The following is a 115,343-nucleotide window of genomic DNA, read 5'->3' as shown; positions in this document are numbered from 1 at the left end:
AAACCCTGGCATTGTCCAAGCTGGACACCGCCGTCAAGAAGCAGGAGCCTTTTGTCAGCTACTGCTATGCGCCGCATCACATCTTCAAACTTTACGATCTGGTGATGCTGGAAGAACCCAAATACGACGCCAGCAAGTGGACCATGGTTAAGCCCACCGATGACCCGGACTGGATGAGCAAATCCAGCGTCAGCACCGCCTGGGATAACGCCAATGTCCACGTTGCCTGGTCAACCTCACTGGATGACCGCGCGCCGGAAATTGCCCGCCTGCTGCAAAACGTAAAGCTGGAAAGTGCCGATATCAGCGCCTGGATCTATGCCATGGCGGTGGAGAAGAAAGACGCCGGCGAATACGCCCGGGCCTGGGTACAGAACAACCCGGAAAAAGTACAGAAATGGCTGGGCTTCTGATCAGCCTGTGACGGAAGGTGCAGCCGGTGCTGCACCCTCTCGCTGACCGCAGTAACTCTTGGTACCGGAAACATAGTGTTGGGCTATGTATTAGTACCCGGCCTGGCCCGATCCGACAGACGGTCAGGCCGTTTTTTACTGCCGGCACATCGGTTCAGACAATAAAAAACCCGGTTCAGCATTCACTGAACCGGGCTTTCTGTTTTCTTACAACTGCTTTTCTGATCAGCCTTTCAGATGACCCGCATGGAAACGCAGGTGCTCTTCAATGAAGCTGGCAATGAAGTAGTAGCTGTGGTCATACCCCGGCTGCATCCGCAGCTCAAAGTTCAGACCGCTGGACGCCACGGCTCCCACCAGATTTTCCGGCATCAGCTGTTCGTGCAGGAAGCCGTCATCGCCGCCCTGATCCACCAGCATCGGCGGGATTGAATCCGCCAGCTTAATCAGTTCGCAGGTGTCGTACTGACGCCATGCGGCAACGTCGTCACCCAGGTAGTTACTGAAGGCTTTCTGACCCCAGGGCGCATTCACCGGGTTAGTGATCGGGCTGAAGGCAGACGCTGAAACGAACATGCCCGGGTTACGCAGGCTGATCATCAGTGCACCGTGGCCACCCATAGAGTGACCACTGATGGCTTTCTTATCCGATACCGGGAATTCAGCCTCAACCAGCGCAGGCAGCTCATTCACCACATAGTCATACATGCGGTAGTGCTTATCCCACGGGGCCTGTGTTGCATTCACATAGAAACCCGCACCCAGACCGAAGTCATAGGCACCTTCCGGATCATCCGGCACATCTTCACCGCGGGGGCTGGTGTCCGGGGCAACTATGGCCACGCCCAGCTCTGCCGCCACCCGGTGGGCACCGGCTTTCTGCATGAAGTTTTCGTCGGTACAGGTCAGGCCTGACAGCCAGTACAGTACCGGTACCTTTTCACCGTCTTCTGCCTGCGGCGGCAGGTAGACAGCAAATCGCATCGCGCAGCCCAGTGTTTCAGACTGGTGGCTGTACTGACGGTGCCAGCCACCGAAGCTCCGTACCGAGCTGAGTGTTTCAATACTCATAATATTCTCCCGTTGAGGGAAAGATCCGCGTCCGGCGGATCTCCGTATTCTGATCAGAGCCTATTATAACAGGCTCCGCACACCCGCTTACTTATCGTATTCGATAACCGTACGGATGCTCTTACCTTCGTGCATCAGATCAAAGGCTTCATTGATGCGTTCCAGACCCATGCGGTGGGTAATGAAATCATCCAGGCTGAATTCGCCGGCCATATAACGGTCAACGTAACCCGGCAGCTCAGAACGGCCCTTAACGCCGCCGAAAGCAGACCCTTTCCATACCCGGCCGGTAACCAGCTGGAACGGACGGGTGCTGATTTCCTGACCTGCGCCGGCAACACCGATAATGACCGATTCACCCCAGCCCTTGTGGCAGCATTCCAGTGCAGAACGCATGGTATGGATATTACCGATACACTCAAAAGAATAGTCCACACCGCCTTCAGTCAGTTCAACAATCACTTCCTGAATTGGTTTGTCATAGTTCTTCGGGTTTACACAGTCAGTGGCACCCAGCTTAGTGGCCAGATCAAATTTGCTTTCGTTGATATCGATCGCAATGATGCGGCCGGCTTTCGCCATAGCAGCACCGATAATGGCAGACAGACCTACGCCGCCCAGACCGAATACGGCTACAGTCGCGCCTTCTTCAACCTTGGCAGTGTTCATCACTGCGCCCATACCTGTGGTCACACCGCAGCCCAGCAGGCAAACTTCATCCAGCGGTGCTTCTTTGTTTACCTTCGCCAGAGCGATTTCCGGCAGTACGGTGTACTCAGAGAAAGTAGAGGTACCCATGTAGTGGTAAATAGGCTGGCCGTCTTTAGAGAAACGGGTGGTGCCGTCCGGCATCAGGCCTTTACCCTGGGTTTCACGGATCTTCTGGCACAGGTTAGTCTTACCGGACGTACAGAACTTACACTCACCGCATTCAGGGGTGTACAGAGGAATGACGTGATCGCCAACCGCCACGCTGGTGACACCTTCACCAACCTGTTCAACGATACCGCCACCTTCGTGACCCAGAATCGCCGGGAAAATACCTTCAGGGTCTTCACCGGACAGGGTGAAAGCATCTGTGTGGCAAACACCGGTAGCCACGATTTTTACCAGGACTTCGCCAGCCTGTGGCGGCATTACATCAACTTCTTCAATGCTTAAAGGTTGACCCGGTCCCCAGGCAACAGCAGCTTTAGATTTAATCATTATTATCTCCGGCATGGTCTCGACCGCTGTCCGCCCTATCCTGACAACGGCATAAAAATTCTGAAAAATAGTACAGCTGGCGATATAAAAAACATCGCCAGAGCAACTATATAGATTAGCCGGGCATAAGTCATAAGCAAAAAACTTATACCCCTGTAAATGTCGCTGTGACACAAAAAAGCCGGCTCACTGTAACAGCAGAGCCGGCCATTTTTTAACACTCGACCGCGTTTACCGCCAGGCCACCCCGGGAGGTTTCCTTATACTTGTCCTGCATATCCATGCCGGTATCCCACATGGTCTTGATCACCTTATCCAGTGAGATGAAGTGTTCACCGTCACCGCGCAGGGCCAGCTGGGTTGCGTTAATCGCTTTAATCGCCGCGATTGCATTACGTTCAATGCAGGGCACCTGCACCAGACCACCGACAGGATCACAGGTCAGCCCCAGGTTATGCTCAAGGCCGATCTCGGCAGCGTTCTCAACCTGCTCCGGCGTACCGCCAAGCACTTCACACAGACCCGCTGCAGCCATGGCACAGGCAGAGCCCACTTCACCCTGACAGCCCACTTCCGCACCGGAAATTGAGGCGTTCTTCTTACACAGCGCACCAATAGCAGCCGCCGCCAACATGAACTCAACCACGTTGTCTTCTTCAACCTGATCGGTGTATTCCATATAGTACATCAGCACAGCCGGAATAATGCCAGCCGCGCCATTTGTCGGGGCGGTTACCATACGGCCACCGGCCGCGTTTTCTTCGTTCACCGCCAGTGCATAGAGGTTAACCCAGTCCATCGCACCCAGCGTGCTGCTGATAATATTGCTGCCCCGGGCTTCTTTCAGCGACTGATGCAGAGACGCTGCGCGGCGACGCACATTCAGACCGCCGGGCAGAATGCCTTCTTTGCGTAAGCCGTTATTGACGCAGTCGCGCATTGCCCGCCAGATATTTTTCAGGCCTTCGCGGGTTTCTTCTTCAGTGCGCCAGACTTTTTCGTTCTCCATCATCAGCTGGCTGATGCTGAAGTTATTCGCTTTACATAACTCAAGCAGTTCAACGGCGTTGTTGAATTCATACGGCAGCTCCACCTGTGGCACAAGGTGGGCATCGCTGCTGGCATGACTTTCATCAATGACAAAACCGCCACCGATTGAATAATACGTATTGCTGTACAGTTGTTCACCGCCGGCGCTGTAGGCACTCAGGCGCATGGCATTCGGGTGATACGGCAGATTTTCTTCCAGCAGCAGCATGTCCCGCTCCCAGATAAATTCGATATCGTATTTACCCAGCAGGTTCAGGCGACCGTCGCTTTTGATTAACTCAACTGTCGGATCAATAATCTCCGGATTGACCAATGCCGGCCGCTCACCCAGCAGGCCGATCACTACTGACTTATCGGTCCCGTGACCCACCCCGGTGGCACTCAGTGAACCGAACAGCTCGACCCTTACCTGGGCAACGTCTGCCGCCTGACCATGCTCCTGCAGATACTCGGCAAACTCTGCCGCCGCCAGCATCGGCCCTACTGTATGCGAGCTCGATGGCCCCACCCCAATTTTAAAAAGATCAAATACGCTGATTGACATAAGAACTCCGCAGCTCTCGCCTGCTACTGAGCCTGTATTACGATGCTTTGGCATGATCCTGTTTCAGGAAAGACGCATCTGCACACAGGCTAATTATTATTGTGACCGGCAATTATCAGGGTATCCGCCAACCGCCATGTGCCGGATTACGACAACATTTGTCCTGCAGGCGTTGCTGTCTGTGCATTGAGCAGATGGTGATTCTTTCTGACTATTAAGACGAAGGTATTAATAGATTTATTTTAGATAAAAACTATTAAACTTTTAGATTTAATTAATTTCTATTATTTAGAGCGCTGCGGCACTATAGCTCCATCGCTTCACAGGGAAGCCCAAACACTTACTACGTTTTATTAAGGGTTCTTAAGCAGGCTCTTAAGCAGACTCATAAAAGTTTTCAGGAGAAACACACAATGCTGAACAACCGCGAAGGTCAGAAAGTCCCACAGGTTACATTCCACACTCAGCAGGACAACCAGTGGAAAAACATCACTACTGATGATCTGTTTGCCGGTAAAAAAGTTGTTTTATTCGCTTTGCCGGGCGCTTTTACACCGACCTGTTCTTCAACCCACCTGCCACGTTACAACGAACTGGCCGGTGTCTTCGCTAAAGAGGGGGTCGACAGCATCATCTGTTTATCCGTCAACGATACCTTCGTTATGAACGCATGGCAGGCTGACCAGGACGCTGAAAATATCACCTTCATTCCTGACGGTAACGGTGATTTCAGCCGCGGCATGGACATGCTGGTCAGCAAAACAGACCTGGGCTTCGGTGACCGCAGCTGGCGTTACTCCATGCTGGTTGTCGACGGTGTGATCGAGAAGCAGTTTATCGAGCCAGACGTACCGGGCGACCCGTTCCAGGTGTCCGATGCCGATACTATGCTGGCACACCTGAACGCAGATGCAGAACAGCCTAAACGGGTCAGCATTCTGACCAAAGCCGGTTGCCCTCACTGTGTCCGTGCCAAAGCCTTACTGACCACACAGGGGCTGCCATACGAAGAGATCGAATTAGGCAGCATGGGCATTTCTTACAGCTCACTGGCAGCGATCACCGGCCGGGGTACCGCGCCACAGATCTTCATTGACGGTGAACACATCGGCGGTGCCGATGAACTGGAACAGTGGATCGCCGGCTAACCCGCCACTGATACAGACTCTTCCCAGCAAGGCGCGCTTGTTCCAGGCGCCCTTTCCGTTGGCGCGGCTCTCTTGCCGCGCCTTTTTTTGTCTGACTTTTAAGTCGATCTTTTAAGTCGACCTTTTAAGTCGATCTTTTTTGCGAGTCTTTGCTACTTGCTTTCCCAACTTACAAAGCCTTACACAGTCTTACACACTCTTTTCCCACTTCTTGATATCTTGCTGTCATTCACACAGACGCTTACCGCGATGTGTTTCACACGCTGATACTTTGAGAGAACCCTGTTTATGCACCTGATAAAAACCTGTGGATTTATTACTTTGCTAACCCTGAGTACCGCCAGCTACGCTGAACTGTCCTGTCGGGACCTGAATGACATGCGCCATGATGTATCCCAACTGGCAGACGACGTTGATGCCAGCGTTGGCTTCACCCGGGAAGAAGATGAATTTCTGGCGGAGGTCGTGGAAGCGGTGTATCTGGTAGCCGATACAGAAAGCAACCGGGTACTGCTACGGGCAGCCGGTAAAATGGAAAGCGCCTGGGAAAGAGAAGATGCTGTCGCTTACGTCGACGCGTTGGACCGGGTTACCGATGAAATAGACGATATTTACAATACAGAGTGCTGAAAACAGCATTCAGCACGTTAAACACTGGCAGTTTCCGCCCCCTGATCCCTATGACAGAATCTGCCAGTGTTCCTCAGTTTCTTTCAAACACCAGCCCGTATGAATCGTATATGGCATCAAACGTGCCGTCATCAAGCATGCTCTTCAAACTCACCGAAAGGCTCTGGCGAAGGGCTTCAGGATCGCTGATCTGTGCCCGGGGTGAAATGACAATGTGGAATTCCTTAGCAGGCCGCACCGGCTTATCCAGAAACTCTATCCGCCCCTGAAGATCCATTGTCAGTGCCACATAATCGATAATCTGAGCATGCCCGACAATGCCTTCCAGCCGCTCCAGATTGAGCATATTCAGCATCACCCTGAAGGACTTCAGCTCATACAGCTCAAAGTCTTTATGCTCAGCAGCCGTATCAAAATCCTGACTGATAACATTACTTTCCAGCTTGCCCAGCGAACGGCCATGCAGATCTTCAATGCCATTAAATTCAAATCTCTTGCCCGCCGGCACAGCCAGTTTATAAATACTCCAGCGAATTGGCTGATCCGGAAACAGCAACTGATCCAGCCGGGCAGGACTTTTGTACAAAGTCGTGATATCGATCCCGCCAGTCTGAATATCATGCTGCACCCGTTTCAGCGGCATCACCTGAATATCCAGTTCATAACCGGGCATCCGGGAGAATGCCTCCCTGACAATGTCGAAATCAGGTCCGTTCGGGGTGCCGTTTACCAGTGTCTGAAAGGGCGGAAAATCAAACCCCAACACTCCAAACACCACCTTCTGGGGGGCACCGGACGCTGCCTGTGCACACAGCAGTATCCAGCTAAACAGCAATCCCAGCCACTTACTTCTGTTCACAACTCCATCTCCGAGATCATTCAATCAGCGCCACGCATAAAACCTATCATTCAGAAAACCCCGGCAGCTGTAAAACCCTGACTACCCGTTTTGTGAACAGGTCTGTTCAAACCAACGGCTGTATGACCTGCGCAACCGCCAGCCCAAGAACATTATGCTGGTCCATATCCAGATGAATACCGTCCACTTTACTGGCATCCGTTACCGTACCGGCGTCCATAAAATGACAACTGTGTTCAGCAGCCACCTCACGCAGGGCCTCCGTCAGCCCCGGCCAGCGTTTTTCAGCGCCGTTAAACTTATGGGCAATGGCCCCTTTCGGCCGGATGATCGCCGGCGGCGCAATCACCAGGATTTCCGGTACCGGCATACCCGGTTCAATAGGTGCCTGACGGATAATGCCGATCAGCTTGGCAGTGCCCTGGGCAGACAGCCAGGCATTGTTATCATGGGTGCATTGGAAATCATTGTTGCCCAGCATCAGCACCACCATTTTCAGCGGGGCATGCATTTCCATAACCTGTGCCAGCCCTTCGCTGCCGTCCCGGCCATCCTTAAACGGATCTGGCCAGACCGTGCGCCGGCCATTGAGACAGTTTTCCAGTATCCGGATGTCCTGCCCGGCCTGCCGCAGTGCCATTTCACAGACACCCGGCCAGCGCTGTTCAAACGGTAAGCGACCGCGGGTATCCGGAATAATGCCCCAGCTCAGGCTGTCGGCGTATACAAGTATTTGCTGCATCGTATGCTTCCTTTCATTGTTATCGCCGCACATTAACAACCCTGACTTTTTTCTGCCAGTCACCGGGAACCGTCGCCCGGAAACAGGCTCAGACATAGCAGCTTAATACTTTGCCCCGGAAGTTTTGCACAGCTGCGCCAAGGGGGTAATATGAAGCTTTTCTGCAGGGATAAATCTGAGTGCAAACATCTGCTTACGCACGTATCAGCTACCTTCTCAGTGGCACAGTATTTTTGTTAGGTGCCTTTTCTACATTCAGTATCATGGCCGGCGATGCACTTGGCCGGGTGAATCTGCTGTACCTGCTGCTTCTGTTTGTCGCCTGGCCAGTATGCGCCATGCTGTTACTGTTGCTTTCCCCGTTACTGAAGCAACGGGCCTCCCTGACATTACAGCTGATCAACCTGCCCCTGTGGCCACCGGGCTGGCAACAACGGCTGCTGCAGCGTAAACATCAGGACGACTGGTCGCTGCAGGTATTTTATCTGGCCCAGAAGCTGGCTCTGAGCTTCAGCCTCGCCTGCAGTCTGGCGTTGATTTTCAGCCTGTTATTCAGCGATATTAATTTTGTCTGGCGCAGTACTCTGCTCAGTGCCGGGCAGATTTTTCCGGTATTAAAAAGCATTGCTTTGCCCTGGTGGTTTCTGGAAGCGGCGCAGCCCCTGCAAAGCCTGCTGGAACAAACCCGGGACTCCCGGCTCATAGCCCCCGCTGAAGATACCGCTTACGGCGCGTGGTGGCCTTTCCTGCTGATGGCCCAGCTGTGCTACGGGGTTCTGCCCCGGATGATCAGCCTTGGCTGGGCCCGCTATCGCCTGCAACACCTGAAGACCCAAAGACAGGCGCAGGTTGACGAAGCCCCCGCCAGCCTGAAAAATCCGCCACCGCAAACACCCGAGTTAACACCGGTTACAACGCCGGAACTGCCGCTGCCAGCCTACAACCTGCTGTACTGGAATGCTCTGCCGTCAGCATTACAAACGTCTTTGTATGAAGTGCTGGGCACCCCCGCACAAAGCTTTCAGGGGGGTGCCAGTGGCAGCCCGGAAGCGGAACAGCAGGCGCTGTCATCTTCGCTGCCGGTGGTTGTTATTACTGCCGCCTGGGAGCCACCCATGGGCGAACTGGCAGACTTACTGAAAAACGGACGGGGCTACTTACTGCCACTGGACTGGAACAGTGAAGCCGCCAGCTGGCTGCCGGTCAGCGATCATTATCTGGATGAATGGCGACGGTTTTGTAAGCCGTTATCCCGGTGGCAACTGATCCGTACGGAGAACTTATTATGATCCCGGCTTTCGCCGTCGTCGGCCATCCGAACAAAGGCAAATCATCGGTCGTTTCCACTCTGGCCAGAGATGACCGGGTCGCTGTATCCATGCAAAGCGGCACCACTCAGGTCTCAGAAAGCTTTGATATTCATCTGGGTGAAGCGCACTACAAACTGATCGATACCCCGGGGTTTCAGCGACCACGTAAAGTACTGGCCTGGCTTCAGCAACAGCCGGTCAGTGCTGATCAGCGTGCCGGGCGAATCCGGGCTTTTCTGCAGGACGCGCAGTGCCGCCAGCTGTTTCCGGATGAAACCGAGCTGCTGACACCCATCATGGCCGGTGCTGCCATTCTCTACGTTGTCGACAGTTCCCGCCCTTACAGCCCTGAATATGAAGCCGAAATGGAAATTCTGCGCTGGACCGGACAACCCAGCATGGCACTGATCAACCCCATTACCAGCCGGGCTTACGTCGACAACTGGCAACAGGCCCTGCAGCAATTCTTCCGCACCGTACGGATTTTTGATGCGGTCAAAGCCGGTCCCGATCAGCATATCGAGCTGCTGCAGGCCTTTGCACACCTGCACCAGCCCTGGTCTGACTCCCTCAGTTCACTGGTCAGTGCCGTGCAGGCGGAAATTCACCGGCAACAGTTACAGAGCTGTAAACTGGCGGCGCATCTGCTGGAAGATCTAGTGCGTTACCAACAACGCCAGAAAGTCCTGGACGAACAACAGGCAACATCTCTGCAGCCAGTTTTGCAGGCCGCTTACTACAGCTGGATGCGCCAACGGGAGCAGAAAGCCCACGACGAGCTGCAAGCCCTTTACCGGCATCATCAGTTACAGCGGGACAGCAGCGAACTGACCCTCAGCGATGATCTGTTTGATACCGAAAAATGGTATGCCTGGGGGCTTAACCGTAAACAACTGGCCGCCGTAGGGGGCATTGCCGGTGCCGCAGCCGGTGGCATGCTGGATCTGACGGTCGCTGGCAGCTCACTGCTGCTGGGCACACTGGGCGGCGGGGCAATCGGTTCGTCAGCCGCCTGGCTGGGGGCAAACAAACTGGCCCGGCAGAAACTCAAGGGCCTGCCACTGGGAGGCTTCGAAGCCCGAATAGGCCCGATGAAAAACCGCAATTTTCCCTATGTGGTGCTGGCGCGGTTTCTGTATATTTACAACCGTCTGAATCAGCGAAATCACGCCCGGCGGGACACCCTCAGCGTAGATGATGCGCAAGTAGGAAAACTGCTGGAGCAGCTGTCTAAACAGCAGCAAAAACCCATTTATAAAGCACTGGACCGACTCAGCCGGCAAAAGGATGTCACTGATCTGGCAGACATACTGTCGCCACTGTTCATCCCCAAGCACCCGGCGGATTAATGCAGCTGTATATGCTCGCTGATGTAATCAATAAAGCACCTCAGCCGGCTGTTCAGTGCATTATCTGAATAAAATACCGCATAAATCGGCACCGCTTGCTGCTCAGTCTCTGCTTCAAGTACCTGAACCAGGCTGCCAGCAGCCACTTCATCCTTCACCGTAAAGGATGAAAGGCAGGCGATGCCACAACCGTTGAGTGCCAGTTGTTTCAGGGTTTCACCATTATCAGCCAGAGTATCCGGTGTAATTTCAAGCGGCTCACCGGCCACTATAACCGGCCAGATATTCAGCCGGGCAGGCTTCACAAAGCCCAGGCAATCATGCGATCGCAATTCGTCAGGCGCACCGGGCACGCCCCGGGCCTGCAGATAGTCATCTGACGCATACAGTTTACGGTAACTTGTGCCGATTCTGCGGCACTTCAGGCTTGAGTCCTGAAGTTCACCGATGCGGATAGCCAGGTCAACCCGACGTTCAAGTAAATCAATATTCGATTCATTCGACTGTAAGGTCACCCGTACTTTCGGAAACTGACCGTTAAACCCCTTAATCAGCGGCCCCAGCGCATGTAAAGAAAAAGGCGTCGCGGCATCAACCACCAGCTCCCCTGCCGGCTCGCTGTCCTTTGCCCCTAAGAAATGTTCGATGTGCCGGGCATCAGACAGCATCTTCCGGGCATGGATTAACAGCCATTCGCCTTCCTGAGTGACATGAATTTTCCGGGTCGTCCGGTTAAACAGTGTCGTACTCAGTTTGTCTTCCAGTTTTTTAACCGTACGGCTCACCACCGAAGACGTAACCCCTAATACATCAGCCGCCCGGGTAAAACTGCCGCTGTTTACGGCAGCGACAAAGACTTCCAGCTCTTCCAGTTGTATTTTCAGCACCTGATCTACCCTTGTTACATACCCGCCAACTATTGCAAAAATAGCGATAATCTTTATCCATTAAAGCCATTAAAACACATATAGGTATTCACTAAAGTAGTCTTCGTCACATTATTAAACGAAGGAGGCTCTATGCCACGCGTCAATATACAGGCCGTTCAGCCTGATGCTTATGCAGCAATGTTTGGTCTGGAAAACTATCTGGCAGGTTCTGAAATCAGCCGGGAATTGCAGGAACTGGTACGGTTGCGGGCATCCCTGCTCAACCGGTGTTCGTTTTGCATTAATATGCACAGCAAAGCCGCCGCAGAAGCAGGTGCGGGACGCAACAAACTCAGGGCTCTGGAAGATTGGCAAAGCAGTGAACTGTTTAGCCAAAAAGAGCAAGCGGCGCTCACCCTGACCGACCTGTTAACACAGGTCGCCGCTCAGGGATTACCTGAACAGGCCTATCAGGCAGCTCAAACTCACTACTCGGATACAGAGATCGCCCAGTTGATCATGCTGATAGCCACCATTAATGCCTGGAACCGTCTGGGCATATCTATGGCTGAACACTGAGTATCTGCCGTCCGGCGGTTAACCGGGTTAACCGCTGACACATTCTTAACCTTTCTTAACTTTTCTTTTACGGCTTACGCAGCATAATCTCCATAACCGGCCAGACCGTATCCAGCAATACCGGCTGAGCAATGACGTTAGGGTGTAAACCGTCGGACTGCATCATTTTCGGGTCCAGCGCGACGTTTTCTAACAAAAACGGCACCCGGAAGGTTTTGTATTCCCGGGCCGCCTGCTCATACAATTTGAAGAAGTTTTCGGTGTAACGCGGTCCGTAATTAGGCGGCAGACGAACGCCCAGTAATAACACCCGGGCACCGCTTTCAGTAGCCGTTGCCATAAGTTTACGGAGGTTCTTTTCAATGACCTTAACATTACCGCCGCGTAAACCGTCATTGGCTCCCAGCTCCAGAACAATGTAGTCCGGCTGGTGCCTGTCCAGTAATACAGGCAGGCGGGTAAGCCCGCCGCTGAGCGTTTCGCCACTGATGCTGGCATTGACCACATCAACTTCGAAAAACTGCTCAGATAAGCGCTGTTGCAGCAAGGCTACCCAGCCCTGCTGTTGCTGCATACCATAAGCAGCAGATAAGCTGTCTCCCAGTACCAGCATAGTTTTGGCACTGGCGCTGCTGCTAAATATGACTAACAGAAACAGTAAACGGTAGAACTTCATGTCGATGCCATCCTCTTTTGCGATTGATGCCCGCCAGCTGGCAAAAACCTTTACCAGCAGTGAAGGTGCGATAACACTTTTTAACGCACTTGATTTACAAATAAAACAGGGCGAAAGGGTTGCCATTCTCGGCGCATCCGGCTCTGGCAAATCAACCTTACTCAGCCTGTTAGCCTGTCTGGATACCCCCAGTGCCGGTACCATCTCCCTGGCGGGTACCGATTTAAACACGCTGGATAACGAAGCAAAAGCCCGTTGGCGTGCCGAGCATATCAGTTTTGTGTTTCAGTCCTTTCATCTGCTCAACGAACTGACCGCCCTGGAAAATGTTCAGCTGCCGCTGGATATTCAGGGAGCCGCTGACAGCCAGCAACAGGCCGCCCACTGGCTGGAGCAGGTTGGCCTCGGCGCCCGCATGAATCACCTGCCGGCGCAACTGTCCGGCGGGGAACGTCAGCGGGTTGCAATTGCCCGGGCATTTGTCACCCGGCCCAGCCTGCTGTTTGCCGATGAACCCACCGGTAATCTGGACACCAAAACCGGCGAAAAGATCATTTCTCTGTTATTTGAGGTTAGCAAAGAAAGTGACTCAACCCTGATCCTGATCACCCATGACCCGCAGCTGGCGAACCGCTGCGACCGCCAGTTCCTTCTCGCTGAAGGCCAGCTAACCGAGCAGAACCTATGAGCCCGATCCGAACTCTTGCCTGGCGTCAGTTCCGCAGCCAGTGGCGACGCAGCGACTGGCTGACCCTGTTACTGGCCCTGTTTGTCATGACTTCACTGGTCACCCTGCTGACCACCACCAGCGACCGGATTTATTCCAGCCTGAGCCGTCAGGGGGCTGAACTGATGGGCGCGGATATGATCCTCAGCAGCAGCCGTCCGATTGAACTGGAACAGCGCACCGGGTCACTGGATCCGGCACTGCGGACCACCACCCTGACCCAGTTCATCAGCATGGCCGAGACCGACGAACAGAATGTCCTCAGTACCATCCGCGCCGTTACTGCGCCTTACCCGTTGCGGGGGCAAATCAATACCCAGCCGGCTGAGCACCCGGCCACCCCGGATATTAATACCGTCTGGGCTGAGCAGGCACTGCTGGACCGGCTGAACATACAACTGGGAGACAAAATTTATCTGGGCTACAGTGAATTTACCGTCAGCCACGTGCTGATCGACAGCCCGGTACAGGGCGGTGGTTTCTCCCGTTTTAACCCGCAAATTCTGATGCGCGCCGATCAGCTGGAAGCCACCGGCATTATGGCCCCGGGCAGCCGGGCCGGATTCCGGCTGATGATCGCCGGCCCGCAACCCCTGATCAATGAACTGGAAGCACAGTGGCAGGAAACACTGCCGGCCCATCAGCGTATTTTCAGTGCCAGTAAAGAGCGGGAGATTGACGGTAACGCCATGGGCAACGCCAACCAATATCTGAAACTCAGTGCACTGATGGCCATTCTGCTGGGCGCCGTTGCCATTCTGCTCAGCTTACAACGCTATGCCGCCGACCAGCATAACCGTTGTGCACTGTTGCTCAGCCTGGGACTGTCACCCCGCCAACTGGGCTGGCTGTACACGCTGCAGTTATTTGCCGGCTGGCTGTTTGCCGCGGTACTGGGCGCGCTGACTGGCTACCTGATGCATGAACTGCTGATCAGCCAGCTCAGCGAATTTATCCGTAATCCGGCCCCGCTGGCCATCAGCTCCGTCATTACCAGCCCGTTACTGGCGCTGGTCATTCTGTTTGCATTAGGCCTGCCGACACTCTTGCCGCTGGGCAAGGTAACCATTATGCAGATGATCCGCTCAGATTCAGCCCAGCGCACCAGCCGGTGGTTATATCTGCTCTGTACTGCCTTACTGATTCTGGTCATCAGCCTGTATATCGGTTCTGTCACCCTGCCACTGCTGGCCACCACTGGCCTGCTGATTCTCGGCTGGCTGGCCGGCACACTGGCCCAGAAGGCTCTGCTGTTCAGTGCCGCTGCAGCCAAACACAAACTGCGCTTAAGCGCACTGTTAACCCTGCGGCTGCGCCAGCAACGGCACTGGCACAAACTGCAGGCCGGTGTATTTTCTGTCTTACTGGCGATCATGGCCGTGCTGTTACTCACCCGCAATGAACTGCTGAATCAGTGGCAGGCTCAGCTACCGGTCGATGCCCCCAATAACGTGGTGCTGAATATCCAGCCATGGGAAGGTGAACGCTTTACCGACTGGCTGGATGACAATCAGATCAATGCCAATATCTATCCCATGGTGCGGGGCCGGTTAACGGAAATAAATCAGCAACCGACCGCCAGCGTGCTCAGTGAAGAACAACAGAAGCACCATGCGCTGCAACGGGAACTGAACCTGACCTGGCGCTCAGCGTTACCGGATCATAACAAAATTCTCAGTGGCAACTGGCACGGTGAAGAAGAAGGTATTTCCATTGAAGCGGAACTGGCTGATGAACTGGGCATCGTACTGGGTGATACCGTTGGCTTCAGCATTGCCGGCCAGACCCTCAGCGGCACGGTTACCAGTATCCGGGAAGTAAACTGGGACTCTTACCAGCCTACTTTTTATCTGATTTTTGCCCCGGGTATGCTGGACCAGTTGCCGGCCACCCTGATCACCAGCTTCCAGCTGAAACCGGAGCAAAAACACCTCAGTAACGCGCTGATCAAGGCCTTCCCCACGATCACGCTGATCGACATCGACCGGTTGATTGTCCGGGCACAGGGCATCATCGACAAACTCAGTGCCGCGGCCACCCTGATCATGCTGCTGACCCTGTTAAGCGGAGGCATCATGCTGGTGACGATTCTGCAGCAGGAACTGGCACAGCGCCGTTATGAAGGCGCCATGCTGCAAACCCTCGGGGCATCCGCCAAACAAACCCTGCAACTGGACCGGCTGGAATTTACCCTGCTGGGCCTGACCTGTGGTTCCATTGCAATCCTGATCGCCGAACTGTTGCTGGGGCTGATCAATGTTCTGGTGTTTGAACTGGATGTCACCCTGCATCCATGGATGTGGCTCAGTCTGCCGCTGATCGCTACCGCAATCTTTGCCGGTCTGGGCAGCCTGATTCGCGGTAATCTCAGCCTTACCGACAGCTATAACCTGCTGAAATCAGGTTAAGCGCTCGCCAAACCCACTGCAGTTATCCCGCAGAAATACCGGGATATCTGTAGTGGGTGGCTCGATCCCCAACTGGTAGAACACCCCTTCAATATGCCCGCGGTGATAAGACGTATGATTCACCACATGCTGGATCATCGCTGCCCGGGTCATATTGCCGGTGCCCCCACCGATAAACTCAAACTCTATGACTTCACAGGACTGCGCCCGGCTTAAATGGGTGACATAGTCCACAAACCACTCATCCAGTTCCGCCTGAAGAGTCCTGAGCTCTGCAAAGGAACAGGCCGGCGGATTTCGCACCTGATAATCATGAGCCCCGTCGGTCATATGCTGTTGCCAGACCACATCCATCGCATAAACATGATGCAGCAGGTTCAGAATACTGCCAAACAGCATAGGCCTTTGCCGTTCGGTTTCGCCTTCCGGAAGTCCGGCTACCGCCTGATAAAATACCCGGTTCGACCAGGCCATATAACGGCATAAGCCGTATAAATCTGTCAGCATAACAATCCCCGGCCTCAGCCACTTAACGGTCCTTTCAGTATAACCGCCACATACTCATCCGCCGACCGGCATCTTTGCTCTGCCATTTCATGACCGCCGCAGACTCACACGGCTGTTTGCAAAAACCCCCACCCAGATCAATGTTTTCTTATCAGCGCTCAGGCAATATGAATCGAAATCAGTCGTGTTAGCGTTGTTTTGACATTTTTTCCACACCGCCACTGAGAGACTGACTTTTAATTTTTTATCTGACGTATGTATGATCAGGATCAAAAGCCAATTAAAAAGCCTATTGCGAATCATTCTTGTTTCAATTAACCTTCCGCCTACTATTACGCATATCAATGCTACTCACAGGAAGAATAGAACAATGAAAAAGCTTTTCGCACCGGCCGCTCTGACGGTTGCAATGCTGGCTGCTGGTGGCCAGGCATTTGCTAAAGACGTATCTGCCCAGGCAGTTCTGGATAACTATGCAAACATTGCTCAGGCAAAGTATGAAGATTCTCTGAATACTGCAATGGACCTGCAGAGCAGCCTCGAAAAGCTGTTGGCTAACCCTTCTGATGCCACTCTGAAAGCTGCCCGTGAAGCCTGGATCGCTGCACGTGTACCTTACCAGCAGTCTGAAGTTTACCGTTTCGGCAACGCCATCGTTGATGACTGGGAAGGTAAAGTAAACGCATGGCCGCTGGATGAAGGCCTGATTGATTATGTTGACGCTTCAAGCTACGGCGAAGAGTCTGACGAAAACCCGGCTTACGCAGCGAACGTAATCGCTAACGCTAAGCTGAATGTTGGCGGCGTTGAAATCGACGCAACTGAAATTACACCGGCCCTGATTGCAGAACAGCTGCAGGAAGTAGACGGTGTTGAAGCCAACGTTGCTAGCGGCTACCACGCAATCGAATTCCTGCTGTGGGGCCAGGACCTGAACGGCAACGAAAAAGGTGCCGGTAACCGTCCAGCTACTGATTTTGATGTAAACAACTGCACCGGTGGTAACTGCGACCGTCGTCGTGACTACCTGCAGGCTGCAACCACTCTGATGATCTCTGATCTGAAAGAAATGGTCGCGAACTGGGAAGCCGATGGAGCTGCCCGTAAGGATCTGATGGCTAAGGGTGAAAAAGGCGGTCTGTCTACCATGCTGACCGGCATGGGTTCCCTGGCATACGGCGAACTGGCAGGTGAGCGCACCAAGCTGGGTCTGATGCTGCACGATCCGGAAGAAGAGCATGATTGCTTCTCTGATAACACTCACTGGTCTCACTTCTATGACGCGAAAGGCATCATGAACGTATACGAAGGGTCTTACACCCGCGTAAACGGTCAGGTGGTTTCCGGTCCTAGCCTGTCTGACCTGGTTGCTGCCAAGGCACCTGAGCTGGACAAAGAGATGCAGATGAAACTGAAGAAAACTCAGGATGCGATGCAGGTCATGGCTGACCGCGGTGAAGCCGGTGAAACCTTCGACGTACTGATCGGCGCAGGCAACACTGCTGGTAACCAGATCGTACAGGACGCTGTTGATGGCCTGGTTGATGAAACCAAGACCATTGAAAAGATCATCGGCGCACTGGATCTGGACGGAATCGAACTGGAAGGTTCGGACAGCCTGGACAACCCGTCTCTCGTATCAAACTAAAACCCGAAAGGCCTGCACTGTCAGGATGACAGTGCAGCACCTGTATAAGAGTGTGAATCATCAAACGATGTCTGATTCTCAATCCTTTGCAGGCTATCGCGGAAATAAACCGGTCAATGTTGTATTGACCGGTTTTTCTGTTTTATTAGCCTCTGCATTCTCAGTATCAGTGGCGGCCTCTGCACCTGCAAACAGTGCCCAGATGCCACCTGACTTTAGCCAGCCACAGGCCGGTGAACACTTGCCCGGCGGCAGTGCTTCCACCCGCAAAAAAGCCAGCCGTGATCTGTTCATGCAGCCTTCGGGCAATATGGCTTTTAACAAGAAACTCGATTTCAAACTGGGCAACGGCATCTTCCGCAAACTGTGGGTATCTTCTCCGTCATCCACTACCGCCAGCGACGGCCTGGGCCCGCTCTACAACGCCCGTTCATGCATGGGCTGCCACGTTCGTGACGGCCGTGGACACACGCCTACCGGCAACTGGCCGGATGATAACGCCATTTCCATGCTGATGCGCCTGAGCATTCCACCTCAGAATGAAGCCCAGCAAGCCCAGCTCAGCAGCGGTTATATGGGAGTGATTCCTGAGCCCACTTACGGCGGCCAGTTACAGGATTTCGCCGTCACCGGCATTAATGCCGAAGGCCGTATCCATACCACGTATACACCTGTGACCGTTACCCTGAACGGCGGTGAACAGGTTGAGTTGCGCAAGCCTGAGTACCGGGTCACCGACCTGAGTGCAGGCCCTCTGCATCCGGATACCATGCTCTCCGTCCGTATCGCCCCGCCAATGATTGGTCTGGGTCTGCTGGAAGCCATCAGTGAAGCAGACATTCTCAGTTGGTCGGACCCTGAAGACAGCGACAGTAACGGCATTTCCGGCCGGCCAAACATGGCCTGGAACCTGGTTGAAAACAAACCAACCCTGGGCCGCTACGGCTGGAAAGCCGGTAACCCGACGCTGGATCAGCAAAATAACGGCGCCTTTAATAACGACATCGGCATCTCAACACCTATGATGCCCGCCGCCTATGGCGACTGTACTGAAGCCCAGCAGATTTGCCGCGAACTGCCCGATGGTAACACCCCGGCTCAGGATAACGCCGAAGCTTCACAGCAAATGATCGACTGGCTACTGTTCTATACCCGTAATCTGGCCGTACCGGTTCGCCCGGATGCCGCTAAACCTGAAGTACTGGCCGGCAAGCAGGCATTTTTCGACAGCGGCTGTGCCGACTGTCACCGGCCAAATTACCGGACCACCGCCCGGGCAGATATGCCGGAGCAGTCGGAGCAGCTGATCTGGCCATACAGTGACCTGTTGCTGCATGACATGGGCGACGCTTTAGCCGATAATCGCCCGGAATTCGCTGCCACCGGCCGTGAATGGCGCACGCCGCCACTGTGGGGCATTGGCCGTACCAAAACCGTCAGCGAAGAGGCTCACTACCTGCATGACGGACGGGCCCGCACGCTGCTTGAAGCCGTCCTATGGCACGGCGGTGAAGCAGAAGCAGCCAAACAGAAGGTTATCGCGATGGCGAAACCGCAAAGGGACAATCTGATCACATTTCTGGAGTCACTATGATCAAACGCGCGATTACACTTTCACTGTTATGCGGCGGCCTGCTCAGCCAGGTACAGGCAGCCACTGCACCCAGCGATGCCCAGTGGCGCAGCCTGAATCAGACCATAGTGGCTCAGCACGTACTGCCCCGCTATCAGAACTTTGCTGACGCCACGGCACAAATGGCAGCCAGCAGCGAAGCCCTGTGCCAGAATGCCACTGCCGAAAACCTCAGCGCAGCTCAGCAAAGCTATCATCAGGCGATGGATGCCTGGCAGGGCATTCAGCATGTCCGCTTCGGCCCCATTGAAAACCTGATGCGCAGCTTCAGCGTGCAATACTGGCCAGATAAGAAAAACCTCACCGGCAAGCACATTAACGGCCTGCTGAATAAGCGGGAAGAAACCAGCCTGACCCCGGAGTTCTTCCGTAACGCCAGCATCGCTGTAAAAGGTCTGCCGGCAGTGGAACGCCTGCTGTTTGATAAAGCCGGCCTGCCCGCCTTTACAGACAACAGCTACCAGTGCCGTCTGAATGCTTCCATCAGTCAGTATCTGGCGGATCTGGGCAAGCATACCGCAACAGAATGGCAGGATTATGCCACCAGCTTTAATTCACCGGGGGACGGCATCAGCTATTACGATAGCGATGTTGAAGCCAGCACCGATCTGATGAAAGCACTGGTGGAACCGGTAGAAGTGATCCGTGATCTGAAAATTCTGCGGCCGCTGGGCACCGCCGCAAAAGACATCAACGGCAAGGTAAAACCCCGCCGCAGCGAGTCCTGGCGCAGCAGTCGCTCCCTGCGTAACATCGAAGTGAACGTCGCCACCCTGCATGACCTGTACTCCGGTCAGGGGGACGACAGCTTCAGAGCCCTGCTCAGCGCGGCCGGCCATCAGGATCTGGCAGACAGCATTGAAGCAAACTTCATTTCGGTTGAAAAAGAGCTGCAAACCATTCCGGCCCCAATGTTCAGCAGCCTTGAACAGCCGGCAGCCCAGCAGCAATTCCGCGACCTGTCTGCCAACATGAAAAGGCTCCAGTATGCACTCAGCGATGCTGTTCAGTTACTGGACCTGCAACTAGGATTCAACAGCCGTGACGGCGATTAACCGCAGACAGTTCTGTCAGTTGCTGGCGGCAGGTACCATCCTGCCGTCGCTCAGCATGTCTTCCGTACTGGCAGCGACCGGTAAAACCCCGCTGTTCGCCTCGGCAGCCAAAGCCGGTGAAGACGATTACCGGCTCTATGTGGTAGCCACCGACGGCAGCCTGCTGCTGGACCATAAGCTGCCCACCCGGGCCCACCACGTTGAAGCCCATCCGCACCGGCCGGTCCTTGCCTGCACGGCCCGGCGCCCGGATACTTTCATAGAAATTGTGGACTATCAGCAGGGACGGCTGATCCGGCGAATTGAATCCGGTGAAGGCCGGCATTTCTTCGGCCACTCGGTCTTTACCCCAGACGGTGAATTCCTGATCAGCAGCGAAAACAACATTGCCGACGGACAGGGGCGGATTGTTATCCGCCGGGCATCCGGCCTGTTCACCAAGGTTGCTGATATGCCATCCGGGGGAATAGGCCCCCATGAAATCAAGCTGCTGCCGGCCAACAGCCAGACCCTCATGATCGCTAACGGTGGCATTCTGACCCATCCGGATCAGGGCCGTAAAAAGCTCAATCTCGACACCATGCAACCGTCACTGGCGGCGCTGAATCTGCGCAGCGGACAGATTGAAGAACAGCAGTTTTTGCCCGGGGAATACCATCAGCTGAGTATCCGCCATATCGATACCAATCAGCATAATGAAACCATCATTGCACTGCAGTATCAGGGCAAAGAAGATAACCCGCCACTGGTGGCCATTCACCGCCCCGGCCAGCCCCTGAAACTGCTGACTGCCCCGGAACCGGTAGATATTGCCATGAAACGTTATTGTGGCAGCGCCCGGTTTGACCGCAGCGGTCAATATGCGGCGATCTCTTCTCCGCGGGGAAATCTGATCACCTTCTGGGACTTGCATAACGACCGCTACCACTCGATGATAAACAGTCCGGATGGCTGTGGTCTGGCCGCAACCGCTAACCCCGGGGAATTTATCATTACCACCGGACGGGGCATCTGTCAGCAGCACAACCTGCTAAACGGGTCCACTCAGCGGATTTCTCTGGCACAGCGGCTGGCCTGGGACAACCATATGGTCACCCTGTAACTTCAGGAACTTTTCCGGTGCGCAGCAGCTCCACAGGCTAACGGGCCCTATGTACAGAAGTGGCCCGCAAGCTAACAGCTGTCAGACTGACTGCCCGACAGACTGCCCGACTGACTGCCCGACTGAACAGGAAACACAGATGCGGTATCTGAAGATCATTACACTGAGCACGCTGGCTTTGATGCTCAGCGGTTGCGATAACGAAGGCGAGTTTAATCTGGCCAGCGCCATCGCCAGCGGCGTGACGGTGTATCAGGCAGCGACGCTGGAAGAACAGGACGTCATCCAGGCTGCACAGCTGAGTGCCGCTGAACTGGATAAAAACAACCGTGTCGCCCCGGCCAGCAGCCCCTACAGCAAACGGTTACAGCGCATTGTTAAGGGACTGGAAGTCGTCGACGGCCAGCCCATGAATTACCGGGTATATCTCAGCCCGGCGGTAAACGCCTTTGCCATGGCTGACGGTACCATCCGGGTTCACTCCGGCCTGCTGGATGCTATGCCGGATGATCAGGTACTGGCGGTTATCGGCCACGAAATCGGCCACGTCCGGCTACAGCACAGTTACCAGAGAATGCGTAAACAGCTACTGACGAATGCCGTGTTTCAGGCCGCAGATTCCGCCGGTGGTGATATCGCCTCACTGAGTAACTCACAACTGGGCGAGCTGGCCTATCAGGCCATTAGTGCACAGTTCTCTCAGGCGGATGAACTGGCGGCAGACAGCTACGCGCAGCAAATCCTGCTGCAACTGGAACAGGACCCTCAGGCGATGGCCCGTTCAATCGCCACCCTGCAGAGTAAATACGGCCGTGGCGGCGGCTTTCTCAGCAGCCATCCATCAAACCCTGATCGTTTAGAAAATCTGCAGAAAGTCATTAACTAAACGCTTCTGAAACAGTCGCTTAGCAGCAAAAACCCAATTTGGGTAATCGTTATTTTCCTTCCGGGAAAAATTCACGAACAATGGCTGCCTCTGATGAAAAAACAACCAGCCCAGCTCAGTAGTTTTAGCAGTATACGGGGCAGTTTTACGCCATATTTGGAAGACACTGATGACCCTTAATCTGACCCGGACCCGAATACTGTTTCGCAACAGTTTAGTGATCCTCCTGACCCTCTTTCTGGTCAGCGCCTGCAAGCAGGAAACCCCTGAAGAAAAAGCCATGCGCATGGCTCCCACGCTCACTGAGCAGAATGTTCGTAAGTTTGTCTCGATTGCCGGCAAAGACTACAACAATATTCTCGGCCAGCTGGAAAAGGCCTATGGCAAATTTAAGGCAGAGAACGACTCACTGGGGTTCATCGGCTACCGCAATACCCAGTGGACCTGGGAGTACCTCGATTTAAAACGGCACTATGCTGCGGTGCTGGAGAAAAACCGTAAGTTTGTCGCCAGCCATTCGCTGCAGCCGGTGTTTGATGAATACGAGGGCATCCTGAATATCGGACTGGATCTGAAACACGCCCTGTCCGAAGGCAATAAACGCCGCGAGCGCCGGGCATTTGAAAGCATCAAACGGGGCAAGATAGTGATGGCGAAAACCCTGCTAAAACTCAGTCAGGCTAAAGCCGGCAAAGCTTAACCGGAAAAAGGCTTAACCGAAAAAAAAAGCTTAACCATAAAAAACGGTGCTGCAGCACCGTTTTTTTTTGCTGGCCAGCTCGGTTATCCGGCAGGTTTCTCTTTTGCCTGAACAGGTTTCTCGCTGCGGCCACCGACCTGATACCAGTCAACTTTCCGGGTCATAATCATACTGATGGCCAGTATCGCAAAGATCAGCACCGAGCCCATCAGCAGGGCATAGTCCTCGGAAGAAATAATCACAAACAGCAGCCCGTAAAGCGCTGACAGCCCTGCCGCAAAACTGACACCCCGCAGCAAACTCTTGAGCACGGCGCTGAGGTATATCCCTAACAACCCGGTACAGGCCAGCGTCGCCAGTAAATAGGCCAGCCCGAAGCTGATGTGTTCACTCAGGGAGATCAGCAGCATGTAAAACAGTGCCAGCGCCATGCCCACCATGCCGTATTGCACCGGATGGATCTGCAGCTGTTTAAGCACCTCAAACAGGAAGAACACGATGAAGGTTACGCCGATAAACAACAGCCCGTATTTAATAGAACGCTCCGCCTGCACGTACATATCCACCGGCTGAATGAAATCAGCGCCCACCGCATAGTCAGCAAACAGGCAGTAATTTCCCGTCAGACATTCTCTGGCAACCGACTGTAAATCCGCAGAAAACGGTGAGGTGCTCCAGTCTGCCGCAAAGCCGTTATCGGTCAGGGTATAACTTTCCGGCAGGTAGCGCCCGGTAAAACTCGGATGCTGCCAGTCAGACTGCATGCTGATGCGGTTATAATCCCCCACCGGTGTCAGTAACAGCCGTTCCATGCCCCGGATCTGCATCGCCACGCTGAAATCAACGCTCTGGGTCAGGCTGGCGGAAAATGCCGGAATCGCCCCGTGAACCCCCTGCGTATGGGATGCCAGCTGGCTGCCCGGCTGGATATTCAGGCTCTGTTGCTGCCACTGAACCGAAGGCTCATCCACAATCCCCCGCATATCGGACACCATGACCGATAACGTCGCTTTTCCCCAGCTCAGCGTCCCCTGATACTCCTCTTCCAGCTGTTTCTGATGGCTGAGCAGGCCGGCATTGCTGAAGCGCCCCTGCATGTCCAGCCGGGTTTTATACACCGGCACCTCGTAGATGCCCCGTTGACGGGTACTGGTGCTCACCACCGCCTCACTGTTCAGCTGTTCCGGTAACAGCAGATAGCGGCCGCTGCGCTTTTTATCTGTCAGCTGATAGCTTTTGGTTTTATCATCCCAGATCTTCGCCTGATAACTCAGCGACCATGGAATGATAACCATTGGTCCGGTGACGACCTGCTCACCGGTAAAGGTCGTCGCAATATCCCGGATCACCTGATCCCGGTAACCGATACGTTCATAAATAACGTCCTGCTCAAGCAATAACGGAATCCATAAAAGAATGCCCAGCAATGCCAGAGCAAGAATTTTCTGCGCCAAACGTTTAGTCATGACTGATCTCCTTATAAATATGGAGCCAGTATGGGCAGGCAATATGGGGATTATGTGTGATGAATATGTGCTTTAGATGTGGAATTACCCTGCGGGGAACCTGAGCCGGGCCAGCACGCCACCTTCCGGCCGGTTAGTGAGGCTCAGTTCGGCTGAATGCAGCTTGGCAATCTGAGCGACAAAACTCAGCCCCAGCCCCGTGCTGCGCTGCCCGGTGGATGGCCTTGGCAGGGAATAGAAACGCTGCCATATTTTCTCCAGTGCATAATCCGGAATACCGCTGCCCTGATCGGCAATTTCAAGGAGGATAAAACCGTCGTGAGCCGCTTCAAGCCGTACTGAGATCAGGCTGTCTGCGGGGCTGAAATCCAGCGCATTTTCCAGCAGATTGCGCACCGCCTGCGCCAGCAGCAAGGGGTCACCGGACACGCTGAACACAGAACTTTGCGGATGGCAGCTAAACGCCAGCCCGACCTGTCGCTGCCCGGCCAGCCACTGTAACCCGTCCAGCTCCTGCTGTATCAGTTCATCCAGTTTCAGTGTCTGTGGCTGCTCAAGCTGCTGACGGTTTTCCAGCCGGGCCAGTGATAAAACCTGATCCACCAGCGCCCGTAAGCGCTTACTCTCACGTTCAATATTGGCCGCCAGTTTCTGCTGCATCTGCGGGTCATTCACCTGCGGTATCAGTTCTGCCGCCCCCTGCAACGCAGTCAGCGGGCTCTTCATCTCATGGGTCAGGCTCAGGGTATAACTCTCGATGTATTGCTTACCGTCCAGCGCGGTGCGCATTTCATCCATCGCCTGCGCCAGTGCCGCCAGATCCGGATCACTGAGCGTTGGCGACTCTGCCGTTTCACCGGCACCGATGCGGCGGGCATAGCTGACCAGTTTACCGATACTCAGGCTCAGCCAGGTGGACAACAGTGCTCCCAGTATCGCCGCCAGCACCAGCAACCAGACACCCATTGAACGGATATTGTCCCGGGCCAGCTGCCAGAAAGGTTCAACACTGATATTGGATTTACCCACCGACAGGACCCCCAGTATCTGCCGGGGTTGGGCACCGTCCTGCCGGGCATACACCGGCGCACTGATGTACATCACTGAGCTGAATTCATCACCGGGATTCTCCTGGGTACTGCGGGCACCGTACTGGCCTCTGAGGGTCAGATAGACATCATTCCAGCGGCTGTAATCAGCCCCGAGATCCCGGCCGGCGGAATCAAACACTACCTTACCGGCGGCATCCGTCACGTAAACCCGCAGCACGGTGGCGGTTTTTTTATGGGACCATATCGTGGCATTGATCGGCCGGCGCAATGTGCTGTCCAGTACCTCAGACAGCTGCTCCAGCTGCAGCGGCTGCTGCGGCGTTGCCGGGGCCACGTATTCCGCCAGAATATTCGCGGTGTCCACCAGCGCGGTTTCCATTGCCTGCCGCAGGCCCGGTTTAATTTCCCCAAGTAAGGTATTCAGCAACAGGTAAATACCCAGCCCGAGAATGGCAAAGTACGCCAGAAACAGCTTTACCCCAAAGCGGTTCAGCCCCAGACCGGCAATTACCTTTCTCATCAGCCCGACACCGTCAGGCTGTAGCCCAGTCCGCGGTGGGTCTGGATAGAATCATCGTCAGGATCAACCTGCTTCAGCTTGGCCCGCAGGCTTTTAATATGGGTATCCACGGAACGCTCCAGACTCACCTGAGGGTGTTCCCAGGCGGCATGCATCAGCTGCCCGCGGCTGAACACCTGCCCCGGATGCGCCGCCAGCGTTTGCAGCATCAGAAACTCAATGCGGGTCAGGTTCAGCACCTGCCCCCGGAACTGAATGGATGCCTGCCGGCTATCCACCGTAAAAGGCATGTTCACCTCCGCCGGTGAAGACGGGCTGGCAGGCCGTGCCCGGCGTAATATGGCTTTCACCCGGGTAGTCAGCTCACGGGGGCTGAACGGTTTGGTGACATAATCATCCGCGCCAAGCTCCAGCCCCAGAATACGGTCTATTTCATCGGCCCGGGCAGTGAGAAAAATCAGCGGTATATCTGACTCACGACGAATCGCCTTACAGAGTTCAAAGCCATTCATATCCGGCAGGCCAACATCCACAATTGCCAGCTCAAAAGACTCCGATTGCAGGCGCGTCAGCGCCTCGCCCGCCAGTACACAGTGCTCGCTTTGAAAGCCTTCCAGCTGCAGGGCTACACCGATGTTGTCAGCAATAGACACTTCATCTTCCACGATCAGAATCCGCTTCACTTCAGCCATCCTGATGTGCCTGCCATTCGCGGCGCAGCTGCGGATAAATACACATGTCGTGCAGGCGGCCTTTCGAGTACGCGGCTTCCCGGCAGACACCTTCACGGGTGAAGCCCAGTTTCTCAGCCACTTTCAGTGAGCCGGTGTTATCCACAGCAATACGCAGTTCAAGCCGGTTCACCAGGCTGGCTTCAAACAGATAATCCCGGAACAGCCGCAGCGCTTCACTGGCATAGCCCTTACCCCGCCGGGCACCGCTGAAAATTTGATAACCAATTTCAGTGGCGTCAAAATACGGGACCGATTTAAACGCCCAGATGTAGCCCAGCATTTCACCGTCCGGGGCAACCATCAGATAACGCTGATAATCCGGGCCGATCAGACCGTCTTTGGCAAAGTCCTGCCGCAGCTGAGTTTCCGAAGGCATAATCACCGGTAAAAACTCACCCAGACTTTGCATATCACTCAGATGTTCAAAAAACACCGGCAGATCAGCTTCCCGAACAGCGCGGACAGTTAAAAGATCAGATGAAATCATATCGCGGGCATCCCTGTATTCACGGCCTGTTATTCACCGTATGCTTCTTCACGGTGCTGATCTTTAAGCTTCACATAATTTCCGGCGGTATAGGTAAAAAAGCTGATTTCTTTTTCTGTCAGCGCCCGTACCTGTTTCACCGGCCGGCCCACATACAGATAGCCGCTTTGCAGTGTTTTGCCCGGCGGCACCAGGCTGCCGGCCCCGATGATCACTTCATCTTCCACCACGGCGCCGTCCATCACCATTGCCCCCATGCCGATCAGCACCCTGTCACCGATGGTACAGCCATGCAGCATGGCCTGATGCCCGATGGTGACGTCAGAGCCGATCAGCAGCGGATAACCGCCCGGGTTGTAATCACTGGCGTGGGTAATATGCAGGACGGAACCGTCCTGCACGCTGGTGCGGTCGCCAACCCTGATCCGGTGCATATCACCGCGAATGACCGTCAGAGGCCAGACGGATACATCATCCCCCAGTTCAACATCCCCCAGCACAACCGCACTGGGATCAACGAATACCCGTTCCCCTAATTTTGGCGTCATACCTTGGAAAGTGCGTACATTCATGCTGTTATACCCCTGTCTGCTGTATCAGGATTACCGCTTGCCACTGATAACGAATATGACGGCAACGGAACCCAGGTTATTTGTCACAATCATAAGACCAAGTCCCTGATTGAAAAAAGTCTTTTTGCCCTTACATAGAAGAGAACAGGCCTGCCACCATCTTCAGCCGGAACAGCCCGGCCAGCATCAGGCAAGGCGATTTCTTATTTACCGGAGCTAGTGTATGTCGAATCCTCTGCTGCAAAACAATCTGTTACCGCCGTTCAGCACCCTGCAGCCGGACCAGATCGAACCGGCCATTGATCAGTTACTGGCCGACAACCGTCAGCAACTGGAAAACATTCTGAACAACCTGACGGCGCCCAGCTGGGAAAATCTGATCGCCCCGCTGGAAGCCCTGAACGACCGTCTGTCTCAGGCCTGGTCGCCGGTATCCCATATGAATGCTGTGGTTAACAGCGACGCCCTGCGGGATGCTTACAACGCCTGTCTGCCCAAGCTATCCCAGTACTGGACCGAAATGGGCCAGCATCAGCCACTGTATGAAGCATTTAAAGCGCTGCGCGAATCCGATGTCTATCCGGTGCTGAACGAAGCCCAGCAAAAGGTTATCAACAACGCCCTGCGGGACTTCACCCTCAGCGGCATAGCTCTGGAAGATAAAGAGCAGCAGCGCTACGCCGAATTACAGCAGCGCCTGTCTGAGCTGACCACAAAATTCTCTGAAAACCTGATGGACGCGACCGATGGCTGGAGCAAACTGCTGACCGACGAAGCCGAACTGGCCGGCCTGCCGGAAATGGCCATTGCCGCGGCAAAACAGCAAGCTGAAGCCAAAGACCAGCAGGGCTGGATGATCACGCTGGACTTCCCGTCCTACTTCCCGGTAATCACCTATGCGGATAACCGTGAACTGCGCCGCGAAGTCTACGAAGCCTTTGCCACCCGGGCATCCGATCAGGGCCCCCATGCCGGTAAATGGGATAACTCCCCGCTGATGACCGAAATTCTGGAACTGCGCAGCGAACTGGCGCAACTGCTGGGGTTTGCCAACTACGCCGAATATTCACTGGCCACCAAGATGGCCGAGAACACCTCACAGGTTATCCACTTCCTGGAAGACCTGGCTTCTAAAAGCCTGCCGGTGGCCCGTCAGGAACTGGAAGAACTGACCGAATTTGCCCAGCAACAGCAGGGGCTGGATAAACTGGAAGCCTGGGATATCAGCTATTACGGCGAAAAACTCAAGCAGGATCGCTACGCTATTTCCCAGGAAGAACTGCGCCCTTACTTCCCGATGTCGAAAGTACTCAGCGGTCTGTTTCAGGTAACCGGCAAGCTGTTCGACATTGAAATTGAAGAAGTCACCGAATTTGACAGCTGGCACAAAGATGCCCGCCTGTTTAACGTCAGCCGGGGTAGCGAAACCATTGCCCGTTTCTACCTTGATCCTTTCGCCCGGGAGAAAAAACGTGGCGGCGCATGGATGGACGAATGCCGGGTACGCCGTCGTCTTAACGACGGTGCCATTCAGCTGCCAGTTGCCTATCTGGTCTGTAACTTCAATTCACCGGTGGGGGATAAACCTGCACTGCTGACCCACAACGAAGTCACCACCCTGTTCCACGAATTCGGCCACGGTCTGCATCACATGCTGACCAAGATCGAATCCGCCGATGTCAGCGGCATCAACGGTGTTGCCTGGGATGCGGTCGAACTGCCAAGCCAGTTCCTGGAAAACTGGTGCTACGAACCTGAAGCGCTGGCGCTGATTTCCGGCCACTATGAAAGCGGCGAAACCCTGCCACAGGACATGCTGGATAAGATGCTGGCAGCGAAGAATTTCCAGTCCGGCATGATGATGGTCCGCCAGCTGGAATTCTCCCTGTTCGACTTCCGTCTGCACGCAGAATACCAGCCCGGTGAAACCGAGGTTCAGGCGCTGCTGAATGACGTGCGCAGCAAGGTTGCCGTTATCAAAGCGCCGGAATTTAACCGTTTCCAGCACAGTTTCTCGCACATTTTTGCCGGCGGTTACGCCGCAGGCTACTATAGCTATAAATGGGCAGAGGTTCTGTCGGCCGATGCTTTCTCCCGGTTCGAGGAAGAAGGCATCTTTGACCCGCAGGCAGGTCGCGATTTCCGCAGCAATATTCTGGAAATGGGCGGCTCCCGCGAACCGATGGAACTGTTCACCGCTTTCCGTGGCCGGCCACCGGAAGTTGATGCACTGCTGCGTCACTCCGGCATCGTCAGCCAGCAAAACTGAGAACACTATGACGATTGTTAAACGTTTTATCGCCGGGGCTGTATGCCCCCGGTGCGCTGAAATGGACACCCTGAAGATGTACCGGGCAGACGGCCGCGAATACCGCGAATGTGTGCGCTGTGACTTTGAAGACTCCATGGCGATGGACGGTTCCGACCAGCCCTCCGAAGAAATGGAAACCCGGGTTAACCGGGGCGGCAAGGTTGAACTGGAACCGGCACAACCACTGATGTTTCATCCTAACCCTGGCAGCAAACACTGATCACCGGATAAGCCCCTGACTTCAGATAAGGATATATAGCATGTGCCAACGATGTGCCTGGTCCACCGCGACCGAACTGGAAACCCAGTATCACGATGAAGTCTGGGGGGTACCGCAAACCGACGATCAGACCCTGTTCGAATACCTGATTCTGGAAAGCGCTCAGGCGGGGCTGAGCTGGCGTACCATTCTTGAAAAGCGGGAAGGCTACCGTTATCAGTATGAAGGCTTTGACCCGGTAAAAGTGGCTGCTTTTGATGAAGCCAAGATTGAATCTATGCTGCAAGATGCCGGCATAGTGCGCCACCGGGGCAAGCTGGAAGCGTCGGTAAAGAACGCGAAAGTATTTCTCAAACTGCAGGAAGAACACGGCAGCTTTGCAAAATATATCTGGCAGTTTGTCGACTACAAACCGGTGCAGAACAGCTGGAAAGATCTGACTGAAGTGCCGGGCTCCACCCCGGAATCAGTGGCGATGAGTAAAGCACTGAAGAAGCTCGGTATGAACTTTGTTGGCCCCACCATCTGCTACGCCTTTATGCAGGCCACCGGCATGGTCAATGACCATGAAGTCAGCTGCATCCGCTACCAGCCCTGCCAGCAACTGGCTGAAAGCTTCGCCCTCTGAGAGTGACCGGCCGGATTATTGTCCGGCCTGTTCGTGCAATGCTTTAGCCGCCCACTGATTAATACTCATCCCACTCAGTTCAGCCGCTCTGGCAACCGAGGCATGAATTTCAGGTGTTAACCGTAACATCAGTTTTCCGGAATAGGGTTTCTGGGGGGATTTACCCAACTGCTGACAGGTCTCCAGATAATCATCCACAGCGTCTTCAAAGGCAGACTTTAATGTTGTAACGGAGTCACCGTGAAAGCCTATCACATCGTTGATACCGGCCAGTTTGCCAATAAAACATTCATCTTCTGCACTGAATTCAATCCGGGCCGCATAGCCTTTATATGTCAGTGAATTTTTCATAACTTAACCCCCAACTGACGGATAAACGCCCGGGCATCTTTAACCTGATAGGGTTTGGCTTCCTTTTTGGGATGCGGGCGATGGAATGTGGCAATCACGCCATTGCAATGAAATCTGACCCGGGAACCTCTCCCTTCGACTAACTCACAGCCCAGTGAAATCAAAAGTTGTTCAATGTCTTTCCAGGCAATTGTGGCCGACACAGGATCAGAAAAAATCGTCGCTAAAATCCGTTTCTGCTTCGAGCTCATAGGCAAATGATATCATTATTTGATATCAAACTCACCCATCAGTATTTACTCTGCCGAATGGCTGACCGGCAATTCAATCCTGATCTGAATAACCCCGGCCCTGATCAGCGCGGCAGATACTTCCCCCCGGTGGCGGGCCACTATCTGCGCGACCAGTGTCAGCCCGATGCCCAGCCCGCCGGAACGCCGGCTGCGGCTGCTGTCAGCCCGGTAGAATGGCTGAAACAGCTGGTTAAGATCAGACTCGCTGAGTTGTGCACCGTCATTTTCAATACAGAGAACAGCCTGCCCTTCCTGAACGCTCAGATTCACCGTTATAAAGCTGTGATGATACTGCGCCGCATTATCCAGTAAATTTCCCAGTACGCGCTTTAATAAGGCGCTGTTACCCTGCACCTGAACCGGCTCTTCCGGCAAAGTAAAGGTTACCGGAGACTCTTCATAGCTGCCGGCACTTTGTGTAACCAGCTGGTTCAGAGACACCCTCTGCATCTGCAACGCATCCTGATTCACCCGGCTCAGTTCAAGGATCTGCTCGGAGGTCTGCTGTAATTCATCCACATAGCCATCGACCCGTTCCAGCCCCTGCCACAGCTTTTCCCCTTCCCTGCCACGTAACATATCCAGCGCAAAACGGATCCGGGCAATCGGCGTACGCAGTTCATGGGGAATTGCAGCAATCATGACCTGCTGTTCGGTCAGCGTTGTATCCAGCCGCCGGGCCATCCCGTTAAAGGCCATGACGATATTCGGAATCAGCTTACCGTGCTCTGGCGCCAGACGAATCCGGGTATCCTGACTGAACCCCTCTATCGCCTTCTCAAGTGCCCGCATAGGCCGGCCAAAGGCATATAGCAGATAACCGATGCCCAGCAGCATCGACAGAATGATAACCACCATTGGGCCGGCAAACAGTAGCAGCACCGCAAACTCAGCACGGCTTTCATCGACCAGCTCACTGTCTCCCTCTTCATAGAGAATTAACCAGCCGGCCCGGGGGCTGGGAAAATAGCTGTAAAACATATTCTCTTCATCGGCCCGGTAATACCCTGTCTGGCCATCCGGGGCGGTAAAGGATTCGGCACTGGCGGGCAGTTCACTGTCTTTTATCAGAGAAGGTGTCAGTTCAAAAAAACTGCTGTACGTTGCAATGCTGTTTTGCCACCGGTCAAAGGGTTCCTTCGCCAGCTGGCTATACAGCACACGGTGCTCCAGCGAACTTTCTTCCCTGAATTCAGCCTCGCTGAATTCCTCAAAAGCCGGCTCAATTACAAATATCACCAGACACATTATGCCCAGCACAATAATGCCGCAAATGCCGAGAACTGTTTTAAAAAAAAGCCTGCGCATAAATCGCTACCACTTACCCATTGACTGAATGCCAGCCCCAGAATACCAAACATGACCCACCAATAGTCACGCATCTTATTCCTCCGGGTGATCCCCTGAAGCGGCGCAGGCTGAAACGGTTTAACCCACTACCCGGTGACCACGGCCGGACATACATTCCAGAACGATATTTTTACGTTCACCCCGGGTGTCCCATGCCCGGCCACCGGCACTCAGTGCACCGCCAACCAGGGCGCCGCCAACAATGTCCCCGGTATCACCGCCAATGGCACCGACAACCGCACCGATACCGGCGCCCAGCAGGGCTTCAGACTTGGTATCGTCGTTCAGGTATTCACGCTGTTCAGCAAGGTTTTTGCAGTCTGCCAGATCGTCATAAAATAACGCATCCTTTGGCCCGTCAACGATCGGCTCGTAATCGGCGGCGGTGTTGGCACAGCCGCTCAGAAACATTGTCATGATCAGGCTGGTTGCCAGGGTCAGATTCGTTTTAGAATACATTTTCATCGTGTCCTGCAGTTCAGGCATCTGTCACAGATGCCGGTTAACATTTGCAGCCTATGATACTCAGCCGAAGCGCACGCTTCCGTTACCAAAACGTGTGTAAGTGTAAGCATTTGTAAGCAGGAGAAATTCCATGCACGAGACCCGCATATTGCTGGTTGAAGATGACGCCCCACTGGCAGAAATGATGCAGACCTTCCTGGAAGAAGAAGGCTTCACTGTGCACTCTTGTCATGACGGTGATGACGCCTGCCAGATACTCGACCGGCACAGCTTCGATCTGGCGGTGCTTGATCTGATGCTGCCCGGCCGCGACGGGCTGGAAATCTGCCGGCACCTGCGCAAAACCAGTGATATTCCAGTGTTAATGCTAACCGCCAAAGACGATGATATGGTCGCCACAGCGTCCCTGCAGCTGGGTGTGGATAACTACCTGCAAAAGCCGGTCCGCCCACACTTACTGCTTGCCCACATTGAAGCCCTGCTGCGCCGCAGTTATCCGGCTAACACTCCGGTTCAGGATATTCATATTAACCCCGCTACCTATACCGCCAGTCTTAAAGGCACGGCGCTGGAACTGACCAGCGGTGAATATGAACTGCTGGCCTATCTCTGTGAGCGGGCCGGTGAAATTATTTCCCGGGAACAGCTCTATCAGGACATTCGCGGCATTCCTTTCGACGGTACAGACCGGGCTATTGATCTGCGCATTTCCACCCTGCGTAAAAAGCTCAGCGATGATCAGCCCCCCTACCGCTACATCAAAACCGTGCGCAGCAAAGGTTACCTGCTGGCACTGTAACCGCCTTTCCAACGATCCGCCCGACAGGACAAAATATGAAAATCTACCGTGCCAGAAATTTCACCGCTGACCGCGCCTGGGGTGCACAGGACATCGCCAGCATGAACGGCATCACCACCCGGCTCCACTGGACTGACCAGCCCTACAAATGGCACATCAATGACGGTGAAGAAGTTTTTGCCGTGCTGGACGGCGAAGTGGATATGCATTACCGCCAGCAAGGCGAAGAACAGGTGGTCCGCCTGCAAACCGGCGATGTTTTTTACGCCTCTGTGGGTACCGAACATGTCGCCCACCCGGTGGGTGAAGCCCGTATTCTGGTGATCGAGGCAGAAGGCAGCGTCTGAATTGCCTCCCTGCCTTCTTGCCAGCTTTCAAAAGCTGCTTTTGAAAGCGCATTTCTGGCTACAAAACCTGTAGCCTTTATAAAAAACACAAATTGGGTACAGTCTCCGAAAATACACGACTAATTAAGTATTTACGCTTTGCACAAGCGTCACATGAGAATGATAATGTCGCGCCTTAACATTAGCTTAACTAATCCGCCAGAATTAAAACACCTACAAACTGACGGTTTGCCAAGGACGCTTCATGAAACTTACCCAGAAACTGACTCTGATCTTCCTGCTCGTGGGTATGATCCCGGCCCTGCTGATTGGAGGAATTGCTTTCACACTGGCCAGTAACGGCTTATCCCAACAGGCCTTCCACCAGCTGGAAGCGGTCAGAGGCATCAAAAAAGCGCAGCTTGAAGCCTTCTTCTCTGAACGTGAAGGCGACATAACGGTGCTGACCGAAACCGTTGCCCTCTTTACCGACAGCCAACCGGGACTGGAAGACGCACTGACGCCCCTCACCCGGCCCCGCCCGGGTGAAAGCCAGAATTTCTTCAGCAAATACGTTAGCAGTTACGGCTACTACGATGTCTTCCTGATCAGCCCGGCCGGCGAGGTATTTTTCACGGAAGCCGGAGAAGCCGATTTCGGTACCAACCTGCTCACCGGCCCTTACCGGGACAGCGGTCTGGCCAGAGCCTTTCGCAACGCCAGCGACAGCCGTGGGTTTGTACTGGAAGACTTCGCACCTTATGCGCCTTCCAACAATGAACCGGCGTCGTTTATCGCCAAACCCCTGTACCAGAATGGCCGCTTAACCGCAGTTGTAGCGCTGCAGCTGTCCATTAATGCCATTAATACCTTCATGCAGGTACGTGACGGCATGGGCGAAACCGGCGAGTCCTATCTGGTGGGCGACGATAAACGGATGCGCTCTGACTCCTTCCTTGACCCCCGTGGCCACTCCGTTAAAGCCTCCTTTGCCGGCAACATTGCGGATAACGGCGTCGATACAGCGGCAACAACTGAAGCAATCAGGGGCAACACCGGTACAGACATCATTAACGACTATAACGGCAATCCGGTACTCTCAGCCTATACACCGGTGTCCGTCGGTGGCCATAACTGGGCCCTGATCGCCGAAATCGATGAAGCCGAAGCCTTTGCCATCATCACTGAGCTGAAAATTGATATTGTGCTGATTCTGCTGGTTGCCATCACCCTGATCATCATTGTGGCACTGAAAGTCGCCCGATCCGTCACCCTGCCGCTGGGTGGCGAGCCTAAAGAGATGCGTCAGATCGCAGAGCAGATTGCCGCCGGCGACCTGACCCGGCAGTTTAACAACAGCGAACAGCAGGCCAGTGTATACAGTGCCATGCGCCAGATGACCCACACCCTGCAGGCAATGATCAGCAAAATTGTTGAAGCCAGTAACGAAATCGCCACCACCAGTGAAGAAACCTCAGTGGTCACCCAGCAAAGCAACGGTGTGGTTCAGCAACAGCAGAAAGAGTCCGCACAGGTTGCTGCTGCCACAGCGCAAATGACGACCTCCGTTCAGGAAGTAGCCAGCAGTGCGGCCAGCGCATCTGATGCGGCTGAAGCGGCGTCCCAGGAAGCCCTGCTGGCAAAAGATGTCACCGAAAAGACCAACCAGATCATCAGCAGCCTGAATCAGGATATCAGTCAGGCTGCCCAGTCAATTCAGGCACTGGAAACCCAGAGTGCCCAGATTGGCTCCGTCATGGATGTGATCAGAGGCATTGCAGAACAGACTAACCTGCTGGCGCTGAACGCTGCTATCGAAGCGGCACGGGCCGGTGAACAGGGCCGTGGCTTTGCGGTCGTGGCGGACGAGGTTCGTTCGCTGGCACAGAAAACCCAGGAATCCACCAGCGACATCGAAGCCATGATCAGCCAGCTGCAAAACGGTACCCGTCAGGCGGTCAGTATTATGCAAAGCAGCCGTGACAAAACCCGGGAAACTCTTGAAATGGCCGGTAATACCGGCAGCGCCATCAGTAACATTTCCAGCTCGATCACTGAGATCCGGGATATGAATATTCAGATCGCCAGCGCTGCTGAAGAACAGTCTGCCGTTTCTGAAGAAATTAACCAGAGTATCGCCAATATCAGCGAACTGTCACAGCAAACCGCAGGGGGCGCCAAGCAAACCGCAGACGCCACCCTGATGCTGGCGCAGCTGGCTGAACGCCTCAACGGGCTGGTACTGAATTTCCGGCTTAAATAACCGTTCGCTGATTACCGGTACGGGCTGGTATTCAGCGAATCCGGCCGGTCATTGCCGGATGGTAAAGGCAGTAATAACGGATCCCGGCCTCTGCCGGGATTTCTACCGTGACCTGCTGTCCGGGTTCAATAATACCGGTGTCCCAGCTGTGATCGCTGGCGGTGGCGGTATGCGGCACAATGTCATCATTCCGCCAGGTGACCCGGTCTCCTGCCCGGGCCCGGATCTGCTGCGGCGCGAACACCAGGCTGCTGATCACAACCTGATGAGAGGTCACAGCCAGCGCCTTCAGCGGTAACGGTAATGCCAGCCATCCGGCGGCTGACAGGGCGCTGCCCAGCCAGTAACGGCGTGCCGGCAGGCCCGGCCGGTTAGTGGCCATTGAGCTGTTCTACCATGTGTTCGGCATGGCCCTGATGGACCTTGAAGATTTTCAGACCTGCCTCAAACAAGCTCTTCACTTCTGGATGATCAATATTGGGCAGGAAAGTAAACTCCACCAGTTCATTCACTGCCTTGTGATACGCCAGCTCATTAGCGGCATAAAACCGGTCAAATTCTGCATCGCGCAGTTGACTCATTTTGTCGATCAGGGTTTCCGCATTGGCATTCAGCTGCTGGCTGAGGAAATTATCTTCCGGCTGAGCGTTCAGCTTTTCCAGCAATGCCAGTGCCTGCTCATTCACTGCACTGTGATCCCGGATCATGGTGCGGGCAAAGCTGCGGATTTCCGGATCTGACGTCAGCGCCAGCGCCAGATGCGCATAACGGATATCAATATTGTCAGCGGTATATGCCACATGGGCAATCTGCAGGTCGTTCAGCTCTGCCGGGGAGTCCGCCGCCTGTGCGCTGCTGTGTAACCCGGCCATTAAACCCAGTGTAAGAATTGCTGCTGTCAGTTTCATTTCGGTGTCCTCTGTGATTAACGTCATAATGAACACCACCATTAGATAACAGCGAAAAAGTACGATATATGACCGAAAATTCCTATCATTTGACCGATCATCCGGATTTCCGCTGTCATTCATGTTTTTAAGTGCCGGCTGCTTTATGATCAGATACAAGAATATTCACCGTTTCTGACAAGCCGGGAGACACCGATTTATGGACATTCTCAGCGACATTCTGCACCGCATGCAACTGGCCGGCACCCTGTACTTCCGTACCTCCTTTACCTCCCCCTGGGGCGTTCAGGTTCCCGCCTTTGAAGATGTTTCCCGGTTTCACTTTGCTTACCGGGGGCGTTGTCTGGCCCGGGTGGCGGGGGTGGCAGATCCGGTATTACTGGAACAGGGGGATCTGATCATCATTACCCGCGGCGCGCCCCATACCCTTTACTGTGACCCGAAAACAGAAACCGCGGCACTGCCCCTGGATCAGATGCTGGAAAAGTCCGGCTTTAACGGCCGTGGCACACTGGTTTATGGCGAGCCGGGCAGCAGCCATGAAACCCAGCTGGTTTGCGGCCACTTTGCCTTTAACAAACATGCCAGCCATCCGCTGATACAGGCACTGCCCGCCTATATCCGTATCCGTAACTACGGTGCCATCGCCGGACACTGGATGGAAACCGCACTGAAAATGATCGGAGAAGAAGCTGGCAGCGATAAGCTGGGCAGTGACCTGATGGCGCTGAAAATGTCAGAAATCATCTTCACTCAGGCACTGCGGGTCTATCTGAATACCGAGGGTATTGATCAGCCGGTGCTGGCAGGCTTCTCCGACAACCGGCTGGCAAAGGTATTACAGGCCATTCATGCTGATCCGGCCCACCCCTGGCGTATCGAAGAACTATCAGACATCGCCAGCATGTCCCGCACGTCATTCATCAGTAAATTCACCAATAACCTGTCGATGACACCGCTGGGCTATATCACCCACTGGCGAATGCAGATTGCCCGGCAACTGCTGATTGACAGCAGTGCCCCCATTATTGCGATTGCAGAACAGGTCGGATATCAGTCAGAAGCGGCTTTCGGCCGGGTATTCCGTAAACATTTTGATCAGGGTCCCTCCGGTTACCGCCGCCAGAACCGCCCTGAACAGGTACTCCACTGACGCCGGTCCCAGCATAATCTCAGCGCACCACAAAGCTCAGCCGGTCGGCATTACCCTGTTCATCAACCACGCTGAGCTGATGCTTACCCCGGGGGATATCTTTATAGACCAGTTTCCCCCCCGCCGAAGAACGCCCAAGATAGCGACCGTTGTCATACCAGAAACGGTTGCCACTACCGCCCTGCGCCTGCAAATCCAGCCGCAGCTGACCGGAACGGCTCAGCAGCTGTGCGGCATCCGGCAGAGATGTAATGCGTATGGCCTGCTGTTCACCGGTCAGATAACGGCACGCCGAGCTGGCAGCGGGCAACCGCCCGGCACGGCGCCATTGCGGCAGTAACCAGGGTTCCAGCGGCCGTGGCCAGAGGCTGTAACGCTGTTGCTGCATGGCGGCATCACTGCAGGCAGGTTCAACCCGCAACCCGGTGGCCCGGTCCAGCCAGACAGTCTGCTGCAGCGCTTCACTGTGCAGGGTACGGGGCACCTGACCGTCAATCACCCAGGCTTGCTGCTGGCGCATACAATTATTATTTTGCTGATTGAGCAGCGCATCAGCCGCGCTGCCCGCCGGCCAGCAGATCGCTTCCTGTGTCACATTATCAGGCATTGGCAAGGGTGCTTCTTTACTCCCGCCCAGCAAGCGGTGAATTTTAAACAGCAAGGGTGCCGCACTGCTTCGGCCTGATAATCCCGGCGCAGCACTGCCGTCCGGCCGCCCTACCCAGACCCCTATGGTTCGCTGCTGGCTCACACCGATTGCCCAAGCCTCCCGGAAGCCGTAACTGGTGCCGGTTTTCCAGGCCAGCGGCCAGCGGTTATGAAATTGCTGGCTGCGCTGCAGGCGTTTCAACGGCCCCGCCAGCATTTTCCAGGTAACCCAGGCAGCGCCGGGGCTAAGCAGATAACGGGTCTGTTGCGGTGTCTCCGGCTGCAGCCTTGGCCGGATCGCGTTGCCCTGCCGGGCCAGCGCACTGTAACTGCCCACCAGACTTTCCAGTGTGGTACCCACGCCCCCCAGAATCATCGCCACGTTTGGCTGCCGGGCACCGGGGCCGCTCAGTTGCAGCCCGCCATTACGCAAGCGGCTGGCAAAGCGTTCGGCACCAAAGGCTTCCAGCAGTTGTACCGCCGGGATATTCAGGGAACGCTGCAATGCTTCAGTGGCACTGACCGGGCCATTAAAGCCGCCGCTGAAATTTGCCGGCCGGTATGCCTGCCGGTAACGGGGCGCATCACTGAGCAATGACTGGGAATGAATCAGGCCGTCTTCCAGCGCCATTCCAAATAAGAACGGCTTCAGCGTTGAACCCGGGGAACGCACCGCCTGAACCATATCTACGTGGCCAAACCGATCGCTGTTCAGAAAGTCCGCCGATCCGGCATAAACCTGTACTGCACCGTCGCGGTTATCCATCACCAGTACTGCAGCAGAGACTCCCTCCGGAAAGCGCCGGGACTGTTGACGTAATACAGCTTCAACACCTTGCTGTAAGTCCCGCCGGATCAGGGTCTGGATCTGACCGCATTCAGGGCACTCGCTGCGCAGGCGTCTTGCCAGCAGCGGTGCCAGCCGCACCGCCTTACGGTTCAGGGAAACCACCGGCTCCGTCAGGGCATCCTCTACACGCGCCTGTGGCCATAGCTGTAATTCAGCCATGCGCCGTAAAACCTTGTCGCGGGCCTGCCTGGCAGCCTGTGGATAACGGTCCGGCCGCCAGCGGCTGGGAGCCTGCGGCAGCACCGCCAGCAACGCCGCCTGAGCATCGCTGAGCGCATTGGCAGGTTTACCAAAATAACTGTAACTGGCCGCCTGCACCCCGGACAACGTGCCGCCGAAAGGTGCCCGGTTGATATACAGATTAAGGATTTCAGTTTTGCTCAGATGCCATTCCAGCTGGAAAGCCCGTAACACCTGTTTCAGCTTGCCGCTTAAACTGCGCTCATGAGGGTCCAGTAAACGGGCTACCTGCATGGTCAGGGTCGAGCCGCCGGAAATCACCCGCCCGGCACTGACGTTTTGCCAGCCGGCCCGCAGCATAGCCAGCGGATTTACCCCGGGATGCCGGTAAAACCAGCGGTCCTCATAGCCAATCAGCAGCGCTTTATAGTTATCCCCAAGCTGGTTGTCAGTAATGGGGTAGCGCCACTGTTCACTGGCATTGGTAAAGCTGCGCAAGGGCTGACCGGCAACGTCCGTTACCACACTGCTGAAATCCTCTTCCAGAGGCAGTGGATAACGGTGATCAAGACTGCCACTCACCAGCAACAGCACTGCCAGCAACAGAGCAGTGCCTGCATAGACGGTGAGTATGCCCCTTACGGTCATCAGCCTTACCTTGGGCTGACCGTCAGCTGTCCGGCCGCCGGCCCCTGATGGCGAATTTCCGGACGGTACATATCTTCCGCAAAGGTCGGCGGTATTCTGAACTCACCGGCCGCAACCGCTCTGGCCAGATAAAACAGCCGTACCGGCCGCCCTTCATACAGGCTGACAGCCGCCACATAGCGGTCATCCCGGTATTCCTGATGATTCACTTCGGCACCGGCACTGAGTTCCCGCACGGCGACTCCGTCAATGCTCAGATCACTGATACTGTAAGCATCATTCAGGTTCTGATTTTCCAGCTCCAGACCTGCCGGCAGCAAATCCACCACTAAACCATGGGGCTGATTTGCGGTGGCTTCCACAAAGAGTTCAACCAGTACCTGCTGGCCGCTCTGTAACTGCAGGTTTTGCTGATCAGGCAGCACCACACCATCAGCGTCATAGAAACGCCGCTGTACCTGTAAACCGCGGTTATGAGCAGTCGGCTCCGTGGCGGTACGGCCATTCAGCCGCAGGTTTACATAGGCATCCGCTGTGCCGGTATTTTCGATCATCAGCGGCGCGGCGGCCTGCTCAGCCTCCAGACGGCGGGCATAGCCTTCAGCCGCCTGCAGCTGGATCTGTTCGCCGGCCAGCTGCAAATTCAGACCCAGCGGCTGTTCACCTTCCGCCACCAGCGCCTGGCCGGCCAGAAACAGCGCATTGCGTTCCTGGGTACTGAGCCAGCGGCGGGCAACTAACTGTTGCTGCAGGCTGTCCAGCAGCTCCGTCCAGTATTCCGCAGGACGCCGGGCTTCTGTCAGCCAGAAAATAGCCAGCGCCAGATCCCTGACCTTGCTGCCATAACTGACATAGCGGTACTCCGGCTGCATGGCTGCCGCCAGTCCGGCGGTCAGGGCCCGTTCACCGCGGTTGCTGTCACCGCTGGCCTCCAGTGCCAGCCCCAGCTGAATCAGCCCCAGAAAGCCGGCGTTGCCCCGCTGATAATCATACAGGCTGCGTAAGTCCGCCAGCGATGCCTGTTCCGCACGGCTGAGGACCTGTGCCGCATAGGCCCGTACAGCAAACCGGCTGCTGGCTGGCAGGTATTCCAGCTGTGACGGGCTGCGCAGGTATTCACCGGCCCGCTGCATCGCATCATTCAGACCACCCTCAGGCACCGGATAGCCTGCTTCACGGGCCCGCAGCAGGAAGTCCAGCACATACACCGTCAGCCAGTGTTCTTCCGCACTCTCGTTATTCCACAGGCCGAAACTGCCATTATATTTTTGCATCCCCAGCAGCCGCGAAATCGCCAGTTGCAGCGCCTGCTGCCGGGACTGAAGGCTGGATTCCGGCAGATCAAAACGGCGGATCAGTTCACTGTTCACATACAGCTGCGGGAAAACACCACTGGTGGTCTGCTCCAAACACCCGTAGGGATACGCCTGCAGCGCGTTAAAGTGCGATGTGAAATCCACCGGCGGCAACGAGGAAATCCGCAACTGGCTGCGTAAATCCGGAATCAGCCAGTCCTCTGCTGTTGCCGGTGACATCTGCCAGCTTTCACCGGGGGCCAACCGCTGCTGTACCGGCAGGCTCTGCGCCGCCCAGGCAGGGCGCACTTCAAGATACCAGTCACGCACTACCTGTTGCTGTTCAGCCGGCATGCCCTGCAATCCCTGAATATCCAGACGGATATGCGCCAACCCGCTGATATCAGCCGCGGTGACCGGAATATAAAGGGTACGTTTTTCGTTGACGCTGAGCTGCACTGACTGCTGATACTCATCGCTGCCGGCTGCTTCACCGGTCCGCAGCCCCTGCAGCAGAACGCTGAGTTCAAACTGCTGATCCTGCCCGCTGAGGTTGTGCAGATCCAGCGCTAAGCGGCTGCGGTCACCCGGCGACAGAAAACGCGGCTTGGTCAGTTGCGTCACCAGCGGGGCAGCCACATCAATGTCCTGATCGGCAGCACCAAAACTGTCCGCACTGTAGGCCACGGCCATCAGCCGTAGCCGGCCGTTAAAGTCCGGCAGGTCCAGCGTCACCGTGCCGGTGCCGTCTTCATCCAGCGCGACAGGCCCGCGGAACAGCGACACAATGCGGACATCCTCGCCCTGCTCGCCGGCACCGTTAAAGTCTTCATCACCGCCGAAACTTAATGTCGCCATTTCGCCGGAGCCTGCGTCGATCAGATCCCCGTAACTGTCGCGGCCAACCACCTCATAGCGACGCTGACCGAAGAACTCCGCAAACGGATCCGGCGTGGCAAAACGGCTGATATTCAGAACCCCCACATCCACGGCTGCCAGCGTCACACTGATGCTTTCCGGCAGTTCGCCGGCACTGCTGACCTGCACCGGCACCGTCAGTTGGCTGTTCGGATAGGTTTTCGCCGGCACATCCAGTTCAATATCCAGCCGCCGTGCTTCACGGTCCAGCGGCAGAGGCGCGATGCCCAGCATCCGGCGGGGCAACGCCTCTTCCCGTGCCTCGCCGGGTTGAACCAGTAGCACGCTGACATACAGATCATGCTGTTGCCAGGCGGGGTCAAGGGTAAAGCTCACACTGGCACCGTCTTGCGGAATATCCACAGGGATCCGCAACAGAGGCTGGTCAGATTCCACCAGCAGAAAGCCCTTACCGGCCGCCGGTGGCTGAATGGCCACATTCACCTCATCACCACCGGAATAAGCCTGTTTATCCAGCGCCATGCCGATACGGTCAGGACGGCCCGCCATGGTGGTCGCTCCCGGATCCCAACCGGCCCGGAAACGGTAACCGCTGGTTAAACCGGTTTGCGGGTCGCTGACTTCCAGACGGTAATAGCCCCATTCCACCGGCGCAGAGATCTCCCGGCTGCTGCCGGCTCTGAGGTCTATCACATCGGTAAATACCGGATATTCCCGCTGGGTGTAATCAGACTCCCAGCCATTCACATCGGAGTAAACCCAGTGATACTGGCGGTATTCACGGATCAGTTTTACCTGCACATTGGCGGCCGCCAGCAACTCGTCTCCGGCGGTTGCCAGCACTTCAAACGCGGCGCTAGAGTCGTAGTCCACTGTGTCTTCGGCAAACAGCGGGCGAATCCCCAGTAAGCGCTCCGCCGGCAATACATAGCTGATGCTGCGCCGGCTCACCGGACGGCCGCCACTGTCGATCAGGCTGTGGAAAACTTTCAGTTGCAGCGGCACCCGGGCTTGTTGCCAGAAGCTGTCAGGCCGGACGGTACCTTCTCCCTGCGGCCCCAGCATCAGCGGATTCAGCGTCATCCGGCGGTTCAGTTCAGTACGGTTCGGATGGCCAAAATACACGTCATTCCAACGGGGAAACGGATGCGCCGCCATCTGGCTGATCAGTTCACTTTCCAGCAGGTTGCCATTTGCAGGCGCGCCGTACAGATATTCACCGCTGGCCTTAACCTGCAGCGCTTCATCCGGGGCAATAAATTCTGGCGCGTCCAGTGTCAGCTGCATCCGTTCCGGCAAGAACTCTTCCACCTGAAAGCGGTAGCTAAAGCGGTCTTCCCCGTTGATCCCGGCTGTCAGCGTCCATTCGCCGGTAGCAGCATCCGCAGGTACCTGCCATTCAGTCTGCAAATACCCCTGAGCATCAAATCCCGCGGTACGGCTGGCAATTTCCTGCCCGTCCGGCCGGGTCAGGCTTAATTCAGCATTGCGCTGTCGCGGTGAACCGTCCGGATTCTGTAAGACCGCAGCAGCGCGGCCATCCGCATCCCGCAGCAAGGCGCTGACGGTTACTGCTTCACCGGGCCGGTACAGATCCCGCGGGCTGTACATAAATAACTGCTCGGTACGGCGGACCGGGCCGTCCACCGGAAATTCCGCCAGATCCAGACCGGCACCGAATAGCCGTACCAGTGAGGTGTCGCCGGCGTCAGTGGTGGCCACCAGCAGCGAAGAGCGCTCCAGCTGCACCGCATCGGTAAAGCTGGCAGTGCCGTCTTTCGCGGTAACCGCCTGTAAAACCTCCCGGCCGTTGCCGTCCAGTAACTGCAATTCAACCCCGGCGGCGGGTGCCGCGGTTTTCAGGCTGTTTACCGTCACATCCAGCTGTTGCGGATATTGGCGCAGGTGAATGCCCAGATCGCTGACCGCAAACCAGGTGGCCGGGTAGTCATAGCGGTAATCACCTGACTCACGCATCACGGCAACATACACACCGCTGCCGGTCAGGGCGGGAATATCCTTAACCGGCAGGTAACGGACACCCTGTTCATTACGGGCCAGTTGCAGCTCAAAACGGCCGGTATACACCAGTTCATAGTTCTGCAACTGATCGGAGATGCGCCAGAAATTCAGTTGCCCCCTGCGGCTGTTCTGGCTGAGAAAATTCACCAGCCGGGATGCCGGCAGGCGATAAAAATCCACATCCACCCGGGACACATTCGCAGCAATCACCGGTAATCCTCTGGCCAGATCTTTGGCCAGCAGATTGCCGTTGCCGGCAAACCCCAGCAGAGTGGTGACCGCTGCAACGTCCACGGCGGATTCACGCCCGGCCGTCAGTTCACCCTGCTTACCCGGCAGGCCCTTCTCCACCGTTACCCGGTAACCGGTTTCTGGCTCAACCGCCGTAAAATACAGACGTTTCAGGCTGTCCCCGACAATCCAGCTACCCTCAGCCCGATTGCCCTGCCGGTCCTCAACCTGTAACCACTTATCCAGCTTCTGATCGGCATCCACCGGGGCAGACAGCACAACCACCAGTGCCGGCCGGCCCTGATACTGCTCTGAGCTGATATCCAGCACGGTTAAGGGCCCTGCAGCTACCGCAGATGAAGATACCGGTTGCTCTGTTGCTGTTTCGGTAACAGAGGTTTCTGTCACCGCCGGTGACGCTGTCTGATTCTCAGCGGCGTCTTCATTACAGCCAGTCAGTAAGCCAAACAGTAAGATAACTGTCAGATAAGCGATTTTCATAACACATCCCGTGTTGAGCGCCCGGATAAGGTGCGCTTTAAAAAAAGTGTCCGGAGGCTATTTATAGCACTGTTTCTGCCACACAGCAGCGCCACCGGTCAAACAATCTGCTGATTCTACTTAAGCCCTTTCTGACCCTGACTTAACAGCTGATATTCCCCCTACTGCAGGGATATTTTTGTTTACTTAGTAAACAGCTGGTATGATGCGCGCCAAAATTTTTGAGCGAATATTCATGACAACACGGGTAATAGGCATTTCCGGGCCGTCCGGTTCAGGGAAGTCCTGGTTCAGCGAACATCTTAAGGATCTGATCGAAGCACGGCTGGGTGCCGGCAGTGTGACAATCCTGCAGGAAGACTGTTATTACAACGATCAGACAGAGATGAGCTTTGAACAACGCTGCCAGTGTAACTATGATCACCCGGAAGCATTCGAGCATGAATTACTGGCGCAGCAGCTGGCAAAGCTGAAGTCCGGCGAAGCCATTGAGGCGCCGCTGTACGATTACTGCAATCATAACCGTCGCAAAGAAACCCAGCGTATTCCACCGGCCAGTCTGGTCATCGTGGAAGGCATCATGCTGTTCCATAATCCACACCTGCGTGATGAGCTGGAACTGAAGGTGTACATCGACACCCCCTGGGATATCTGCCTGATGCGCCGTATTCAGCGGGACACCAAAGAGCGTGGCCGCAGCCTGGACTCAATTCTGCAGCAGTATGAAACCACCGTACGGCCAATGCTGAAGCAATTCCTGGCCCCGACAATGGAATACGCTGATATCACCATCAACGGTTACCAGACGCTGGACGAAGAAGTCACCCGACTGGCCGATCAGGTATCCCACCTGCTCTGATGCGACCGCCTGCTGCCCCGTCAGCGGGCCTTACTTCCCTGCCGGCGTATCCTCTCTTTGAGTATCTTTTCCTGCCGTGTCCCTTGGCAAACCGCTAAAACAGCCTTTATGATCAGTTGAGCTGAGTATGACAGGACGTCATAAAACTCGCTGAACGATAATAATGATAAGGATATCCCATGCTGTTTATACGCGTTCTTCCGCTGCCCGCCAACCGGGTACACCTCACCTGCTTTGCCCTTTTCACTGACCGTTTTGCATGCCCTTCAGATCTGCTACTGACAGGCAACGCCTGTCTGTCCGGCAGACTGCCCGACCGGCATGGCTGATGCCTCACTGCCCCTGACATCAGGTGCCCGACCCGGGCTGCACCAGAAAAATACAATAATAAAACGGTATCTAGCATGCAGAATAAGAACCTGTCTTTTATGGTTTTTTCCTTACAGGAAGCCTTTATCACCCTGGTACCCTATTTGTTTTTACGGGCAGGCTGCACCCTGCTGCAGATCGTCAATCATGAATGGGAAATCATCAACCGGAGCCTGCTGAATGCCGGTATTTCGATTGTTTATGATATTTTCCCTTTATTGCTGACCATCTCCATTGCCGCCAGCATTTCTAAAAACTTCCACTTCAGAAAATACGGCTTCATCATCCCTACGCTGGTGTTTTTTCTGCCGGTGTCCGGCTATTTACAGTTCAGTAACAGCCATCTGATCATCCAACCGGAAAACACTGTCATTGCGGCTATTCTGTCGCCGCTGATTATCTGCCTGATCGTAAAAACCTGTGCAAAACTCAGAACACCTCTCATGCAACCGGCCATGAACAGGAATGATCTGACTGCCATTTCAGTCAGCGCGCTGCTGTCGTATTACGTTATCTTTCTGTTAGCCATGCTGATAAGAGATATCAAAAACAGCTTCGATATCAACCTGCTACAAGAACTGTTATTAACCCTGGGCCTGGAATCCCAGGCCGTATTTCATCTGATCACATCCCACATACTCTGGATGCTCGGCATCCACGGTACCACGACGTACCAATACAGCTTTGATATGACTTTCTACCAGCAGGATATCTTTCCCGGGCTGCCTTACGGTCAGTTTTTTTCAACCTTCATCATCTTCGGCGGTGCCGGCAGCACCCTGTCGCTGATCATCGCAATCTTTATGACCTCCAGACAAAAACACAGCAAGGTCATTGCCAGATATGCCCTGCCCTTCTCTTTGCTGAACATCAATGAGCCAATTATTTACGGGCTGCCAATCATCTTTAACAAATACTATTTGCTGCCGTTTATAGCGGTACCGGTAATCAACTTTTCACTGTCGTACACTGTGCTTTCACTGGGCCTGTTCAACATTATCAATACCGACATTACCTGGACCACACCGCCGCTGATCAGCGGCTATATTCTGACCGGAAGCTACCTGGCGGCAGCATGGCAACTGTTCCTGATCGTACTGGGGGTGTTTATCTATATGCCGTTCATCAGGCGGTCAGACAACGCCCGCTCCTGCGCTGAAAATCTGGCGGAATACCTGAATATTTCTGAAAAGCTGGAGGACATCAATACGGAGTATGAATCGTATAAGCGGCACGAAAAAATCACCGAAGAGGAGGTGATTCTCAACAGGGCCATCAACGACATCACCGAAGGGCATCTGACCCTGTACTACCAGCCGATCATCAACCTGAAAGATAACAGCATTTATGGCTATGAAGCCTTACTGCGTCTGGTCAAAGAGAATGAGGTCTACCCACCTATTTTTTTACCGGCCATCGAGAATGCCAAACTGGAAGCGGTGATTGATCTGTGGGTCGTCAATAAGGTGAACGCCGACCTTGAAAAATGGCAGTCCATTCACCCGGCCCCGCCGGTCAGCGTCAATATCTATCCGAGAACCCTGGAGTCCGGTAAAAATATTGATCTGATTATCAGTAAATTATCCGGCAAAAACTGCCGCATCGAGATCCTTGAAAAGCACTGTTCCAAACGGCGGGAGATCATCCTTAACGCGCTGAGCAGAATTCAGGCGGCCAGTATCCCGATTGCGATCGACGACTTTGGCTCCGGCTATTCCAACCTTTCCATGCTGGGCCAGATCAGCCCGGACATCGTGAAAATAGACAAAAGCATACTCGACAGCAGTCACACCGATAACGGCCTGATTCTGCTTAAATCCATCTGTTCAACCTGTAAAGAAATGCAGTTCACCACCATCATAGAAGGTGTCGAAACCTATCAGCAACTCAGACGGGTTTCAGAGCTGGGCGCTGATGCCGTGCAGGGTTGGGTGTATTCCAAGCCTCTGGCACTGAACAAAGCCATCCAGTACCAGATACAGCATGAGAAAAACGCCCGGTAAAAACCGGGCGAATTCTACAACTGTCAGTCCAGCACTGGCCGCATAAACTGCCGCTCAATGCGGATTATGCAGCCGGTTTTGCTGGCATAGTCATACGCAGCCTGGCAGTCTGCATCCGCGGCCATTTTTTCCCGGTATTCCTCATAGGCTGCCAGTGAGGGAAAACTGAAAGCGGCAAAGGCTTCGTAATTCTTTCCTTCATGGGGGAGAAAATAGCCGTGGTGCTGACCGCCGAATTTTGTCACCAGAGGCAGCCACAGTCGGGCATAGGTTTCGAATTCCTGTAATTTGGCAGGATCAATTTCATAGCGGATATGACAGGTAACCATTGAACATCCTTATCAGTGTGTACGGGGCTACTGAGAATACGCAGTCAGCGTGAAATAATCCACGGCGCTGGCGCAGCAATCGGGACGAACTCTGCTATCATTCACCGCCTGTTGATTAAACATCCCCTGACCGGACTGACCGCCCGCTATGCTGACTGATTCCATCCCTGCTGCTATTCGCTATATGCTCCTTTCTGCACTGGGCTTTGCCCTAATGGCTGCCTGTGTCAAAGCCGTCGGCGGATACGGCATTCCGGTAATGGAAATTGTGGCGGCACGGGCCATTATCTCGCTGATCATCAGTTACGTGGATGTCAAACGTAAAAGAATTTCTGTCTGGGGCAATAATAAGCCGCTGCTGATTGCCAGAGGGGCCATTGGCGCGGTATCCCTGATGGTTATTTACTTTGCTGTCACCACCCTGCCACTGGCGGAAGCCACTATCCTGCAGTACACCTATCCGGCGTTTACGGCAGTACTGGCACTGATCTTTCTGAAAGAACGTATCCAGCTGGCCACCATTATCTGCATTGCCCTGAGCATTCTCGGCCTGCTGGTGATGATGCGCCCGGGCATTGAAACAGAAACATCCGCACTGCCCTTACTGAGCGTCGGCGCCGCCCTGCTCGGGGCATTAGGCAGTGCAGCGGCCTATGTCATAGTCCGCCAGCTGAGCCGCAGTGAAGACGGCTCAGTCATTATCTTTTACTTCCCGCTGATTGCCCTGCCGGCGTCGCTGATTCTGCTCGGGGATGACTTTGTCATGCCCAACACCGAAGCACTGATTCTGTTAATTATGGTGGGGATTTTTACCCAGGTCGGACAGATCGGACTGACCAAGGCGATGGCGGCAGAATCCGCCGGTAAGGCCACTGCTTACTCGTATGTACAGGTTATTTTCTCAGCCATTCTGGGCATTATTTTCTTCGCTGAAACACCCACTTTCTGGACCTTAATGGGTGGCGGCCTGATTATCACCGGGGCGCTGATAAACGCCCTGATGAAACGCTGAGTCAGGCCCGCCGCGGCAGGCTGTAGAGGAACAGGAAAACCAGCAGCGCAGCAACCACAACCGACGGTCCGGCCGGTGTATCCCACTGATAAGACGCCAGCAGCCCCATCACGACCGCCAGGGTGCCCAGCAGGCTGGCGATCAGCGCCATCTGCTCAGGGTTATGGGCCAGACGTCTGGCCGCAGCGGCAGGAATAATCAGCAAAGATGTAATCAGCAATATGCCCACTACCTTCATGGCAATGGCAATGACAAAGGCGATAAGCAGCATCAGTGCTAAGCGGGTCAGGGTCACATTCACCCCTTCCACCTGCGCCAGCTCCTCATTGATAGTAATTGCCAGCAGTGGGGTCCAGAGTTTCCACAGCAAAACTAATACCAGCAGGCCGCCCAGATAAATCCATAACAAATCTTCCGGCAGAATCGCCAGCAGATCGCCAAACAGATACTCCATCAGGTCAACCCGCACATCATCCAGCAGCGCAATGGCCACCAGACCCAGAGACAGGCTGCTGTGGGCCATAATTCCGAGCAGGGTATCCGTTGCCACCAGCCGCTGCCGCTGCAGGCTGACCAGAATCACCGCCAGCAATACACAGCAACTGATGACCGCCAGATTGAAGTTAATATCAAACAGCACCCCAACAGCCACACCTAGCAGGGCAGAATGTGCCAGGGTATCGCCAAAATAGGCCATTCGCCGCCAGACAACAAAAGACCCCAGCGGCCCGGCAACCAGCGCAACCCCTATACCGCCCAGTAATGCATAGAGTAAAAAATCAGCCACTGTGACTATGTTCCTTATCGCTTAACGAAAATTCAGAAGTGGTGCATTTAGGATTCTGGCAACTGCCGGTCTCCACAACATCACCGTGATCATCATGGCGGTGATTATGATGGTGGCTGTAGAGGGCAAGGTTTTCAGCCCCCGGCACACCAAACAGCTCAATATACGACGGATCATTACTGACCTGCTCCGGCCGGCCGGAGCAGCACACGTGCCGGTTCAGACAAATCACGTTATCGGTTGACGCCATCACCAGATGCAAATCGTGGGAAATCATCAGTACTGCACAGCCATGCTGATCACGGATCCGGCTGATCAGGTTATACAGCTCCACCTGACCGTTAATATCCACCCCCTGTGCCGGTTCATCGAGCACCAGTAACTCCGGCTTCTGTAACAGTGCCCGGGCCAGCAATACCCGCTGCATTTCACCCCCGGACAGGCTGTGAACCGACTTATCAATCAATGCACCGGCCTTAACATCTTCCAGCGCCTGAAGCAGAGCGGCTTTATCGCTGTAGCGGGCGGTTTGCAGAAACCGTTTCACCGTCAGTGGAAAGGTAGAATCTATGTGTAGCTTTTGCGGCATATAGCCAATACGCAGCCCTGTCTGGCGGATAACCTCCCCCTGATCAGCCCTCACCAGCCCCAGAACCGCACGTACCAGTGTGGTTTTACCGGCTCCGTTCGGGCCAATCAGGGTCGTTATCTCCCCCCGGTTCAGGCTGAAGGAAACATCCCGGATAACATTTTCGGAGCCAAAACTAATATGGATTTGTTTCAGATCGACTAATACATCAGTCATTATTTCGCCTCTGGCGGACAGTTCGGACAACGTCCCACAACCTCAACACTCTCATGTTCCACAACAAAGCCCAGTTCCTCAGCACTGTTATGAATACTCTTTTCGATGCTGCCGGAATTCAGTTCCACCGTCACGCCACACGCCTGACAGATCAGAAAATACCCCTGATGCGGATGCTCAGGATTAGTACAGCCGATGAACGCATTCAGAGACGCAATCCGGTGTACAAGCCCCTGTTCCTGCAGAAAATCCAGCGCCCGGTAAACCGTAGGAGGCGCAGAATTAAAACCCGCTTCAGCGATTGCCGGCAGCAAATCATAGGCCCCCAGCGGTTTATGACTCTGCCAGATCAGTTTCAGCACCAGTTCCCGGATGGCCGTCAGGCGAATACCTTTTGACTGACAGATACGCCGGGCGTCCTGCAGCGCATGGCTGACACAGTTATCGTGGTTATGATCAGGATGATAAGCAATCGTTGCATCAGTCATTTTGGCTCACCGGGCATGTTTGTATCAGGCTTGGCAGCAGCATTGTTATACTATAACATACCGCAAATTTTTTAAACCAACACCCGTGGAAATAAATTTATGTTTAGGTTAATTCTGCAATGGTGCGTATTGTCCTGCGCGACACTGGCTTGCGTCAATGTCAGTATGGCCGCAGCCGCACAGAAACCGGTAAAAGTTGTCGCCAGTATCAAGCCTCTGCAACTGATTGCCGCCTCTTTACTGGGCGACAGCGCCGAAACAGGCCTGCTGGTATCACCTGATAACTCTCCCCATCACTATAATATGAAGCCTTCCGATGTGCGCCGCCTGCAGGACGCTGATCTGGTGATCTGGGTGGGCCCTGATCTGGAACGGTTTCTGATCAAACCGCTGAAGCGCAATCCGGGCCGTAATCTGGCGCTGCTGACTGAAGAAGAGCCGGCCCGCAAAGAAGAACATGACGAGCACGACGATCATGACGGGCACGATGAACACGAAGAACATGCTAAGCACGAAGATCATGAGGAACATGACGAACATGACGAACATGAAGAGCATGCTGAAACTGAAGGCGAGCATCACCACGACCACGGTAACGATCCGCACCTGTGGATGGCTCCCGAGCGTATCCTTGAAGCTGCAGAGCTGATCACCCAGCGCTTACAGCAGGATTATCCTCAGCGGTCTGCTGAATTTGAAGAGCGCCTGCACAGCTTTGAAGCCCGTCTGAAGGCGACCGACTCGGCACTGGCAGCACAACTCAAAGACGTGCAGAGCCAGGGTTTCTATGTGTTCCACGATGCCTTTGCAGGCTTTGTTGAACATTACGGGCTGAATCAGCTGGGCTACTTCACGGTTGATCCGGGCCGCAAGCCCGGCGCTAAGCGTCTGAGCCAGATCCGCACGGCTCTGGAAAGCAGCCAGGCATCCTGTGTATTTATTGAGCCGCAGTTCGAAGCACCGGTGGTCAGAGCAATTGTTGGCGATCTGCCAATCGGTAAAGGCATGCTGGACCCGCTGGGCCGCGAAATAGCTGTGGATAACGACGGTATTTTCAACTTCCTTAACGCACTGAGCAGCGAAATTCGGACTTGTCTGAAAAAATAATAACTTTATTTGAAAAAAAGTTATTGAGGGGCTTCACAAACCGAAAAACGGATATATAATGTGCCCCTCTTTCGGAGCAGATGTGGTGGAATTGGTAGACACGCTAGCTTCAGGTGCTAGTGCCTTCACGGGCGTGGGAGTTCGAGTCTCCCCATCTGCACCAATACTTTCTGAGTGTTGGCGCTGCGAAAGAAAACCTTCTTTATGATTAACTGTCTTAAACAACAGAGCATAAAGAAAAGGGGACGCCCTTAAACGTAACAACTTGATACGCAGATGTGGTGGAATTGGTAGACACGCTAGCTTCAGGTGCTAGTGCCTTCACGGGCGTGGGAGTTCGAGTCTCCCCATCTGCACCAAGTTTTTCCGACTTGGTCACTTCTCAGAACACTCCGTTCAGACTTTTAATTTTGATTTGTATGTAACACTGCCCTTGCAGTGATTTCGCACGTCTGCACTTTGGCAATATACCGCGCACAAAAAAACGGCACTCCCGAAAGAGTACCGTTCCTGTTTACGCATCTGCTGTTAAGCCATCAGGCTATACAGAAGCCTGTGCCGCACCTGCCGAGCCGGTACCCGTGGTCGCAGCCACCTGTTGTGCCGGATTCGGGGTTGTCTGTGGTGAAGTCGCCGACTGCGGCGTTGTCGGTGACGACGGTGCCCGGGTGTACTCATACTCATGCAGAATGCTGTAGTTTTCCTGCATTTCCTTCAGCCGTGCGGCAATGACCCCTTCAGTGCTGTGGAAGGCAACGCTGTAATTATCGTTATATTCCTGAATATACTTGTTGGAGAGTTTCTTCAGGGTTTCAATATGATGAACCCCTTTGGCATATTCCGAGGAACCGACCAATCCGGCATTTGGCTGAATCAGCTGCAGGAATTTATACGGGTGCGCCGCAAACCCTGAACCCATGGTCAGCGCAGCCACCACCGGCGTCGTTACAACCGCCCGCTGGAACCACTCAGAAAAACGCTTGTGATCATTCACGACAGAGCCTGGTGAGTTACGGTTATCCCAGGCTTTCTTGGCGCTCTTCAGGGTTTTATTGATCAGGCAGCGCTGGATAATGTATTCAACCAGGCTCGCAACCCGGCTCAGTACACCGGTTACTGCGCTGACAATGGTACCGGCACCGCCGGCAGCATCACCGGCTGCTTCCAGCCCGATATTGACCCCGGCAACCAGCACATCTTTCACACCGCCGGCAATGCCTTTGGCAGAGTGCCGGGCCAGCGCGTTGGCAATGATAGACGGATGACCGCCCAGTAACTGCACGCCGTAGCCACTCCACATCTGTTCGATAAAGTCCTTGGACTTAAGAATCGCAGTGCGCACACCCACATAGCCATCCGCCAATGACTGCACATACCCCCAGCCAGGAATCAGATCCGCCAGACCTTTGGCAAAACTGGACGCCGCCCACATGCCAAATTCTGCGATCCATTCTATGCCCACCAGCGACTCACCGTAAACGGTTTTAATCTTGGACACCATGACACCGAAGTACTCAGACAGTTTACGCATGATGTACTGCTTAAATTCGTCCAGCTTGGCATCCACCTTGCCTTTAACCGCCGCAACCTTATCACCCACTGCGGAAACCTTGGCAACCACCTTGCGGCCCTTTTCAGACTTATTCAGCAGATAGGTACAGCCGGTCTTAAGGTCAGACAGTGGCGTGGTATCAACAACGAAAGAACCTACCGGGTCCAGCGAGAAAGAAGGCACCTTCTTAATCTCGGTGTGCGCCAGCATGTACATTGCCCCAAGACGGGCATCCGCCATTTCAGCAACCTGCACACCCAGTGCAGTATTCTGTGTGTTGCCGAACATCTTGTCCTGGATTTTGCGTTTAACGAATTTCAGTTTCATATGCTTTGTCTCGGTACTCTGCCGGGCTCTCCGGCAGCCAGTTGCTCATCCCTGTTTCCGATCGTCCCTGCTCTGCCTGTTGTCTCAGCTGAAATCAGGCAGGCGCTGTATTTGCTGTGCCAGAAATTGCCTGGCTGCGGTTGTCAGACCATCATTGTCCGACAACAGAATATTCACCGTGTTAATCACCGTCTCTGAGTCTGACCATTCCGGCTGCAGAAGTGTACGGTTATTAACCAAACTGAGTATTACCATAAATCCGTACCAGTCATGCAGAATATCCACCGCCCCTTCTCCCCGCTGTAAAGCCGGCAGGCTGTAAGACGGGCTGAAACTGCGGTAAGGCAAATCAGCAACCGCAATTCCCGGTTCAGCTGCACTGGCAAAATCCACCAGTACAGGTTCATCATCAAGGACCAGAATATTGGCCGGTTTTACATCGCCATGGCAGATACCCAGCCGGTGAAGCTGTTGCAGTGAAAGGTACAGTTTATTTCTGAATTCAGGATGAAATTCAATATCCTGGCGCAACATTTCAGATAAAGGCTGAGCATTTACCCGGGATGTAATCAGTACCTCATATCCCCCAAGCTGATAATGCCCCAGATACTCCGCACAGCGACGACTATAAGCCGCGCTGTGTAAGCGCTGCAGCCAGTGGGCTTCGCGACGGATACCATAACGGTGTTCGGCGCTCTGGGCGAATTTCAGGCAGTGCCAGCAACGGGTCTCTGTATGCCAGGCCAGCCACACCCGCTGACTCAGCTGCCGGGCATCAGACGCCCGGTATCCCAACTGAGTAAGTATTTCTGTGATCAAGGCCTACAGCCGTTCCGGCAGTTGCAGCTGATCAAAGAAACCGACATAGAGCGGGTTTTCACCACTTTCCGTCCGGGCCAGCAGACTGGCAGACTCCGGCCCTTCCTGCCAGCTCAGGCTGTTAGTGCTGCCATCCGGTAATGATTCACCCTGTAACTGATCCACCATGCGGAACCAGCTCCAGATGCCTGGAAAGCTGGCTTCGCTGAGCACTTTAGTGCCGCTTTTCAGTTGCAGGCTCAGCGTACGGCTGCTGTTTTCCGACACCGGCCAGTTCATCTTCGCCCACAGTGCCGGACCGTTACGGTAGGTATACAGCGGCTTATCACTGCGCAGGTTAAACTCGGTCACACCGCTGCTCATGGCATCAATACGCACAGAGAAACTGAAACCCGGCAAACCGTTATTAAACATCACGGCCTGCACCTGTTTCAGACGGCCAAGCATCAGCCAGAACTGGCGGTTAATGGTGATATCCTGATCCTGCAAAAAGCTGGGCAAGCCCGGATAGATATTTTCTTTATCGGTGAAATACGGCTCGTAGCGTTTGGCGAAATCGCTGATCCGGCCATCCGCGGCAAAGAATTCTTTAAAGGTTGCCAGTGGAATATCCTGTTCGGATAACGGATTCACCGGGTAATAAGGCGCAACACTCTGCAGATAGTCGTTCAGCACCTCCGCCTGCCAGCGCTGCTGCAGGTATCCCTGCACGTCCAGCATCGCCAGATCATTTAACTGCCGGGCGGTATGCTCCAGCATATCCCGCACCACACCGTTGTATTTAACCGCAATATCCAACTGACGCTGCAGCGGGTTGTTCACCTCAGCGTTTAGCTGACCAAGGAACTTATTGCCACGCTGCTTGCTCTGCACACCCTGCTGCAACCACTCCAGCGTGGCGGTCATATGCTGTGTGGCAAACCCCAGCGGGCTGACTCCTTTGTCATCCGGCTGAATCAGACGCTTATACGGTGCAAAAGGCCGGGCAATGGTTTCCGCCGCCTGGGTAATGCCCAGATGTCTGGCCGGGGTCTGTAAATCGGCAGGCGCTAACGGATTCTCTGCAGGCTCATCTGTGCCAGCCTCCGCCGGCTTCGCTTTCGCTGCCTGAACCTTCAACACTCCCTCGACGGCCGCTTCCAGACTGGTGTGATAATCCAATAATTCATAAACCCTGAGTAAGGGTGAGCTGGCCGGGTCAGTGGCGGATATCAGTTGCTGGCTGATTTCGCTCCAGCCGGTGGTGGGCTGCCACTCAAGGGCGCTGGCAAAGCGCTGCCAGTGTTCTACATAATCCCGGGTGTAACGCAGACGCAACTTGCGGTTTATCTGGCTGAAGTCCTGATTGCCGCTGATATCGCCAACCACATCCTTATAATCAGCCACCCAGTCATTGGCAAACTCAAAACCGGAGTTGCCCATGATTTCCAGAAAGCCTTCACGGGTGAACATATAAGGCACGCTGTAGACACTGTCATCCTTAAAGGTGAACACGTCATCGTAGTTTTGCCCCAGCTTATCCAGCAGATTCAGCTTCTGACTAAGGTGTGGCTGCTGCAGCAACTGGGTATACAGCAGATCCCCCAGATCCTGAGTCGCCAGCGACTGATCCACCAGCTCCAGCAGTTCCTGATTGTCTTCCGGCGGGGCCACTTTAAGGGCAAACAGATCCCCCAGCAGCAACTTAAACTGGTTGATCAGACGGCTGTCCGTCACCCCTTCTTCCTGCAGAGAATTCAGGTAGTAATTGCTCAGGGTATTCACATCCGTCCGCCTGGCATTAAACAGCTGCTTCTGCAGGTTATACAGCTCAAGGGTTTTAACCTTGTCATCCAGACGGTTATAGACGTACAGATCCCGCAGCAGGTAATCCCTCAGTTCGATTAACAGCTGCCCTTTAAGGGCATCATCATAGGCACCGTCCACCGCCTTCTTAATGCTCGGATTTGGCAGGAACGGCAGGGCATACCAGGGTTCCGGCCGGTGGAAAATAGCCCGGATTTTGCGCAGTTCGGTCAGGTTGGTGATCGGCACCGCCAGCTCATCACTCTGATCTTTATTGTTGATCAGTTGCCGTTTATAAACCGTTAACTGCTGCGCCGCTTCCTGTTCCATCGACGTGTAGTAATCGTAATTGGCCTTAAACAGCCACAAACAGGCACCCAGCACCGTCAGCAGCCCCACCGAGAACACCAGTTTCAGCAGGCTGTAACTGCTTTCCTTATAACGGTTAACCCCCACCAGCGCCTTTTCAGGCAGAATGCTCTGCGGCATTAACTGCCGGGCAAATAACTGATGAGGCACCATATCACTGCCCGCCGGCAGCAGGCTGCTGTAGCCCAGACGGGAAGCCAGGTGCATGGTGAGGCGGTCGGTCGGCAAACCTTCACCGTGGGCATTCACAAAGAAATACCCCCGGAATTGTAACGCGGCAGTCTGATACTGATTATCCAGGAATAACTGGCGGAAATAGCTGGCCAGATCCGCCTTCAGCAAGCCGAACTGGTGAGGCCCGGCAATCACAGCACTGCGGTAAGACTCCGCCAGCTGAGCACTCAGCGCCGGGGTACTGTTAAGGGATAACTGTGCCTGCAAGGCATCAAATGATGTGTCAAACCACTGGGGATCAAAACCCCGTTTGTCCGCCGGCAGCATTGCCCCGAAAGGCTGCTCCAGCTGTTGTTCATCAAAACTGGCGAAGAACTGACAAAAATCGCTGACCGCCGAGACTTCTGTAAACAGGGAATACACCGGCAGGCTGACACCAAAGGCCTGATTCAGGGTTTTAATAAAACCCCGCTGCTGTTTTGCCAGTGCTTCCAGCTGGTCGCTGCTGCGGTTCATCACATCCTGAACCGGCACACTCAGCAGAATGCCGTTTGCACCCTGCCGGGGCCGCTGTTTGGCCAGATGCTTAACCAGCAGCTGCTGACAAAACGCCACACTGTCAGCATCCGCATCACAGTGCAGCTCGATCAGAATGGCATTTTCATTCAGCCAGAAAGCCACCGGCAGCGGCTGGGTGCTTGATTCCAGCTTAATTTTGTCAAAGCCCATGTGCTGTAACAGCTCAGCATCACCCGGCTCCCGGTTAAGCATGAAATACCAGGGTAACGTATAGGGCGAGCCCCGCAACTGCCGCACATGCTGCCAGCAGGCCTGCAGGTGCAGATGAACCTGTTGCTGCAGGTAATTACGTTTATCTTCGCGCTGGCGCTGCCCGGCATCTTCTTCAGGGGCCTCGGCTTTACCCCAGAACTTCCAGCTTAAACCGCCGGCCATCGCCGCCAGCAGCAGGGCTGTCAGCCCGCTTACCGTCATTTCAACAGGGTTTGCAAAGGTCCAGAACTGCAACAGGTACGCCCCGCCGAAAAGACAGACGCCGATCAGTACAGTTACCAGAATAAACGGCCACAACGGGCGGGATTTTTTCGCCACGCTAACCTCCTATTCCTGTACTGCGGAAAATAAAGGCATCGCTGACCCCTTCTTCACGAACGGTTTTCATCAGGCTCAGCGCCGCCGTACGGCTGGCGGTCGGCAACAGAATCCGGTAACGGCCTTTCCAGTGCTGAATAACCGAGCCACGGGCACTGAAATTGTATTTATCGACCCGGGACTGCGCATCCGCCGGGCGCAGGAACGACCCGACCTGAACCACCCACACAGGCGTGGCGCCTGCAGGTGCAGGTTTACTGACCGGCTGCGGCGGCGGTTTCGGGACAGGTGCAGCAACCGGCTTGAGTTCATCATCGGTACTGACGTACACTACCACGTTATCGTCATGACGCTTTTGCAGCTTGTCGGTATATTCCGCCAGCTTGCTGAAGCCCTCAGTACGGGCCGCATAGGTATCCTTGTACCAGAATGACAGTCCTACCCAGGTGGCTGCTATCGCAAACATAAACAGCACCGCCAGCCACAGGAACGGCATCTGGCCGCCCGGACGGGGGCTGCGCCGGGGTCTGGCCGGCTTTTCGGTATGCAACGGAATCTGCAATGAAGGTGCCTGAGTATCCCGCAGCACGCTCTCAATCTTGTAGTAGATACCATCAATATGCTTCTGGCCCTGCAGGTGATACTGACCCTTAAAGCCAATTTTCAGCAGCACGTAGATAACTTCCAGCATATCCACCAGCAGATTCGGCTGGCTGAGGGCTTTTTCCACCACTGCGTAGAACTGCTCACCGCCGTCACGCATGCCGAACAGCTCACTGAGCAGGGTCTGGTTTTCCCAGCGACACTCTTCGTTCCAGTCACAGTTGAGGATGAATTCATCCAGTACGATACAGAACAGGAAACAGGTTTTATCCGCCACGGATGCTGGGTAATCAAGCCCGGCGATGCGCTGTTTCAGGTCGGTAATGGCGTTCACCAGTCCCTGTCGGAAACGGTGCATGTCATCCGGCCGGGACATCCGCTGCACACTGACACACAGCGCCAGCGCCTCAGCACAGGCATTGAGTAACGGGTTGGGATACTGGCTGAACTGCTGCAGCTGCTGAATATTCTGCAGCTGGTATTTCAGTGCCGGGGCATTTTCCAGCGGGATTAACGGACGTGACTGATCCGTCGCCGGGCTGACAGTATCAGCCTGACGGATATTTACGGTGAGTTCGTCCAGGTAATCCTGAGTCATACAGGCTTAATCCAGCACATACAGCTTAACGCTGATGTCCGGAATCCGGACATCCACATGCAGCGCCAGCGGTTCACGTTTTTCCACCAGGCTCTGCCAGTAAGGATGATGGGTATCAATTTCGATATAGGCTGCATCAGATTTGGATTTCAGCTCACTTGGCGCCACCGGCATCGGGGTCAGGGTCACACCGGAAAGTGCGTTACGCACCACTTCAGCGATCTGCGAAAGGCCACACAGCTTACAGGCACTTGGCACCAGTTGAGACAGCGCTGCACTGCCAATACTGGACTCCACACAGAGAATAAAACGGTGGCCACTGAGGTTACTGATATCCGCCACAGAAGCACGCAGCAGACGGCGTTTCTCGAACAGACGGGTATCCCACGGGAATTCCAGTACGCTGTCTTTCTGTACCACCGACAGCTGCTCCCGCAAACGGGTAAACAGCGGCATAAAGCCACGGTGCATGGCATCGTACTGCAACGAGACCAGCGGTTTGGCAATGGCTGGCACGAAGCTGTTCAGCTCCGCAGAAAGGGTCGCCAGCTGCAGATAGACTTCGCTGGTCAGGGTCTGTGGATTATCCAGTGTATGGGTCAGCCACGGAATCCAGCGGTTCAGGGTCTGCAACCAGAGGTATTCACGCAGCAGGCTCTGTTCGCTCATGCTTTGCTGGCCATTCCCGATCCGCTGCTGCACCATGCTGGCACGGGTTTCAATCAGCACCTGCAGCTCCTGAAGGCGCTCAGTCAGCAACGCAGAAGCACCATAGTGCAGACTGGCGGGAATAAAGCGCTGATCCAGAATCACAGCACCGCTTTCCCGACGTTCCAGAATGCGGGCCACCGGGATCACCGTCAGGCCGGTGGTATCTTCCCCTTCCAGAATCAGACGGATATTCGGCCGGGCTACTCTGGCATCAATGCTGTTGGTGCTGGCATCCGAGGTATCAAACAGGGTGATATCTTCCACCAGATGCCGGCGTTTATCCGCCACCGGGCCGTATTCAACTTCGCCGTCCACCACCAGTGGCAGGGCCAGAAATACACTTTTATTGAGGGTATTTTCCGGCACATCCAGCAACAGTTCGTGGTTACTTTCAAAGTAGGTATGGTCCGGGAAAATGCCTTTGCAGACGGTAACAACGATTTTACCGATTTTCAGCCGTTCACGGTCGATCTGCAGCTCACACAAACCATAACCGTCATGGCCGGCGGCTACCGCATACTGCTCTGCATAGTGGCGGTAATGTCTGTCCTGCTGCTGAAAATGCTGCGGCGAGATAAACATGCCTTCCTGCCAGACTACTCTTTGCTGTCGTCTCACGTGGTACCTCTGCCTAAAATATCGTCTGCCACCAGGATTTCTCAGGCTGGATTCCAAGACTGACCCGCAGCCCGGCAACCTCTATTCTGAATTCCTGATCTTCATTGTCTTCATCCAGCTTCAGCAGCGCCCGGCTGACGGCATTCTCATATTCGGAAAACTCGGCCAGCACCGCCAGATAACGGCTGCGAAAATGTACATCTATACTGATTTGCTGCTCCGTTGCCGGCAGCACCGGGTCCAGATACAGGGTATCCACCAGTGAACTGGCCAGCACCTGCTGATCATTCTGATACAGGTCGAGAAAGGCAGCGTTACGGAAGGTGCCCGCTTCAGTCAGCTGATACAGGCGCAGCACCACCGGATGGGCGTTTTCACCCCCATAGGGGTTCAGCTGGCCGGCAGTATTAATGTGCAGGACCCGGCTCACGGGCGGCGGCGTTTCCTGGGGCGTGGAAGATGAACAGGCTACCAGCATCAGCGCCAGCAAACTTACCCACAGGGCACGCATTATTTCTTCCTCCGCAGTTCTTCCATAAACAGCGCAGTAAACTGCTGATGGAATTCATTACGGTCGCGGCGGCGGCTGAACTGCTTCTTATAGAGCCGCCAGTATTTCTTGTCCCGGCTGCCCCAGCCGGAGGTATATTCGTCAAACATGCCTTCCAGTTGCCCCGGTTCAAATTCTTCCAGAAAACGGTCCAGCGTTGCGCCCAGGCATTCCAGCAGTTTGTCCTGCCCGTACATGCCCATCTGCATCTGTTGCTGTTGTTGCAGGCTGTGCTGCAGCTGCTGAATACTCCGGCTCAGCTGCGCGGTGTCACCACCGGATTCCAGATCATCGCTTTCAAGGGTGACGATGTCTGTCGCCCGGAACGGGTCCGCATTCAGTTTAGGTTCCGGGGTTTTCAGCTCAACGGTGTCATCAAACGGATCATGGCCGAACTGATCATCAGCCATAACGTTTTCCGCAGAGAAAGCGGCCTCTTCCGGGGCCTGAATATCATTGCTGTGAAGGTCATCCAGCGATGTGCTGAATTCATCAATCTGCAGATTATCCACAGAGAACACCGGCTCACGGCGCTGTTCAGTGACGACCACCTCTTCCTCGACAGTATCGGTCAGGAAAGGCACCATATCGCTGAGCAACAGGGTGTAATCACCCAGTTTGAGAATATCGCCGTCACTGATCTGCTGAGGGATACCCCGGTTGAGAGGCTGCTGGTTCAGGGTTGAACCGTTAACGCTCAGGTCCGTCACCTGAAAGCTGCCCTGTGGCGAAAGATCAATCCGGATATGTTTGCGGGACAGTTTACGGTCAAAGTCCGGCAGCACCAGAGTACAGTCATAAGCACGGCCAATCGTGCCGCCATTGGCAGGCAGGATCACTTGCCGGCTGGGAACCTTCTCGTTTTCTGGCACTTCAACCAGTTGGATGCTTATCGTCATGATTCACTCTTTATACACTGAACCAGAGCAGCGTTGAAGGCATTGAGAAAGTTTGGCCGCTGATGCAAAAATGTTTTTGAAAAATGCACGCTAAGATCCCGGACTTTATAGGGAATCTTCTTAAACCGCTGAGGAGTTACCCCCTGATTTTCCATCGCCAGCTCAAAGACATCTTCATATTCCAGCGCCACATCCACATCGCCGTTACGCAGCATCCGTAACAGCGCTTCGGCATCCTGTGGTTTCTTCACCACGTTATAGCCGTTCTTCGCCAGAAACAGCCATTTGGAGGTATTAAATTTAGCCCCGTAGCGGGCCTGATCCTTCGCCGCTTCGCTGGTGACATCCAGCTCGACATTCGGCGCCAGATACCAGCTCAGCGGTACCGAGATCACCGGCGCAGACGGCACCGCATAACGGGCCCGGGAACTGTTCGGCGAACCGGAAAAGAAACCATTAAACTGATTGGTTTCCACCAGCAACTGGGCCCGGTCCCAGCGCATCAGATGCAGTTCGTAAGGCTGGCCCATTTCCCGCAGGGCACACTGTACCCGCTCGATGGCCTGGCCCTTTAACTGCCCTTCTTCAACCATCTGGAACGGCGGCCAGCTCTGCGTGGCCAGCCTGATCCGCTCCTGCGCCTGGGCAGCCGCCGGCAGCAATATCACAAAGATACTGAAGAGGGCGGTAAACAGGGCTGTAGACGGTTTTTTACGCATAGACATATTGTGTTTGCATTGCGCATCTCTGGCAAGGCCCGGGACGCGCAAACTGCTTAGGAAACCGGCACATAGGTGCAATTTCTGGCAATTGTTATGCAAACAGTGGCTCTCCGCAGTCCTTAATCGATGGCCAGCTGCAGGCTGCCCTGCTCAACGCTGACTTTAACCGCATTAATGGTCTGGCCTTCGCTCAGACGGGTAATGCACTGCTCCGCCAGTTGCGGCATCAGTGAACGGTTAATAATTTGCTCCACTGCACGGCCACCGGTGGTCGGGTCAGTGTTACGGGCCACCACCAGATCCAGCAGTCCCTGATCCCAGTCGAAGCTGGCGTTGTACTGCTCAAGCAAACGTTTACGGATGCGCTTCAGGCTGATTTCAGTAATCTGCATCAGCTCATCCGCATTCAGCGGGTAGTACGGCACCACGGTGGTCCGGCCCAGGAAAGCCGGTTTAAAGAACGCTTGCAGATCAGGGCGGATTTGCTCCACCAGCTCGGCATTGTCCAGTCGGGTTTCATTGGCATCGCAGATATCACAAATCGCCTGATCCGCCGCGTTGGAGGTCATGATGATAATGGTGTTTTTGAAATCAACTGTGCGGCCTTCGCTGTCTTTGATGTGGCCCTTATCGAAGATCTGATAGAACAGGTCATGAACACCCGGGTGGGCTTTTTCCATCTCATCCAGCAGCAGTACCGAATAAGGATTGCGGCGAATGGCTTCCGTCAGCACGCCGCCCTCACCAAAACCGACATAACCGGCCGGAGAGCCCAGCAGCATGGAAATTTTGTGCTCTTCCTTAAATTCGGTCATGTTGATGATGGTCAGGCTGTCTTCACCGCCGAACACCTGATCCGCCAGCGCCATGGCGGTTTCGGTTTTACCCACACCACTGGGGCCACACATCAGGAATACACCGACCGGTTTACGGTTATCTGTCAGCCCGGCCCGGGAAATCCGGATGCTCTTGGCCAGCTCGTTAATGGCGGTTTCCTGACCGATAACCCGCTTGTGCAGGTCATCTTCCATGCTCAGCAGCTTAGCGACCTCATCCCGCAGCATGTTACCGACAGGAATGCCGGTCCAGCTGCTAATCACCGCAGAGATCACCTGCTGATTCACCAGCGGTACCACTAACGGGTCATCTCCCTGCAGGGCTTCCAGCTGGTCCATTAACTGCAGCATCTGTTGCTGCTGTTCAGCGCTGACATGATCTTCTGAGTAGGCGGTCTGAATCTCGCTCTTGATGGTGCGGATCTGCTCAACCAGTTCCAGTTCCTGTTCCCAGCGGGTTTGCAGGGCTTCCAGTTCAGCATTCATTTCAGCGATCTGGCCGTTCAGCGCTTCAATGGAATCCGCGCCGGTGGTAAATACCGCCTGCTCGGTCTGCTTGGCACTGCGTTCGTTATTCAGGTAACGGATTTGCTGTTCCAAATACTCAATGGTTTCCGGCTTGGCATTCTGGGTCAGTGCAATCCGGGCACAGGCAGTGTCCAGCAAGCTGATCGCCTTGTCCGGCAACTGCCGTGACGGCAGGTAACGGATCGACAGGTTTACCGCTGCTTCAATGGCTTCCTCGCGAATGAAGACGCCGTGGTGTTCACTCAGGGATTCACCGATACCCCGTAACATCTGGATGGCGTCTTCCGCACTGGGTTCGGCAATTTTCACCACCTGGAAGCGGCGGGTCAGGGCCGGGTCTTTCTCAAAGTATTTCTTGTATTCCGCCCAGGTGGTCGCCGCCAGCGACTTAAACTCGCCCCGTGCCAGCGCCGGTTTCAGCAGGTTAGCCGCGTCGTTCTGGCCTTCCGCACCGCCGGCACCGATCAGGGTGTGGGCTTCATCGATAAACATGATGATCGGGATAGTGGAGTTCTTTACTTCGCTGATGACGTCCTTCAGGCGATTCTCAAACTCACCCTTGATGCTGGCACCGGCCTGCAGCAGGCCCAGATCCAGCGAGTGCAGCTCAACCCCCTGCAGGGCCGTCGGCACTTCCCCGGCGACAATGCGCAGGGCCAGACCTTCCACCACCGCGGTTTTACCGACACCCGGCTCACCCACTAAAATCGGGTTGTTCTGGCGTTTACGGCACAGCACATCAATGGCCTGACGCACTTCATCATTTCGGCCGGAAATCGGGTCGATCTGACCGTCACGGGCCTGTGCTGTCAGGTTTACGGTATATTTATCCAGCGCTCCGCCCGCAGCCGGTGCTCCGCCTGAAGCCGCCGGGCTGCTGCCACCGGCCGGTGCTGCTGTGGTCAGTTTGGCAACCTGTGACTGCAGCGCCTCCAGCGATACGGTTTCCAACGACTTAAGCGCCAGTTTCTTAACCCCGAAGTGATCGGTCTGCAGCATCGCCAGCACCAGATGGAGGCTGAGGATCTGCTGATGACCATAGTCCACCGACGCCATCAGCCAGGCCGACTCAATCAGATCACTGATATTCTTGCTCAGGGTTGGCTGGCCTTCACTGCCTTTTGGCAGGGCATTAATCCGTGCGTTCAGCTCACCCAGCAGTTTTTCCTGATCCAGATTCTGGGCGCTGATCAGTTGCAGCAAATGGGTATCTTTTAAGGTCAGCAACTGTACCAGCCAGTGCTCGGTCTCAATGGCGGGTACCTGCTGATTCATCGCAGCACCGGCAGCCTGTTCCAGAGCATTTTTTAAGCCTGTTTCCAGCTTGGCAACCAGATTTCCCAGTTTCACCTGTGACATATGCCTGTTCCTTATACTAAAAGTATTTTTCGATACTCATCAGGCTGTGCCTGAGGAGCTAAACAATTCGCTTCGCCGAGCCGCACGCCTGTACGCCGGTCGGCGCTCAGTTGCGGCGCGGATATAAATGCCCGCCTGACATGCAGGTAGAGGCGCAGGTCGTTACTGTCCCGCAGATAGGCATGACACACCTCCCGCAATCGCCGGGTCAGCTGTATATCATCCTTAAGGGCCAGAAACTCAGCTTCACTGCGGGGCTCTATCAGCACCTCTAAGCGCTGACAGTGGAGCGTACCGACCTTACCCAGCAGCATCCCCTGCCCTAACTGGCTGTTCGCCCGCGGCCCGCCGCCCAGACGGGTCAGGGATGAGGCAGGCAGTCTGTGCCGGGTGCTTCCCCCCACACGGACCTGAACCGACAGTTCAAAATAATCTTCCAGCAACTGTTTTAAGCCGCTGAGGCTGCGGGCTTTAAGCCCCAGCAGAATGCTGTAACCGAGCAACTCAGCATCATCACCACTGTGCACCGGCAGCGCGGCCAGCTTACTCAGCGCCTGCCGCTGGCTGACCTGGTTCGGCAGAGCACTGCTCAGCTGTTCCTGTTCGTCCTGCAGCAACAGGTTTTGCTGCTCCAGCGAGCGTTGTTTCAGCTGCAGGAAACGGTGGTTAAAAATATCCAGAAATTCGCTTAATGCATGATCATCCTGATGCAGGCTGTCCAGCAGGGCTTCGTACAGATAATCCGGTAAAACCCCTTTAACCCCGGACAACGCCTGCAGTCCGAGGCTGATCTTAAAATCACGCCCGTGCTGCTGAATGCTCTGTACTTGGTGGGCATAGCCTTCCGGCATCGGTTCGGCACGCAATTGCACCTCCGCCTCCGGCGCCATGCTGCGTAACAGCCGGATAGCCTGCAGAAAATCAAAGCGTTTAGGCCGCTGCAGCGCGGTATCCATTACAGACATAACTGGCTCCCGTGCATCCGGGGAAAGGTCTGCCGGAAACGGTCATCGCCAAAGTGACTGACATCTACTTCAATAAAACGGTCATAACTGCAAAACTGCATAAACAGGCCGTTGAGTACCGCGGCAAAGACCGCGCTCTGGCCGCTCATCACGGCGGCATCCAGCACCACATCCACCCGGGTGCCGGCCGCAAATATGTTCTGCCCGCAAATCGTCATCGGAGCTACCTGCTGTCCGTAACTGACGTCTTTAATGCTGTCCGCCTGCCGGCAGGTATGGCGGTGATTACACAGCGACAACACTTCCTGCAACGCGGCCGTGGGGTCGTCGGTTTGCAGCAGGGAGGCAAAATTTGCATTCAGCAGGGCAATAAACCGCCAGTTAAGGGATTCATCCAGCACCGGATAATGGGGCGCACTGGGCGCGCGCAACACTTTCAGCTCACCGGGAAGATCAATCGCTGCCTGACTTTCAGCCAGCGCGCCGGCCCTGATCACACAGGGATGACGGCCATTGCAGCACCACAGATCCAGCGCCAGCACGATGCGGTCCTGCTGTAAGTCTGAGTTTTGGCAGCTGATCGTCAATTCCATGTGCCGCTGGCCGGTTTTATTCCAGCGCTGCACGGTTTGCCACTGACGGGCATCCACCGGCTGGCGATAGCTGCTTTTGTACAGCGGACGCAGGGGATATTCACCGTCGGAGTGAATTTCCCGCACGCCATCAACCGCCACCACTTCCACATTGCTGTCCGCTTCGCTGTCGGCCATCACCGGCACACTCAGGCGGGAAAAGTCGTAGCTCATCGGTTCGCCGGGCTGCTTAAACAGATTCAGTGCCGGCACCGTATTCAGGCTGAACACGTCGGTATTAAAGAGGCGTAAAAATTCTGCGGGCAGTTCCCGCACATATAGGCTCAGCAGTAATTCTGAGGTATCCAGCCCGGCCATTTCATTGCCCAGGTCACTGATCCGGAAATAGGCGGCTTTGTCAGGGTAGGTAAAGTAATCCCGCAGCATATCGAAGCCGCCGAACTGATTGCCGTAACGGGGCAGCCAGTTAAACTGCGGATCAGCAATCCGGCTGTTCATGCGGCTAACATCCACACTGCGTTGCTGCTGCTCGCTGACATCAGACAACACTACCGCTTCGGTCTGGGTCAGCAGTAATTCAATCAGGCTGGCGGAGTTCTGTTCAAAACCCCGCACATAAAAATCAAAATGCCCGGTATCCAGCTGGATAAAACTGGCTTCCGGGTCCGCACAGCTGATCCGCAACTGAATCACCGCTTCAGCATTGCGCACGCTGGCAGGCTTATTCACAAACGGCGCGGTCTGGGCGGATACTTCGGTCAGGCTGTAGGGCTGAATATGCAAGTCATCGAGGGTGGTGAAACGGCACTGTTTACCGTCCGGTGTCGCAATGGTTACCGGGCTTTTCGCCGGTAAATGCACCGCTTCGCTGAGATCTTCAGCGGCGGCATCCAGTTGCAGCGCGCAGTAGCTGGGCAGTATCTGGTTATACCCCGGATACAGGGTCGACAGCAGCCCCTGCACAATTTCCGGAAAACGGTTATCCAGCCGTTCTTCGGTCTTGGCGGTCAGTAACGCCATCCCGTCAATCAGACGGTTAATGTTCGGGTCTTCGATGCTGTTCTGGTCGATATGCAGCTTGGCCGCCTGCTCCGGATGGCGCTGGGCGTAGGCCGTCATTGCCCGGCGTACATACGCCAGTTCGCGCTCGTAATAGCGCAATAACTGATCAGACAATATCCTGCCCCTCTAAATCCACTTTCTGGTTCGCCAGGCTGATGTTCGAGTCAAATACCAGCGAATGCACTGTATCGCCGGTGCGTAAGGTCGCCAGTAACGAAAATTCGATAGAGTTCGACTGAGCCTTACGGTCAGACACTTCCACGCTGACGCTTTGCAGCCGCGGTTCAAATGCTTTTATCCAGTTGGCCAGTTTGCTGGCCAGCTGATCTTTATTAATCTGGCTGCTGATCGACTGCAGGCAGTCCACGCCATAGCGCAGGTTTGAGCTGTCCAGTTCCGGCAGTCGTTCACCGAATGGTAACAAGGGGGCTTCTGATTCCAGCAGGCAGGTAAGCTGATGCTGGACCGATGCCAGCAGCGCCTGATGTTCATCCTGATAATCCTGATCCGCCAGGAAGCTTTCCCAGAAACTCATGCCATCACTCCGGACTGCAGGTCAGCGCCTTCGCCCAGATCGGTGGCCAGCACCACTTCGCCAAAAAAGTTATCGAACTGGTACTGGGGCTGTAACACCACTTCACAGCTAAAGCGCCCCTGACTGCCATCCACTTCTTTGATCTTCAGATCGGACTTACGTAACGGATAGCGGGCCAGTGTGGCTTCATCGCCATCGGAAATATTGCTGCAGTAGTTATCCAGCCACTGGCTGAGAAACAGCTCACACTCAGCAGCAGTACGGAAGCTGCCGATCATGCCGCGGATCTGCACCTTCAGATAATGGGCGATCCGGCATACCATCAGCGTCGTCTGCAGCTGGCAGATCACCTTATCGGCATCACCGGTGCGGGACTTCCATACCGAGTTATTGCCATAAAAATAAAACTTATCAGTCAGGCTGCTCTGGGCCAGCGGCACAAAGCCCTGTTCACTGTAAAAACTCGCTAAACGGCCAAACAACCGGACGTCGGTTGCCGGCTTGTTCAGCGGCGAGTTCTGCATCGCATTCGGTGGCAGGTTCAGCAGTGAACCCTGAAATTTATCCTGCCAGCGGGATTTCATAAAACCGAACCAGTTTATCCGGTTATATTCACGGATAATGACGCTGGCAAAGGCAAAAGCAGCGTTGCCCCAGAGGCCCGGTTTATCCCGCTCAGGTTCATCAAACACAAAGCCGATGGGATGATTTTCATAGGCGTCGCGCAACTTCACCTGCGGCAGCACCAGCCCCACAAAGCGCGCGCCGACGCTGTTGCGCAACTGTTGCCAGCCCACATAGTCAGGGCCTTCGAGAATTTTGCCGATTCGCTGCGTATCCGACAGCCAGTCAGCGCCCGGATAGCCGAAAAAGTCTTCCGCCGGTGCCAGCAAAAACGGACACAGGCAAATTGCCCCCAGTTGCCCCAGTAACTCCAGGGTGTAGAGGTCGTCGTAATCATCATCAAAGTCCATTTCCATGGCCACCTGATGATCAATCACCATCGCCCCGAACGGCTTACCGCCCAGGGTATTTAATTCTTTATTACCGATTTTGTTATACAGGCGGCTGTGCTTCAGGCTGGCAGAGCTGTTGATATCTCTGGCGGTTTCACGCCAGCTCATATCCAGTAGCTTCACTTCCACGCGCTGATAGTTCACCGGCAGGGTCACCAGACTTTGCAGGTTGCGCCAGCGGGCCTCCAGCCGGGAGAACTCGTCATGGTGCATCACTTCCGCAAGCTGGCCGGACAGTTGCTGATCAAGCTCAGCAATCAGGCGGTTAAGCCCGGACTTTAAACTGGCACTGCTGTGCAGACACGCCTCATCCCACTGACCAATAAGTGCCAGTGCCCGGGTGAGATAGTCGTCCTGTTGCGGATCGAGTACGTTGAATGCGTCTTGCCAGTCATTTTGAAACATAAGAACACAGGGCCCGCCCTAAAGCGGGCCCGGTTATCGGCCTTATAAACTCAGATCACCGGGAACATCAGCCCGGAATCTTGGTTACCATACGAACAGAGGTAGTCAGCTCTTCCAGCTGCAGCCATGGGCGCAGGTGAGCGACTGCCGAGTAAGCACCCGGGCGGCCTGGCTGTTCAACCACTTCAATGCGGGATTCACACAGTGGCGTCTTGGAACGCTCTGTATTACCGACCGCACCGGAGTTGGTGTACTGGTCGATCCAGGTTTGCAGGTCGCGCTGCACGTCGTTGGCTTCCAGATTGGAACCCAGCATATCGCGGCCCATTACCTTCAGGTAATGCGCAATGCGGCTGCTCGCCATGATGTACGGCAGACGGGCAGAAATCGCCGCGTTGCCGGTGGCATCCGGATCGGTATAAGTCTTAGGTTTCTGCGTGGTCTGGCCACCGATAAAGACACCGTAGTTGGTGTTCTTGTAGTGAACCAGTGGCAGGAAGCCCAGATCGCTGAGCTCTTTCTCACGCTCATCGGTCAGGTTAACTTCGATCGGGCACTGCTGTTGCAGATCACCGGCATCGGACTGATAGGTCAGGTTTGGCAGATTTTCTACCTTACCGCCGTTGTCCATACCACGGATCGCAGTACACCAGCCAAACGCAGTGTGTGCCTGCGTCATTTTCAGACCCATGTCGTAGGCAGCGTTAGACCATACCAGTTGGCTGTTATCGGTCGGACGCGGATTACCCACGGCATCGGTACCCAGCTCTTCGTAATTGAAGGCATTGGTACCCAGACCTTTGTCGCCGTATGGCAGACGGGCCAGTGTGCGTGGCATGGTCAGGGCAACATAACGGGCGTCATCGCTGGCACGGAATGCATTCCACGCGGCATAGGCCGGGGAATCAAAACCGGCCGCAACCGGCTTACCTTCATCGAAAGTTTCGAAGCTGTTGAATTCGAACATTTCCGGATTCGCAGCGGCGATGAACGGTGCATGGCTGGCAGCAGCGGTTTCACCCATGTAGCGCAGCAGGGCAACGTCTTCGTCTTTGTGTGAGAAGTTGTAATCACCGATCAGCAGGCCATAAGGCTCACCACCGGCGGTGCCGAACTCACGCTGGTACAGGGCTTCGAATAACGGGCTGCGGTCAACCGCCGGCGCGTCTTCAAACTGATCCAGCAGCTCTTCTTTCTGGAAATCCACCATGCGGATTTTCAGGCTCTGGCCCAGTTCACTTTCTTTCACCAGCTTGTTCAGACCACGCCAGGAGCCTTCCAGTTGCTGGAAATCGTCCTGCTGCATGATGGCAGACAGCTGACGGGACATCTGCTTGTCGATTTCGCCAATGGCTTTTTCGATGGTCAGGGTCAGGTTCTTATCCCATACCACTGTACCGCTCAGGGCCTGTTCGGCCAGCACGGAGAACAGTTCTTTGGTGGTATCTTCAGGGGTCTGGGTCGTGGCAGCAATGGCACGGTCCAGAAAGCTGCCTTCTTCGGCGGCTGCAGCGCCTGCGGCGCCAGAGCTTAACTGTTCTTCACTCATGCGTCGTCTCCTTTCGCTTCAATGCCCAGTTCAGATGACAGTGCATTGATGGTGTCGGCACTTTGCAGTACTTCTTTCAGCAGTTTTTCCAGATCACGGGAACGGTCAGCTTTCGACAGCAGGGTCTTCAGCTGGGCACGGGTATCGGCCAGTTTCTGCAGGGCATCTACCTGGCTGACAATGGCGTCCGGCTCGAAGCTCTTCATGGAATCGAACTTCAGTTCAACACCGATCTGGCTTTCATCATCTGCCAGAGTGTTATCCACTTTCAGTTTCAGCTCCGGACCGACCCGCTTCATGACACTGTCGAAGTTATCTTTATCTACCTGGATAAAGCTACGGTCTTCGACTTCTTCGCGGTCTTCTTTGTGGGCTGAAAAGTCACCCATCACTCCAACAACCAAAGGCAGTTCCTTGGTTTCGACCGCTCCGTTTGTTTCAACATCATAGGTGATGCTGACACGGTTTTTGCTTACGCGTTTATGTTGTGAATTTAAGGCCACAATTCAACCCTCAAAATTTTGATTAAGACGCTTTGGATTCAAGCTTCGCAGTGGTCACATCGTACTTAACGGTATCACCCTTCTCGATCTTACCGCCGTCTGTTTCGCGGTAGTAAACCTTGGTGATCGTGGTGTACGTCAGCGACATGGATTCGCTTGGCAGAGATCCGTCAACGCAGCTGATGTTGTAGTTGGAAATACGGGCTTTTTCCAGCGTGATGATCATATAAGGATCAGCACCGTTACCTTCACGGGAAGGCTTGGTCAGCAGTACTTCTACGGTTTTACCTTCAGCGCCCGGTGCGAACAGGAAAGTACTCAGGTGTGGCGTTGCACCGTCAGACTGACGGGACAGGTTCAGCTCACCCAGTGCAACCATGCCCTGGTCAGCGTTGTTGGCGTTACCAACATCAACGCCTACACCACGCACAGCACCCCAGGAAACGTTATCGATAGCGAAGAAACCTTTCTTACCACCGATATCACCGATTGTTGCCGCACCTTTAATGTCATCCAGACCATCGATTCGCATGTAAATAGAAGCCATTAGGACTCTCCTTCGGATATAAATGACCGCTTTTGCGGCCGCAATAAATTAAGCAGAATTACCATTCAAAACTGGAAATATTCTGCGTCGTTGTCTGTTCTGCCGGCGGTTCTGCCGGCGTCGGTTCACTCGCTACAGCCTGACTGTTGTCCTCAGCAGGCAGATTCACCTGCGTGACGGCACTTACCGGACTCACTGGCGCAACACCAGTACTGCCTCCCGGTATGTCAATTCTTTCGTTGTTTTCTAACCCGGCCATGGTTTCGATACGGGCCATAACAGAGGCGTTGTCACCCACCATCTCAGCCAGTAATTCAGGTAACGGCAGATAGCCCCAGCGAATCGCCCGCTCGATCAGCATATAAACAGGGCTGTGGGGTTCGGTCTGACGGAAGTAATCCGCTATCTGACGCAAATTCTGGAACGCCTGATCCCGGGACTGAATCGCGCCGGCAACGTCTGTCAGTGCGACCGGTGCCACCGCCTGAACGGCGACGGCAGGCTGGGCCGGTGCATTACCTGCAGCAGGCTGCTGCACGGCTGCAGGGGCTTGAGCTGCCGGTTGCGGTGCTGTTTGCGTCACCGTTTCAGCCACAACCTCTGCCGGTGCTTCAGCAACCGGGTCCAGTGGCCACGGGGTCAGTTGGTCTTCCAGCATAAAACGTAAGGCATTCAGTAACTGATCGAACAAGCGTAGCAGGAAGCTGAAGTTAACCGGCTGCACAGCCACCGCCTGGCACTGTTCTGCAAACAGGTCCCGCAGGGTTTCCAGCCGGGCTTTACAGCTGGCCAGCGCATGCAGGGTATCAATAACCGCACTGCGCTCAGACGTCAGCAACTGCTGCGCTTCAGCCTTCACTTCGCCCAGGCTGCCGGCACGTTCGGCACTGAAATAACGGGCATAGGTAATATCGCCGATCAGCGGAATATTCTGCAGTGGCATAAAGAGCAAACCACTGTTGTCGCTCTCCCCCAGCAGCTGTATCAGCGGCCGGGTACGAAATTCTGTCCACTCGCTTGCCTGGCCGGCTTCATCATCGGCTTTAAGCTTTTCCACAGGGGGACGGGGGTGCATCTGGTCGCCATACTCTGTCACCACCTCAACAAAGGCCTGCAGGGCTTTATCGAGACTGGCCAGCGGGGTGCGGCTGAAGATTCTGGCGGTGGTCAGCCAGCAGAGGATTTCCACATCTTTCGAGGTATTGATCAGGGTATCCTGACACTGATCAGCAAGGGCCTGCCAGCAGTCACCATTGAGGTTCTGCAACTGGTTATCCACCATAGCTTCCGGAGATTCCATCAGCTGGCGATACGCAGACTGGGCCTGATTAAAGGTATTTCTTAATGCCCGGTATACCGCCCGGTTACCTTTCAGGTATTCACCAACGGCCGAACTTTCCGAGACTGGCGCTGATAAGTTTTCCATCAGAATCCTTATTCAATTGACGACTTAGCTTATGTACGTGCTACAGCGTCGATATAACATACACAATAACCCTGAGTGCTTCTAGGGCTAATTACTCACTCTGAAACATGTGTTGCAAGAGTATGTGCCTGAGCTGAAAATTGTCTGAAAAAACAAGCCTTAAAATGATTTTTTATAAATTAATGCCATTTTTATCAGCCGCCAATCATAACAGTTGGGCAACCCAGCACAATGGAGCCACCATGGGCGGTGGTATCGCCCATTCTGGCGGCCGGTTTACCCCCGACCATCACCGTGGCACTGCCTTTGACAATGCTGTCTGGCGGGCCGACACAGACACAGCTGTCACCCAGCCCCACCGCCGGTAAACCACCGATCAGAACCGTGGGCGCCCCTGGGCCGATAACCGGACCGCCCACATGGGGAATCGGTACCACCGCCGGGGTTTGCATCGGGCAAACGTGCATATCGGTTAAACGTGCTGCCAATGTCATTCTGCTATCCTCCGTTCCGACTCAGCGCTCACCCCGGGCCAGTTTCAGCGCCAGCTCGGTCACCCGGCCGTTATACGCGTCTGCTTTATCCCATTCAGGCAATGCTGCTGCCATATTAATCGCCCCGGCCGCTGCTTTGGCGTAGAGAAATTCCGGCGGTAACACCTGTGGCTGATCAAGCGCCGCAATGCTGCCACTGCCATTCCAGAATACCGCCTGGGCCAGCCAGCCCGGCGCACATTTCAGCTCCAGCTTCTGCACATGCTGTTCCGCCAGACGGCGGCTGGCTTCATCCGGTTCTTTAAACCAGCGCAGGCAGTCTTCAATGGCCAGATTCTCATCATCGCTCCAGTGTTTGCTGCGAATCTTCAGCGCCTGACAGGCCAGCCAGAGGGTTTCACGCATCGGCAGGGCATGGCAGAAAAACGTCATCAGTTCGATATAAAGCTGCTGGTCCTGCAGGCTTTCTATCAGGGTTTGCGGGCTTTCCTGTTCCAGCGCTTTTGCTTCATCTGCAGGTTCATAACGCTGCAAAATTGGCTGACAGCTTGCATAGGGGATTTTCTTCAACATATTCAGTTAACCATTACGATGCCGCCTTTCACGGTCGCCATTCCTGATGCTGTTAATTTCGCCTCTGCGGCCCCGTTTACTTCCGCGGATACCGAACCTTTCAGCGTGGCCATCAGACCTTCTGCGTTCAGCTGCGCACCGGCTTTCAGGTTCATGTTGGCGGATGACTTTATGTCTACCGACGCTGAACCTTCCGCCGCCAGCTGCGCGGTTTTAATGTTCACCTTAGAATCACCGCTGATACTGATTTCCGGACTCTTAATTTCAATTTTGGAGCTGCTCATGGAAATCTTGCTGCTGCCCACGATCAGTTCCAGCGTATCGTCAGCGCTGAATTCAATCTTCTTGGAAGTCCCGCTGATCGCATCTTTCGCCTGCAGGGAATATTCCTTGTCTGATTCCAGTTGGATATTCTCTTTGGTGGTCAGGCTGTAATTCGCTTCGCCGGTAACGCTGATATCTTTTTCAACGCTGACTTTCTTCTCTGCGGTGACTTTCTCTTCCGCGTTATTCAGCACTTCCACCAGCATGTCTTTGGCGGCATGCAGGTAGAGCTGTTCGTTATCCGCTTTATCATCGAAGCGCAGCTCATTGGATTCACCCTTCAGCTGGGTTTTAATCCCGGACTGGGTGGTATTGGCCTGTGGATAAGGCGGCTTATTCTGGCTGTTAAACAGGCTGGCAGTGACCACCGGCTGATCCGGATCACCGTTCAGAAAGCTGATAATCACTTCCTGTCCGGCCCGGGGAATGAACTGGCAACCATAGCTGCTGCCCGCCATTGCCTGAGCAACCCGCACCCAGCAGCTGGTTTTATCCCCTTCGGCCTCTTCATCCCAGTGGAACTGTATCCGGATCCGACCCTGATCATCGCAGGCCGGCTCGCCTTCTTCTTTACCGGCAACGACAGCACTCTGTAACCCCTGTACCTGCGGCTTCGGCAACCCCTGCGGGTAGTGCAGATGCCCTTGCGGTACGCAACTGAAGTCCGCTTGCAAACTCAGGCTGTTATTACGTTCAACGCTGACCAGATAGGTCACATTCACCAGCAAATAGTCATCCTGCTGAGCGCTGTCCTTATGTGCGGCCAGCTGCAGGTAGGTACCGCTGCACAGGTCTGTGTTCTGAGTATTGGCCTTTATCAGCTGATATTCAGTATCCCGCTGGGCCCGGTAGCATTCCACCAGCGCGCTGCTCAGATCATCCATCTGCCCGGTGACACTGTCCGCCGGGTAGCGTGATTCAGTAATTTTGCTGTTACCCGCCAGCTTAAACTTACTGCTTTTGGCGCTGCTGCTGACCAGTTTGCTCTGGTTATAGTCGTAATTGCCCAGTTTGATACTGCTGTTATGGAACCTGAACGCCGGGGACCAGTTCGTCACCACATCGTAATCGCCGCTGGGGGCGCTGGCATCATCCAGCGTCACTTTGTCGCTCTTATCAAACGGTTTGGCGGCATCATGCAGTATCAGGGTATTGGAATCGGCATCTTTACCGAAACAGAAATGCACCCCTTCTTCAGCCAGCAGGCGACGGACAAAGGCCAGATCGGTTTCATCAAGCTGCAGGCAGTATTCACGCTTCGCAGAAGGCATCGAATCAATTTTATACTGGCCCTTAAAGCCCAGTTCATCAAAGATCTCACTGACAATCGCCTGGGTCGTCATATTCTGAAATACCCGGCGTTTGCTGCTGTAAGCCAGTAACGCCAGCCAGGGTTCCATCACAATCCGAAAACCCGGTTGCCGCTGGTTATCGGCATTCAGTAATTCAACGGCAGTCACCACCCCTTTAAAGGTACGCAGGGCGGTGCGGTCGCTGCCCGGATGCTGGAACAGTTCACAGGTGAATACCTCTCCCAGCCAGGCTGAAGGATCGGTTTCCAGGCTCAGCAGATCCGCCTCAACCTTACTTAACACTGAAAGGCCGTTGTGGCATTTCAACTGTGTTGCAGCATAACCGTTACCTTGATGGTCGGTGACAACCAGATTACTGCTTTGCGGATCGCTTAACACAGCCATCGTGTGTTCCCCTTCATCTTCAATGATTGCTGAGATAGTAAACCGTGGCACATGTTTTTCATACCACCGCTGCCGGCCCGGCTCTGCGTCTCAGTCATATTGTGAGACTGCATTTTGCAGCTCTGGCTGAAAACAGCATGAAAGAACCGCCTGATAATTTTGCCCGTGAACGACAAAAAGCCTGATTTCTGTTGTATCACAACACAATGCCCCGGATTTACTGCCCTGCAGCACGACACCTGAGCGGACGATTATTCCTCACTTTGAGTAACAGTGATATATTTACCCGTCATTTTTGACATATTTTGAATAATGGCCGACCCTGTACCGCCGGTTTCGGGGCAACTTCTGCGGATCTGTAATTAATGCGTGTATTTCTTGAAGTCCATCTAAAGCTGATCGCCACTATCTGGGCCATCCTGATAAGTGTTCTGGCGCTGTTGCTGCTGATGAATACCATTAAGTTCTCCGGCCTGATGTCTGCGGTGGTGTCTTCCAAGCTGGAAGTAGTTACCGCGTCCATCGAGCGGTCCGTCATCAAGGCGGAGCAGCTCGGCCTGCCTCTGCAGGAGATGAATAACCTCAGCGACTTACTGGTCCGGGAAAAACACCGTGACCCGCAAATACGGGCAATTCATGTGGTTGACCGCCACGGTAATCCGCTTTTTTCCAGCGAATCCGCCGCCCTTAGCGTGACACCGGACAGCCTCCTGATCCGCCGGGCACTGTTCAGCGAAGAAGCCGCCTGGCGACTGGATGAAGAACATGCTCTGTATACCGGCCTGCAGCTGTTTGATGCCACCGGCGGCCTGACTGGCAGTATCATCATTGATTACGATAAGTCCCGTTATGCCGCTGATATTTTGCGGGTGAATGACCGGTTACTGATGATGACGCTGGCGGTATTTCTGGTGTTTGCCGTGTTTATTTTTCTCGCGGTACGGCTTGGCTTCGGCGAGGTCAACGCGATCTTCCATCTGTTGCATGCCCAGCGGGATGAACACGCGCCGCCGCAGCCTGACAACATGAAGACCGACTCCCTTTCTTATCAGTTTGCCCGCCAGATGGAACAGCGGGAAAAAATCAAATCCGGTGTCGAGCAGGAACTCAGCCAACTGGTCAGTCCATCTTCCGGAGCTGAGCACAAATGAGCAATACCACCCAGGGGCTGGCAACTTTCGTTAACCGCCGGCTGTTTATTATTACGCTGATAAGCACCTTTCTGGCATCGCTGATCAGTGCGGTCTACGCCCTCACTGAGTTCAACATGGCGCTCAAGCCACAGTTACTGCAGAAGGCCAACCTGATTGCTGAAGAGGTTCAGAATGATGTGCGTCTGGCGGTCGGGGTGGGCATTCCGTTCGGACAGATCAACGGACTGGATGAATACCTTGAAGACCTCAGCCAGAAATATTCTGAACTGACCTATATCGCCGTGAGTAACACCGCGGGGGATATCATCTATCAGGGCGGGGATATCAGCCAGCTGGTACAGCCGCTGTCGTCCCATAAAACCCTGTTTACAACCTCCGACACGGTCGTTCCGCCGGTAGAAAGCCTGCTCAGCGGCAGCGCTGATTTTTTCCGCATGCTGCTGTCCGGCAGTGACAGTCAGTCAATGGAGGGGTATTACCTGCCCCTGACCCAGCAGGAAGTTCGCTATGGTTCCGTGCATATCGGCCTCAATGACGGTTATATCCGCAGCCAGCTGACCAATGTATTTTTCGATCTGGCCATTGTACTGATCGCCGTATTGCTGGTGTCTTTCGAACTGATGATGGTACTGGTGATGTTTTATGTTTCCGGGCCATTACAGCATTCGGAAAAACTCCTCACCCGTCAGGCTGAAGGTGACTTTTCCGTACAGCAGAACCAGCAGCAAAAAGGCATTATCGGCTTCTTTGTGAACCGGATGAATCAGGATTCCCGGGCCATTCAGAATAATTTTCAACAGGTTTATGACCGTGCCATTGAACAGAAAGACGAACCCGGCACCGTCGAGAAACTGCGTCAGTTAGCAAAACGTTTCAGCCTGCAGAAAGTCTTTACCGAAAGCCGCGGCAGCATCATCGATGCCCGGATTCCGCTGTTTGTGTTCTCCTTCGCGGAAGAACTGCAAAAATCATTTATGCCCTTATTTGTCGCGGAATATTACCAGCCGAACAGCTGGATCAGCCGGGATATCATGATCGGCCTGCCGATCTCCGTATTCATGGGTGTCATCGCCATCATCACCCCCTTTGCCGGCCGCTGGACCGACCGCTACGGCTGCAAACGGATCTTTATGGTTGGTCTGATTCCGGCCATCTGCGGGTATCTGATTTGTGCCTTTGCCAACAGTGCTGAAGCTATCATCGCCGGACGGGGTGTCACTGCCGCCGGTTATGCGGTAATTACCATCAGTTGTCAGGGGTATATGGCAGCCCTGCTGACCAAGGAAAACCGCGCCAAAGGCATGGCGGTATTTGTCGGTGTCCTGATGACTGCTTCTATGTGCGGTACCGCGCTGGGTGGCATCATCGCCGACCGGATCGGCTACCAGCCGGTGTTCGTTCTGGCGGCAATGCTGGCGCTGGTCGCCGGTGCACTGGCCTGGGTAATGCTCTGCTCTGAAGTGGGCTGCAACGAGAAACCGGCCAATACAGACAAAGCAGCGGCGGCAGCACCGGAACAGGCCCGCGGCCCGAAAGCTTTGATCCGTAACTACCGCTTTGTGGGCATCATTCTGTTCTGTGCCATTCCGGCAAAAATCATCCTCACCGGCTTCCTCTACTATTTCGTCCCGGTGTACCTGATCACACTGGATGCCACCCAGGCTGAAATCGGCCGGATCATGATGATTTACGCACTGATTATTATCTTCCTCGGCCCCACCGCTTCACACATTGCCGACCGCAGTAAACACATGATTGATCTGGTGGTATTCGGCACCGTGCTTTCCGGTGCAATCTTACTGTTACTCAACGGCGATGCGGATGTTCTGACCGTTCTGATCTCGGTCATTCTGATGGGTATGGCGCATGCCATTATCAAAGCACCGCTGATTGCCGCCGCGCTGGAAGCGGCCGAATATACGCCGGATGTCGGCCGTACCACAGTGTTGAGTGTTCTGCGCACCTGCGAACGGATCGGCAGCGTCATCGGTCCGCTGTTAGTCGCCGCCCTGCTGGTGTTTTACGATTATGGTGCCGCGATGGCCATTATCGGTGTCGGCATTATCGGCATCGGCTGTTTTACCGGGGTTTATTTCCGGCGGATGCGCCGCAGGGAGGCCAAAGCATGCGCATAATTACCCGTTACTGCATCGCCCTGACGCTGTTAATCAGCAGTACGCTGAGTGCAGCGGAAGCTTTCACTGCCGCTAATCCGGCGCAGGTCTATATGGTGGTCTGGCGGGGCTGTGAAGAAGCCTGCGAGGGCTTTAAACAGTACATCGCTGACAACCGGCTCCCCGTGGAGCTGACCATCCGCGATGCAGCTAAAAATAAAGCCCGCCTGCCCGGCTTTATAGAAGAAGCCCGGCAATTGCAGCCGGACCTGGTAGTCACCTGGGGAACCAGCGTATCCAAAGCCATTATTGGCCCGGCCAGCGGGGCGGATGCACAGCAATATCTGCAGGGCATTCCGTTGCTGTTTATGATTGTCGCCGATCCGGTGGGTGCCGGCATTATCAAGTCTTATACGGACAGCGGCCGTCCGCTGGTTACCGGTATCCGCAACCGGGTTCCGGAGCAAGTACAGCTGAGTGTGCTGCAGGATTATCTGGACGCGAAACGTATCGGTGTGATCTATTCCGGCAACGAAGCCAACTCCGTGCTGAATACCCGCAAGCTGGAAAGTCTCGCCCAAGACATGAACTTCGAACTGATCAGCCAGACCTATGCGCTGGGCCCCGACGGCCAGCCCGTGCCTGATCAGCTGGACAGCATCATGGCGGAGCTCAAGTCCGCCGGTGCCGACGCGGTGTATGTAGGCTCCAGTTCTTATAACCGGCAGCACCGCGATGAGTTTACTCAGGCCGCCAACCGCCATGGTTTACCCGTTGCCAGCGCCTACGATGTGATGGTGACCCGCTCTGACGGTCTGATCGCGGTTGCCAACCGTTATTACAATGTGGGACGGCTGGCGGCCAACCAGGCCGAAAAAGTACTCTTTGGTCAGCAAACACCCGGCGACCTGCCAATTGCTTCTCTTAACCGTTATTCCATTTTTATCAACATGCAGGTGGCCCGCCAGCTTGAGCTGTACCCGCCGATTCAGTTGTTAAAAATTGCCGAGCTGGTGAATGTCGATTAACGCCGGAGTCTGAACTATTCTTTTTCCGACGGGGTGTTTTCCCCTATTAATTACAGGGCTTTAATCCTCTGTCAAAACCCTATGATTGAGTGCTATTATGCGGCCTCCAGGCTCGAGCCAAATCGTATTTCCTGCCTGGCTGTATATACAAATTAATATCGATATTAACGGTTTTATGCTGAAACCGTGACGTGAAGGTACATACTTATGAGCTTTGAATTACCGGCCCTGCCATACGCTAAAGATGCCCTGGAACCACACATTTCTTCTGAAACTCTGGACTTCCACCACGGCAAACACCACAACACTTACGTTGTAAAACTGAACGGCCTGGTACCAGGTTCTGAGTTTGAAGGTAAGTCTCTGGAAGAGATCATCACTTCTGCACCAGCTGGCGGTGTTTTCAACAACGCAGCGCAGATCTGGAACCACACGTTCTACTGGAACAGCCTGTCTCCAAACGGTGGTGGCGAGCCTACCGGCGCAATTGCTGATGCAATCAACGCTAAATGGGGTTCTTTCGCTGCATTCCAGGAAGAGTTCAACGACAAAGCTGTTAACAACTTCGGTTCAAGCTGGACCTGGCTGGTTAAAAACGCTGACGGTTCTCTGGAAATAGTTAACACCAGCAACGCCGGCACGCCAATGACCAGCGGCCAGACTGCCCTGCTGACGGTTGACCTGTGGGAGCACGCTTACTACATCGACTTCCGCAATGTACGTCCTGAATACCTGAAAGCCTTCTGGGCGCTGGTAAACTGGGACTTCGCCAACCAGAACCTGGCTGGCTGATCTGCATACCCTGCAGACACACTGAAAAAGGCACCTGCGGGTGCCTTTTTTGTTTTCCACTCTCATAATCGTTAGACTTTAATCAGCAATCATGCGCACAGACGCGCAAACCGCAGCCAGCAAAGGTGTTTATCAGAAGTAACAGTCTGCGCCGCAACGGTAAATGTCAGGGTTCTTCCCTTTACTCATGGACAGATCAGACATATGTCAAAACCGCAGTTTCCGCTAGTGACCGCGATCTGGATCAGCATCACGGTTTTAATGCTCGGACTGTCCGTCAGGTCGAGTTATTCCCTGCTGCAAAAACGGCTGAACAATAATACTCAGTACGTCTATTCCTCTGTCTACGAAAAAACCTACATTAACGAAATTCTGTTGCAAAACTTCACCGCGCTGGTCAGCGCTAACCCGCGGGATTTTGTCACCATCCGCAGCTATGCCAATGAAATGCACAAACGCTACCCGCAGATTATGCGGCTTCAGATTCAGCAACAGGCCCCCTCCCCACCACCGGAACAAACAGTTTCCGGCCCGTTTGAGCCCCTGTTTGGTCAGCCGGATCTGAGCCGGGAAGTACTGGCCAATACCAATTTCCCCCTGACATTTATCGAGCCACTGACAGCCGATACCCGTTACCTTATGGGCCATAATCTGGAGGATGATCCGGCCCTCAGTGAAACCCTGAGCTTTGCTCAGCGCTACCACCAACCAGTGTCTTCCGCACCGTTCAGAGGCGAGAACACCGCTCAGGTTTATGCACTGTTTCTCGCATTTTACGACCGTAATGCAGCGCCTAACGCCCAAAATCTGTATATCGCCTCAATCATTGTCAACATTGCCAGCCTGCTGCCCAATGCAAACTTTATGAACGAAGGTGCACGGGCACAGATCATCAGCGAGCACGATATCATTCTGGATGAACGTACTGCCACCGAGAATACCGGTCTGGGAAGCGATCTGTTACCGCCCCTTAAAGATACCCGGACAATTAACCGCTTCGGCCAGTCGTTTAAGCTCTATATCACTCAGAAAGTCAGCCTGCAGGACCTTAATCCCGGCCTGTTACTGGCCATCTTATTCTGCTCAGCCGGCGGTTATGCCCTGCTGCTTGCGTACCTGCGTCAGCGGGTCAGATCCGCCAGTCAGCATGCCCAACTATATGAAAAACTGAAGAAAGAACGCCAGCAACTGGAGCTGCGCATCCATATGCGTACCCAGGAATTACGCGACCAGTTGATAGAAAACCGACGCCTTACCCATCAGGTACTGGCGGTTCAGGAAAAAGAGCGGCGCAGCTTATCCCGTGAACTGCATGATGAACTTGGCCAGTCTCTGACCGCCATCCGCACCGATGCAAAAATCCTCAAACGGATACACCCTGAAGAAAACAACATTGTTCACCAGACCGCCGATTCAATCGATGCCATTGCGCAGAACATTTACGATGTCACCTACGGTCTGATGCGCACCCTGCGGCCGACAGCACTGGACGATCTGGGGTTAATGGATGCCTTACAGGAATGTATCGCCAACAACCGCTTTGCTGAACACAACATCCACTTACACACGGATTTCAGGGGCGCGCTGAATGAGATGTCGGAAGATTACAACATCACCCTGTTCCGCCTGACCCAGGAATCGTTCAGCAATATTCTCAAATACGCCCACGCAAAGAATGTCCGGATCGAATTACACCGGCTGGAAAAAGGTCAGCGTGGTGACATCAGCGGAGACCGTCTGGAACTGCTGATCAGCGATGACGGCGTAGGCTTTGATGTGGAAAGCCAGGCCTTTAAAAGCGGCTTCGGCCTGATCGGCATGCGGGAACGGGTCCGGGCGCTGGGCGGCACGTTCAGTGTCCGTCAGAACCATGACCGGGGTACCCGCATCACCGCCGTGATTCCGATTGTCGGCAATCATAACCCGCAACCGGACAGCCTGACCCTGAGCCGGTAACCGCCGGGATTATAATCCCAGCGTCGCGACCGGCAGTGCTTTCGGATCATCCAGCTTTGGCAGGGCAAAACAGACAAACAGACGCTCACCGCTTACCTGTTTACTCAGCTCCCGTTTAACACTGTCATTGCGTGACTGCGCCAGAGCGGTCAGCTGTGTTTTCAGCTCGGCTGCCAGCTGTTCTTCCGTTAACGGTTCGGCCCGCTGGGCATTCGCTTCCAGTAATTGCGCATTCAGTAACGCAGCATCCTGCGACACCGCCTGTCCGCAGATATTCAGCCGCATGCCCTTCCGTTCTTTCAGCATCGATTCGACCTTACCCAGATAATCCCGGGCTGTCTTATTCAGCTGGGCTGACCCGGGCGTAAATGCCACCGGCTCAAGGTTGATAAAGCTACCATCAGATGCCGCATCAACAGCAGCCTCCGCCAAACTGATCAGTGCACCGTATGGCTGTAAGGATTTAGCCAGGAAGCTGAACGCGGCCTGCTTAAGGCCTTTACCGGCAAGAATTTTAACCACACTGTCCAGCCCGAAATCCGGGTCAGACAGAGACCCGCTGATCGGTACATCCAGTTCGATATTATCGTCATCGTCCTGCAGGATCATGATCGCTGTGCCCAGTGGCATCGACAGCTGTTTGGTAAAACCTGCCACCTTATCCTGATTCACCGGATCAACCGACAACCGGTTAATCACTATATTATTTTCACCTTCAATCTGCTCATTACGCAGGGTGCCTTTACTGGTCAGTTCCAGCTGGCCGTTTTCAATAAAATAACCAATATTCTCAATCGCGTAAGGGCTTAAACGGGGTAATTCCAGCTGCGTGAGAACAGCATTCCAGTCGGCATCGCCGCCCCCGCCGGCCAGATTGGTTTTACCGCTGAGCTTCAGCCGGGTAAACGGTTTCAGTTCAACATCCGCCGTAAATGGCGAGAACTTTTTACTGGCGGTATCCAGTTGCTTCAGGCTGGCTGACTTAATCAGAATGTCGCCTTTAAACGCAGGATCTGCGTTGTTGTCGGTAAACAGCACCTGATTCTTTCCGGCCAGTGCAATTTCGCCGATACGCACCCGCATAGCCGGGCCGGCCGACGTCTGTTGTTTACTGTTTTTCGTGTCCGCAGCCTCGGCTGCTGGCTCACCTGACTCTCCCCCCAAGCCGCTCAGAGCGTCCAGATAGCTGTCAATCACCGCAGGCTTACCGCCCCTGGCAATCACCACATGGTTCTGGCTATCACGCAGAGTAACCTTACTGATACTCAGATCTCCCCGGGAATCATAAGCCAGTTCCCGCAGCTGCAGGCTGCTGATGTTACTCAGTGGTTTTTTATGCTGCGCCACAATGCCAGACAGAAGGGTTTCACCCAGCTGCACCCGCATACCGTCATCCCCACTGCCACTTTGCTGCGCAAACGTCAGTTTCTGTAACGATACTTTTGCCAGCGTCAGCAGATCAGAGGATAGCTTACGGTTATGCACCTTCAGACCGTCAAGCTGCAGGCTTTCACCGGTTACCGATACATCCTGCCGGGCAGCGGCTTCGGCCCCGCCGTCTGCCGCCTTCACGCTGTTATCAAGGGCGACACTGCCCTGCCAGTTCAGCGCCTGTAACGCCAGTTGCAATGCACTGCCCTGTTCCACCTGTGTGCCGGAACCCGCGATTTTTCCGTCCAGCTGCAGCCGCTGCAACTGTTGCTCCGGTAATTTAACTGTCAGACCGCCATTCCAGCTGAGTTGCTGTTGCTGTACGTCCAGCCCGGTATCCTGCCAGCGCAGCTTATCCAGCTGTAACGCACCATTGTGTTGTAACGACTCCATGGTGGCATCGATCTTTCCTTTCCAGCTGAGCGCCTGCAGATCAGCTTGCTGAACATCTCCCAGTTTAAGCTGGGTCTGTGAACCCTTTATAGCACCGTCCAGCCGGGCATCTTTAAGCCCGCCACCAGCCACCGCGGCATCAATCTGTCCCTGCCAGCTTACGGCCTGTTGCTGCACATCCACACCGTCACTCTGCCAACTGAAACCTTCCAGCTTCAGTAAGCCTGTTTGTTGCAGGTTAATATCATCACCGCTGAGCTTAAGGTGCACCGTCAGATCAGTACTTAAACTGCCTTTCAGCCCCGGCACTGCCTCAGAGGTAAATGCCTGCAGTGCCAGCGGCGCAAGGGTCAGTTTAAGATTGGCAAACTTATCCTCAGCCAGGGCAACAACATCACCGCCGACCGAAAAATCAGAACCGTTCAGGCTTCCGGCAAGATTCAGCGCACTGGCATGACGGGAGTCCCAGAAATACAGGCCTTCCAGCCCAGCTTCTGCAAGCACCAGATGGTGCTGTTGCGCCGGTAAATCGGTCTTCCAGTCCAGCTGGCTGATGCTCAGCCGGCTGATGCCGACCTGCCATTCCGAGCTGCCAGTGTCTTCTTCTGGTACAGGCTCTTCTGCTGCGGCCGGAATCAGCACCGGCCCGATCTGCAGCGCGCCTTTATGTTCACCTTCACGGTGTTCGGTAATGTCGCCGTACAGCCCGTCTATTTTCAGCTGGCGAATCCACACCCGCTGCTCCGTTAGTGCGGCCAGATCAACCTTCAGGTAAAGGGATTCCAGTTTAAGGTCCCGTTGTCCGGGGGTGCGGATATCAACCCCTTCCAGACGGACTTCACCACTCAGCCAGCCAATTCTCAGGCGTTCAATGCCGGCATATTCCGCCCCCTGATCGAGCAGCCAGTCAGCCGCCAGATCCCGGCCGATATACACGGCAGAATGCAGTAACAGACTTATCAACAGGATAACGGCAAGAATGACTTTAACGGCGAAATGCATACGCATAAGAAGTACCTGACTGAAAACGCTCAAAAAAACATGTGCTGCAAGGAAAGTATCACACACAAGTGTAATTCCTCCAGCCGCTAACTACCGCCACTCTTCGCTAACTGGTAGAATCCCCTGCGACTGAAGTCATGACAAGATACTTAAGACCCTGCGAATCCGGCCTTAACACCGGTACGAATTGTCTGCAAAAGTACACCGCATGGCTTCATGCAGTCACTGTTCTATGCATGCAACAGGGTGTCCACAGTGCAATCCAGTATTGCCACGGCTTTATGCCGTTTATACACACCGCCGTTGTCCTTAAAAATTGCCAATTAAAGGGTGAGATCATGGCCGATCATGACGAAAACTTCCGTGACAGCTCAGGACCAATCTGGTTCATCATCAACCTGGCCGCACTGGCCTGGATTACGATGCCGGTGCCTATCGCGCTGACAACTGTCATGCAGTGGTAATGACTGAGCCGGCGGTTTCGCCGAACATAAAAAAACACCGCCATGGCGGTGTTTTTTTTTAACCTGAACCTAAGTCAGTACTCAGATACCGTAGGCTTCACGGTAGGCGCGAATCGCCTCTACCTGCTGAGCTTTATTACCCTGCTCTTCCAGATACGTCAGAACATTTTCCAGCGATACAATTGCAGCAACCGGCATATTGTAGTCACGCTCAACTTCCTGGATTGCAGACAGCTCACCTTTACCCTTTTCCTGACGGTTCAGGGCAATCACCGTACCGGCAGGTGTTGCGCCGGCCTGCTCAATAATGGTCATTACTTCGCGGATAGCGGTACCTGCAGTAATAACATCATCAATGATCAGCACCCGGCCTTCCAGCGGTGCACCCACCAGATTGCCGCCTTCACCGTGACTCTTGGCTTCTTTACGGTTGAATACGTAAGGCACGTCCTGACCGAAATCCGTCGCCAGCGCTACGCAGGTTGTTGCTGCCAGTGGGATACCTTTATATGCAGGGCCTAGCAGTACATCGTACTCAATACCGGATTGCTGGATGGCTGCCGCATAACAGCGACCCAGGCGCGCCAGTGCTTCACCGCTGTTAAACAGGCCAGCATTAAAAAAGTACGGGCTGGTACGGCCCGACTTAAGAGTAAACTCACCAAAACGTAACACTTCTTTATCGATGGCAAATTCAATAAATTCTCTCTGATAATCCTGCATGCTGGCTTTCCCGGTGACTGGTTAAAAATTGCGCGCATCATACAGGATTAACGTCTGTCTCTCCACGGAATTCCGCGCATAATCCCACCACCCGAGCCTTAAACGGCAGTTTAAAATGCCTGCTGACTTAGGTCAGAGCAATTTTATTCACCAGACTGAATCTGAAAATTCACCAAAGCCGGGATGAAATCAATTCAATTTTCGCCGCATCCCTTATACAATGCGGGCTCGATAGTAATCTTTCATACATTTGATACTTTTTTCAGGATTTTTGTTCTATGCGCGTTATCACCTTCAATACCCAAGGTATTGAACAGGCTGCCGATAATGGTTTTTTCGACTGGATGGTCCAGCAGGACGCAGACGTTGTGTGTCTGCAGGATCTGCGCGCAAAAGAGTATCAGCTGGATGCGGACCGTTTCCACCCGGAAGGTTACGAAGCCTATTTCTTTGACGCCTTCGAAGACGGCTTCAGCGGTGTGGCTATTTACACCCGTGAAATTCCCAAAGCTATTATGACCGGCCTGGGATTTGAACAGTGCGACTTCCATGGCCGTTTCATTCAGGCAGACTTTGATAAAGTCAGCGTGGCCTCATGGAGCATGCCATCCGGCCTGAAAAATGATGAAGCTCAGGCGGAAAAAGAAGAGTATATGGATCTGCTGGCGGGGCACCTGACCAAGACCCTGCGCAAACGCCGTGAATTTATTTTCTGCGGCCCGCTGCACATTGCTCACAAGCCTGTTGATCTGAGCAACTGGTACGTTAACCAGAGTGTATCCGGCTTCCTGCCCCACGAACGGGAATGGATGGCAGATATCTTTGATGAGATGGGCTATGTGGATGCCTTCCGGCAGGTCAATCACGCCGATCACCAGTATACCTGGTGGCCGGAATACAACCGTGCCCGGGAGCTTAATGAAGGTGCCCGTCTGGATTATCAGATCACCACGGCAAACCTGCGCAAAACGGTTAAGTCTGCCCGTATCTTCCGCGATACGGCATTCTCGGCTCACGCTCCGGTGATCATAGATTACGATATCTGACACATAAAAATGCCGGCATCAGCCGGCATTTTTGTATCAGTTAGTCCGGTTATTCAGCATCTTGCTTCGCCGCTTCACGTAACGCCCGCTCTTCCAGGAACGCAGGAATGATCTCTTCTTTATAGCTGGCATAATGCTGGCTGATGAATTTCTCTTCGTCCCATTCGCCCTGCAAAAACTCGCGGGACTTAGGTGTACCGGCATACACAGATACCTGCGCTTCCTGCCCGTTTTCCAGACGGATAATCGCCAGCTTACGCATATACAGTCCCACGTCGGCTTCTTCAAAATCATCCAGAATCGCCAGCGACGCATCATCGACTTCCAACAGGACAGAACCCTGTATCTGATTACCCGGTGACGGCACCGCCACTCCCAGATCCGACCAGCCTTCCATATGCAGAGTCAGGCGCTGATGGTTCAGTAATTCTGCAGACACCTTCTGAAACGTATTACCGGTCAGCTGCTGCAACAGCTCATCATATTGCAGCACACCATAAACAAAAATATTGGTCGACATGAGATTACCGTCACTTATTTACATTCTCTGTCCGCCAGACCATCCGGCGGCAAGGGGGTGATGATAATCGGCTTCGCGGAACGATGAAAGTAATGCCGCCAGCAAGGGTCAGAAGCACCTCTGCAGGAAGGCACATTTATTCTGCGAAACGTCGTTATCAGACAAGACATTACCTATTTTTCGACACATTTGTTTCATATCATTGCATTCAGATGACAAGTTTGTAATATGCCCGCGAGAATGGTTCTTCAGGAAAGCACTCCGGCCACCACAGACGGCAGCCGCGGCACTTTCCGACGGATTAAAATGGGAATAGGAAAAGGCATCTGTCACCACAGACACCTCACCCCTAGCTACCCCCGTAACTGTATGCAGCGAATTCTGTTTGTTCGACTCAGGCCACTGGAAAATCCGGGAAGGCTGAACATAAACGCAGACCTGCAAGCCAGGAGACCTGCCATTCCGATCGTCACCTACTAACATTGCGGGGCGCTGTGTTGGGCGGAAAACGTAACGGTGACAATACATAAATCTATTGTTACTGAACGTGCCGCCACCCTGTGTTGTCACGTCGGTTCGCCTGCGCGGACACCAGTTACACGACAACACAGGTGCTTTATGCAATTACGACACTCCTTATTAGCCTGCCTGCTGGCCGGCGCCACTGTTTCTGCCCAGGCGCAGGAAATCATCATCACTGCGTCCAAGGTTGAAGCCAGCCGGGAAGAAACCGGTTCCGCTGTCAGCATCATCGACTCAGAACATCTGGAAAACAATCAGATTACCCTGGTCGAAGAAGCCCTGCGTGAAGTACCGGGGCTGACCGTCAGCCAGACCGGCGGTATCGGCGGCAGAACCTCACTGCGCATCCGTGGTTTAGAGCCAAACCAGACGCTGGTACTGATCGACGGTGTTGAAGTGAACGACAACAGCTCCGTGTCTGAATTTAACTTTGCTGACCTGCTCAATCTGGACATTGAACGGATTGAAGTACTGCGCGGCGCACAAAGCGCGATCTGGGGCAGCGATGCTGCCGCCGGTGTGGTAAACATCATCACCAAACAGGGCAAAGGGCCGCTGAATGGCAGTGTCACCGTTGCCACCGGCAGCTACGATACCAACCAGCAAAGCTTCAACCTGAACGGCGGCGATGAGGTATACAATGTTGCCCTGAGCGGATCACTGCTGGACAGTTCAGGTATCTCCGCCGCGAACAGCGACAGGGGTCATAACGAAAAAGACGGCTACTCCAACAGCACCCTTAACTTTAAAGGCGGCATGCAGGCCACAGAGAACCTTGAGCTGAATCTGGTGTTACGCCATGTGGACGCTTTCCAGGAAACCGATAAGTCAGAATACCCTTCCGGTTTTATTGTCGATGACGACAGCGCCGCGAAGCGGGTTCAGAATTCAGGCCGTATTTCCGCCAAGCTGGATTCAGCTGACGGTAACTGGCAACAGGAAATCGGCTATGCCTTCACCAAGAGCCGGGAAAAGAACTTTGCCTTTAACTCCAACGCGCTGGGCCGCAAGCGTAAGCTGGACTATCAGAGCAATTACTTTATCCACAGCGATGCTGCGGAACACCGCCTGACCTTAGTGGCCGAGCGTGAAGAAGAAGATTTCGACTACAAAAGCAGCTCAACCAATGTGCATGAAGGCATTGATACCAACAGTCTGGTGGCGGAGTACGGTCTGAATCTGGATGAAACCTATTACTTTACCCTGGCAGGCCGTCGCGACTGGAATGACCGGTTTGCCAACGCCAATACCTACCGGGTCAGCTTTGCTGCCTGGCTGAATGATGACTGGCGTCTGCACACCAGCCGGGGCACCGGCATTAAAAACCCAACCCTGTTTGAAATGTTTGGCTTTGCCTCCAATTTCGTCAGCAACCCTGATCTCGACCCGGAAGAAACCACCAGCACAGATATGGGTCTGGAATATCACTTTACCGATCTGGATGGCTATGCAGACGCCACCCTGTTCCATAATGATATCCGGAACCAGATTAAAAACAGCGGTAACACCGTCATCAATCAGGAAGATGATTCGAGCATTAAGGGTCTGGAACTGACAGCCACCCTGAACCCCACCGATGATCTGCGCCTGAGCGCCAGCTACACCTACAGCCAGGCTGAAGACGCCAGCGGCAAACAGCTGATCCGGCATCCTGAACACACCGCCAGCCTGAATGCCAGCCAGTTGCTGTCAAACGGTAAAACCCGGCTCAGTGGCGGGTTACAGTTCACCGGCCGTCAGAATGACACCCGTTTCTCCAGCACCAATGATCCGGTTGAGCTGGACAGCTACACAGTCGCGAATCTTGCAGTTACCCATGCCTACTCCGATAATATTGAAATCTTCACTAAGGTGAATAACCTGTTTGATGAAGATTATGAAGAAATTTACGGCTACGGTACGCCGGGCATTAATTTCATGGTAGGCATTAAACTGAGCGGCGAGCTTTAAGCCCTCAGCGCTGACAGGGCAGCACTGTGACAAAAAACAGATCACTGATAGCAATTGTTGCTGTGCTGCTTGGCGCCCTGCTACTGAGCCGGCTGGATATTCGTGCCGGCCTGTTCAGTAACACGGCCCTGACCGCCACACAGATCGAAGGGGATTCCTTCCCCAAAACCCTGACCGATGCCATCGGTGCCCGCTACACCCTTGAACAGCCGCCCCGGCGGATTGTTTCTATGACCATTGGCACCGACGAAATTCTCGCCCGGCTCCTGCCCCCGGACCGGGTGGTGGGCATCACAGGTCTGGCGGATTACCCCTCGCTTTCAAACGTCACCGGCCACTATCCCCCGGCGGTAAAACGCCTGCAGGGCAACATTGAAGAAATTCTCAGTCTGGAGCCGGATCTGGTATTTATTGCCAGCTACACCCAGGCAGAAACCGTCCGCCAGCTACTGGGCGCAGGCATTCCGGTGGTACGGCTAACGGACTTCAGCTCCTTCGACGATCTGGCGGCCAATATCCGTCTGGTAGCCGCCGCCACCGGCAGCCGCCCGAAAGCAGAGCAACAGCTGGCAGCGCTGCAGCAGCTACTGAAGCGCATAAAAAGCACCTATCGCGATGTATCGCAACCCAGAGTGCTGTATTTCAATCTCGACGGCACCACCACCGGCCCGGGGACCACCATTGATGAAATTATCCGGCTGGCAGGGGGTTTTAATGTCATCAGTGAAACCGGCATTCAGGGCTCACAGACCATCAGCGAAGAACTGGCGATCAGCCTGGCACCGGACATTATTCTGATGGGCACCGGCGCACCGGATAATCAGGACAGCACGGCCATGCAGCTGATGCAGCGTCCGGCCTGGAAAAATGTTCCCGCCGTCCGCCACCGGCAGGTACACAGCCTGAAAGGCGCCTGGCTCTTATCCACATCCCAATACAGCTGGCGGGCGATCGAACCGGTTGCCCGGCTGCTACATCCGGAGATCAAACAATGACACCCCGCCTGATCTTTATCATCATGCCGGTATTACTGATACTGGCCATGCTGGGAGAACTGTTGCAGGGGCCGGCGCAGATCCCGGTCGCTGAAATAATCAGCATCCTGCTCCACAGCCTGGGCATGGATACCGGTGCGGATATCCGCCCCTGGATGGCAAGCATTTTACTGGATGTGCGCCTGCCCCGGGTGATTATCGGTGCCTGCGCCGGCGCATCGCTGGCGGTTTGCGGAGCGGTGATGCAGGGCATGTTCCGCAACCCGCTGGCGTCACCTTCCATTCTCGGGGTGTCTTCCGGTGCCTCTCTGGGCGCCGTGATTGCCATCTATCTGGGCCTGACCAGCCTGTCGGTGTGGATTTTGCCGGCCTTTGCCTTCTGCGGCGCCGGCATCACCCTGTGGATTGTTTACCGCATTGCTACCCAGCGGGGACACACGGCCATGGGCACACTGTTACTGGCCGGGGTCGCTATCGGCGCACTGAACGTCGCGGCGGCCTCCCTGATTCTGGCCCTGTCCCTGAACGACTGGGATACCGGCAAAATGATTGTTTACTGGAGCATGGGTGGGCTGGAAGGCCGTACCTGGGACCATGTCCGGCTGATCGTGCCCTTTGCCCTGCTGGGCTGCGCGCTGGTGTTGTGCTTCAGCCGCGATCTGGATGCCCTGCTGATGGGAGAAGTACACGCCGCCTCTGTCGGTATCGATGTCCCCCGAACCCGCCAGCATCTGCTGATCATCACCGCCATGCTGGTCGGGGTATCCATTGCAGTATGTGGCGGCATTGGTTTTATCGGTCTGGTTGTCCCCCATATTCTGCGCCTTATTCTGGGACCAAGACACCGTTACCTGTTACCTGCCAGTGCGCTGGGCGGGGCCATCTGTCTGGTGGCGGCTGACCTGCTGCTACGGGTCAGCCTGCCTGAAAAAGCCATTCCGCTGGGGGTGGTAACCGCCACGCTGGGGGCACCTTTCTTTGTTTTCCTGCTGTTAAGGCAACGGACCCGGGGGCAACTGTGAACCATGGAGAATAACCCTGTGAAAACCGCCCTGACCCTGAGCTGCAGCCAGCTCAGCTTTGCCTATCAGCAACGTCAGATTCTGCAGGACATCAGCCTGCAATTCAGCCCGGGGCAGTTCATCGGTCTGATCGGCCCAAACGGTGCCGGCAAATCCACCCTGCTGAAACTGCTGATGGGGCTGCTGCCGGCCGCTTCCGGCGAAGTGCGCCTGAATGATAAGCCCTTATCTGAATATCCCCGCCGGGACATTGCCCGGCATATTTCACTGGTGCCTCAGGATGTATCCACCGGGTACGGATTTTCGGTAGAAGAGATTGTCGCCATGGGCCGTACCCCCCACCTGGGGGCCTTTCAGCCGGAATCGGATCAGGACCTGCAACGCATTAATGATGCGCTGGACAAGACCGGCCTGACCGCCATGCGTAACCGCCGGGCAGATCAGCTGTCCGGCGGCGAACGGCAGCGGGTATTTATCGCCCGGGCACTGGCACAGGAAGCGCCGGTACTGTTGCTGGATGAGCCCACCGCCAGCCTGGATGTATGCCATCAGCTGGATGTGCTGAGTCTGGTACGGGAGCTGACCGAAGAAGGGCATCTGGCGATTGCAGCCATCCATGATATGGATATGGCATCCCGCTTCTGCCACCGGTTGTTGCTGCTCTCCGGCGGCAGCATCGTGGCTGACGGTGCACCGGATACGGTCATTACTGAAGCAAATATGCTGACGCATTTCGGCATTCGCAGTCAGATTGAAAATTCCCCCTACGGGATACGGGTCACCGCACTGGCATCAACCAGCAAAGATCTACTGTAAGACCTGCTGTAAGACCTGCTGTAAGACCTGCTGTAAGACCTACTGCAAACGAAACGTAAACGAGAAAGTTTGTGTGGAAGCCACCGCCAGACCGTTACGCATCGCAGGGACAAAACGTTCCTGCTGAACAAATTGCTGTACCGCCCTGTCCAGCAGTTTAAAGCCACTGCTTGCGATGACTTCATAGCGCTCAACCTCACCCCGGGCGTTCAGAAACAAACGTAACTTCACCTGCCCCTGCTGATCACGGGCAATGGCCCGGCGGGGATATTTCGGTTTCTGATCCGACAGAATCCGGGCTTGCAGAAAATCCCCCGCTGCCGGCTGAGCCGCGACACCGGCCTGCTGAGCATCTTCCGTAGCAAACTCCTGCTCCGCCTGCGATGATCCGGTTTCTGCTGCTGATAATGCTTCTGCAAGCGGCGTTACAGGCCGTTCCACAAGCTGCTCCACAGGCGGCTCTGTAGACTGCGGCGCTGGCTTAACCGTCTCCTCCGCCTGAACAACCGGATCAGCCGATTTTACCGGGGGTTTTGCCGCAGCAACCGCCGCCGGTTTTTTCACTGGCAGCGGTTCGGCTGTGTTCTTTTCCACCGGAGCAGGGGCGGCCTCAGCCACGGCTTCGGGTTTGGTCTTCTGAGGTTGCTCCGCAGGCGGTTCTGCCGGTGCAGCAGTGTGCTCTGTCACCTGCGGCTTGCGGGCCTCAGGTTTGGCTGGCTGCGCCACCGGCTCAGGGGTATCAGTTACCCGGGTGGCCACTTCAGCGGGTATATTGTCCACCGCCTGCACCGCAGGCTCCGGAACCGGCGCTGCCGGTGTTTCGGCTGCAGCCGTCACCGCCGGTTCTGACGGCGCAGAAATATCCTGTGACTGTGCCACATCCGTTGGCTGTTGCGCATCAGCGGGTGATGCCGCAGGTGCGGTGTCTGCAGCCCCTGCAGTCAGATTCACCGTAATGCTGCCACCGCCGGCCGCTTTTTCCGGCACGTACGAAAGCCAGCCCCATGCAAGCAAGGCATGCAGGGCCAGGGAAATCAGAATCCAGATAAAGGTACGTGACATAAACAACGGCAATCGCTCGGTGAAGGCTTAAAACCAGCGGTCAAATTATAAGCGCCGCGGCATAGCCGGGCAATTCATCCGGTTATACAAACGCGACCTGAACCGGCTTGCGGCTGACATCCCGTACGCAGGGGAGCTTCAGGAAACCAATCCGGATTTCACCGGTCATATGCCTGTCCCTTCCCATCAGACAATAAGGATATCTGATATGCGCGTTCGCAACATACTTCCCCTGCTTCTACTGGCTGGCAGTGTTCAGGCAGCAGAAACGGCACTGAATACTCAGCAAATCAACAGCCTGCTGAAAGGTAATACCGTTGCCGGGGTACACTTCGGCGGCAAAACGTCTCAGTATTTTTCAGAATCAGGCCTGACCCTGTGGATGAAAGAAGGTGACGCCAAACCGTCTGAAGGCAAATGGAAAGCAGAAAACAACCGCTACTGTTCAGATTTCGGCTCAGGCTGGGGATGTTATTCAATCATGAACGACGAAGCGCAGGGGGTGTATTACTTTATGAAAGATGATTTCCGGGCCCCTTTCATTATGCAGACCGGCTATCAGTTCGGACACTGATCATACGATGATAATAACCGCTGCCAGTCGTTACTAACGATTCCGGCAGCGGCGGCAGCCGGTCAGTTCCACTTTCCGGCCGGCGACTCATAACGCTCATACGCCGCCAGTAGCTGCTGAGGTTCAGTGGCCACAATGATCATCTCTGCAAAGGCGTCCCGGGTAAACCCGGCATCCTTTGCACTGTGGATAAACGTCAGCAGGCTGTCATAAAAACCATTGACGTTATACAGCGCGCAGGGCTTCTGATGATGACCCAGCTGTGCCCATGTCCAGATCTCGAAGAATTCATCCATGGTACCGGCCCCGCCGGGCAATGCTACGTAGGCATCCGCCAGCTCAGCCATTTTGGCTTTACGGGCATGCATATCAGATACTTCTATCAGCTCTGTCAGCCCGGGATGGCCAATCTCTTTATGCTTCAGATGAGTCGGGATAACTCCGATGACCTGTCCGCCGTTATCCAGTACGGCATCCGCAACGACCCCCATCAGACCGACTTTACCGCCGCCATAGACCAGCGAGATATTTTGTTCAGCAAAGTATTTACCCAGTGCACAGGCCGCTTCAGCATATGCCTCATCATTGCCCATGCTGGACCCGCAATATACGGCTACCTTCATCGTATGTCCTTATTATTGAAAGATATTGCCCGCTTCAATCCGGGCCGGGTAAGTGGTACCGCCACCGATCCAGGTAATCCGGTCGGCACCGTCACCGGTCATTTTATAGCAGCTCCAGCGGCCACCCCACTCAGAGCAGTATTCGTTGCCATCGGTCTTCCAGGTACCCCGTTCCAGCGGGCGGGGTTCATGGAAATACAGCGTATCGCCATTACTGCTGAAGGTCTGTACCGCACCGTTATCCAGATAGGCGGTTTTCCCCGCCAGCAACTGCTGGATCTCGGCCCCGCTCAGCGGACGCTCTTCCGCAGCGGCAGCCGTACCGGCCAGTGACATCGTCAGCAGTGCTGCCAGTCCGGCCCGCAGTATTGAGTTGAATCCGGCTACCGCCATCCTTTTGCTCCTTAATCTGTTCCGGGACAGGGATAATTCCCCTTACATTGCCCGGGTCTATCCAATAGTATTAACGCTGTGTGCCACCGGGGAATGCCATTGTGAAACGTCTTTATCCATCATTCTGTGACCGATTACAACCAGCAGTTTTAACGCTGATAATTTGTATTTCCGTACTCTTCACCCCGTTTGCCAGCGCCGATATAGCTGAACAGATCGCCAGCACCCGCCAACAGCTGGATGCACTGAATGCTGACAATCCGGCCAACAGCAAGCAACGGGAAATTTACCAGCAAACCCTGTCGGTATTACAGGAAACAAAACGCCTGGAAACCCGGGTAACCCGGCTACGGGATAATCTGGCCAACCTGCCCGGGCTGATCGAAGAACTGCAGGCGCAGCTGGCTGCGCCGGAACCGGCAGTCGGGGCCAAAAACTGGCGCTCCCAGCCACTGGAAAAACTGGAGAACCGGCTGGCACCGGCACAGGCCAACCTGCTGGCACTGGAGCAGCAATTTAACACCCTCGATAATCAGGTCAGCAATTATCAGGACAAATCCACTGGCCTGCGTGACCAGCTTACCAAGCTGAAGCAGGACGCTGCGCCACCGGCCAGCGGTGAAAACGGCAGCCAAACGCTGACGGAAGCCCGCTTCGTCCTGAATAACACCCGTATTCAGGCCTTCGAGCTGGAGATTCTCAACATTCCCAGCCAGCGGGACTACGACCTGCTGCAACTGGAGCTGCTGTCCCGTCAGATTGCCGCCCATAAAGCCTATCTGCAGGAACTGCAGGACCTGATTCAGACCAAGCGCCGCCTCGAAGCCGAACAGGCCCTGGAAGCCCTGAAGGCAGACCCCGGTGAAGTAGAATACCCCGAAGCACTGCAACCGATCGTTAAGAGCAATCAAAAACTCTCTGAAAAACTGCGCCACAGCCTGCAAAGCAGTGAGCAGGCCATCGCCCAGCGACGAATACTGGAACGCCAGCAAAGCCTCCTGCGGCAGAGCTACAAAGCCATTGAGCAGCAACTGGAACTCACCGATACCACCTTCAGTCTGGAGCTGAAAGCGCTCTCGGAACGGTTCGCCACGGCGCAGGATACCGAGCCCAACCGGCAGCGGATTAATCAGGTCCGGCTGGCTAATCTGGAGCTGAATCAGCAAGCGCTGAATCAGGCATTCAGCGTCACGGATCTCAGCCCGGAAGCGCAACAGCGTGCCACACAGCTGCTGGACGACATGAAGGGGCTGACCGCCCGGCTGGAAACCGCCTATGCCCAGGAACTGGACGAGCGGGCAAAACTGCTCGGGGTCCAGAACGACATCAACAAACAGATCGAGCAGGGGCAGGCCCTGCTGGAGCGTTATCTGATCTGGCTGCCCAATACCACGGAAATTAACCGCCGCTTCCTGCAGGATGTGGCCGCCAGTTTCGGCGCGATTCAGCAACACACGGCACAGATCATAAGCAACAGTCAGATCAATGCTTCCGGTGCCTGGTTGCGTTCACTGTTTACCCTGCTGGTGCTGACGGTGATCAGTTTTTACAGCTTCCGCTATCTGCTCCGCCATGAACAGCAGTGGGCCGAACAGCTGGGCAATGTGGTGCAGGACAAGTTTACCCGCAGCCTGCGGTTATTGCTGCTGGCACCGGTGATCAGCCTGCCGGTACCGGCAGGGCTGTGGTTTTTGACCCAGAAGTTGATTGCGGTGCCCGCCCCGGTCATGCAGCCGATGAGCATCAGCCTGTCACTGCTGATGTGGGCCTATCTGTCGTTGCTGCTCTGGCTGCGCCGTCCTTACGGGCTCCTGTACCGTCACCTGGATGTCCCGGAAGAGTTATGCGCCACACTGTCGCGTCTTGCCCACCCGCTGTATTTACTGGGCACCCCCCTCACACTGGCGCTGATTTACCTGACCGGCACCCCTTCCGCCGAGGTACACTCTGGCCTTGGCCGGGTGGTATTTATTCTGCTGGCCATGCTGGCCGGCGGTTTCTGGGCCGCCTTATGGCGCGTTGCCCCGCAAATCAACGAAGCTACTGAAACCCGCCGGTGGTGGCAGCGTGCCCGGTTATGGCTGGCAACACTGGTGCTGATTCACGGAGTGCTGATTGCTGAGGCCCTGCTGGGCTATGTGCTTACCGGCGGCATCATCATGCTGCTGTTGCTGATCACCACAATGATCTTCTTTTCCGTATTCACCTTCTACCGACTGGGAATGCGCTGGCTGCTGATCGAAGAACGCAGGCTGGCCTTCGACCGTGCCAAAGCCCGGCGCAGTGAGATTCTGGAAGCCCGGGAAAACAATACTGAAGTGCCCCCCGTGCAGGAAAACTTCCTGAACCTGAGCACCATTTCCGATCAGGCTAAAGTCCTGCTGAAGGCCACCAGCGTCAGCCTGCTGTTCGTTGCCCTGTGGCTGCTGTTCAAAGAATTTATTCCGGCATTGCAGATACTGGATGAGATCGTCCTGTGGAGTAATACCGTGGTTACCAGCGGTGGGGTAATTGCCGAGAATATTACCCTGCTGGGCATCATCACCGGGCTGCTCGTCATCTCCCTGAGCATTCTTGCCGCCTATAACCTGCCGGGGCTGCTGGAACTGCTGGTGCTGAAACATCTGGATCTGACCCCAGGTACTTCTTACGCGGTCACCACCATCACCAAGTACAGCCTGATTGTGGTGAGCATCCTTGCCGGCGCGTCTCAGATCGGGGTGGAATGGGCCAAGTTACAGTGGCTGGTTGCCGCACTGGGTGTGGGTCTGGGTTTCGGCCTGCAGGAGATCGTCGCCAACTTTGTATCCGGCATCATCATTCTGTTTGAGAAGCCGATCCGCATCGGCGATACCGTCACCGTCGGCGGCCTCACCGGCACCGTGACCCGGATTCAGATCCGCGCCACCACCATTACCGACTGGGACCGCAAGGAAGTCATCATCCCCAACAAAACCTTCGTCACCGATCAGTTGATCAACTGGTCCCTGAGTGACCCCATTACCCGGGTCGTCATTCAGGTGGGGGTTGCCTACGGTTCCGACACGGATCTGGTCCGGGCGCTGATTCTGCAGGCGGCCCGCAACCATCCGAAAGTACTGCCGGAACCGCAGCCGGCGGCCTACTTCCATGCCTTTGGCGACAGCACCCTGAACTTCGATCTGCGTTTATACCTGAATAATCTGGATGACCGTCTGCCGGTTACCCATGATATTCTGCAGCAGATCAACGCGGACTTTGAGAAGCACAATATCTGCATCGCCTTCCCGCAGCTGGATGTACGCCTGATTAAATCAGATGACGATAAATAACAGGCAATAAAAAGCCGGACGGATATAACCCCGTCCGGCTGTTGCAAAGCTCTGATTAACTGAATTCAGGCTTACGGCCTTCCAAAAAGGCCGCCATGCCTTCTTCCCGGTCCGGGGTGGAAAAGCTCAGGCCGAAGACGTCACTTTCCATCACACAGGCATTGTCCAGATCCAGATCCTGGCCGCGCTGTACCAATTGTTTAGTGAGCTGCACGGCGCTGCGGCTCTTCGTGGCAATCTGTTCTGCCAGCCTGATGCCCTCACCCAGCAGTTCAGCCTGTGGATAAACATGATTCGCCAGCCCGCGCTGCAACGCTTCTGCGGCATTCATCATCCGGCCGGTAGTCAGCAGCTCCATCGCCATGCCCCGGCCCACCAGACGGGTTAAACGCTGGCTGCCCCCAAAGCCCGGGGTGACCCCCAGATTAACTTCAGGCTGACCAAAACGGGCATTTTCCGCCGCCAGTATGAAATCACAGCTCATCGCCAGCTCACAGCCGCCCCCCAGTGCATAGCCATTCACCAGCGCAATCACCGGCACCCGCAAATTCTCCAGCTTACGGAAAACCGCCATCCCCTGTTCCGCAAAAAACTTCCCTTCCAGTGCACTCAACTGACGCATATGGGCGATATCGGCCCCGGCGACAAAGGCTTTTTCACCACTGCCGGTCACCAGTAAGACTCTGATAGCGGGCGTTTTCGCCACCAGATCCAGCGCCTGATCCAGTTCTGCCAGCGTGTCTGCGTTCAGCGCGTTCAGCACTTTCGGCCGGTTAACCGTCAGCAGGTAAACCCCTTCTGCCTGCGGTTGCAGCAGAATATTCTGCCAACCTGCTGATGCCTCTGCTGCGGCAGCTAATCCAACCGGTACCTGACTATTCATAGCTGAAGAACCCCCGGCCGGTTTTACGGCCCAGATAGCCGGCATCCACCATCTGTACCAGCAGCGGGCACGGCCGGTATTTGGAATCTTTAAAGCTGTCATAGAGAACATTCATAATGCTCAGGCAGGTATCCAGACCGATCAGATCCGCCAGCGCCAGTGGCCCCATCGGATGGCTCATCCCCAGCTGCATCACAGTGTCGATTTCTTCCGCCGACGCCAGACCTTCATGTAAACAGAACATGGCTTCGTTGAGCATCGGCAGCAAAATCCGGTTGGCCACAAAGCCCGGGGCATCTTTCACATCCACCGGCACTTTGCCCAGTGTCTCCGCCAGCGCCTGCACGCTACTGAATACGGCATCGTCTGTTTGCAGGGCGCGGATGACCTCCACCAGCTGCATCATCGGCACCGGATTCATAAAGTGCATGCCAATCACCTGACCGGGACGCTGCGTGACCGCCGCGATCCGGGTGATGGAAATAGAGGAGGTATTGGTGGCCAGAATGGCCTCTGGCTTACAGACCGCATCCAGCGCAGTAAAGATATTTGCCTTGATGGCTTCGTCTTCACTGGCCGCTTCAACTACGATATCCACATCCGCCAGCCCGGCAGTATCGGTGGTAACACTGATCAGCGCCAGCGCCGCATCTGCGTCTGCCTGGCTGATCTTTTCCTTCTTAACCATCCGGGACAGACTGCTACTTATGCTTGCCCGGCCCTGTTCCAGCGCGGTTTCATTCAGGTCACACAGTACCACCGGCAGGCCTGCGGTTGCTGCTACCTGAGCAATGCCTGCTCCCATCTGGCCGGCGCCAACCACGCCCATCGCTGTTATTGTCATGGCGTTTTTACCCTTACTGCTTTGAAATAGACATTTAGGCATTGCTGCCACATGGCGGCAATCCCCCCTGAAGGTAGGCGATCTGGTTTCTACTGTGTTTACGTATACTGACATTCCCGGCGAAACCAAATATTCAAGAACACATCAGGCGCCCCTCTCGCCCGGCAAACCTGATCTGATTATGCCTGACAGTTATACGACATCACCGGCACTGAACAAACCCAATCACACCATAAATAAAACAAATGTATCACCGGTGTTTTATTTTCTGCTTATTAGGTAAAATCCTTAAACCCTTTTACGGATGGGTGTGCAGGCCGGCCTGCTTCCAGCAAGCCCTGCAAAATCAGCCAGTTACAGAAGCTGTTCGCAGAAACAGCCCGGCAGATAAAACCATCCGGATTATTTTTTTTGCGAGCACAGCACAGCGATGAATAAAAATAACAGGATTACAGACGCTAACAGCGCCCTGAAAGAAATCTCAGCACAATATCCCCAGCTGACACCTCAGCTAAAGAAAGCCGCCGACTACGTTCTGGAACAACCAGTGAATGTTGCCCTGCTATCAATCCGCAAAAGTGCGGAAGCGGCAGGCGTCACCCCTTCGACCCTGACACGGCTGGCCAAATCTGTGGGGTTTGACCGTTATGACAGCTTCCGTCAGCTGTTTCAGAAGGCTGTTAACACCCGTCAGCCGGCGTCTTACTTCAGCGATCGTGCGCAGTACTTGCAAGATATGGCGAGTAACAACCCGGAAAACAAGGTTTTCTTTCAGTTTGCAGATTCTGCGTTCAGCAATCTTGAACAACTCTTTCAGGAAGATACCCGCAACAAATTGCAACAGGCAGCACCGCTGGTCATTAATGCCCGTAAAGTATTCGCTCTGGGGTTCCGGGATACCTTCACCTGCGCCTATCACTTCACGTACGTGGGCAGCATTGCTTTCCCGCATATTCAGCTGATCCGCGGTTATCAGGGCACCTTGCTCAGTGAACTGGGGGAAATCCGTCAGGATGACGTGGTCGTGGCTTTCTGTTTTGAGCCTTACACCACAGAAACCGTACAGGCGATCAACATTGCCCGGAACGCCGGTGCCAAAATCATTGCGATTACCGACAGCCTGCGTTCACCGATTGCCAGTGGCGCGGAAATCACCTTTACCCTGAATAATGACACCCCGCACTTCTTCCCTACCCTGACATCTTCCATCGCCCTGATGGAAGCGTTACTGGCAGAGTGTGTGTCCATTGGCAGTAAAGAAATGGTCAGCAACATCAACCGTTTTGAAGAAAACATCCGCCATCTGGGCGGCTATCACGAAACCTGATGAATCCGGTTTAATAGCCAAGCCCGAATGCTATATAGCCCACTAACAGTGCCGGTGCGGCACTGTAAACCGTGGCATACAGCGACGCCTTCGGTGCCAGCGCCAGGGCCGGAAACAGCGCATCACCGTCGTTACCTATGGCGTTTGCCAGCTGCGCAGACAAGGGCACAATGCCCTGCAGATACAGGGTCGTCATAATAATCTGCGGACCACAGCCCGGGATAAACCCTACAACCACTGCCAGCAGAATCGTCAGATATCCCAGACTGCTGAATAAACTCTGCAGATCAAAACCGGTGAAATACACCAGCAATTCAAAGCTTAGAAATCCGGCAATGACCCATGCCGTCACAAAACTGGTTTCACTGGCAACCATGTCAACCAGCCGGTGCGGGTTATGTTCCACATCCGCATGGGCAACAGCCCAGCTGTAGTTCGCCGGCTGACTGAACCACACCAGTAAGCTCACCATTGCGCCACAGAATCCCAGCCAGGTCGCCGGATGGTATCCACTCCACTGGCCAAACAAGCTGTCCGGTTCAACCTGAAACGCCGCCAGCCCCCCCAGTACCAGCCCGGGTAACAGTAACAGCCGCCATACCCAGGATAATGACACCGGCACAACCCCCTGATTAAGGCTGCAGGATACCGTCACCTGACGTTCATCCCGGGAGGATTCAGGCCGCAGAAAATCCTCGCCGTGTACAATCTGAATGAGGTAACCGAACAGCACGCCCGCCGTGAGTGACACCACCAGCACCAGCAATGCAGTCTGCGGTTCACGGGCCAGTAACAGAAAACTGGCATCTCCCATAGTGGATATCAGTACCGTGACCAGCGCAGCAAAGCCGACCCGGCCATGCACAAACTGGGTCACCACGATAATCGCCCCGCCACAGCCGGGCAGCACACCTAACAGGGCTGCAATCGGCACCTGCAGCTTGCGGTTACTGTTCAGGTAGCTAATCAGATCAGCCCCCAGATAATGCTGGGCGGAATAAATCAGCAGCAGTGACAGCGCAACGAACACACTGACCGCCAGATAGGCATCACTCAGGGTGCTGACAATCAGCCACAGCAGCTCATTACTGACCGCGCCCTGCATCCAGCCAATGCCCAGCACACCAACAGCCAGCATGGTAAACAGCGCACTTTTTGTCACCTGCAACGGATATTGCCGGAGCCGTCCGGCAGCTGCACTCAGCGCATTCATTGAGCCACAGATCCAGTAAGGTATTCCTGCACCAACAGGTTGTGCTGAATGTTTTCATTCAGCAATGCATAGGCAAGATCGAAAACTTTATAGTTGTAGCCGATGGTCATCGCACAGATGGCCTGCTGGTAATGAATCGAGGTTTTTTCCGCTTTCTCGATCTGCCCCAGCAGGCAACAGCCGGTATCAGTATCCGGCGGTAACAGGGCCAGTTGATAGCTCGGCAGTTCATGTCTGTCCGGCTGCTCCTGCAATAAGCGAATACATTCCTGAAGGGTCTGAAAGTGGCTGAGATCTTCTTCGTAGGCCGAATACGCCAGATCCCGGAATCCCAGCCGGGTTTCATCCAGTTCAGCAGACTTCACCTGACGATACAGGCTGCAGGTCAGCAATTCATTCTGGGCCGCTTTCTGCAGCGCTTCTATCACAAGATCCTGCCGGTAGTCCGGCTGAGGATAGGCCTCAATACGGTTAAGGGAATTCATAGAAACTGTACCACCGCGCACTTAACAATAATGATAATAATTATCATTAACATATCAAAGAGTCGAAACTGATGCCACAGCTGAACCGGATGAAATCCCAAATAATGTGCAAAAAACTTGCTACAGAGGCCCTGAATAACAAAAAAGCCGGTAAAAACCGGCTTTTTGGATGGTAAAAGGGCAAAATGCTCAGCGAATAACCAGCACTGACCGGTCCGCCGTCTGAACCACCTTGGCGGTCACCGACCCCATCATCATCTTTTCCATACGGCCATGTTTAAGCGCCCGGATGAGAATCAGATCGGCATCAGTTTCACCGGCCCGGGCAACGATCCGCTTAGGCACCTTGCCAGCGGTTACCCAGACCGACACATTCATCTCTTTTACCAGATGTGTATCCGCCAGCCGGGTCAGCTCGGCCCGCATGGTATCCAGCGCCTGCTTCACCATATCCTCCGGAAAATACGACGCCACCAGCGGCATCTTAAAGCCCGGTAGCACCGCCACCAGCTCCACTTCCATACCCGGTGCCACATAGTCATTCAGCGCCAGCAACGTCGCCTCTGTTCCTTTGGCATCCTGCAGATCCACTGCTACCAGTAATTTCTTATACATAGATAATTATCCCTGTTCCCGACGGCGAATCTGCAACCAGCCCAAACCGAATAACACCAGCAGGGCAGGTATAAACATCAGTTGCTTGGCCGGCCGGTCGGCGGCTACTTCAATGCTGTTGATCTGCCAGTCGAAGTCGATACCAACGGCCTCGGCATTACTGCCAAAGCCCACCTGATCAACCACTATGCTGCCTTCATCTTCCCGCAGGAACAGGCCGGCAGCCTCAACCCGGGCACTGGCGGTTTCCGCCGCGGGTATTGGCAGTTCAACAATTTTACTGACCATATCCCCGTCAATGGTTTCACCGCTCACCGCCATCCGCAGTTTCTGATCGGCAGGCAGCTGTTCAACCACTGTGGTTATCTCGGTCGCGGCAACGCTTTGCACCGGCGGATAAATTTCATCCCACCAGAAGCCGGGCCGGAACATGGTAAAGGCCACCAGCAACAGAATGATGGTTTCGTACCAGCGGGTTCTCACAAACCAGAAGCCCTGCGTTGCAGCAGAAAACACCAGAATGGCAATTACTGAACTGATAATCACCAACAGCAAATGGAATATCCCCTGAATGTCGATCAGCAACAGCTCGGTATTGAAGATAAACATGAACGGCAGAATCGCTGTCCGGATATCATAGGTGAAACCCTGTATACCGGTTTTAATCGGATCACTGCGGGCAATCGCTGCGGCGGCAAAGGCCGCCAGCCCCACCGGCGGTGTATCGTCCGCCAGTATGCCGAAATAGAACACGAACAGGTGAACAGCAATCAGCGGTACGATTAAGCCACTCTGGGCCCCCAGGGTAACGATAACCGGTGCCATCAGGGTCGATACCACAATGTAGTTCGCCGTGGTTGGCAGGCCCATCCCCAGAATCAGACTGATCACTGCGGTGAAAATCAGCATCAGAATGATGTTACCGCCGGAGATGAATTCCACGAATTCGGTCATCACCAGACCAATACCGGTCAGGGTGACGGTCCCCACGACGATACCTGCCGCAGCCGTCGCCACCCCGATACCGATCATATTGCGGGAACCGGTAACCAGACCTTCCAGCAGGTCATCAACCCCCTGTTTAACCCGTTGCCCCAGCGCGGTTTCACCCCGGTAAAAGGCCTTGATGGGTTTATGGGTCACGACAATAAACACCATAAAGACCGTCGCCCAGAAGGCCGACAGCCCCGGTGATAAACGCTCTACGGTTAAACACCACACCAGCACGACAACAGGCAGCAGGAAGTACAGCCCGGACTTCACGGTCGGGCCGGGTTCAGGCAGTTCAACCACCGGTGAATCCGGGTCATCCATTTCCAGCTCCGGATAGCCGGAACAGAACTTCAGCAGGCCCAGATAGACCGCCAGAATACCGATACCCAGTATCGGGCTGGCCCAGGCCCCCATCACATCCTTGGTCCAACCAACCCCGTAGTACACGGCCATCGACAGCACACAGACACCCAGGATAATCCCCGCCCAGCTCAGCAACGCCTGTGCCAGCGTCGGGTTATAGCGGCGCGGTAAGCCCTGCATACCGGCCTTCATCGCTTCCAGATGCACGATGTAAATCAGCGCAATGTAGGAAATCAGCGCCGGTAAAATCGCATGACGGATAACATCGATATACGGGATACCCACATACTCCACCATCAGGAAAGCCGCGGCCCCCATGATTGGCGGTGTTAACTGACCGTTGGTGGAAGCAGCCACCTCCACAGCACCGGCTTTACTGCCGGGAAAGCCCACCCGCTTCATCAGCGGAATGGTAAAGGTACCGGTGGTTACCACATTGGCGATAGATGAGCCGGAAATCAGCCCGCTCAGGCCAGAGGATACCACCGCCGCTTTTGCCGGGCCGCCACGCATGTGGCCCAGCAATGAAAACGACACCTTGGTGAAATAGTTACCGGCCCCGGCTTTTTCCAGCAGCGCGCCGAACAGCACGAACAGGAATACGAAACTGGTTGAAACCCCCAGCGCTACCCCGAACACCCCTTCAGTGGTCAGCCACTGGTGGGACATGGTCTTATTCAGGCTGGCACCTTTGTGGGCAATCACGTCCGGCATATACGGGCCGCCAAAGGTATAAATCAGGAATACAGCGGCCACCACCATCAGCGGTGGTCCCAGCGCCCGGCGGGTCGCCTCCAGCAGCAGCAACATGCCGGCCACGGCAAAAATCAGATCTGCGGTGATCGGGGCGCCGGCGCGGTTAGCCAGCTCCGCATGAAAGATCACCAGATAAGAGGCACTGAATGCACCGAGCAGCGCAAAGCCCCAGTCCTGCAACGGGATATAGTCCCGTGGAGAGCGGCTCAGCGCCGGATACGCGGTAAAGGCCAGAAAGATCGCAAAGCTCAGGTGAATCGCCCGCGCCTGGGTATCATTAATAACGCCGAAATTAAAAACAAAAGGCAGCGGCGAGGCGTACCAGAGCTGAAATAAAGCCCACAGTAACGCCACTGACCAGAGTAAGGTTTTGGCTGCACCCGCCGGTGCCCGTGCACCGGAATCCGTCTGTGCAACGATGTCTTCAGCAGATGTCTGCGGAGCAGCATCCGCAGAGTGATGATTGTTATCAGTCACAGTATTTTCCCCACTTACGCTAAGGGAGGCTGCATACGGATGTCTGAATAGAGCAGCGGTACGCAGCAGTCCAACAAAAAAACGGGGCCCGGTCGCCAGGTAAAATGCTACCGGTTCCCAAAAACCCCGTCAGGCACGATGTGCAATAACTGCTTACATCAGACCTGCTTCTTTGTAGTACTTAGCAGCACCCGGGTGCAGCGGCGCCGACAGACCATCGCTGATCATTTCTTCTTTCTTCAGGTTAGCGAATGCCGGGTGTAACTTACGGAAAGTATCGAAGTTTTCGAATACCGCTTTAACCACCGCATACACCACTTCTTCCGGTACTGACGTAGAAGAAACGAAGGTTGCACCCACACCGAACGTAGTGGTGTCGCCATCGTTACCGCGGTACATACCGGCCGGAATAGTCGCGGTACGGTAGTAGCTGTTATCAGATACCAGCTTGTCGACTGCGGAACCGGTCACATTGACCAGTTTACTGTCGCAGGACGTGGTGGCTTCTTTGATTGCACCACTTGGGTGTCCCACGGTGTAGATCATCACGTCGATTTTGTTATCACACAGCGCACTGGCCTGCTCAGAAGCTTTCAGCTCAGATGCCAGAGCAAAGTCAGCATTGGTCCAGCCCATGGTTTCCATCAGGACTTCCATGGTGCCACGCTGACCGGAACCCGGGTTACCTATGTTCACCCGCTTGCCTTTAATATCTTCAAAATTGGTGATACCGCTGTCCGCCCGTGCCACAACTGTGAACGGTTCCGGATGTACGGAAAACACCGCACGCAGATCTTTGTTGGCACCGGCATCAGCAAATTTGCTGGTACCGTTGTATGCGTGGAACTGCCAGTCAGACTGGGCAACACCCATGTCCAGCTCACCGGCACGGATTGTATTCAGGTTGTAAACAGAGCCACCGGTACTTTCGGTTGAGCAGCGTACGCCGTGATCTTTACGGCCTTTGTTCACCAAACGGCAGATCGCACCGCCTGTCGGATAGTAAACACCGGTCACACCGCCGGTACCGATAGTAATGAATTGCTGATCAGCCGCCTGAGTTGCGACCGGCGCAGATAAACCAAGAGCCAGAGTAAACGCCAGCGTTGCCGCCTTAGTTGATTTAATCATTGTGTAGCACCCACATATATACGTTATTTTTTTTCTTTAAATGCTGTTGCCATACGTCACACCGGTACTGCCCGAGCCAGTTCCCCAAACAGGAGTACAAACGTATCGCCAATACAAACCATAGTTCATATCAGGAAGAGTACATCACGAATGATACATATGAGTCAATTAAACAACCCTTACAGGATGTTTGTATTATTTATTAGCCAGTTACAATATATAAAAACTAACCACATGATTAATAACGATAAATTAATATAATAGGAAGTTATGCAAGGCAGCCGGAGGTTTCTCCGGAAGGTCGTAAAACGGTCTTCTGGCTGCAAAAAAGGCAAACAGACAGCCTAAAAAAACCGTCAGATATATACCCAGTATGAGTAATTAACACCGCCTTACTGTGAATCCGGGATAACAATTCGCGAGTTGCTGCTCACGGCTCTCAGTCGCCGGAATCTCAACCTGACAGGCAAGAATACGCATACAGGAAACTCTCCAGTCTGTGCGCCTGGAATGAATCCCCAATTTACTCCGCCCGGCCGGCGGGCAACAGATGCGCACCCTGTTATCGCTGGCGTTGATTTGAGTCAGAAAGGCGTCACTTTGCGTCATATGAAGAGAAAACCTTGCAGACAGCAGCCAGATCAATAAAAATAATCTGACTAGAAAAACGGATGTTCTATGTTATCTGCAACCCAATCAGCTTACCGCCTGCTGGCAGCCAGTAGCGCCTTCATTCTCTGGGGGAGCTGGGCCTGGTATATTAATGCCCGGCAGGACTCCGCCAGCGGCCTGAAAGCCGCTCTGGTACAGGGCAGTGCCAGCTTCATTATCACCCTGCTGATGGTACATATGGTTAACTGGATTTTCCGACGCCAGCACAGACCTTTCAGCCAACTGTTCATTCCACCTCTGGTCACCGTCAGTGTCACCGGCACAGCACTGGTCAGCATTCACTATCTGATGGCAACGCCGGACATTCTCCGTACCGTATTCCCGGCGCTGGCAGTGGCATTCCTTTTTTGTCTGTTCACCGCATTAAAATTACAAGCAGGAACTAAAGATGACTGATACCCGACAACAGCAGGATGATTCCGGCAGACGGCCACTGAAAGTCCGTCAGGCGGGGCTGGCAAGAACGGCGGCTGTATGGCTCACCAACAAACAGATCACACCGAATCAGATTTCGGTCACGAGTATCTTTTTCGCTGCACTGGCCGCCCTGTGTCTTATATTGCTGCCATTAACCAGCCAACCCGGCGACTGGCTGCTGCCCTTACTGGCGGCATTCTTTATTCAGTGCCGTCTTTTGTGCAACCTCTTTGACGGCATGGTTGCGGTAGAAGGCGGCAAAAGTACCCCCGCCGGAGAACTGTTCAATGATGTTCCGGACCGCATTGCTGACCCACTGATTCTGGTCGCCGCCGGCTATGCTGCTGCCGGCACCACTGACTGGGCCATTACCGCCGGCTGGTGCGCAGGTTTGCTGGCCGTCATGACCGCCTATATCCGGACACTGTCAGTCAGTATCGGCGCGCCGGCCGATTTCCGGGGGCCGATGGCAAAACAACACCGTATGGCCCTGATGACCGCGGCCTGCCTGCTGACCCTGTTTGAATCTCAGTTCTGGCCGCAGGGCTACATCCTGCTGACCTGTCTGGTGATCATCATCCCCGGGGCCGCGCTGACGATCTATCGTCGTGGCCGTCAGGCCTATCTGTTTCTTGAAACACAGCAATCCACGGAAGGTTAAGCCATGTTTAATATCCCCTCACAGGCCAGTTATGCCATGCTGGCTGTACTCGGTTTACTGGTCATCGCCAGCGGCATTCTGGTTGCACTGCAGTGGCGCCGGCCGAATACGGATTACACCGAGCTGCGCCAGCGGACCCTGTCCTGGTGGTGGATGATTGCAATCATCTTCTCAGTGCTGATTCTCGGCCAGAATATTGCCATCATCTTTTTTGGGTTTTTAAGCTTTCTGGCCTTAAAAGAATTTCTCTCTATCGTGCCCACCAGACATTGTGACCGCCGGGTCATATTCTGGGCCTACCTCTCGATACCTCTGCAGTATTACTGGGTATCCATGGGCTGGTACGGCATGTTTATTATCTTCATACCGGTTTATATCTTCCTGCTGCTGCCCATGCGGATGGTGCTGCTCGGCGAAGTGAAAGGCTTTATTCACTCCGCAGGCATCCTGCACTGGGCCACCATGCTGACCGTATTCTGCATTAGCCACATTGCTTATCTGCTGGTCTTACCGGTGCAAAATCCTGCGGCTGGCTTTATCGGCCCGGTCCTGTTTCTGTTGTTTATGACCCAGTTCAACGATGTCTGTCAGTACTTCTGGGGCAAACTGCTGGGCAAACGAAAAATCATCCCTAAAGTCAGCCCCAATAAAACCTGGGAAGGCTTTATCGGCGGTCTGCTGACCGTCACCCTGTGCAGTGCTTTGCTGGCCCCTTTACTCACCCCGCTGAGTATCGGCGAAGGCATGATTGCCGGCGCACTCATCAGTGCCAGTGGTTTTATTGGTGACGTGGTGATCTCTTCCGTGAAGCGGGATCTTGAAATAAAAGACTGCGGCAACCTGATTCCCGGCCACGGTGGCATTCTCGACCGTATGGACAGTCTGATTTACACCGCACCACTGTTCTTCCACTTCCTCTACTACAGCCATTACTGAGCGAGGCGCCAACATGCTTATCAACAGGATCATTAAAATTCTTTTTTTTGCACTGCTGGTAAAACCTGTTGTTCTGATCCTGCTGGGTCTGAACGTCAGAGGCAGGCCTAACTTACCGGATAAAGGCCCGGCAATTCTGGTGGCCAATCACAACAGCCATCTGGACACCCTGGTACTGATGAGTCTGTATCCGTTGTCACAGATACACCGTATCCGCCCGGTAGCCGCCGCGGACTATTTTCTCCAAAAGGGTGGCTTTCTGGCCTGGCTGGCGCTGACATGCATCGGCATTATTCCGATGGATCGCAGCGGCAGTGCCGACCGGGACAGTCTGTTTAAAGGCTGTCATGAGGCTCTGGATAACGATCAGATTCTGATTCTGTTTCCGGAAGGCAGCAGAGGCCAGC

The 115,343-nt window shown here is 54.6% G+C and carries 101 protein-coding genes, 2 tRNA genes and 1 riboswitch (2 of these 104 running past the window's edge); of the genes, 45 read left to right on the top strand and 58 right to left on the bottom strand.

Annotated features, from left to right (window positions below; translation table 11 throughout):
* Positions 1-413, top strand: the end of a protein-coding gene (locus PCI15_RS01265) for an ABC transporter substrate-binding protein (RefSeq protein ID WP_271272561.1). The gene continues 562 nt to the left of window position 1, outside the view; only the last 413 of its 975 coding nucleotides appear in the window; its start codon lies beyond the left edge, outside the window; the stop codon is at positions 411-413.
* A gap of 225 nt (positions 414-638) precedes the next feature.
* Here PCI15_RS01265 and fghA read toward each other — a convergent pair whose 3' ends face one another.
* From fghA to PCI15_RS01250, 3 genes are all read right to left on the bottom strand, one after another.
* Positions 639-1,484 (bottom strand): S-formylglutathione hydrolase, encoded by an 846-nt coding sequence (fghA, locus tag PCI15_RS01260; RefSeq protein WP_271272560.1) that lies wholly within the window; start codon positions 1,482-1,484, stop codon positions 639-641.
* Between the two features lie 87 nt (positions 1,485-1,571).
* Positions 1,572-2,687 (bottom strand): S-(hydroxymethyl)glutathione dehydrogenase/class III alcohol dehydrogenase, encoded by a 1,116-nt coding sequence (locus tag PCI15_RS01255; RefSeq protein ID WP_205657739.1) that lies wholly within the window; start codon positions 2,685-2,687, stop codon positions 1,572-1,574.
* A 217-nt stretch (positions 2,688-2,904) separates the two neighbouring features.
* Positions 2,905-4,284 carry an L-serine ammonia-lyase gene (locus tag PCI15_RS01250; protein ID WP_271272559.1) on the bottom strand — a complete coding sequence of 460 codons (1,380 nt, stop codon included), beginning with the start codon at positions 4,282-4,284 and terminating at the stop codon, positions 2,905-2,907.
* 413 nt (positions 4,285-4,697) lie between these two features.
* Between PCI15_RS01250 and PCI15_RS01245 the strand changes: the two genes are divergently transcribed.
* Together PCI15_RS01245 and PCI15_RS01240 are read left to right on the top strand one after the other, a co-directional pair.
* Positions 4,698-5,432, top strand: a complete 735-nt coding sequence (locus PCI15_RS01245; RefSeq protein ID WP_271272558.1) for a glutathione peroxidase — start codon at positions 4,698-4,700, stop codon at positions 5,430-5,432.
* A gap of 288 nt (positions 5,433-5,720) precedes the next feature.
* The gene (locus PCI15_RS01240) at positions 5,721-6,062 is read left to right on the top strand and encodes a hypothetical protein (protein WP_271272557.1); all 342 of its coding nucleotides are present in this window, start codon (positions 5,721-5,723) and stop codon (positions 6,060-6,062) included.
* Between the two features lie 73 nt (positions 6,063-6,135).
* On the opposite strand, the gene PCI15_RS01235 is transcribed toward PCI15_RS01240, so the two are convergent.
* Positions 6,136-6,921, bottom strand: coding sequence for a substrate-binding periplasmic protein (locus PCI15_RS01235; protein WP_271272556.1), 786 nt, complete (start codon positions 6,919-6,921; stop codon positions 6,136-6,138).
* Between the two features lie 106 nt (positions 6,922-7,027).
* Positions 7,028-7,663, bottom strand: a complete 636-nt coding sequence (locus PCI15_RS01230; protein ID WP_271272555.1) for an SGNH/GDSL hydrolase family protein — start codon at positions 7,661-7,663, stop codon at positions 7,028-7,030.
* Between the two features lie 179 nt (positions 7,664-7,842).
* On the opposite strand from PCI15_RS01230, the gene PCI15_RS01225 reads away from it, so the two are divergent.
* Together PCI15_RS01225 and PCI15_RS01220 are read left to right on the top strand one after the other, a co-directional pair.
* Entirely contained in the window at positions 7,843-8,952 is a 1,110-nt protein-coding gene (locus PCI15_RS01225; RefSeq protein ID WP_271272554.1) for a DUF2868 domain-containing protein, read from the top strand.
* The gene (locus PCI15_RS01220) at positions 8,949-10,322 is read left to right on the top strand and encodes a GTPase/DUF3482 domain-containing protein (RefSeq protein WP_271272553.1); all 1,374 of its coding nucleotides are present in this window, start codon (positions 8,949-8,951) and stop codon (positions 10,320-10,322) included. Before PCI15_RS01225 ends, PCI15_RS01220 begins: the two co-directional genes overlap by 4 nt.
* On the opposite strand, the gene PCI15_RS01215 is transcribed toward PCI15_RS01220, so the two are convergent.
* On the bottom strand, positions 10,319-11,209 hold the full coding sequence (locus PCI15_RS01215) for a LysR family transcriptional regulator (RefSeq protein ID WP_271272552.1): 891 nt from the start codon (positions 11,207-11,209) through the stop codon (positions 10,319-10,321). The genes PCI15_RS01220 and PCI15_RS01215 overlap by 4 nt on opposite strands.
* A 132-nt stretch (positions 11,210-11,341) precedes the next feature.
* Here PCI15_RS01215 and PCI15_RS01210 point away from each other — a divergent pair, with 132 nt between their 5' ends.
* Positions 11,342-11,770, top strand: a complete 429-nt coding sequence (locus PCI15_RS01210) for a carboxymuconolactone decarboxylase family protein (protein WP_271272551.1) — start codon at positions 11,342-11,344, stop codon at positions 11,768-11,770.
* A gap of 67 nt (positions 11,771-11,837) precedes the next feature.
* Here PCI15_RS01210 and PCI15_RS01205 read toward each other — a convergent pair whose 3' ends face one another.
* A complete protein-coding gene (locus PCI15_RS01205; RefSeq protein WP_271272550.1) occupies positions 11,838-12,446 on the bottom strand; it encodes an arylesterase in 609 nt (202 codons plus the stop codon).
* On the opposite strand from PCI15_RS01205, the gene PCI15_RS01200 reads away from it, so the two are divergent.
* Both PCI15_RS01200 and PCI15_RS01195 read left to right on the top strand, forming a co-directional pair.
* Positions 12,445-13,134: an ABC transporter ATP-binding protein gene (locus PCI15_RS01200; protein WP_271272549.1), complete on the top strand. Its 690-nt coding sequence runs from the start codon at positions 12,445-12,447 to the stop codon at positions 13,132-13,134. The genes PCI15_RS01205 and PCI15_RS01200 overlap by 2 nt on opposite strands.
* Complete coding sequence (locus PCI15_RS01195) at positions 13,131-15,581, top strand: ABC transporter permease (RefSeq protein ID WP_271272548.1); 2,451 nt, start codon at positions 13,131-13,133, stop codon at positions 15,579-15,581. The genes PCI15_RS01200 and PCI15_RS01195 overlap by 4 nt, the downstream gene beginning before the upstream one ends.
* On the opposite strand, the gene PCI15_RS01190 is transcribed toward PCI15_RS01195, so the two are convergent.
* Positions 15,573-16,088 carry a DinB family protein gene (locus tag PCI15_RS01190; protein WP_271272547.1) on the bottom strand — a complete coding sequence of 172 codons (516 nt, stop codon included), beginning with the start codon at positions 16,086-16,088 and terminating at the stop codon, positions 15,573-15,575. The genes PCI15_RS01195 and PCI15_RS01190 overlap by 9 nt on opposite strands.
* A gap of 370 nt (positions 16,089-16,458) precedes the next feature.
* Between PCI15_RS01190 and PCI15_RS01185 the strand changes: the two genes are divergently transcribed.
* The 6 genes from PCI15_RS01185 to PCI15_RS01160 all read left to right on the top strand — a co-directional run bounded on the left by PCI15_RS01185 (position 16,459) and on the right by PCI15_RS01160 (position 23,112).
* Positions 16,459-17,736: an imelysin family protein gene (locus PCI15_RS01185; protein WP_271272546.1), complete on the top strand. Its 1,278-nt coding sequence runs from the start codon at positions 16,459-16,461 to the stop codon at positions 17,734-17,736.
* A 67-nt stretch (positions 17,737-17,803) separates the two neighbouring features.
* A complete protein-coding gene (locus tag PCI15_RS01180; RefSeq protein WP_271272545.1) occupies positions 17,804-19,330 on the top strand; it encodes a di-heme oxidoreductase family protein in 1,527 nt (508 codons plus the stop codon).
* The gene (locus tag PCI15_RS01175) at positions 19,327-20,424 is read left to right on the top strand and encodes an imelysin family protein (RefSeq protein WP_271272544.1); all 1,098 of its coding nucleotides are present in this window, start codon (positions 19,327-19,329) and stop codon (positions 20,422-20,424) included. The genes PCI15_RS01180 and PCI15_RS01175 overlap by 4 nt, the downstream gene beginning before the upstream one ends.
* Entirely contained in the window at positions 20,411-21,526 is a 1,116-nt protein-coding gene (locus tag PCI15_RS01170) for a DUF1513 domain-containing protein (protein WP_271272543.1), read from the top strand. The genes PCI15_RS01175 and PCI15_RS01170 overlap by 14 nt, the downstream gene beginning before the upstream one ends.
* A gap of 139 nt (positions 21,527-21,665) precedes the next feature.
* Complete coding sequence (locus PCI15_RS01165; RefSeq protein ID WP_271272542.1) at positions 21,666-22,412, top strand: M48 family metallopeptidase; 747 nt, start codon at positions 21,666-21,668, stop codon at positions 22,410-22,412.
* A 169-nt stretch (positions 22,413-22,581) separates the two neighbouring features.
* Entirely contained in the window at positions 22,582-23,112 is a 531-nt protein-coding gene (locus tag PCI15_RS01160) for a hypothetical protein (RefSeq protein WP_271272541.1), read from the top strand.
* Positions 23,113-23,195: 83 nt separating this feature from the next.
* Here PCI15_RS01160 and creD read toward each other — a convergent pair whose 3' ends face one another.
* The 5 genes from creD to PCI15_RS01135 form a co-directional block, all read right to left on the bottom strand.
* A complete protein-coding gene (creD, locus tag PCI15_RS01155; RefSeq protein ID WP_271272540.1) occupies positions 23,196-24,578 on the bottom strand; it encodes a cell envelope integrity protein CreD in 1,383 nt (460 codons plus the stop codon).
* 84 nt (positions 24,579-24,662) lie between these two features.
* Positions 24,663-26,150, bottom strand: coding sequence for a two-component system sensor histidine kinase CreC (gene creC / locus PCI15_RS01150; protein ID WP_271272539.1), 1,488 nt, complete (start codon positions 26,148-26,150; stop codon positions 24,663-24,665).
* Entirely contained in the window at positions 26,150-26,842 is a 693-nt protein-coding gene (gene creB, locus PCI15_RS01145; protein WP_271272538.1) for a two-component system response regulator CreB, read from the bottom strand. Before creB ends, creC begins: the two co-directional genes overlap by 1 nt.
* Complete coding sequence (locus PCI15_RS01140) at positions 26,835-27,371, bottom strand: GNAT family N-acetyltransferase (RefSeq protein ID WP_271272537.1); 537 nt, start codon at positions 27,369-27,371, stop codon at positions 26,835-26,837. The genes creB and PCI15_RS01140 overlap by 8 nt, the downstream gene beginning before the upstream one ends.
* Before the next feature lie 29 nt (positions 27,372-27,400).
* Positions 27,401-27,943, bottom strand: coding sequence for a gamma carbonic anhydrase family protein (locus tag PCI15_RS01135; RefSeq protein ID WP_271272536.1), 543 nt, complete (start codon positions 27,941-27,943; stop codon positions 27,401-27,403).
* Between the two features lie 223 nt (positions 27,944-28,166).
* Here PCI15_RS01135 and prlC point away from each other — a divergent pair, with 223 nt between their 5' ends.
* Genes prlC through PCI15_RS01120 form a run of 3 tightly spaced genes read left to right on the top strand, consistent with a single transcriptional unit; the run spans position 28,167 to position 31,102 of the window.
* Positions 28,167-30,212: an oligopeptidase A gene (gene prlC, locus PCI15_RS01130; RefSeq protein ID WP_271272535.1), complete on the top strand. Its 2,046-nt coding sequence runs from the start codon at positions 28,167-28,169 to the stop codon at positions 30,210-30,212.
* 7 nt (positions 30,213-30,219) lie between these two features.
* The gene (locus tag PCI15_RS01125) at positions 30,220-30,474 is read left to right on the top strand and encodes a YheV family putative zinc ribbon protein (protein WP_271272534.1); all 255 of its coding nucleotides are present in this window, start codon (positions 30,220-30,222) and stop codon (positions 30,472-30,474) included.
* A 40-nt stretch (positions 30,475-30,514) separates the two neighbouring features.
* A complete protein-coding gene (locus PCI15_RS01120) occupies positions 30,515-31,102 on the top strand; it encodes a DNA-3-methyladenine glycosylase I (RefSeq protein WP_271272533.1) in 588 nt (195 codons plus the stop codon).
* A gap of 15 nt (positions 31,103-31,117) precedes the next feature.
* Here PCI15_RS01120 and PCI15_RS01115 read toward each other — a convergent pair whose 3' ends face one another.
* The 4 genes from PCI15_RS01115 to PCI15_RS01100 form a co-directional block, all read right to left on the bottom strand.
* Entirely contained in the window at positions 31,118-31,453 is a 336-nt protein-coding gene (locus PCI15_RS01115; protein WP_271272532.1) for a type II toxin-antitoxin system HicB family antitoxin, read from the bottom strand.
* Positions 31,450-31,704, bottom strand: coding sequence for a type II toxin-antitoxin system HicA family toxin (locus tag PCI15_RS01110; RefSeq protein ID WP_271272531.1), 255 nt, complete (start codon positions 31,702-31,704; stop codon positions 31,450-31,452). Before PCI15_RS01110 ends, PCI15_RS01115 begins: the two co-directional genes overlap by 4 nt.
* A 45-nt stretch (positions 31,705-31,749) precedes the next feature.
* Positions 31,750-33,054, bottom strand: coding sequence for a sensor histidine kinase (locus PCI15_RS01105; protein WP_271272530.1), 1,305 nt, complete (start codon positions 33,052-33,054; stop codon positions 31,750-31,752).
* Between the two features lie 120 nt (positions 33,055-33,174).
* Positions 33,175-33,555 carry a hypothetical protein gene (locus PCI15_RS01100; RefSeq protein WP_271272529.1) on the bottom strand — a complete coding sequence of 127 codons (381 nt, stop codon included), beginning with the start codon at positions 33,553-33,555 and terminating at the stop codon, positions 33,175-33,177.
* 136 nt (positions 33,556-33,691) lie between these two features.
* Here PCI15_RS01100 and PCI15_RS01095 point away from each other — a divergent pair, with 136 nt between their 5' ends.
* The 3 genes from PCI15_RS01095 to PCI15_RS01085 all read left to right on the top strand — a co-directional run bounded on the left by PCI15_RS01095 (position 33,692) and on the right by PCI15_RS01085 (position 36,949).
* Positions 33,692-34,360, top strand: coding sequence for a response regulator transcription factor (locus PCI15_RS01095; protein ID WP_271272528.1), 669 nt, complete (start codon positions 33,692-33,694; stop codon positions 34,358-34,360).
* Positions 34,361-34,395: 35 nt separating this feature from the next.
* Positions 34,396-34,707 (top strand): cupin domain-containing protein, encoded by a 312-nt coding sequence (locus PCI15_RS01090; protein WP_271272527.1) that lies wholly within the window; start codon positions 34,396-34,398, stop codon positions 34,705-34,707.
* Positions 34,708-34,951: 244 nt separating this feature from the next.
* Positions 34,952-36,949, top strand: a complete 1,998-nt coding sequence (locus tag PCI15_RS01085) for a methyl-accepting chemotaxis protein (protein ID WP_271272526.1) — start codon at positions 34,952-34,954, stop codon at positions 36,947-36,949.
* Between the two features lie 31 nt (positions 36,950-36,980).
* Here the strand turns inward: PCI15_RS01085 and PCI15_RS01080 are convergent, their stop codons facing one another.
* Positions 36,981-37,331 (bottom strand): plastocyanin/azurin family copper-binding protein, encoded by a 351-nt coding sequence (locus tag PCI15_RS01080; RefSeq protein ID WP_271272525.1) that lies wholly within the window; start codon positions 37,329-37,331, stop codon positions 36,981-36,983.
* Positions 37,321-37,884: a DUF4142 domain-containing protein gene (locus PCI15_RS01075; protein ID WP_271272524.1), complete on the bottom strand. Its 564-nt coding sequence runs from the start codon at positions 37,882-37,884 to the stop codon at positions 37,321-37,323. The genes PCI15_RS01080 and PCI15_RS01075 overlap by 11 nt, the downstream gene beginning before the upstream one ends.
* Positions 37,885-38,056: 172 nt before the next feature.
* On the opposite strand from PCI15_RS01075, the gene PCI15_RS01070 reads away from it, so the two are divergent.
* Complete coding sequence (locus tag PCI15_RS01070; protein WP_271272523.1) at positions 38,057-39,010, top strand: AraC family transcriptional regulator; 954 nt, start codon at positions 38,057-38,059, stop codon at positions 39,008-39,010.
* A 19-nt stretch (positions 39,011-39,029) separates the two neighbouring features.
* On the opposite strand, the gene pbpC is transcribed toward PCI15_RS01070, so the two are convergent.
* On the bottom strand, positions 39,030-41,336 hold the full coding sequence (gene pbpC / locus PCI15_RS01065; protein ID WP_271272522.1) for a penicillin-binding protein 1C: 2,307 nt from the start codon (positions 41,334-41,336) through the stop codon (positions 39,030-39,032).
* 5 nt (positions 41,337-41,341) lie between these two features.
* A complete protein-coding gene (locus PCI15_RS01060) occupies positions 41,342-46,264 on the bottom strand; it encodes an alpha-2-macroglobulin family protein (RefSeq protein WP_271272521.1) in 4,923 nt (1,640 codons plus the stop codon).
* Between the two features lie 235 nt (positions 46,265-46,499).
* On the opposite strand from PCI15_RS01060, the gene udk reads away from it, so the two are divergent.
* Positions 46,500-47,123 (top strand): uridine kinase, encoded by a 624-nt coding sequence (gene udk / locus PCI15_RS01055; protein ID WP_271272520.1) that lies wholly within the window; start codon positions 46,500-46,502, stop codon positions 47,121-47,123.
* 404 nt (positions 47,124-47,527) lie between these two features.
* A complete protein-coding gene (locus PCI15_RS01050; protein WP_271272519.1) occupies positions 47,528-49,495 on the top strand; it encodes an EAL domain-containing protein in 1,968 nt (655 codons plus the stop codon).
* A 23-nt stretch (positions 49,496-49,518) separates the two neighbouring features.
* On the opposite strand, the gene PCI15_RS01045 is transcribed toward PCI15_RS01050, so the two are convergent.
* The gene (locus PCI15_RS01045) at positions 49,519-49,824 is read right to left on the bottom strand and encodes an NIPSNAP family protein (protein ID WP_271272518.1); all 306 of its coding nucleotides are present in this window, start codon (positions 49,822-49,824) and stop codon (positions 49,519-49,521) included.
* Positions 49,825-49,972: 148 nt separating this feature from the next.
* Here PCI15_RS01045 and PCI15_RS01040 point away from each other — a divergent pair, with 148 nt between their 5' ends.
* Positions 49,973-50,836: a DMT family transporter gene (locus PCI15_RS01040; protein WP_271272517.1), complete on the top strand. Its 864-nt coding sequence runs from the start codon at positions 49,973-49,975 to the stop codon at positions 50,834-50,836.
* A 1-nt stretch (position 50,837) separates the two neighbouring features.
* On the opposite strand, the gene znuB is transcribed toward PCI15_RS01040, so the two are convergent.
* The 3 genes from znuB to PCI15_RS01025 are packed head-to-tail and all read right to left on the bottom strand — an operon-like array spanning position 50,838 to position 52,916.
* A complete protein-coding gene (gene znuB, locus PCI15_RS01035) occupies positions 50,838-51,623 on the bottom strand; it encodes a zinc ABC transporter permease subunit ZnuB (protein WP_271272516.1) in 786 nt (261 codons plus the stop codon).
* On the bottom strand, positions 51,616-52,428 hold the full coding sequence (gene znuC / locus PCI15_RS01030; RefSeq protein WP_271272515.1) for a zinc ABC transporter ATP-binding protein ZnuC: 813 nt from the start codon (positions 52,426-52,428) through the stop codon (positions 51,616-51,618). The genes znuB and znuC overlap by 8 nt, the downstream gene beginning before the upstream one ends.
* The gene (locus PCI15_RS01025) at positions 52,428-52,916 is read right to left on the bottom strand and encodes a Fur family transcriptional regulator (RefSeq protein WP_271272514.1); all 489 of its coding nucleotides are present in this window, start codon (positions 52,914-52,916) and stop codon (positions 52,428-52,430) included. Before PCI15_RS01025 ends, znuC begins: the two co-directional genes overlap by 1 nt.
* Before the next feature lie 99 nt (positions 52,917-53,015).
* Between PCI15_RS01025 and znuA the strand changes: the two genes are divergently transcribed.
* From znuA to PCI15_RS01010, 3 genes are all read left to right on the top strand, one after another.
* The gene (znuA, locus tag PCI15_RS01020; RefSeq protein WP_271272513.1) at positions 53,016-54,023 is read left to right on the top strand and encodes a zinc ABC transporter substrate-binding protein ZnuA; all 1,008 of its coding nucleotides are present in this window, start codon (positions 53,016-53,018) and stop codon (positions 54,021-54,023) included.
* A 76-nt stretch (positions 54,024-54,099) separates the two neighbouring features.
* A tRNA-Leu gene (locus PCI15_RS01015) sits at positions 54,100-54,186 on the top strand.
* A gap of 109 nt (positions 54,187-54,295) precedes the next feature.
* Positions 54,296-54,382 (top strand) — tRNA-Leu (locus PCI15_RS01010).
* Between the two features lie 182 nt (positions 54,383-54,564).
* Here PCI15_RS01010 and PCI15_RS01005 read toward each other — a convergent pair.
* The 20 genes from PCI15_RS01005 to PCI15_RS00910 form a co-directional block, all read right to left on the bottom strand.
* Entirely contained in the window at positions 54,565-55,902 is a 1,338-nt protein-coding gene (locus PCI15_RS01005; protein ID WP_271272512.1) for a hypothetical protein, read from the bottom strand.
* Positions 55,903-55,986: 84 nt separating this feature from the next.
* On the bottom strand, positions 55,987-56,721 hold the full coding sequence (locus PCI15_RS01000; RefSeq protein WP_271272511.1) for a protein kinase domain-containing protein: 735 nt from the start codon (positions 56,719-56,721) through the stop codon (positions 55,987-55,989).
* A 3-nt stretch (positions 56,722-56,724) separates the two neighbouring features.
* Positions 56,725-60,159, bottom strand: coding sequence for a type VI secretion system membrane subunit TssM (gene tssM / locus PCI15_RS00995; protein ID WP_271272510.1), 3,435 nt, complete (start codon positions 60,157-60,159; stop codon positions 56,725-56,727).
* A 1-nt stretch (position 60,160) separates the two neighbouring features.
* Positions 60,161-61,360, bottom strand: a complete 1,200-nt coding sequence (gene icmH / locus PCI15_RS00990; protein WP_271272509.1) for a type IVB secretion system protein IcmH/DotU — start codon at positions 61,358-61,360, stop codon at positions 60,161-60,163.
* 6 nt (positions 61,361-61,366) lie between these two features.
* Positions 61,367-62,689 (bottom strand): type VI secretion system baseplate subunit TssK, encoded by a 1,323-nt coding sequence (tssK, locus tag PCI15_RS00985; RefSeq protein ID WP_271272508.1) that lies wholly within the window; start codon positions 62,687-62,689, stop codon positions 61,367-61,369.
* A gap of 13 nt (positions 62,690-62,702) precedes the next feature.
* Positions 62,703-63,200: a type VI secretion system lipoprotein TssJ gene (gene tssJ / locus PCI15_RS00980; protein ID WP_271272507.1), complete on the bottom strand. Its 498-nt coding sequence runs from the start codon at positions 63,198-63,200 to the stop codon at positions 62,703-62,705.
* Positions 63,200-64,138: an FHA domain-containing protein gene (locus PCI15_RS00975; RefSeq protein ID WP_271272506.1), complete on the bottom strand. Its 939-nt coding sequence runs from the start codon at positions 64,136-64,138 to the stop codon at positions 63,200-63,202. Before PCI15_RS00975 ends, tssJ begins: the two co-directional genes overlap by 1 nt.
* Positions 64,135-64,863: a substrate-binding periplasmic protein gene (locus PCI15_RS00970; protein WP_271272505.1), complete on the bottom strand. Its 729-nt coding sequence runs from the start codon at positions 64,861-64,863 to the stop codon at positions 64,135-64,137. Before PCI15_RS00970 ends, PCI15_RS00975 begins: the two co-directional genes overlap by 4 nt.
* 116 nt (positions 64,864-64,979) lie before the next feature.
* A complete protein-coding gene (gene tssH, locus PCI15_RS00965; RefSeq protein WP_271272504.1) occupies positions 64,980-67,583 on the bottom strand; it encodes a type VI secretion system ATPase TssH in 2,604 nt (867 codons plus the stop codon).
* An 11-nt stretch (positions 67,584-67,594) separates the two neighbouring features.
* The gene (locus PCI15_RS00960) at positions 67,595-68,548 is read right to left on the bottom strand and encodes a type VI secretion system baseplate subunit TssG (RefSeq protein WP_271272503.1); all 954 of its coding nucleotides are present in this window, start codon (positions 68,546-68,548) and stop codon (positions 67,595-67,597) included.
* Positions 68,539-70,317 (bottom strand): type VI secretion system baseplate subunit TssF, encoded by a 1,779-nt coding sequence (gene tssF, locus PCI15_RS00955; RefSeq protein WP_271272502.1) that lies wholly within the window; start codon positions 70,315-70,317, stop codon positions 68,539-68,541. The genes PCI15_RS00960 and tssF overlap by 10 nt, the downstream gene beginning before the upstream one ends.
* Positions 70,310-70,738, bottom strand: a complete 429-nt coding sequence (gene tssE / locus PCI15_RS00950; protein WP_271272501.1) for a type VI secretion system baseplate subunit TssE — start codon at positions 70,736-70,738, stop codon at positions 70,310-70,312. The genes tssF and tssE overlap by 8 nt, the downstream gene beginning before the upstream one ends.
* Positions 70,735-72,159, bottom strand: a complete 1,425-nt coding sequence (tssC, locus tag PCI15_RS00945) for a type VI secretion system contractile sheath large subunit (protein WP_271272500.1) — start codon at positions 72,157-72,159, stop codon at positions 70,735-70,737. The genes tssE and tssC (PCI15_RS00945) overlap by 4 nt, the downstream gene beginning before the upstream one ends.
* Positions 72,160-72,226: 67 nt before the next feature.
* The gene (gene tssC, locus PCI15_RS00940) at positions 72,227-73,708 is read right to left on the bottom strand and encodes a type VI secretion system contractile sheath large subunit (protein ID WP_271272499.1); all 1,482 of its coding nucleotides are present in this window, start codon (positions 73,706-73,708) and stop codon (positions 72,227-72,229) included.
* On the bottom strand, positions 73,705-74,211 hold the full coding sequence (gene tssB, locus PCI15_RS00935) for a type VI secretion system contractile sheath small subunit (RefSeq protein WP_271272498.1): 507 nt from the start codon (positions 74,209-74,211) through the stop codon (positions 73,705-73,707). The genes tssC (PCI15_RS00940) and tssB overlap by 4 nt, the downstream gene beginning before the upstream one ends.
* A gap of 22 nt (positions 74,212-74,233) precedes the next feature.
* Positions 74,234-74,758 (bottom strand): Hcp family type VI secretion system effector, encoded by a 525-nt coding sequence (locus PCI15_RS00930; protein ID WP_271272497.1) that lies wholly within the window; start codon positions 74,756-74,758, stop codon positions 74,234-74,236.
* A gap of 58 nt (positions 74,759-74,816) precedes the next feature.
* A complete protein-coding gene (locus PCI15_RS00925) occupies positions 74,817-76,184 on the bottom strand; it encodes a type VI secretion system protein TssA (RefSeq protein WP_271272496.1) in 1,368 nt (455 codons plus the stop codon).
* A 194-nt stretch (positions 76,185-76,378) separates the two neighbouring features.
* The gene (locus PCI15_RS00920; RefSeq protein WP_271272495.1) at positions 76,379-76,678 is read right to left on the bottom strand and encodes a PAAR domain-containing contractile injection system baseplate protein; all 300 of its coding nucleotides are present in this window, start codon (positions 76,676-76,678) and stop codon (positions 76,379-76,381) included.
* 21 nt (positions 76,679-76,699) lie between these two features.
* Positions 76,700-77,251 carry a DUF6931 family protein gene (locus PCI15_RS00915; protein ID WP_271272494.1) on the bottom strand — a complete coding sequence of 184 codons (552 nt, stop codon included), beginning with the start codon at positions 77,249-77,251 and terminating at the stop codon, positions 76,700-76,702.
* Between the two features lie 2 nt (positions 77,252-77,253).
* The gene (locus PCI15_RS00910) at positions 77,254-79,323 is read right to left on the bottom strand and encodes a type VI secretion system Vgr family protein (protein WP_271272493.1); all 2,070 of its coding nucleotides are present in this window, start codon (positions 79,321-79,323) and stop codon (positions 77,254-77,256) included.
* A 314-nt stretch (positions 79,324-79,637) separates the two neighbouring features.
* Between PCI15_RS00910 and PCI15_RS00905 the strand changes: the two genes are divergently transcribed.
* From PCI15_RS00905 to PCI15_RS00885, 5 genes are all read left to right on the top strand, one after another.
* The gene (locus PCI15_RS00905; RefSeq protein ID WP_271272492.1) at positions 79,638-80,423 is read left to right on the top strand and encodes a hypothetical protein; all 786 of its coding nucleotides are present in this window, start codon (positions 79,638-79,640) and stop codon (positions 80,421-80,423) included.
* Positions 80,420-82,561 (top strand): MFS transporter, encoded by a 2,142-nt coding sequence (locus PCI15_RS00900; RefSeq protein WP_271272491.1) that lies wholly within the window; start codon positions 80,420-80,422, stop codon positions 82,559-82,561. The genes PCI15_RS00905 and PCI15_RS00900 overlap by 4 nt, the downstream gene beginning before the upstream one ends.
* Positions 82,552-83,568, top strand: coding sequence for an ABC transporter substrate-binding protein (locus PCI15_RS00895; RefSeq protein WP_271272490.1), 1,017 nt, complete (start codon positions 82,552-82,554; stop codon positions 83,566-83,568). Before PCI15_RS00900 ends, PCI15_RS00895 begins: the two co-directional genes overlap by 10 nt.
* Before the next feature lie 207 nt (positions 83,569-83,775).
* Positions 83,776-84,360 carry a superoxide dismutase gene (locus tag PCI15_RS00890; protein ID WP_271272489.1) on the top strand — a complete coding sequence of 195 codons (585 nt, stop codon included), beginning with the start codon at positions 83,776-83,778 and terminating at the stop codon, positions 84,358-84,360.
* Positions 84,361-84,564: 204 nt separating this feature from the next.
* Positions 84,565-86,316: an ATP-binding protein gene (locus PCI15_RS00885; protein WP_271272488.1), complete on the top strand. Its 1,752-nt coding sequence runs from the start codon at positions 84,565-84,567 to the stop codon at positions 86,314-86,316.
* Positions 86,317-86,325: 9 nt separating this feature from the next.
* On the opposite strand, the gene PCI15_RS00880 is transcribed toward PCI15_RS00885, so the two are convergent.
* Positions 86,326-89,148, bottom strand: a complete 2,823-nt coding sequence (locus PCI15_RS00880; RefSeq protein ID WP_271272487.1) for a DUF748 domain-containing protein — start codon at positions 89,146-89,148, stop codon at positions 86,326-86,328.
* Between the two features lie 332 nt (positions 89,149-89,480).
* Between PCI15_RS00880 and PCI15_RS00875 the strand changes: the two genes are divergently transcribed.
* A complete protein-coding gene (locus PCI15_RS00875; protein ID WP_271272486.1) occupies positions 89,481-89,606 on the top strand; it encodes a hypothetical protein in 126 nt (41 codons plus the stop codon).
* 81 nt (positions 89,607-89,687) lie between these two features.
* Here PCI15_RS00875 and pyrE read toward each other — a convergent pair whose 3' ends face one another.
* The gene (gene pyrE / locus PCI15_RS00870; RefSeq protein ID WP_271272485.1) at positions 89,688-90,329 is read right to left on the bottom strand and encodes an orotate phosphoribosyltransferase; all 642 of its coding nucleotides are present in this window, start codon (positions 90,327-90,329) and stop codon (positions 89,688-89,690) included.
* A gap of 278 nt (positions 90,330-90,607) precedes the next feature.
* Here pyrE and PCI15_RS00865 point away from each other — a divergent pair, with 278 nt between their 5' ends.
* A complete protein-coding gene (locus tag PCI15_RS00865) occupies positions 90,608-91,375 on the top strand; it encodes an exodeoxyribonuclease III (RefSeq protein WP_271272484.1) in 768 nt (255 codons plus the stop codon).
* A gap of 49 nt (positions 91,376-91,424) precedes the next feature.
* Here the strand turns inward: PCI15_RS00865 and PCI15_RS00860 are convergent, their stop codons facing one another.
* Complete coding sequence (locus PCI15_RS00860) at positions 91,425-91,895, bottom strand: gamma-glutamylcyclotransferase family protein (RefSeq protein WP_271272483.1); 471 nt, start codon at positions 91,893-91,895, stop codon at positions 91,425-91,427.
* 267 nt (positions 91,896-92,162) lie between these two features.
* Positions 92,163-92,371: riboswitch (cobalamin riboswitch) on the top strand.
* 142 nt (positions 92,372-92,513) lie between these two features.
* On the opposite strand from PCI15_RS00860, the gene PCI15_RS00855 reads away from it, so the two are divergent.
* Genes PCI15_RS00855 through PCI15_RS00840 form a run of 4 tightly spaced genes read left to right on the top strand, consistent with a single transcriptional unit; the run spans position 92,514 to position 97,200 of the window.
* Positions 92,514-94,367 (top strand): TonB-dependent receptor plug domain-containing protein, encoded by a 1,854-nt coding sequence (locus PCI15_RS00855; protein ID WP_271272482.1) that lies wholly within the window; start codon positions 92,514-92,516, stop codon positions 94,365-94,367.
* Between the two features lie 26 nt (positions 94,368-94,393).
* Entirely contained in the window at positions 94,394-95,362 is a 969-nt protein-coding gene (locus PCI15_RS00850) for an ABC transporter substrate-binding protein (protein ID WP_271272481.1), read from the top strand.
* The gene (locus tag PCI15_RS00845; RefSeq protein ID WP_271272480.1) at positions 95,359-96,384 is read left to right on the top strand and encodes a FecCD family ABC transporter permease; all 1,026 of its coding nucleotides are present in this window, start codon (positions 95,359-95,361) and stop codon (positions 96,382-96,384) included. Before PCI15_RS00850 ends, PCI15_RS00845 begins: the two co-directional genes overlap by 4 nt.
* A 3-nt stretch (positions 96,385-96,387) precedes the next feature.
* On the top strand, positions 96,388-97,200 hold the full coding sequence (locus PCI15_RS00840) for an ABC transporter ATP-binding protein (RefSeq protein ID WP_271272479.1): 813 nt from the start codon (positions 96,388-96,390) through the stop codon (positions 97,198-97,200).
* A gap of 39 nt (positions 97,201-97,239) precedes the next feature.
* Here the strand turns inward: PCI15_RS00840 and PCI15_RS00835 are convergent, their stop codons facing one another.
* A complete protein-coding gene (locus tag PCI15_RS00835) occupies positions 97,240-98,262 on the bottom strand; it encodes an energy transducer TonB (RefSeq protein WP_271272478.1) in 1,023 nt (340 codons plus the stop codon).
* A 208-nt stretch (positions 98,263-98,470) separates the two neighbouring features.
* Here PCI15_RS00835 and PCI15_RS00830 point away from each other — a divergent pair, with 208 nt between their 5' ends.
* Positions 98,471-98,836, top strand: coding sequence for a hypothetical protein (locus PCI15_RS00830; protein WP_271272477.1), 366 nt, complete (start codon positions 98,471-98,473; stop codon positions 98,834-98,836).
* Between the two features lie 62 nt (positions 98,837-98,898).
* Here the strand turns inward: PCI15_RS00830 and PCI15_RS00825 are convergent, their stop codons facing one another.
* Together PCI15_RS00825 and PCI15_RS00820 are read right to left on the bottom strand one after the other, a co-directional pair.
* Positions 98,899-99,459 carry an LOG family protein gene (locus PCI15_RS00825; RefSeq protein WP_271272476.1) on the bottom strand — a complete coding sequence of 187 codons (561 nt, stop codon included), beginning with the start codon at positions 99,457-99,459 and terminating at the stop codon, positions 98,899-98,901.
* Between the two features lie 12 nt (positions 99,460-99,471).
* Entirely contained in the window at positions 99,472-99,852 is a 381-nt protein-coding gene (locus PCI15_RS00820; RefSeq protein WP_271272475.1) for a hypothetical protein, read from the bottom strand.
* Between the two features lie 101 nt (positions 99,853-99,953).
* On the opposite strand from PCI15_RS00820, the gene PCI15_RS00815 reads away from it, so the two are divergent.
* Complete coding sequence (locus tag PCI15_RS00815; RefSeq protein ID WP_271272474.1) at positions 99,954-103,163, top strand: mechanosensitive ion channel domain-containing protein; 3,210 nt, start codon at positions 99,954-99,956, stop codon at positions 103,161-103,163.
* A gap of 55 nt (positions 103,164-103,218) precedes the next feature.
* On the opposite strand, the gene PCI15_RS00810 is transcribed toward PCI15_RS00815, so the two are convergent.
* Together PCI15_RS00810 and PCI15_RS00805 are read right to left on the bottom strand one after the other, a co-directional pair.
* Positions 103,219-104,046, bottom strand: coding sequence for an enoyl-CoA hydratase-related protein (locus PCI15_RS00810; RefSeq protein ID WP_271272473.1), 828 nt, complete (start codon positions 104,044-104,046; stop codon positions 103,219-103,221).
* Positions 104,039-104,890: a 3-hydroxybutyryl-CoA dehydrogenase gene (locus PCI15_RS00805; protein WP_271272472.1), complete on the bottom strand. Its 852-nt coding sequence runs from the start codon at positions 104,888-104,890 to the stop codon at positions 104,039-104,041. The genes PCI15_RS00810 and PCI15_RS00805 overlap by 8 nt, the downstream gene beginning before the upstream one ends.
* Before the next feature lie 430 nt (positions 104,891-105,320).
* Between PCI15_RS00805 and PCI15_RS00800 the strand changes: the two genes are divergently transcribed.
* Positions 105,321-106,217 carry a MurR/RpiR family transcriptional regulator gene (locus PCI15_RS00800; RefSeq protein WP_271272471.1) on the top strand — a complete coding sequence of 299 codons (897 nt, stop codon included), beginning with the start codon at positions 105,321-105,323 and terminating at the stop codon, positions 106,215-106,217.
* A gap of 10 nt (positions 106,218-106,227) precedes the next feature.
* Here PCI15_RS00800 and PCI15_RS00795 read toward each other — a convergent pair whose 3' ends face one another.
* From PCI15_RS00795 to PCI15_RS00775, 5 genes are all read right to left on the bottom strand, one after another.
* Positions 106,228-107,430 (bottom strand): putative manganese transporter, encoded by a 1,203-nt coding sequence (locus PCI15_RS00795; protein WP_271272470.1) that lies wholly within the window; start codon positions 107,428-107,430, stop codon positions 106,228-106,230.
* The gene (locus PCI15_RS00790; protein WP_271272469.1) at positions 107,427-107,915 is read right to left on the bottom strand and encodes a ferritin family protein; all 489 of its coding nucleotides are present in this window, start codon (positions 107,913-107,915) and stop codon (positions 107,427-107,429) included. Before PCI15_RS00790 ends, PCI15_RS00795 begins: the two co-directional genes overlap by 4 nt.
* Positions 107,916-108,104: 189 nt before the next feature.
* The gene (locus PCI15_RS00785; RefSeq protein WP_271272468.1) at positions 108,105-108,530 is read right to left on the bottom strand and encodes a universal stress protein; all 426 of its coding nucleotides are present in this window, start codon (positions 108,528-108,530) and stop codon (positions 108,105-108,107) included.
* Between the two features lie 6 nt (positions 108,531-108,536).
* Positions 108,537-111,119, bottom strand: a complete 2,583-nt coding sequence (locus tag PCI15_RS00780; RefSeq protein ID WP_271272467.1) for a TRAP transporter permease — start codon at positions 111,117-111,119, stop codon at positions 108,537-108,539.
* 153 nt (positions 111,120-111,272) lie between these two features.
* Positions 111,273-112,250 carry a TAXI family TRAP transporter solute-binding subunit gene (locus PCI15_RS00775; RefSeq protein ID WP_271272466.1) on the bottom strand — a complete coding sequence of 326 codons (978 nt, stop codon included), beginning with the start codon at positions 112,248-112,250 and terminating at the stop codon, positions 111,273-111,275.
* A gap of 678 nt (positions 112,251-112,928) precedes the next feature.
* On the opposite strand from PCI15_RS00775, the gene PCI15_RS00770 reads away from it, so the two are divergent.
* The 4 genes in view from PCI15_RS00770 to PCI15_RS00755 are tightly spaced (at most 13 nt apart) and all read left to right on the top strand, a layout consistent with a single transcriptional unit that may run on beyond the window.
* Entirely contained in the window at positions 112,929-113,318 is a 390-nt protein-coding gene (locus PCI15_RS00770; protein WP_271272465.1) for a hypothetical protein, read from the top strand.
* Positions 113,311-114,000 (top strand): CDP-alcohol phosphatidyltransferase family protein, encoded by a 690-nt coding sequence (locus PCI15_RS00765; RefSeq protein ID WP_271272464.1) that lies wholly within the window; start codon positions 113,311-113,313, stop codon positions 113,998-114,000. The genes PCI15_RS00770 and PCI15_RS00765 overlap by 8 nt, the downstream gene beginning before the upstream one ends.
* Before the next feature lie 3 nt (positions 114,001-114,003).
* On the top strand, positions 114,004-114,936 hold the full coding sequence (locus tag PCI15_RS00760) for a phosphatidate cytidylyltransferase (RefSeq protein ID WP_271272463.1): 933 nt from the start codon (positions 114,004-114,006) through the stop codon (positions 114,934-114,936).
* Between the two features lie 13 nt (positions 114,937-114,949).
* A protein-coding gene (locus PCI15_RS00755; RefSeq protein WP_271272462.1) for a lysophospholipid acyltransferase family protein crosses the window boundary here: on the top strand, positions 114,950-115,343 show its 5' portion. 257 nt of this gene lie beyond the right edge of the window; only the first 394 of its 651 coding nucleotides appear in the window; its start codon is at positions 114,950-114,952; its stop codon lies beyond the right edge, outside the window.

The organism is Aliamphritea hakodatensis, from assembly GCF_024347195.1.
Classification (GTDB): Bacteria; Pseudomonadota; Gammaproteobacteria; order Pseudomonadales; family Balneatricaceae; genus Amphritea; species Amphritea hakodatensis.
The sequence above is the reverse complement of the archived record's forward strand: the minus strand, read 5'-3'. Positions and strand labels throughout refer to the sequence as shown.

What these genes read in the sequence shown, in the direction of transcription:
- tssE (WP_271272501.1), bottom strand. Translation starts at nt 70,738, where the DNA reads ATGAGTTTCTGGGAAAGCTTCCTGGCGGATCAGGATTATCAGGATGAA.
- PCI15_RS00970 (WP_271272505.1), bottom strand. Translation starts at nt 64,863, where the DNA reads ATGTCTATGCGTAAAAAACCGTCTACAGCCCTGTTTACCGCCCTCTTC.
- PCI15_RS00835 (WP_271272478.1), bottom strand. Translation starts at nt 98,262, where the DNA reads ATGTCACGTACCTTTATCTGGATTCTGATTTCCCTGGCCCTGCATGCC.
- PCI15_RS00830 (WP_271272477.1), top strand. Translation starts at nt 98,471, where the DNA reads ATGCGCGTTCGCAACATACTTCCCCTGCTTCTACTGGCTGGCAGTGTT.
- PCI15_RS01075 (WP_271272524.1), bottom strand. Translation starts at nt 37,884, where the DNA reads ATGACGTTAATCACAGAGGACACCGAAATGAAACTGACAGCAGCAATT.
- PCI15_RS00890 (WP_271272489.1), top strand. Translation starts at nt 83,776, where the DNA reads ATGAGCTTTGAATTACCGGCCCTGCCATACGCTAAAGATGCCCTGGAA.
- PCI15_RS01200 (WP_271272549.1), top strand. Translation starts at nt 12,445, where the DNA reads ATGTCGATGCCATCCTCTTTTGCGATTGATGCCCGCCAGCTGGCAAAA.
- PCI15_RS00795 (WP_271272470.1), bottom strand. Translation starts at nt 107,430, where the DNA reads ATGAATGCGCTGAGTGCAGCTGCCGGACGGCTCCGGCAATATCCGTTG.
- tssC (WP_271272499.1), bottom strand. Translation starts at nt 73,708, where the DNA reads ATGAGTGAAGAACAGTTAAGCTCTGGCGCCGCAGGCGCTGCAGCCGCC.
- PCI15_RS00770 (WP_271272465.1), top strand. Translation starts at nt 112,929, where the DNA reads ATGTTATCTGCAACCCAATCAGCTTACCGCCTGCTGGCAGCCAGTAGC.
- PCI15_RS00865 (WP_271272484.1), top strand. Translation starts at nt 90,608, where the DNA reads ATGCGCGTTATCACCTTCAATACCCAAGGTATTGAACAGGCTGCCGAT.
- PCI15_RS00975 (WP_271272506.1), bottom strand. Translation starts at nt 64,138, where the DNA reads ATGACGATAAGCATCCAACTGGTTGAAGTGCCAGAAAACGAGAAGGTT.
- PCI15_RS00925 (WP_271272496.1), bottom strand. Translation starts at nt 76,184, where the DNA reads ATGGAAAACTTATCAGCGCCAGTCTCGGAAAGTTCGGCCGTTGGTGAA.
- PCI15_RS01135 (WP_271272536.1), bottom strand. Translation starts at nt 27,943, where the DNA reads ATGAATGTACGCACTTTCCAAGGTATGACGCCAAAATTAGGGGAACGG.
- PCI15_RS01205 (WP_271272550.1), bottom strand. Translation starts at nt 12,446, where the DNA reads ATGAAGTTCTACCGTTTACTGTTTCTGTTAGTCATATTTAGCAGCAGC.
- PCI15_RS01070 (WP_271272523.1), top strand. Translation starts at nt 38,057, where the DNA reads ATGGACATTCTCAGCGACATTCTGCACCGCATGCAACTGGCCGGCACC.
- PCI15_RS01185 (WP_271272546.1), top strand. Translation starts at nt 16,459, where the DNA reads ATGAAAAAGCTTTTCGCACCGGCCGCTCTGACGGTTGCAATGCTGGCT.
- PCI15_RS00880 (WP_271272487.1), bottom strand. Translation starts at nt 89,148, where the DNA reads ATGCGTATGCATTTCGCCGTTAAAGTCATTCTTGCCGTTATCCTGTTG.
- znuA (WP_271272513.1), top strand. Translation starts at nt 53,016, where the DNA reads ATGTTTAGGTTAATTCTGCAATGGTGCGTATTGTCCTGCGCGACACTG.
- PCI15_RS01095 (WP_271272528.1), top strand. Translation starts at nt 33,692, where the DNA reads ATGCACGAGACCCGCATATTGCTGGTTGAAGATGACGCCCCACTGGCA.
- PCI15_RS00905 (WP_271272492.1), top strand. Translation starts at nt 79,638, where the DNA reads ATGCGTGTATTTCTTGAAGTCCATCTAAAGCTGATCGCCACTATCTGG.
- udk (WP_271272520.1), top strand. Translation starts at nt 46,500, where the DNA reads ATGACAACACGGGTAATAGGCATTTCCGGGCCGTCCGGTTCAGGGAAG.
- PCI15_RS01245 (WP_271272558.1), top strand. Translation starts at nt 4,698, where the DNA reads ATGCTGAACAACCGCGAAGGTCAGAAAGTCCCACAGGTTACATTCCAC.
- PCI15_RS01100 (WP_271272529.1), bottom strand. Translation starts at nt 33,555, where the DNA reads ATGTATTCTAAAACGAATCTGACCCTGGCAACCAGCCTGATCATGACA.
- PCI15_RS00810 (WP_271272473.1), bottom strand. Translation starts at nt 104,046, where the DNA reads ATGAATAGTCAGGTACCGGTTGGATTAGCTGCCGCAGCAGAGGCATCA.
- PCI15_RS01110 (WP_271272531.1), bottom strand. Translation starts at nt 31,704, where the DNA reads ATGAGCTCGAAGCAGAAACGGATTTTAGCGACGATTTTTTCTGATCCT.
- PCI15_RS01230 (WP_271272555.1), bottom strand. Translation starts at nt 7,663, where the DNA reads ATGCAGCAAATACTTGTATACGCCGACAGCCTGAGCTGGGGCATTATT.
- PCI15_RS00805 (WP_271272472.1), bottom strand. Translation starts at nt 104,890, where the DNA reads ATGACAATAACAGCGATGGGCGTGGTTGGCGCCGGCCAGATGGGAGCA.
- PCI15_RS00760 (WP_271272463.1), top strand. Translation starts at nt 114,004, where the DNA reads ATGTTTAATATCCCCTCACAGGCCAGTTATGCCATGCTGGCTGTACTC.
- creC (WP_271272539.1), bottom strand. Translation starts at nt 26,150, where the DNA reads ATGAGAAAGGTAATTGCCGGTCTGGGGCTGAACCGCTTTGGGGTAAAG.
- PCI15_RS00825 (WP_271272476.1), bottom strand. Translation starts at nt 99,459, where the DNA reads ATGAAGGTAGCCGTATATTGCGGGTCCAGCATGGGCAATGATGAGGCA.
- PCI15_RS01060 (WP_271272521.1), bottom strand. Translation starts at nt 46,264, where the DNA reads ATGAAAATCGCTTATCTGACAGTTATCTTACTGTTTGGCTTACTGACT.
- PCI15_RS00900 (WP_271272491.1), top strand. Translation starts at nt 80,420, where the DNA reads ATGAGCAATACCACCCAGGGGCTGGCAACTTTCGTTAACCGCCGGCTG.
- PCI15_RS00915 (WP_271272494.1), bottom strand. Translation starts at nt 77,251, where the DNA reads ATGTTGAAGAAAATCCCCTATGCAAGCTGTCAGCCAATTTTGCAGCGT.
- PCI15_RS01220 (WP_271272553.1), top strand. Translation starts at nt 8,949, where the DNA reads ATGATCCCGGCTTTCGCCGTCGTCGGCCATCCGAACAAAGGCAAATCA.
- PCI15_RS00875 (WP_271272486.1), top strand. Translation starts at nt 89,481, where the DNA reads ATGGCCGATCATGACGAAAACTTCCGTGACAGCTCAGGACCAATCTGG.
- PCI15_RS01125 (WP_271272534.1), top strand. Translation starts at nt 30,220, where the DNA reads ATGACGATTGTTAAACGTTTTATCGCCGGGGCTGTATGCCCCCGGTGC.
- PCI15_RS00775 (WP_271272466.1), bottom strand. Translation starts at nt 112,250, where the DNA reads ATGATTAAATCAACTAAGGCGGCAACGCTGGCGTTTACTCTGGCTCTT.
- PCI15_RS00840 (WP_271272479.1), top strand. Translation starts at nt 96,388, where the DNA reads ATGGAGAATAACCCTGTGAAAACCGCCCTGACCCTGAGCTGCAGCCAG.
- PCI15_RS00860 (WP_271272483.1), bottom strand. Translation starts at nt 91,895, where the DNA reads ATGTCGACCAATATTTTTGTTTATGGTGTGCTGCAATATGATGAGCTG.
- creB (WP_271272538.1), bottom strand. Translation starts at nt 26,842, where the DNA reads ATGGCTGAAGTGAAGCGGATTCTGATCGTGGAAGATGAAGTGTCTATT.
- tssC (WP_271272500.1), bottom strand. Translation starts at nt 72,159, where the DNA reads ATGTTTCAAAATGACTGGCAAGACGCATTCAACGTACTCGATCCGCAA.
- PCI15_RS01040 (WP_271272517.1), top strand. Translation starts at nt 49,973, where the DNA reads ATGCTGACTGATTCCATCCCTGCTGCTATTCGCTATATGCTCCTTTCT.
- PCI15_RS01195 (WP_271272548.1), top strand. Translation starts at nt 13,131, where the DNA reads ATGAGCCCGATCCGAACTCTTGCCTGGCGTCAGTTCCGCAGCCAGTGG.
- PCI15_RS00765 (WP_271272464.1), top strand. Translation starts at nt 113,311, where the DNA reads ATGACTGATACCCGACAACAGCAGGATGATTCCGGCAGACGGCCACTG.
- PCI15_RS01140 (WP_271272537.1), bottom strand. Translation starts at nt 27,371, where the DNA reads ATGATTTCATCTGATCTTTTAACTGTCCGCGCTGTTCGGGAAGCTGAT.
- PCI15_RS01175 (WP_271272544.1), top strand. Translation starts at nt 19,327, where the DNA reads ATGATCAAACGCGCGATTACACTTTCACTGTTATGCGGCGGCCTGCTC.
- fghA (WP_271272560.1), bottom strand. Translation starts at nt 1,484, where the DNA reads ATGAGTATTGAAACACTCAGCTCGGTACGGAGCTTCGGTGGCTGGCAC.
- PCI15_RS00895 (WP_271272490.1), top strand. Translation starts at nt 82,552, where the DNA reads ATGCGCATAATTACCCGTTACTGCATCGCCCTGACGCTGTTAATCAGC.
- PCI15_RS01210 (WP_271272551.1), top strand. Translation starts at nt 11,342, where the DNA reads ATGCCACGCGTCAATATACAGGCCGTTCAGCCTGATGCTTATGCAGCA.
- PCI15_RS01250 (WP_271272559.1), bottom strand. Translation starts at nt 4,284, where the DNA reads ATGTCAATCAGCGTATTTGATCTTTTTAAAATTGGGGTGGGGCCATCG.
- PCI15_RS00790 (WP_271272469.1), bottom strand. Translation starts at nt 107,915, where the DNA reads ATGAATTCCCTTAACCGTATTGAGGCCTATCCTCAGCCGGACTACCGG.
- PCI15_RS00785 (WP_271272468.1), bottom strand. Translation starts at nt 108,530, where the DNA reads ATGTATAAGAAATTACTGGTAGCAGTGGATCTGCAGGATGCCAAAGGA.
- PCI15_RS01025 (WP_271272514.1), bottom strand. Translation starts at nt 52,916, where the DNA reads ATGACTGATGCAACGATTGCTTATCATCCTGATCATAACCACGATAAC.
- PCI15_RS01085 (WP_271272526.1), top strand. Translation starts at nt 34,952, where the DNA reads ATGAAACTTACCCAGAAACTGACTCTGATCTTCCTGCTCGTGGGTATG.
- pbpC (WP_271272522.1), bottom strand. Translation starts at nt 41,336, where the DNA reads ATGACCGTAAGGGGCATACTCACCGTCTATGCAGGCACTGCTCTGTTG.
- PCI15_RS00855 (WP_271272482.1), top strand. Translation starts at nt 92,514, where the DNA reads ATGCAATTACGACACTCCTTATTAGCCTGCCTGCTGGCCGGCGCCACT.
- PCI15_RS01080 (WP_271272525.1), bottom strand. Translation starts at nt 37,331, where the DNA reads ATGGCCACTAACCGGCCGGGCCTGCCGGCACGCCGTTACTGGCTGGGC.
- PCI15_RS01190 (WP_271272547.1), bottom strand. Translation starts at nt 16,088, where the DNA reads ATGCTGACAGATTTATACGGCTTATGCCGTTATATGGCCTGGTCGAAC.
- tssJ (WP_271272507.1), bottom strand. Translation starts at nt 63,200, where the DNA reads ATGCGTGCCCTGTGGGTAAGTTTGCTGGCGCTGATGCTGGTAGCCTGT.
- znuC (WP_271272515.1), bottom strand. Translation starts at nt 52,428, where the DNA reads ATGACTGATGTATTAGTCGATCTGAAACAAATCCATATTAGTTTTGGC.
- creD (WP_271272540.1), bottom strand. Translation starts at nt 24,578, where the DNA reads ATGACTAAACGTTTGGCGCAGAAAATTCTTGCTCTGGCATTGCTGGGC.
- PCI15_RS01240 (WP_271272557.1), top strand. Translation starts at nt 5,721, where the DNA reads ATGCACCTGATAAAAACCTGTGGATTTATTACTTTGCTAACCCTGAGT.
- pyrE (WP_271272485.1), bottom strand. Translation starts at nt 90,329, where the DNA reads ATGCAGGATTATCAGAGAGAATTTATTGAATTTGCCATCGATAAAGAA.
- prlC (WP_271272535.1), top strand. Translation starts at nt 28,167, where the DNA reads ATGTCGAATCCTCTGCTGCAAAACAATCTGTTACCGCCGTTCAGCACC.
- PCI15_RS01160 (WP_271272541.1), top strand. Translation starts at nt 22,582, where the DNA reads ATGACCCTTAATCTGACCCGGACCCGAATACTGTTTCGCAACAGTTTA.
- PCI15_RS01180 (WP_271272545.1), top strand. Translation starts at nt 17,804, where the DNA reads ATGTCTGATTCTCAATCCTTTGCAGGCTATCGCGGAAATAAACCGGTC.
- PCI15_RS01115 (WP_271272532.1), bottom strand. Translation starts at nt 31,453, where the DNA reads ATGAAAAATTCACTGACATATAAAGGCTATGCGGCCCGGATTGAATTC.
- PCI15_RS00885 (WP_271272488.1), top strand. Translation starts at nt 84,565, where the DNA reads ATGTCAAAACCGCAGTTTCCGCTAGTGACCGCGATCTGGATCAGCATC.
- PCI15_RS00820 (WP_271272475.1), bottom strand. Translation starts at nt 99,852, where the DNA reads ATGGCGGTAGCCGGATTCAACTCAATACTGCGGGCCGGACTGGCAGCA.
- PCI15_RS01090 (WP_271272527.1), top strand. Translation starts at nt 34,396, where the DNA reads ATGAAAATCTACCGTGCCAGAAATTTCACCGCTGACCGCGCCTGGGGT.
- PCI15_RS00920 (WP_271272495.1), bottom strand. Translation starts at nt 76,678, where the DNA reads ATGACATTGGCAGCACGTTTAACCGATATGCACGTTTGCCCGATGCAA.
- PCI15_RS00930 (WP_271272497.1), bottom strand. Translation starts at nt 74,758, where the DNA reads ATGGCTTCTATTTACATGCGAATCGATGGTCTGGATGACATTAAAGGT.
- PCI15_RS01005 (WP_271272512.1), bottom strand. Translation starts at nt 55,902, where the DNA reads ATGAAACTGAAATTCGTTAAACGCAAAATCCAGGACAAGATGTTCGGC.
- PCI15_RS01045 (WP_271272518.1), bottom strand. Translation starts at nt 49,824, where the DNA reads ATGGTTACCTGTCATATCCGCTATGAAATTGATCCTGCCAAATTACAG.
- PCI15_RS01050 (WP_271272519.1), top strand. Translation starts at nt 47,528, where the DNA reads ATGCAGAATAAGAACCTGTCTTTTATGGTTTTTTCCTTACAGGAAGCC.
- icmH (WP_271272509.1), bottom strand. Translation starts at nt 61,360, where the DNA reads ATGACTCAGGATTACCTGGACGAACTCACCGTAAATATCCGTCAGGCT.
- PCI15_RS01105 (WP_271272530.1), bottom strand. Translation starts at nt 33,054, where the DNA reads ATGCGCAGGCTTTTTTTTAAAACAGTTCTCGGCATTTGCGGCATTATT.
- tssH (WP_271272504.1), bottom strand. Translation starts at nt 67,583, where the DNA reads ATGTCACAGGTGAAACTGGGAAATCTGGTTGCCAAGCTGGAAACAGGC.
- PCI15_RS00845 (WP_271272480.1), top strand. Translation starts at nt 95,359, where the DNA reads ATGACACCCCGCCTGATCTTTATCATCATGCCGGTATTACTGATACTG.
- PCI15_RS01120 (WP_271272533.1), top strand. Translation starts at nt 30,515, where the DNA reads ATGTGCCAACGATGTGCCTGGTCCACCGCGACCGAACTGGAAACCCAG.
- PCI15_RS01165 (WP_271272542.1), top strand. Translation starts at nt 21,666, where the DNA reads ATGCGGTATCTGAAGATCATTACACTGAGCACGCTGGCTTTGATGCTC.
- PCI15_RS00960 (WP_271272503.1), bottom strand. Translation starts at nt 68,548, where the DNA reads ATGTCTGTAATGGATACCGCGCTGCAGCGGCCTAAACGCTTTGATTTT.
- PCI15_RS00800 (WP_271272471.1), top strand. Translation starts at nt 105,321, where the DNA reads ATGAATAAAAATAACAGGATTACAGACGCTAACAGCGCCCTGAAAGAA.